General features: G+C 67.7%; 102 protein-coding genes, 1 other RNA gene, 1 pseudogene and 2 riboswitches (2 of these 106 running past the window's edge). Of the genes and pseudogenes, 63 read left to right on the top strand and 41 right to left on the bottom strand.

All coding sequences use genetic code 11. The features are described from left to right. Positions 1-188, bottom strand: the 5' portion of a protein-coding gene (ettA, locus tag AC5P6H_RS17535) for an energy-dependent translational throttle protein EttA (RefSeq protein ID WP_005415249.1). The gene continues 1,477 nt to the left of window position 1, outside the view; only the first 188 of its 1,665 coding nucleotides appear in the window; its start codon is at positions 186-188; its stop codon lies off the left edge, out of view. 254 nt (positions 189-442) lie between these two features. Here ettA and AC5P6H_RS17530 point away from each other — a divergent pair, with 254 nt between their 5' ends. The 7 genes from AC5P6H_RS17530 to ribD all read left to right on the top strand — a co-directional run bounded on the left by AC5P6H_RS17530 (position 443) and on the right by ribD (position 5,737). After that, entirely contained in the window at positions 443-913 is a 471-nt protein-coding gene (locus AC5P6H_RS17530; protein WP_049408719.1) for an RcnB family protein, read from the top strand. A gap of 188 nt (positions 914-1,101) precedes the next feature. After that, entirely contained in the window at positions 1,102-2,355 is a 1,254-nt protein-coding gene (gene glyA, locus AC5P6H_RS17525) for a serine hydroxymethyltransferase (RefSeq protein ID WP_014645914.1), read from the top strand. A 125-nt stretch (positions 2,356-2,480) separates the two neighbouring features. Continuing rightward, positions 2,481-2,954, top strand: a complete 474-nt coding sequence (locus AC5P6H_RS17520) for a hypothetical protein (RefSeq protein WP_049442180.1) — start codon at positions 2,481-2,483, stop codon at positions 2,952-2,954. A 6-nt stretch (positions 2,955-2,960) separates the two neighbouring features. Continuing rightward, complete coding sequence (locus tag AC5P6H_RS17515; protein ID WP_049442181.1) at positions 2,961-3,380, top strand: hypothetical protein; 420 nt, start codon at positions 2,961-2,963, stop codon at positions 3,378-3,380. A gap of 27 nt (positions 3,381-3,407) precedes the next feature. Continuing rightward, entirely contained in the window at positions 3,408-3,857 is a 450-nt protein-coding gene (locus tag AC5P6H_RS17510; RefSeq protein ID WP_032962449.1) for a hypothetical protein, read from the top strand. Between the two features lie 152 nt (positions 3,858-4,009). Continuing rightward, complete coding sequence (nrdR, locus tag AC5P6H_RS17505) at positions 4,010-4,531, top strand: transcriptional regulator NrdR (protein WP_010481984.1); 522 nt, start codon at positions 4,010-4,012, stop codon at positions 4,529-4,531. A 120-nt stretch (positions 4,532-4,651) separates the two neighbouring features. Then, a complete protein-coding gene (gene ribD, locus AC5P6H_RS17500) occupies positions 4,652-5,737 on the top strand; it encodes a bifunctional diaminohydroxyphosphoribosylaminopyrimidine deaminase/5-amino-6-(5-phosphoribosylamino)uracil reductase RibD (protein WP_495202920.1) in 1,086 nt (361 codons plus the stop codon). Positions 5,738-5,773: 36 nt separating this feature from the next. Here ribD and AC5P6H_RS17495 read toward each other — a convergent pair whose 3' ends face one another. The 3 genes from AC5P6H_RS17495 to AC5P6H_RS17485 all read right to left on the bottom strand — a co-directional run bounded on the left by AC5P6H_RS17495 (position 5,774) and on the right by AC5P6H_RS17485 (position 7,955). Next, complete coding sequence (locus AC5P6H_RS17495) at positions 5,774-6,202, bottom strand: hypothetical protein (RefSeq protein WP_080052962.1); 429 nt, start codon at positions 6,200-6,202, stop codon at positions 5,774-5,776. A gap of 95 nt (positions 6,203-6,297) precedes the next feature. Further along, entirely contained in the window at positions 6,298-7,182 is an 885-nt protein-coding gene (locus AC5P6H_RS17490; RefSeq protein ID WP_495202919.1) for a hypothetical protein, read from the bottom strand. A gap of 152 nt (positions 7,183-7,334) precedes the next feature. Next, complete coding sequence (locus AC5P6H_RS17485) at positions 7,335-7,955, bottom strand: hypothetical protein (protein ID WP_014645920.1); 621 nt, start codon at positions 7,953-7,955, stop codon at positions 7,335-7,337. Between the two features lie 496 nt (positions 7,956-8,451). After that, positions 8,452-8,597, top strand: a riboswitch (FMN riboswitch). Between the two features lie 77 nt (positions 8,598-8,674). Between AC5P6H_RS17485 and AC5P6H_RS17480 the strand changes: the two genes are divergently transcribed. The 5 genes from AC5P6H_RS17480 to thiL all read left to right on the top strand — a co-directional run bounded on the left by AC5P6H_RS17480 (position 8,675) and on the right by thiL (position 12,590). Continuing rightward, complete coding sequence (locus AC5P6H_RS17480; protein WP_197606337.1) at positions 8,675-9,301, top strand: riboflavin synthase; 627 nt, start codon at positions 8,675-8,677, stop codon at positions 9,299-9,301. Next, complete coding sequence (gene ribB, locus AC5P6H_RS17475) at positions 9,298-10,398, top strand: 3,4-dihydroxy-2-butanone-4-phosphate synthase (RefSeq protein ID WP_014645922.1); 1,101 nt, start codon at positions 9,298-9,300, stop codon at positions 10,396-10,398. Before AC5P6H_RS17480 ends, ribB begins: the two co-directional genes overlap by 4 nt. A 160-nt stretch (positions 10,399-10,558) precedes the next feature. Beyond that, the gene (gene ribH, locus AC5P6H_RS17470; protein WP_005415267.1) at positions 10,559-11,026 is read left to right on the top strand and encodes a 6,7-dimethyl-8-ribityllumazine synthase; all 468 of its coding nucleotides are present in this window, start codon (positions 10,559-10,561) and stop codon (positions 11,024-11,026) included. Continuing rightward, positions 11,023-11,502 (top strand): transcription antitermination factor NusB, encoded by a 480-nt coding sequence (nusB, locus tag AC5P6H_RS17465; protein WP_005408062.1) that lies wholly within the window; start codon positions 11,023-11,025, stop codon positions 11,500-11,502. Before ribH ends, nusB begins: the two co-directional genes overlap by 4 nt. 125 nt (positions 11,503-11,627) lie before the next feature. Beyond that, positions 11,628-12,590 (top strand): thiamine-phosphate kinase, encoded by a 963-nt coding sequence (gene thiL / locus AC5P6H_RS17460; protein WP_197574526.1) that lies wholly within the window; start codon positions 11,628-11,630, stop codon positions 12,588-12,590. Positions 12,591-12,951: 361 nt separating this feature from the next. Here thiL and AC5P6H_RS17455 read toward each other — a convergent pair whose 3' ends face one another. From AC5P6H_RS17455 to AC5P6H_RS17445, 3 genes are all read right to left on the bottom strand, one after another. Then, positions 12,952-13,323, bottom strand: coding sequence for a DUF805 domain-containing protein (locus tag AC5P6H_RS17455; protein ID WP_262225276.1), 372 nt, complete (start codon positions 13,321-13,323; stop codon positions 12,952-12,954). A gap of 128 nt (positions 13,324-13,451) precedes the next feature. Beyond that, complete coding sequence (locus AC5P6H_RS17450) at positions 13,452-13,862, bottom strand: hypothetical protein (protein ID WP_049442187.1); 411 nt, start codon at positions 13,860-13,862, stop codon at positions 13,452-13,454. Between the two features lie 456 nt (positions 13,863-14,318). Continuing rightward, the gene (locus tag AC5P6H_RS17445) at positions 14,319-16,739 is read right to left on the bottom strand and encodes an autotransporter family protein (protein ID WP_495202918.1); all 2,421 of its coding nucleotides are present in this window, start codon (positions 16,737-16,739) and stop codon (positions 14,319-14,321) included. A gap of 319 nt (positions 16,740-17,058) precedes the next feature. Between AC5P6H_RS17445 and AC5P6H_RS17440 the strand changes: the two genes are divergently transcribed. Together AC5P6H_RS17440 and AC5P6H_RS17435 are read left to right on the top strand one after the other, a co-directional pair. After that, positions 17,059-20,271: an autotransporter family protein gene (locus AC5P6H_RS17440; RefSeq protein WP_495202917.1), complete on the top strand. Its 3,213-nt coding sequence runs from the start codon at positions 17,059-17,061 to the stop codon at positions 20,269-20,271. A 190-nt stretch (positions 20,272-20,461) separates the two neighbouring features. After that, complete coding sequence (locus AC5P6H_RS17435; RefSeq protein WP_425604384.1) at positions 20,462-22,483, top strand: acyltransferase family protein; 2,022 nt, start codon at positions 20,462-20,464, stop codon at positions 22,481-22,483. 464 nt (positions 22,484-22,947) lie between these two features. On the opposite strand, the gene AC5P6H_RS17430 is transcribed toward AC5P6H_RS17435, so the two are convergent. The 4 genes from AC5P6H_RS17430 to AC5P6H_RS17415 form a co-directional block, all read right to left on the bottom strand. Next, positions 22,948-24,333: an FAD-binding oxidoreductase gene (locus tag AC5P6H_RS17430; RefSeq protein ID WP_495202916.1), complete on the bottom strand. Its 1,386-nt coding sequence runs from the start codon at positions 24,331-24,333 to the stop codon at positions 22,948-22,950. Next, positions 24,330-24,974 (bottom strand): metal-dependent hydrolase, encoded by a 645-nt coding sequence (locus tag AC5P6H_RS17425; RefSeq protein ID WP_049440207.1) that lies wholly within the window; start codon positions 24,972-24,974, stop codon positions 24,330-24,332. The genes AC5P6H_RS17430 and AC5P6H_RS17425 overlap by 4 nt, the downstream gene beginning before the upstream one ends. A 110-nt stretch (positions 24,975-25,084) precedes the next feature. Then, on the bottom strand, positions 25,085-25,453 hold the full coding sequence (locus AC5P6H_RS17420; RefSeq protein ID WP_041864068.1) for a YraN family protein: 369 nt from the start codon (positions 25,451-25,453) through the stop codon (positions 25,085-25,087). After that, positions 25,443-27,164, bottom strand: a complete 1,722-nt coding sequence (locus tag AC5P6H_RS17415) for a penicillin-binding protein activator (RefSeq protein ID WP_169411178.1) — start codon at positions 27,162-27,164, stop codon at positions 25,443-25,445. Before AC5P6H_RS17415 ends, AC5P6H_RS17420 begins: the two co-directional genes overlap by 11 nt. Positions 27,165-27,245: 81 nt before the next feature. On the opposite strand from AC5P6H_RS17415, the gene rsmI reads away from it, so the two are divergent. Beyond that, positions 27,246-28,064 carry a 16S rRNA (cytidine(1402)-2'-O)-methyltransferase gene (gene rsmI, locus AC5P6H_RS17410; RefSeq protein WP_014645933.1) on the top strand — a complete coding sequence of 273 codons (819 nt, stop codon included), beginning with the start codon at positions 27,246-27,248 and terminating at the stop codon, positions 28,062-28,064. 151 nt (positions 28,065-28,215) lie between these two features. Next, positions 28,216-28,567, top strand: an RNA gene (rnpB, locus tag AC5P6H_RS17405) — RNase P RNA component class A. 88 nt (positions 28,568-28,655) lie between these two features. Here the strand turns inward: rnpB and AC5P6H_RS17400 are convergent. Together AC5P6H_RS17400 and AC5P6H_RS17395 are read right to left on the bottom strand one after the other, a co-directional pair. Beyond that, positions 28,656-29,135 carry a DM13 domain-containing protein gene (locus AC5P6H_RS17400; RefSeq protein WP_049405822.1) on the bottom strand — a complete coding sequence of 160 codons (480 nt, stop codon included), beginning with the start codon at positions 29,133-29,135 and terminating at the stop codon, positions 28,656-28,658. Between the two features lie 356 nt (positions 29,136-29,491). Beyond that, a complete protein-coding gene (locus tag AC5P6H_RS17395; protein ID WP_495202915.1) occupies positions 29,492-30,280 on the bottom strand; it encodes an NRDE family protein in 789 nt (262 codons plus the stop codon). 324 nt (positions 30,281-30,604) lie between these two features. On the opposite strand from AC5P6H_RS17395, the gene mraZ reads away from it, so the two are divergent. The 15 genes and pseudogenes from mraZ to lpxC all read left to right on the top strand — a co-directional run bounded on the left by mraZ (position 30,605) and on the right by lpxC (position 47,455). After that, positions 30,605-31,051 (top strand): division/cell wall cluster transcriptional repressor MraZ, encoded by a 447-nt coding sequence (mraZ, locus tag AC5P6H_RS17390; RefSeq protein ID WP_004143635.1) that lies wholly within the window; start codon positions 30,605-30,607, stop codon positions 31,049-31,051. A gap of 14 nt (positions 31,052-31,065) precedes the next feature. Further along, positions 31,066-32,034: a 16S rRNA (cytosine(1402)-N(4))-methyltransferase RsmH gene (rsmH, locus tag AC5P6H_RS17385; protein WP_495202914.1), complete on the top strand. Its 969-nt coding sequence runs from the start codon at positions 31,066-31,068 to the stop codon at positions 32,032-32,034. Next, positions 32,031-32,294, top strand: a complete 264-nt coding sequence (gene ftsL / locus AC5P6H_RS17380) for a cell division protein FtsL (protein ID WP_005415286.1) — start codon at positions 32,031-32,033, stop codon at positions 32,292-32,294. Before rsmH ends, ftsL begins: the two co-directional genes overlap by 4 nt. After that, positions 32,291-34,135, top strand: coding sequence for a peptidoglycan D,D-transpeptidase FtsI family protein (locus tag AC5P6H_RS17375; protein ID WP_014645937.1), 1,845 nt, complete (start codon positions 32,291-32,293; stop codon positions 34,133-34,135). Before ftsL ends, AC5P6H_RS17375 begins: the two co-directional genes overlap by 4 nt. Then, positions 34,132-35,640, top strand: coding sequence for a UDP-N-acetylmuramoyl-L-alanyl-D-glutamate--2,6-diaminopimelate ligase (locus tag AC5P6H_RS17370; RefSeq protein WP_495202913.1), 1,509 nt, complete (start codon positions 34,132-34,134; stop codon positions 35,638-35,640). Before AC5P6H_RS17375 ends, AC5P6H_RS17370 begins: the two co-directional genes overlap by 4 nt. Beyond that, positions 35,637-37,031 (top strand): UDP-N-acetylmuramoyl-tripeptide--D-alanyl-D-alanine ligase, encoded by a 1,395-nt coding sequence (locus tag AC5P6H_RS17365; RefSeq protein ID WP_495202912.1) that lies wholly within the window; start codon positions 35,637-35,639, stop codon positions 37,029-37,031. The genes AC5P6H_RS17370 and AC5P6H_RS17365 overlap by 4 nt, the downstream gene beginning before the upstream one ends. After that, positions 37,021-38,106 (top strand): phospho-N-acetylmuramoyl-pentapeptide-transferase, encoded by a 1,086-nt coding sequence (gene mraY, locus AC5P6H_RS17360; protein ID WP_004154219.1) that lies wholly within the window; start codon positions 37,021-37,023, stop codon positions 38,104-38,106. Before AC5P6H_RS17365 ends, mraY begins: the two co-directional genes overlap by 11 nt. 1 nt (position 38,107) lies before the next feature. Next, positions 38,108-39,433 (top strand): putative lipid II flippase FtsW, encoded by a 1,326-nt coding sequence (gene ftsW, locus AC5P6H_RS17355; protein WP_014645940.1) that lies wholly within the window; start codon positions 38,108-38,110, stop codon positions 39,431-39,433. Then, on the top strand, positions 39,430-40,518 hold the full coding sequence (murG, locus tag AC5P6H_RS17350; RefSeq protein ID WP_445392161.1) for an undecaprenyldiphospho-muramoylpentapeptide beta-N-acetylglucosaminyltransferase: 1,089 nt from the start codon (positions 39,430-39,432) through the stop codon (positions 40,516-40,518). Before ftsW ends, murG begins: the two co-directional genes overlap by 4 nt. A gap of 40 nt (positions 40,519-40,558) precedes the next feature. Further along, entirely contained in the window at positions 40,559-41,995 is a 1,437-nt protein-coding gene (gene murC / locus AC5P6H_RS17345; RefSeq protein WP_014645942.1) for a UDP-N-acetylmuramate--L-alanine ligase, read from the top strand. Beyond that, the gene (locus AC5P6H_RS17340; RefSeq protein WP_014645943.1) at positions 41,992-42,954 is read left to right on the top strand and encodes a D-alanine--D-alanine ligase; all 963 of its coding nucleotides are present in this window, start codon (positions 41,992-41,994) and stop codon (positions 42,952-42,954) included. The genes murC and AC5P6H_RS17340 overlap by 4 nt, the downstream gene beginning before the upstream one ends. Next, a pseudogene (locus AC5P6H_RS17335) lies at positions 42,951-43,628 on the top strand (cell division protein FtsQ/DivIB); the annotation flags it as partial. The gene AC5P6H_RS17340 and the pseudogene AC5P6H_RS17335, both read left to right, overlap by 4 nt. 68 nt (positions 43,629-43,696) lie before the next feature. Beyond that, positions 43,697-44,932, top strand: coding sequence for a cell division protein FtsA (gene ftsA / locus AC5P6H_RS17330; protein WP_005408083.1), 1,236 nt, complete (start codon positions 43,697-43,699; stop codon positions 44,930-44,932). 170 nt (positions 44,933-45,102) lie between these two features. Further along, complete coding sequence (gene ftsZ / locus AC5P6H_RS17325; protein WP_005415297.1) at positions 45,103-46,338, top strand: cell division protein FtsZ; 1,236 nt, start codon at positions 45,103-45,105, stop codon at positions 46,336-46,338. Positions 46,339-46,543: 205 nt separating this feature from the next. Continuing rightward, complete coding sequence (gene lpxC, locus AC5P6H_RS17320) at positions 46,544-47,455, top strand: UDP-3-O-acyl-N-acetylglucosamine deacetylase (RefSeq protein ID WP_049440195.1); 912 nt, start codon at positions 46,544-46,546, stop codon at positions 47,453-47,455. 281 nt (positions 47,456-47,736) lie between these two features. Here lpxC and AC5P6H_RS17315 read toward each other — a convergent pair whose 3' ends face one another. Beyond that, complete coding sequence (locus AC5P6H_RS17315) at positions 47,737-48,186, bottom strand: DciA family protein (RefSeq protein WP_032956682.1); 450 nt, start codon at positions 48,184-48,186, stop codon at positions 47,737-47,739. A 12-nt stretch (positions 48,187-48,198) separates the two neighbouring features. Between AC5P6H_RS17315 and AC5P6H_RS17310 the strand changes: the two genes are divergently transcribed. The 3 genes from AC5P6H_RS17310 (at position 48,199) to AC5P6H_RS17300 (ending at position 53,231) form a co-directional block, all read left to right on the top strand. Then, the gene (locus AC5P6H_RS17310; RefSeq protein ID WP_014645946.1) at positions 48,199-49,155 is read left to right on the top strand and encodes a M23 family metallopeptidase; all 957 of its coding nucleotides are present in this window, start codon (positions 48,199-48,201) and stop codon (positions 49,153-49,155) included. Positions 49,156-49,442: 287 nt separating this feature from the next. After that, entirely contained in the window at positions 49,443-52,175 is a 2,733-nt protein-coding gene (secA, locus tag AC5P6H_RS17305; RefSeq protein WP_111205765.1) for a preprotein translocase subunit SecA, read from the top strand. 102 nt (positions 52,176-52,277) lie between these two features. Continuing rightward, a complete protein-coding gene (locus tag AC5P6H_RS17300; protein ID WP_049406070.1) occupies positions 52,278-53,231 on the top strand; it encodes a Nudix family hydrolase in 954 nt (317 codons plus the stop codon). A 103-nt stretch (positions 53,232-53,334) separates the two neighbouring features. Here the strand turns inward: AC5P6H_RS17300 and AC5P6H_RS17295 are convergent, their stop codons facing one another. After that, on the bottom strand, positions 53,335-53,919 hold the full coding sequence (locus tag AC5P6H_RS17295) for a DUF4124 domain-containing protein (protein WP_046428829.1): 585 nt from the start codon (positions 53,917-53,919) through the stop codon (positions 53,335-53,337). Between the two features lie 40 nt (positions 53,920-53,959). Beyond that, entirely contained in the window at positions 53,960-54,787 is an 828-nt protein-coding gene (gene metF / locus AC5P6H_RS17290) for a methylenetetrahydrofolate reductase [NAD(P)H] (protein ID WP_126411735.1), read from the bottom strand. Positions 54,788-54,990: 203 nt separating this feature from the next. Between metF and AC5P6H_RS17285 the strand changes: the two genes are divergently transcribed. The 5 genes from AC5P6H_RS17285 (at position 54,991) to AC5P6H_RS17265 (ending at position 59,103) form a co-directional block, all read left to right on the top strand. Then, positions 54,991-55,917 carry an alpha/beta fold hydrolase gene (locus AC5P6H_RS17285; protein WP_227864285.1) on the top strand — a complete coding sequence of 309 codons (927 nt, stop codon included), beginning with the start codon at positions 54,991-54,993 and terminating at the stop codon, positions 55,915-55,917. 36 nt (positions 55,918-55,953) lie between these two features. Beyond that, positions 55,954-57,003 carry a sensor histidine kinase gene (locus AC5P6H_RS17280; RefSeq protein ID WP_014645952.1) on the top strand — a complete coding sequence of 350 codons (1,050 nt, stop codon included), beginning with the start codon at positions 55,954-55,956 and terminating at the stop codon, positions 57,001-57,003. Further along, entirely contained in the window at positions 57,000-57,731 is a 732-nt protein-coding gene (locus AC5P6H_RS17275; protein WP_014645953.1) for a LytR/AlgR family response regulator transcription factor, read from the top strand. Before AC5P6H_RS17280 ends, AC5P6H_RS17275 begins: the two co-directional genes overlap by 4 nt. A gap of 50 nt (positions 57,732-57,781) precedes the next feature. After that, entirely contained in the window at positions 57,782-58,366 is a 585-nt protein-coding gene (locus AC5P6H_RS17270) for a DUF3228 family protein (protein ID WP_014645954.1), read from the top strand. A gap of 101 nt (positions 58,367-58,467) precedes the next feature. Then, the gene (locus AC5P6H_RS17265) at positions 58,468-59,103 is read left to right on the top strand and encodes an energy transducer TonB (RefSeq protein WP_111205767.1); all 636 of its coding nucleotides are present in this window, start codon (positions 58,468-58,470) and stop codon (positions 59,101-59,103) included. 70 nt (positions 59,104-59,173) lie between these two features. On the opposite strand, the gene AC5P6H_RS17260 is transcribed toward AC5P6H_RS17265, so the two are convergent. The 5 genes from AC5P6H_RS17260 to ahcY form a co-directional block, all read right to left on the bottom strand. Next, on the bottom strand, positions 59,174-59,659 hold the full coding sequence (locus tag AC5P6H_RS17260) for a hypothetical protein (RefSeq protein ID WP_032956702.1): 486 nt from the start codon (positions 59,657-59,659) through the stop codon (positions 59,174-59,176). Next, positions 59,659-60,132, bottom strand: coding sequence for a Cys-tRNA(Pro) deacylase (gene ybaK, locus AC5P6H_RS17255; protein WP_053494932.1), 474 nt, complete (start codon positions 60,130-60,132; stop codon positions 59,659-59,661). Before ybaK ends, AC5P6H_RS17260 begins: the two co-directional genes overlap by 1 nt. 110 nt (positions 60,133-60,242) lie before the next feature. Beyond that, the gene (locus tag AC5P6H_RS17250) at positions 60,243-61,586 is read right to left on the bottom strand and encodes a peptidoglycan-binding domain-containing protein (protein ID WP_014645958.1); all 1,344 of its coding nucleotides are present in this window, start codon (positions 61,584-61,586) and stop codon (positions 60,243-60,245) included. A 50-nt stretch (positions 61,587-61,636) separates the two neighbouring features. After that, the gene (locus AC5P6H_RS17245) at positions 61,637-62,425 is read right to left on the bottom strand and encodes a lysozyme inhibitor LprI family protein (RefSeq protein ID WP_136191711.1); all 789 of its coding nucleotides are present in this window, start codon (positions 62,423-62,425) and stop codon (positions 61,637-61,639) included. Positions 62,426-62,683: 258 nt separating this feature from the next. Then, positions 62,684-64,129, bottom strand: coding sequence for an adenosylhomocysteinase (ahcY, locus tag AC5P6H_RS17240; protein WP_014645960.1), 1,446 nt, complete (start codon positions 64,127-64,129; stop codon positions 62,684-62,686). Positions 64,130-64,165: 36 nt separating this feature from the next. Then, positions 64,166-64,249: riboswitch (S-adenosyl-L-homocysteine riboswitch) on the bottom strand. A gap of 120 nt (positions 64,250-64,369) precedes the next feature. Between ahcY and AC5P6H_RS17235 the strand changes: the two genes are divergently transcribed. Both AC5P6H_RS17235 and ppc read left to right on the top strand, forming a co-directional pair. Then, complete coding sequence (locus tag AC5P6H_RS17235; protein ID WP_111205769.1) at positions 64,370-66,886, top strand: S9 family peptidase; 2,517 nt, start codon at positions 64,370-64,372, stop codon at positions 66,884-66,886. Between the two features lie 237 nt (positions 66,887-67,123). Next, complete coding sequence (ppc, locus tag AC5P6H_RS17230) at positions 67,124-69,835, top strand: phosphoenolpyruvate carboxylase (RefSeq protein ID WP_111205770.1); 2,712 nt, start codon at positions 67,124-67,126, stop codon at positions 69,833-69,835. Between the two features lie 116 nt (positions 69,836-69,951). Here the strand turns inward: ppc and AC5P6H_RS17225 are convergent, their stop codons facing one another. After that, positions 69,952-70,458: an acyl-CoA thioesterase gene (locus tag AC5P6H_RS17225; protein WP_010481883.1), complete on the bottom strand. Its 507-nt coding sequence runs from the start codon at positions 70,456-70,458 to the stop codon at positions 69,952-69,954. Between the two features lie 140 nt (positions 70,459-70,598). Then, a complete protein-coding gene (gene metK, locus AC5P6H_RS17220; RefSeq protein ID WP_010481882.1) occupies positions 70,599-71,810 on the bottom strand; it encodes a methionine adenosyltransferase in 1,212 nt (403 codons plus the stop codon). Positions 71,811-72,145: 335 nt separating this feature from the next. On the opposite strand from metK, the gene olsF reads away from it, so the two are divergent. The 3 genes from olsF to AC5P6H_RS17205 all read left to right on the top strand — a co-directional run bounded on the left by olsF (position 72,146) and on the right by AC5P6H_RS17205 (position 75,845). Then, the gene (gene olsF, locus AC5P6H_RS17215) at positions 72,146-73,861 is read left to right on the top strand and encodes a bifunctional ornithine lipid synthase OlsF (protein ID WP_329768598.1); all 1,716 of its coding nucleotides are present in this window, start codon (positions 72,146-72,148) and stop codon (positions 73,859-73,861) included. Continuing rightward, positions 73,858-74,658 carry a UDP-2,3-diacylglucosamine diphosphatase gene (locus AC5P6H_RS17210; RefSeq protein ID WP_005412268.1) on the top strand — a complete coding sequence of 267 codons (801 nt, stop codon included), beginning with the start codon at positions 73,858-73,860 and terminating at the stop codon, positions 74,656-74,658. Before olsF ends, AC5P6H_RS17210 begins: the two co-directional genes overlap by 4 nt. 119 nt (positions 74,659-74,777) lie before the next feature. Continuing rightward, positions 74,778-75,845 (top strand): metal-dependent hydrolase, encoded by a 1,068-nt coding sequence (locus AC5P6H_RS17205; protein WP_495202911.1) that lies wholly within the window; start codon positions 74,778-74,780, stop codon positions 75,843-75,845. 57 nt (positions 75,846-75,902) lie between these two features. Here the strand turns inward: AC5P6H_RS17205 and AC5P6H_RS17200 are convergent, their stop codons facing one another. The 5 genes from AC5P6H_RS17200 to AC5P6H_RS17180 all read right to left on the bottom strand — a co-directional run bounded on the left by AC5P6H_RS17200 (position 75,903) and on the right by AC5P6H_RS17180 (position 80,808). Continuing rightward, the gene (locus AC5P6H_RS17200; protein WP_005415318.1) at positions 75,903-76,730 is read right to left on the bottom strand and encodes a class I SAM-dependent methyltransferase; all 828 of its coding nucleotides are present in this window, start codon (positions 76,728-76,730) and stop codon (positions 75,903-75,905) included. 64 nt (positions 76,731-76,794) lie between these two features. Continuing rightward, on the bottom strand, positions 76,795-77,790 hold the full coding sequence (gene dusB / locus AC5P6H_RS17195; protein ID WP_111205775.1) for a tRNA dihydrouridine synthase DusB: 996 nt from the start codon (positions 77,788-77,790) through the stop codon (positions 76,795-76,797). 147 nt (positions 77,791-77,937) lie between these two features. Beyond that, entirely contained in the window at positions 77,938-78,369 is a 432-nt protein-coding gene (locus AC5P6H_RS17190) for a hypothetical protein (protein WP_495202910.1), read from the bottom strand. Positions 78,370-78,518: 149 nt separating this feature from the next. After that, the gene (locus tag AC5P6H_RS17185) at positions 78,519-79,484 is read right to left on the bottom strand and encodes a ribokinase (RefSeq protein WP_014645967.1); all 966 of its coding nucleotides are present in this window, start codon (positions 79,482-79,484) and stop codon (positions 78,519-78,521) included. A gap of 25 nt (positions 79,485-79,509) precedes the next feature. Further along, a complete protein-coding gene (locus AC5P6H_RS17180; RefSeq protein ID WP_014645968.1) occupies positions 79,510-80,808 on the bottom strand; it encodes a NupC/NupG family nucleoside CNT transporter in 1,299 nt (432 codons plus the stop codon). Positions 80,809-81,001: 193 nt separating this feature from the next. Between AC5P6H_RS17180 and AC5P6H_RS17175 the strand changes: the two genes are divergently transcribed. From AC5P6H_RS17175 to AC5P6H_RS17155, 5 genes are all read left to right on the top strand, one after another. Next, entirely contained in the window at positions 81,002-81,973 is a 972-nt protein-coding gene (locus AC5P6H_RS17175) for an aldo/keto reductase (protein WP_134808524.1), read from the top strand. Between the two features lie 193 nt (positions 81,974-82,166). After that, positions 82,167-82,361: a hemin uptake protein HemP gene (gene hemP, locus AC5P6H_RS17170; RefSeq protein ID WP_005412278.1), complete on the top strand. Its 195-nt coding sequence runs from the start codon at positions 82,167-82,169 to the stop codon at positions 82,359-82,361. Between the two features lie 153 nt (positions 82,362-82,514). Further along, positions 82,515-84,707, top strand: coding sequence for a TonB-dependent hemoglobin/transferrin/lactoferrin family receptor (locus tag AC5P6H_RS17165; RefSeq protein WP_495202909.1), 2,193 nt, complete (start codon positions 82,515-82,517; stop codon positions 84,705-84,707). 4 nt (positions 84,708-84,711) lie between these two features. Further along, the gene (locus AC5P6H_RS17160) at positions 84,712-85,311 is read left to right on the top strand and encodes a hemin transporter (RefSeq protein ID WP_032956720.1); all 600 of its coding nucleotides are present in this window, start codon (positions 84,712-84,714) and stop codon (positions 85,309-85,311) included. Between the two features lie 73 nt (positions 85,312-85,384). Continuing rightward, a complete protein-coding gene (locus AC5P6H_RS17155; protein WP_032956723.1) occupies positions 85,385-86,320 on the top strand; it encodes a DUF6607 family protein in 936 nt (311 codons plus the stop codon). 102 nt (positions 86,321-86,422) lie between these two features. Here AC5P6H_RS17155 and AC5P6H_RS17150 read toward each other — a convergent pair whose 3' ends face one another. Together AC5P6H_RS17150 and AC5P6H_RS17145 are read right to left on the bottom strand one after the other, a co-directional pair. Further along, entirely contained in the window at positions 86,423-88,933 is a 2,511-nt protein-coding gene (locus tag AC5P6H_RS17150) for an ABC transporter permease (protein ID WP_049440166.1), read from the bottom strand. Then, positions 88,930-89,577, bottom strand: a complete 648-nt coding sequence (locus AC5P6H_RS17145) for an ABC transporter ATP-binding protein (RefSeq protein WP_075076551.1) — start codon at positions 89,575-89,577, stop codon at positions 88,930-88,932. The genes AC5P6H_RS17150 and AC5P6H_RS17145 overlap by 4 nt, the downstream gene beginning before the upstream one ends. Before the next feature lie 75 nt (positions 89,578-89,652). On the opposite strand from AC5P6H_RS17145, the gene AC5P6H_RS17140 reads away from it, so the two are divergent. The 3 genes from AC5P6H_RS17140 to AC5P6H_RS17130 all read left to right on the top strand — a co-directional run bounded on the left by AC5P6H_RS17140 (position 89,653) and on the right by AC5P6H_RS17130 (position 92,520). After that, on the top strand, positions 89,653-90,294 hold the full coding sequence (locus AC5P6H_RS17140) for an arylesterase (protein ID WP_032956728.1): 642 nt from the start codon (positions 89,653-89,655) through the stop codon (positions 90,292-90,294). Positions 90,295-90,381: 87 nt separating this feature from the next. After that, on the top strand, positions 90,382-91,095 hold the full coding sequence (locus tag AC5P6H_RS17135; RefSeq protein ID WP_002811889.1) for a response regulator transcription factor: 714 nt from the start codon (positions 90,382-90,384) through the stop codon (positions 91,093-91,095). Between the two features lie 153 nt (positions 91,096-91,248). Then, positions 91,249-92,520 carry an ATP-binding protein gene (locus AC5P6H_RS17130; RefSeq protein WP_164077288.1) on the top strand — a complete coding sequence of 424 codons (1,272 nt, stop codon included), beginning with the start codon at positions 91,249-91,251 and terminating at the stop codon, positions 92,518-92,520. Between the two features lie 135 nt (positions 92,521-92,655). Here the strand turns inward: AC5P6H_RS17130 and AC5P6H_RS17125 are convergent, their stop codons facing one another. Further along, positions 92,656-93,357 (bottom strand): SGNH/GDSL hydrolase family protein, encoded by a 702-nt coding sequence (locus AC5P6H_RS17125; protein WP_014645976.1) that lies wholly within the window; start codon positions 93,355-93,357, stop codon positions 92,656-92,658. A gap of 213 nt (positions 93,358-93,570) precedes the next feature. Between AC5P6H_RS17125 and AC5P6H_RS17120 the strand changes: the two genes are divergently transcribed. From AC5P6H_RS17120 to AC5P6H_RS17080, 9 genes are all read left to right on the top strand, one after another. Next, on the top strand, positions 93,571-93,966 hold the full coding sequence (locus AC5P6H_RS17120) for a diacylglycerol kinase (protein ID WP_014036025.1): 396 nt from the start codon (positions 93,571-93,573) through the stop codon (positions 93,964-93,966). 33 nt (positions 93,967-93,999) lie between these two features. Continuing rightward, positions 94,000-94,749: a TerC family protein gene (locus AC5P6H_RS17115; RefSeq protein ID WP_049406113.1), complete on the top strand. Its 750-nt coding sequence runs from the start codon at positions 94,000-94,002 to the stop codon at positions 94,747-94,749. Positions 94,750-94,978: 229 nt separating this feature from the next. Beyond that, the gene (locus AC5P6H_RS17110) at positions 94,979-96,139 is read left to right on the top strand and encodes an MFS transporter (protein ID WP_014645977.1); all 1,161 of its coding nucleotides are present in this window, start codon (positions 94,979-94,981) and stop codon (positions 96,137-96,139) included. A 539-nt stretch (positions 96,140-96,678) separates the two neighbouring features. Next, positions 96,679-97,296 carry a LemA family protein gene (locus tag AC5P6H_RS17105; RefSeq protein WP_032960128.1) on the top strand — a complete coding sequence of 206 codons (618 nt, stop codon included), beginning with the start codon at positions 96,679-96,681 and terminating at the stop codon, positions 97,294-97,296. A 3-nt stretch (positions 97,297-97,299) separates the two neighbouring features. Beyond that, positions 97,300-98,187: a TPM domain-containing protein gene (locus AC5P6H_RS17100; protein ID WP_495202908.1), complete on the top strand. Its 888-nt coding sequence runs from the start codon at positions 97,300-97,302 to the stop codon at positions 98,185-98,187. Next, positions 98,187-98,681, top strand: a complete 495-nt coding sequence (locus AC5P6H_RS17095; RefSeq protein WP_180835740.1) for a TPM domain-containing protein — start codon at positions 98,187-98,189, stop codon at positions 98,679-98,681. Before AC5P6H_RS17100 ends, AC5P6H_RS17095 begins: the two co-directional genes overlap by 1 nt. A 95-nt stretch (positions 98,682-98,776) precedes the next feature. After that, positions 98,777-99,664 (top strand): prolipoprotein diacylglyceryl transferase, encoded by an 888-nt coding sequence (lgt, locus tag AC5P6H_RS17090; protein WP_046428907.1) that lies wholly within the window; start codon positions 98,777-98,779, stop codon positions 99,662-99,664. Continuing rightward, positions 99,661-100,455 (top strand): thymidylate synthase, encoded by a 795-nt coding sequence (locus AC5P6H_RS17085; protein WP_495202907.1) that lies wholly within the window; start codon positions 99,661-99,663, stop codon positions 100,453-100,455. Before lgt ends, AC5P6H_RS17085 begins: the two co-directional genes overlap by 4 nt. Before the next feature lie 5 nt (positions 100,456-100,460). Continuing rightward, positions 100,461-100,952 carry a dihydrofolate reductase gene (locus AC5P6H_RS17080; RefSeq protein ID WP_495202923.1) on the top strand — a complete coding sequence of 164 codons (492 nt, stop codon included), beginning with the start codon at positions 100,461-100,463 and terminating at the stop codon, positions 100,950-100,952. A 128-nt stretch (positions 100,953-101,080) separates the two neighbouring features. Here AC5P6H_RS17080 and AC5P6H_RS17075 read toward each other — a convergent pair whose 3' ends face one another. From AC5P6H_RS17075 to AC5P6H_RS17030, 10 genes are all read right to left on the bottom strand, one after another. Continuing rightward, complete coding sequence (locus AC5P6H_RS17075; RefSeq protein ID WP_049440156.1) at positions 101,081-101,725, bottom strand: DUF1287 domain-containing protein; 645 nt, start codon at positions 101,723-101,725, stop codon at positions 101,081-101,083. Next, entirely contained in the window at positions 101,722-102,738 is a 1,017-nt protein-coding gene (locus tag AC5P6H_RS17070) for a symmetrical bis(5'-nucleosyl)-tetraphosphatase (protein ID WP_014645985.1), read from the bottom strand. Before AC5P6H_RS17070 ends, AC5P6H_RS17075 begins: the two co-directional genes overlap by 4 nt. Positions 102,739-102,753: 15 nt before the next feature. After that, entirely contained in the window at positions 102,754-103,137 is a 384-nt protein-coding gene (apaG, locus tag AC5P6H_RS17065; RefSeq protein ID WP_008268668.1) for a Co2+/Mg2+ efflux facilitator ApaG/CorD, read from the bottom strand. Positions 103,138-103,150: 13 nt separating this feature from the next. After that, positions 103,151-103,954 carry a 16S rRNA (adenine(1518)-N(6)/adenine(1519)-N(6))-dimethyltransferase RsmA gene (gene rsmA, locus AC5P6H_RS17060; RefSeq protein WP_014645986.1) on the bottom strand — a complete coding sequence of 268 codons (804 nt, stop codon included), beginning with the start codon at positions 103,952-103,954 and terminating at the stop codon, positions 103,151-103,153. Then, positions 103,951-104,931, bottom strand: coding sequence for a 4-hydroxythreonine-4-phosphate dehydrogenase PdxA (gene pdxA / locus AC5P6H_RS17055; RefSeq protein ID WP_046428925.1), 981 nt, complete (start codon positions 104,929-104,931; stop codon positions 103,951-103,953). The genes rsmA and pdxA overlap by 4 nt, the downstream gene beginning before the upstream one ends. Before the next feature lie 3 nt (positions 104,932-104,934). Next, positions 104,935-106,281 carry a peptidylprolyl isomerase gene (locus AC5P6H_RS17050; protein ID WP_032959016.1) on the bottom strand — a complete coding sequence of 449 codons (1,347 nt, stop codon included), beginning with the start codon at positions 106,279-106,281 and terminating at the stop codon, positions 104,935-104,937. Beyond that, positions 106,278-108,785 carry an LPS-assembly protein LptD gene (gene lptD / locus AC5P6H_RS17045; RefSeq protein WP_495202906.1) on the bottom strand — a complete coding sequence of 836 codons (2,508 nt, stop codon included), beginning with the start codon at positions 108,783-108,785 and terminating at the stop codon, positions 106,278-106,280. Before lptD ends, AC5P6H_RS17050 begins: the two co-directional genes overlap by 4 nt. Before the next feature lie 89 nt (positions 108,786-108,874). Then, a complete protein-coding gene (locus tag AC5P6H_RS17040; protein ID WP_032959020.1) occupies positions 108,875-109,813 on the bottom strand; it encodes a histone deacetylase family protein in 939 nt (312 codons plus the stop codon). A gap of 9 nt (positions 109,814-109,822) precedes the next feature. Beyond that, a complete protein-coding gene (locus AC5P6H_RS17035) occupies positions 109,823-110,377 on the bottom strand; it encodes a cob(I)yrinic acid a,c-diamide adenosyltransferase (RefSeq protein ID WP_049404150.1) in 555 nt (184 codons plus the stop codon). An 8-nt stretch (positions 110,378-110,385) separates the two neighbouring features. After that, on the bottom strand, positions 110,386-110,970 hold the full coding sequence (locus tag AC5P6H_RS17030) for a hypothetical protein (protein ID WP_053495544.1): 585 nt from the start codon (positions 110,968-110,970) through the stop codon (positions 110,386-110,388). A 109-nt stretch (positions 110,971-111,079) separates the two neighbouring features. Between AC5P6H_RS17030 and ubiH the strand changes: the two genes are divergently transcribed. Next, positions 111,080-112,288: a 2-octaprenyl-6-methoxyphenyl hydroxylase gene (ubiH, locus tag AC5P6H_RS17025; protein ID WP_014645993.1), complete on the top strand. Its 1,209-nt coding sequence runs from the start codon at positions 111,080-111,082 to the stop codon at positions 112,286-112,288. Further along, positions 112,285-113,435, top strand: the 5' portion of a protein-coding gene (locus AC5P6H_RS17020) for a UbiH/UbiF family hydroxylase (protein ID WP_126411748.1). It continues 31 nt past the right edge of the window; the window shows 1,151 of its 1,182 coding nt (coding positions 1-1,151); the start codon lies at positions 112,285-112,287; the stop codon falls past the right edge of the window. The genes ubiH and AC5P6H_RS17020 overlap by 4 nt, the downstream gene beginning before the upstream one ends.

Below are 113,435 nucleotides of genomic sequence, written 5' to 3'. Positions count from 1 at the left end.
TCACCCTCGAAATCGGTGTCCACGCCGGCCATGATCTTCAGCACGGTGGACTTGCCGGCGCCGTTCAGGCCCAGCAGGCCGATCTTCGCGCCCGGGAAGAAGGACAGGGAAATGTCCTTGATGATCTGCCGCTTGGGCGGGACCACCTTGGACACGCGGTTCATGGTGTAGATGTATTGCGAGGACATGCGGTCTCCGTAGGCGCGGCCCTGCGCCCGACCCGTCACGGGAACATCCCGTTGCGGCAGCGGGCACAGACTGGAATGGAATACCGCCAATTATAGCCGGAACCGGTTCCGGCCCGCGCCCGGCCGGAGCCGCGCAGGCTGGCCGTGGCCTGAATACTCCGTCACAGTCCTGCAGCGGGAAGCGTTTCCAGCCGGAAACGGTTCAGATCGGTTGCGCAATATGGGCTCACCACCCACCCAAGCAGAGGTCTGACATGCGCATCAATCGAGTAATGGCCGGCGCCGTGGCCTCTGTGCTGGCGCTGGGCGCCGTGACCCCGGCCTTCGCCGACAACGACCATCGCCGCGACCACGACCGCCGCGAGTGGCGCGAGGATCGCCGTGAGTGGCGCCAGGACCGCCGCGACTGGGAGCGCGACCGCCGCGAGGCCCGGCGCGACTGGGAACGCGACCGCCGCGACTGGCACCGTGACCATGATCGCTACTACCGCCCGGCACCGCCGCGCGTGGTCTATCGCCCGGCCTATGGCCCGGGCTATGGCTGGAAGGTCGGCCACCGCTACCGCGACTACTACCGCGGCCCGGTCTACGTGGTGAACGACTACCCGCGCTACAACCTGCGCCGCCCGCCGTACGGCCATCAGTGGATCCGGGATGATCGCGGCAACATGCTGCTGGTGGCCATCGCCACCGGTGTGATCGCCCAGTACGTGCTCAGTCGCTGAGGATCGCGGCCGGGGTCGGATCCCATTCCAACGGAAAGGGCTCTGACCCCACAACTATCGATCGAAACCATACGGGGCCGGATTCCTTCGGGGATGCCGGCCCCGTCCGTTTCGGCCCCAGCGGGCCAGTGCGGAGCTACAATCGAGGGCTGAGCCGTACCCCTTTTCCCTGCCTGCTGGAGTACCCGATGTTCCCGCGTGACGTCCGCATCGAATCCTACGATCCCGAACTGGCCAAGGCCATCGCCGCTGAGACCCAGCGCCAGGAAGACCACGTCGAGCTGATCGCCAGCGAGAACTACACCAGCCCGGCGGTGATGGAAGCCCAGGGCAGCCAGCTGACCAACAAGTACGCCGAAGGCTACCCGGGCAAGCGCTACTACGGTGGCTGCGAATACGTGGACATCGCCGAGCAGCTGGCGATCGACCGCCTGAAGCAGCTGTTCGATGCGGACTATGCCAACGTGCAGCCGCACAGCGGTTCGCAGGCCAACCAGGCCGTGTACTTCGCCCTGCTGCAGCCGGGTGACACCATCCTCGGCATGAGCCTGGCCCACGGTGGCCACCTCACCCACGGCGCCAAGGTCAATGCCTCGGGCAAGCTGTTCAACGCCGTGCAGTACGGCGTCAACGACCAGGGCCTGATCGATTACGACGAAGTCGAGCGCCTGGCCCTGGAGCACAAGCCGAAGATGGTCGTGGCCGGCTTCTCGGCCTACTCGCAGGTGATCGACTGGGCACGCTTCCGCGCCATCGCCGACAAGGTCGGCGCCTACCTGTTCGTCGACATGGCCCACGTCGCCGGCCTGGTCGCCGCAGGCGTCTACCCGAGCCCGCTGGAACACGCCCACGTGGTCACCTCGACCACCCACAAGACCCTGCGCGGCCCGCGCGGCGGCATCATCATCGCCAAGGGCGCCGACGAAGACCTGGTCAAGAAGCTGCAGTCGATCGTGTTCCCGGGCATCCAGGGCGGTCCGCTGATGCACGTCATCGCCGGCAAGGCCGTGGCCTTCAAGGAAGCGCTGGAGCCGGGCTTCAAGGCCTACCAGCAGCAGGTGGTGAAGAACGCCCAGGCGATGGCCAATACGCTGATCGCGCGTGGCTACAAGATCGTCTCCGGCGGCACCCAGAACCACCTGATGCTGGTGGACATGATCGGCAAGGACGTGTCCGGCAAGGACGCGGAAGCCGCGCTGGGCAAGGCCCACATCACCGTCAACAAGAACTCGGTGCCGAACGACCCGCGTTCGCCGTTCGTGACCTCGGGCCTGCGCCTGGGTACGCCGGCGGTGACCACCCGTGGCTACGTCGAACAGGACTGCGTGGATCTGGCCAACTGGATCGCCGACGTGCTCGACGCACCGAACGATGACGCGGTCATCGCCCGCGTGCGCGACGCCGTCAGCGCGCAGTGCCGCAAGTACCCGGTCTACGGCTGATCGGAGAGTGGGGGCAGAGCCCTTTCCTGGCGGAAAGGGATCCGACCCCGCCTTCCGGATCGACGCAGGGGTCGGATCCCTTCCCGCAGGGAAGGGCTCTGACCCCGTCATCAGGAATCCCGCGCATGGATGAGCGCCGCCTCAAGTACCTGTACATCGCACTGGCGGTGCTGTTCGGCCTGCCCAGCCTGTTCTTCGGCGGTGCCGGCGCCTGCATCGCCGTGGTCATGGGGGTGATCGGGCTGGTCTCGCTGGACGCGGACAACCTGTGGTTTGCCGCCGGCATGCTCGCGTGGGGATCGTGCGGGATCGCCGGCCTCGTGGCCTGGGTCGCACTCAGCATCGTCTGGCTGCGCGATGGTTCACGCGGGCTGCACATGGCATCACGCCGCTGGTGGCTGCTGTTGGGCCTGGGCGTGCTGGCAGGCCTGCCCTTGCTGGCGATGGCGCTGTATTACTTCGCCGAGCTGGGTTCGTCCGTGCTCAGCGGGCTGTTCGCCGGGCCGTCCCTGTTGGTGCCCACCGGTACGTTGATCCTCCTGCGGCTGCGTGCTGACGCCCTGGGCGAGCCATCCGGCCCGGCGCGATCAGAGGAGTAGGCCCGCGTGGATGAGCGCCACCTCAAGTACCTGTACACCGCGCTGGCGGTGCTGTTTGGCCTGCCCAGCCTGGTGATGGGCGGCGCGGCGGCGACGATGCTGCTGCTGATGGGGCTGGGCCAGTTCGGTCATGGCACGCTGGCCTCGGTGACGGTGATGCCGCTGTGGGGCCTGGCCGGCATTGCCGGTTGCCTGGCCTGGTTGTGGCTCAGCGCGGGTTTTCTGCTGCAGGGGCGTGCCGGGCTGCACGTGCACCGCCTCTGGTGGTGGATGCTGCTGGCGGGCGGTCTCGCCGCCTTGCTCCCGCTGGGGCTGGCGCTGTGGTGGGGCATCGCCGTGCATGCCGAAGGCATCGGCTTGTTGCTGCTGGGCCCGTCGATGCTGGTGCCGGCTGCGATGCTGGTGTGGATCAAACGCCGCGCATGACGTGGCCCATGGAAGGAAATCGAACGCATGGATGAGCGTCTGCACAAACGCTGGATGGCGATCGCCGGCCTGCTGGTGGGCCTGCCCACCGTGGCGGCAGGCGGCACGGGTGCCGTGCTGGGGCTGATGGTCGTATGGGACGGCAAGTACCTGACGGGCGACGAGCACACGTGGTTGCTGCTGTGGTCGTCGGCTGGAATCATCGGCCTGCTGTCGTGGTTGTGGCTGAGCGGCCTGTTCCTGTGGCGCGGTGTTGCCGGCCTGCGCCAATCACCGGTTGTCGCCTGGGTCGGCCTTGCGCTGGGGGTGCTGGCCGCGTTGGCCGTGGTCGCCGCCGCGTTGTACTTCACCTTCAAGCATGGGGAAATCTCGACCCTGGCCTTCCTTGGGTTCGGCCCGCCGCTGCTGGTGATGGCCGGGCACCTGGCGTGGCTGCGCTGGGCACGCGCGGCCCCGGTGCCGTCGGCACCTGGTTGAACGTCTGGTCCTGCTGACCTCACTGGACGCTCTGGTTGGCCGAAATGCAGGTACTTCCGCGCAGACAGCATTTGCCGCTGCGCCCTTTCTCAGGTACCTTTGCGACGCTGCCATGACCGTGGCAATAGGTACTTTCCTGAGCCAGGCGTTCCATGCACTGCCCCTTCTGCCAACATGCCGATACCCGGGTCATCGACTCGCGCGTCTCTGAAGACGGCGCGACGATCCGTCGTCGGCGTGAATGTGAAGCCTGCGGCGAGCGCTTCAGCACCCTGGAAACGGTCGAACTGAAGCTGCCGGCCATCGTCAAGAGCGATGGCACCCGCGAGGCGTTCGACCAGCGCAAGGTCCGCGCTGGCTTCGACCGCGCGCTGCAGAAGCGTGCGGTGGCCGAAGACAAGATCGAAGCAGCGGTGCGTGCGGTGGTTCACCAGCTGCGCATCAGCGGCGAGCGCGAAGTGCCCTCGATCAAGGTCGGCGAGTTCGTGATGAACGAACTGCGCAAGCTCGATCATGTCGGCTACGTGCGCTTCGCTTCGGTCTACCGCAGCTTCGAGGACGTGGCCGATTTCCGCGAGGAGATCGAGAAGCTCGAGCGCGACCTGCCGTCCAGTACCGAACAGCTGCAGCTGCTGGGCGATGTGATCGCCCTGACCAAGAAGAAGAAGGGCTGACTGCCTCTGCCTTGGGGGTGCCAACCTTGGTGGGCACCGGTGGCCGCATTCACTGGTGGGTGCCAACCGTTGGTTGGCACTGACGGCATGGATCAACACCGGCGGCGTTACCATGGCTGCATGACCACTTCGTTCTCCGTCCTCGACCACCTGCACATGGCCAACGCGCTGCGCCTGGCCGAGCGTGCCGCCTATACCACCCGCCCCAATCCGATGGTCGGCTGCGTGATCGCCCACGGCGAACGCGTGGTCGGGCAGGGCTGGCACCAGCGCGCCGGTGGCCCGCATGCGGAAGTGTTCGCCCTGCGCGAGGCCGGCGGCGAAGCACGCGGTGCCACCGCCTACGTCACCCTGGAACCCTGCGCCCACTACGGGCGCACGCCACCGTGTGCGCTGGCCTTGCTCGAAGCCGGCGTGTCGCGCGTGGTCGCGGCGATGCGCGATCCGTTCCCGAAGGTCGATGGCGGTGGGTTCGATCTGCTGCGCAATGCCGGCATCGACGTCGCCGAAGGGCTGATGGCGGCGCAGGCGCGCGAGCTCAACAAGGGCTTCCTGTCGCGCGTGGAGCGCAATCGGCCGTGGCTGCGGGTGAAGCTGGCCGCCAGCCTGGATGGCCGTACCGCGATGGCCGATGGCAGTTCCAAGTGGATCACCGGGCCGGCCGCGCGCGAGGACGTGCAGCACTGGCGCGCGCGCGCCGGTGCGATCCTGACCGGCGCCGACACGGTGCTGGCCGACGACCCGATGCTGACCGTGCGCCTGGCCGATACCGAAGTGATGGCGCCACTGCGTGTGGTGCTGGATTCGCGCCTGCGCTCGCTCGAATGCAGCCGCGTGCGCGAGGGCGGGGCACCGACGCTGTACCTGCACGCTGCGGCGGTGAGCGCACCGGACGCGGCCGACGCCGAATTCGCCAGCGTGCCCAGCGCAGAGGGGCGGTTGGACCTGGGCGCGGTGCTGGCGCTGCTGGCCGAGCGCGGTATCAGCGAGGTGCATACCGAAGCCGGCGCGACGCTGTCCGGTGCGCTGCTGCGCGCTGGCTGGGTCGATGAGCTTCTGCTCTATCAGGCGCCCACGCTGCTGGGCGACAACGGCCGCCCGCTGCTGGCTGGCCTCGGCATCGATGCCATGGACCAGCAGCGTCGCCTGCGCGTGGTTGACCAGCGCCAGGTCGGCGAGGACAACAGGCTGCTGCTGCGCCCATGAAGGAATGACGCAGGGCAGGGGGCTACGCCCATGGCGTCAGGCCGCTTCGTCGTCTTCTTCGCCGACCGGGCACTGGCCCTTCCACTGCTGCTTCCACAGCACATGCAGGTCGCGGCAGTACGCGCCGAGCGCCTCGCCCGGCAGTTGCCTCGCCTTGAACCGCAACTGGCGACGCGTAAAACCGTCGTCGTACTCATCCGGCAGTACCAGCACGGCACACTGGTCGTGGTACATCAGGAAGTCGCGGCAGTGATCATCCTCACTCATCCACGCATCCAGGTGCCTGTCGCTCAGCTGGGTTGACTCGAAGGCGACCGAGGGTTGGACGACGATGATCTTCGTGGCTTTGAACCTGGACGCTTCGGCCTGCCAGCACACCATCAGCGCCAGCAACATGAGCGCGGTCGACGTCATACGGTGTTTCATGCGGTTGCCCTGGTGGAAGAGGGCAACAGCATTGACCATGCAGGCCGCGCAGGGCCATGCAAGGGTTCTGAAAATGCAGTTGCCCTTGCCGTCGGCAACGCTGGGCAGCGCGTAGGCTCGGCGTTACATCCCGCTCACGCGCATTCGTCGGTCCACATCATCTCGGCGATCGGGCGCAGTGCCTTGCATTCCTGCGTCATGTCATCGGCTGACTTCACCTTCGCCTTGGCCTTCAGTTCCTCGGTCATGGCATCCACGCCACTGATCTGGTCCGGCGCGATCTTCGCCACGCAGGCGCGGTGCTGCTGCAGCAGCAGGTCACAGCCGGGTACGCCGGTCACCTTCGGTGCGCTGGCCGCCTGCGCGTCCTGCATCCAGTCCTCGAACGGTGCCAGCGCGCCGGTCACGGTACCCACCAGATCGTCGAAGTTGCCGCTGTACCAGTAGCCGTTGTCCTTGGCCGGGTACAGGGTGAAGGTGCCGCTGACCGGCACGCGCGCACCGCTCTGCAGCGCCTGGGTGTAGGCGTCGGTGAACTGCCTGCGCGCGGCCGGGCTGGCGTCGGCTGCAAGGCTGGCGGCGAACAGCGGGCGCACCTTGCCGAGGTCGGGCACCTGGCAGCTGAAAGTGATGCGCGCCAGCTTCTGGTCTTCCACGTACTCGTTGTCTTCAATCACGCTCTTGCTGGCGCGGCACTTCGAATCACGCAGGGCCTTGGCATACAGCGCTTCGCTGGCGGCCGCGTCGGCCTTTGCGCCGGTGCTGGCAAGCACGACCTGCCACGGTTCGGCCAGCGCCTTGGCCAGCGCACCCGGGTTCGGGGTCACCGCGTCCTGGCCTTCGAACGCCGGCTTCAGCGCATCGTTGAGCGCCCGGGTCGCCGCGGCGTCATCTTCCAGCAGCACGCGTGCGTACAGGTCGAAAGCCTGTTCGGGCGTCAGCGTGGCGGGGGCTGCGCCGGCCAGCAGCGGGGCCGCCAGCAGGGCGCTGGCCAGCAGGGTACGCAAGGGAGTCTTCATGACGGTGTTTCCTGTTCCAGAGGCGCGCAAGCGTAGCGCATCTTTGCGCAGGCCCGTTGGTGCCTGTGGCCGCCTGCCGGCGCGCGCGGGCCCAAAAAAAACGGGCCCCTTGCGGGGCCCGTTCGATCGCACGACGAGGAGCGATCGGTAAATCAGAAGCTGGCGCGGACGCCGACCGAGTACTGGGTGACGTCGCGGTAGCCGGCGATCTCGCCCACTACACCCCAGGTCTTGGTGAAGTTGACCTGGCCGCCGACGGTGCCGACCCAGGTGCCCTTGTAGTTGTTGCCGCCATCCATGTAACCGGCCTTGGCCCAGGCTTCGGTCATGCGCGACGGCTTGCCGCGGATACCCATGGTGACGCGGCCCAGGTTGGTGTGGTCCTTGCCGTGGTAACGCACGCCGTCGTAGCGCAGGGTCGATTCGGCGTTCTGGCGCACCCAGGCGGCATCGGCGGTGAAGTCCAGGCGGTCGGTCCACGGCATGTGGTAGCCGATACCCAGCTCCGGCTGGTTCAGTTCCAGCTTCAGCGAGTCTTCGCCGTAGTGGCGGGTCTTGCTGGTGCGCGACCAGCCACCGAACACGTAGACCTGCTCGGCCAGCGCGACCGAGCCGCGCAGGTAGCCACCGTCGACCTTCGGGTCGTCCAGCACGTTGTCGTCAACCTGGACCTGGGTCCAGCCACCTTCCACGTAGGTGTAGCTCAGGGCGTCGGCCGAAGCCGAGAACGGAGCAGCGGCCAGCAGGGCGGCCACGATCAGGATCTTGCGCATGGGAATTCCTGTGAATTTCAGTCCATTGGCGGGCCTGCCCTCGCGGCTGCCCGTGGCGACCTCATGTCGTCCGCTGGGGATTTTAATGAAAGTTTTACAAAATGCGAGAGACCGCCGTCACAAGCTGGTCTGGCTTGGCCGGGGTCAGAGCCCTTTTCTGCGGAAAGGGATCCGACCCCGGCCATCAGAGTGCGAGCCGGCCTGCATCGGGGTCGGATCCGTTTTCCGTCGGAACACGGCTCTGACCCCTCGCGATTTCGAGGGACCCGGGGTCAGAGCCCTTTCCTGCGGAAAGGGATCCGACCCCGGTCATCAGAGTGCGAGCGGGCCTGGATCGGGGTCAGATCCGTTTTCCGTCGGAAAACGGCTCTGACCCGTAGCGATTTCGAGAGGGCCGGGGCCAGAGCCCTTGCCTGCGGAAAGGGATCAGAACCCGGTCATCCCCACCCCGTTCAGCACGGGCTGGTACACTAGCCACGCCGGTTCGCCGGTACACAAACGTCTTCAGGGCGGGGTGCAATTCCCCACCGGCGGTAGGTGCGCAAGCACGAGCCCGCGAGCGCCCCGGCCCACGGCCGGGGGTCAGCAGATCCGGTCCAATGCCGGAGCCGACGGTCATAGTCCGGATGAAAGAAGACGGTGCCACAGGGCCTTCGCGGCCCTGCGCCCGCCTGTTTGCCTTGCGGCGTTTTTCGCTCACTTTTCGCGGAGAACGTTACTTGTTTACTGGAATCATCGAAGGCGTCGGCCGTCTGGCCGCACGCGAATCCATCGGCGGCGATGTCCGCTTCACCTTCCACGTCGGGAATCTGCCGTTCGACAACGTGCAGATGGGCGAGAGCATTGCCATCAACGGTGTCTGCCTCACCGTCATCGCGTTCGACGCCAGCAGCTTCCAGGCCGATGCCTCCACCGAGACCCTGGGCCTGACCACGCTGGGCCAGCTGGGCGAGGGCGCGGTCATCAACCTGGAGCGCGCCATGCGCCCGACCGACCGCCTCGGCGGCCATCTGGTCAGCGGCCACGTCGACGGCCTCGGCCAGGTGCTGTCCATCCATGAAGACGCGCGCGCCCAGCGCTGGCGTTTCGCCGCGCCTGCCTCGCTGCGCCGCTATATCGCCAAGAAGGGCTCGATCTGCGTGGACGGCGTCAGCCTCACCGTCAACGAAGTGGACGACGAAGGCTTCGAAGTCGCCCTGATCCCGCACACCGTGGCCAACACCGCCTTCTCCGCCACCGGCGTGGGCAGCGCGGTCAATCTGGAAATCGATCTGGTGGCCCGTTACGTCGAGCGATTGATGGGTGTGCCGAGCAACGGTCAGCACCCACAGGGAGACGCAGCATGAACTTCGCCCCGATTCCGGAAATCCTGGAAGACATCCGTCTGGGCCGCATGGTGGTCATCGTCGATGACGAAGACCGCGAGAACGAAGGCGACCTGATCATGGCCGCCGAGCTGGTCAAGCCGTCGGACATCAACTTCATGGTCACCCACGGCCGCGGCCTGGTGTGCCTGCCGCTGACCCGCAGCCGCGCCGCCGACCTCGGCCTGGCGCCGATGGTGCAGGCCAATACCGCCCAGTTCCAGACCAACTTCACGGTCAGCATCGAGGCCGCCGAGGGCGTCACCACCGGCATTTCGGCGCATGACCGCGCGCATACCATCCGCACCGCGGTAAAGCCCAATGCCAAGCCGTCGGACCTGCACCAGCCGGGCCACATCTTCCCGCTGATCGCCCAGCCGGGCGGCGTGCTGACCCGCGCCGGCCACACCGAAGCCGGCGTCGACCTGGCCATGCTCGCCGGGCTGGAACCGGCCGGCGTGCTGGTGGAAATCCTGAACCCGGATGGCAGCATGGCGCGCCGCCCGGAGCTTGAAGTGTTCGCCCGCGAGCACGGCCTGAAGATGGGCTCCATCGCCGATCTGATCGCCTACCGCCTGGCCACCGAAAAGACCGTCGAGCGCGTGGACGAGCGCGAGATCGACACCGAATTCGGTCCGTTCAAGCTGGTGACCTACCGCGACCGCATCGCCCACGACCTGCACTTCGCGCTGGTTCGTGGCACGCCGGATGCGGACACCCCGACCCTGGTGCGCGTGCAGGTGGAAAACCCGCTGGCCGACCTGCTGCACTGGCGCCGCGACGACTTCGGCGTGGCGGCCACCGATGCCCTGCGCGCGATCGATGCCGAGGGCGCCGGCGTGATGGTGGTGCTGTCGGCCCCGCGCGACGGTGAAGCCCTGCTGGCCCGCCTGCGCCAGCAGCCGGCGCCGGTGGTGCCGGGCAAGGACAAGGATGTGGGCCAGTGGCGCCGCAACGGTGCCGGCGCACAGATCCTGTCTGACCTGGGCCTGGGCAAGCTGCGGGTGCTGGGCACCCCGCGCCGCCAGGTTGGCCTGGCCGGTTACGGCCTGGAAGTGGTGGAGACGGTCACCCTGTAATGGGGGATTGCCGGCCAGCCGCCGGCACTACCGGTGGGTGCCGGCCCCATGCCACCGGTGGGTGCCGACCGTTGGTCGGCACACCCTGCGGGCCCCCGCCAGCCACGGCCGGGGCCCATCCACGCTAGAATTACCCCCTTATCGAGTCCCTAAGCCGCATATGAGCCACTACGAAGGCGATCTTCGCACTCCCGAGTCGGCGCGCTTCGCCATCCTGGCCAGCCGCTGGAACGCCCGCATCACCGACGCGCTGGTCGCAGGCGCGCGCCTGAGCCTGGCCGGCAACGGCATCACCGAAGCCAACATCGACGTGATCCGCGTGCCGGGTGCCTGGGAACTGCCGCTGGTGGCCGCGCGCCTGGCCGCCGCCCATGAACACGCCGCCATCCTCACCCTGGGCTGCGTGATCCGTGGCGACACCCGCCACTACGAACACGTGGCCGACCGCTGCGCCGAAGGCCTGATGCGCGTGCAGCTGGATTTCGGCGTGCCGGTGCTGAACGGCGTGCTGGCGGTGGAACGCGTTGAAGACGCCGAGGCGCGCGCAGGCGGCAGCCACGGCAACAAGGGCGAGGAAGTCGCACTCGCCGCACTGGAAATGGTCAATCTGCTGGAGCAACTGCCATGAACAAGAACACCCAGGGCAAGCCCTCCGGTAAACCCGTCCGCCGCGATGGCGTCGATCCGGTGCTGCGCTCGCGCGCCCGCCGTCGTGCCGTGCAGGCCATCTACGCCTGGCAGATCTCCGGCGGCAACGCACAGTCGCTGATCGCCCAGTTCGCCCACGAGCAGGCCCGTGAAATCGCTGACCTGGCGTACTTCGAGGCGCTGCTGCACGGCGTGCTCGACAACCGTCGTGACATCGATGAAGCGCTCGGCCCGTACCTGGACCGTGGCATCGAGGAAGTGGACGCGATCGAACGCGCGGTGCTGCGCCTGGCCGCCTACGAGCTGCGCTACCGCCTGGACGTGCCATACCGCGTGGTGATCAACGAAGCGATCGAATCGGCCAAGCGCTTCGGTTCCGAACACGGCCACACCTACGTCAACGGCGTGCTGGATCGTGCCGCCGTGGAATGGCGCAAGGTCGAATCGGGTCACTGACCCGATTTCTGTAGAGCCGAGCCATGCTCGGCTCACCGTGCAGCGCACGGTTGCGTTCGGCAATGCGGCGCGTGATCGAACTGCAGCCGAGCATGGCTCGGCTCTACAAAAAAGCAGAACGCCCCATGTCCCTGGCCGAATTCGCCCTCATCGACCGCATCCGCGCCCGCACCCTCGAGCGCGACGACATCCTGCTCGGCATCGGTGACGACGCCGCGCTGCTGCAGCCGCGTGCCAACGAGCAACTGGTGGTCACCGCCGATACGCTCAACAGCGGCGTGCACTTCCCGGTTGAGACGCCTGCCTTCGACATCGGCTGGAAGACCCTGGCGGTCAACCTGTCGGACCTGGCCGCGATGGGCGCGCGCCCGGCGTGGTGCACGCTGGCACTGTCCCTGCCGGAAGCGTCTGAAGATTGGATCGAGGCCTTTGCCGATGGCTTCTTCGCCCTGGCCGACCAGCACGACATCGCGCTGATCGGTGGCGACACCACGCGTGGTCCGCTGTCGCTGTCGGTGACCGCGATGGGCCAGGTCGGGCGTGGCCAGGCCCTGCGGCGCGACCGCGCGCAGGTGGGTGATGATGTCTGGGTGAGTGGCACGCTGGGCGATGCCGCCGGCGCGCTGCGCCTGTGGCAACAAGGTGCGTTGAGCATCGCCACCGCCACGCTGCTGGCCGACTACGAAAGCCTGCGCCTGCGCCTGCTGCGGCCGACGCCGCGCGTGACCCTGGGCCTGCGCCTGCGGGCCTTCGCGCACGCGGCGGTGGATGTGTCCGACGGCCTGCTGGCCGACCTCGGTCATATCGCCACGCGTAGCACCGTGGCCGCGCATGTGGACGCCGATTCGCTGCCGATCTCGCACGCGCTGCGTGAGCTGCTCGGCCGCGACACTGCGCGCGACTGCGCACTGCGCGGGGGCGACGACTACGAACTGTGCTTCACCGCCGCCGCCGACCAGCGCGACGCACTGCACTACCTCGCCGAATCGCTGGACGTGCCGCTCACCCGCATCGGTCGGATTGCCGAAGGGCAGGGCGTGCATGTGGATGGCGAAGCCGCCGACGGCGGTTACCAGCACTTCGCGTAGCCGCAGCGGTACCGCCCTGCTGGGTGCCAAGCTTCGGGGTGGGGTCAGATCGATGTTGCTCTGGTAGGTGCCAACCTTGGTTGGCACGGATGCGTCAGCCGCCCGTGCCAACAGCGTGTCGACCAAGGTCGACACCTACCCAGGCGGGAATACCTCGGTGTTGCTCTGGTAGGTGCCAACCTTGGTTGGCACGGATGTGTCAGCCGACCGTGCCAACAGCGTGTCGACCAAGGTCGACACCTACCAAAGCGGAGGCGCATCGGTGCGCTCTGGTAGGTGCCAACCTTGGTTGGCACGAATGCGTCAGCCGCCCGTGCCAACAGCGTGTCGACCAAGGTCGACACCCACCAACGCGGGCGGGTTACACGTGCGGAACCGCTGTATCGAAGCGGTTGTTGCCCGGCGTGCCGGGTAGCAGCAGGAACACCAGCACCACCAGGCCCACAATCGGCACCAGCATCAGCAGGTACCACCAGCCTGAACGGTCGGTGTCATGCAGGCGGCGCACGGTCACTGCAATCATCGGCACGATGATCGCCAGCCACACCAACGCGCCCACGCCCGTCGATATCAGTGCCAGCGTGCTTGAACCGGTGTAGCCAGCAATGAAGCCCAGCACATTCGACGGAATCAACAGGATCATGATGAACAACTGGAACCACCAGAACTCACCGCGGCTGGCGCGCCCGCTGAACTGGGCATAGCGGGTAAGCGGAATCATCATCTTGTGCATCCGGGCACTCCCTGAAAAGAAGTGCGCACTATTGGTGCTCCTGTGATGATGAGCCATCGGAATCGTTGGAATTGCACGCAGCGTGCAACTGAACTGAGCGCTACCCCGCACTTCTCCTTGTTGGGTCCTTACGCTGCTCGCAACTGCACATCCACATACTCGGCCAGCCCACGGCAGGCCAGCAACAGCCCTTCGCGCGCGCCGTCACCCATCTGCTGGTCGATATCCCCGTCCACGCGCACACGTTCGGTGGCGTGCAGCAGTTCCAGCAGGAAACTCAGCCCTGCATTGGCGCGGTCGATGCGCGCCAAGGCCAAACGCTGTCCGGGTGTGCGGTTGCTGCCGGGCCACGGCTGGCCATCGGCGGCATCGCCCTGGCGGATGTACTGCAGGCACGCCTGCAGGGTGATGGCCCCGGCGCTGTTGCCGCTCTGCAGCGCAACGAAGGTGTCTTCCAGCGTGCGGGCCAGGTCATCGGGCAGGCGCGTGGCGGCCTCGCCCAGGGTGGCGAACAGGTGCGGGTAAGGGGAAGCGGTCATGGCGGCGTCCTTGTGCAAGCGGCAAGGGGCCACCCTGCTTAACAGCGAGGGTGGCGGACGGTGCGTGGTTCCAATACCGGTGGCTAACGTCGTCAAACGCCGGCGGGCACGAGGCCCCCACGCACCGCCCGCCATAGGTGCGCGGACAGAATGCCTGCCGACGCCACCCAACAAGGAAAGGGCGACGCCGGCAGGCAAGCGTAAACGACATTAACCGAACGGGATTGGAAGCCCGTGCCACCCATTGTCGGTGGCGCTACATGATTTGCATGAAGCGCCAGTGCCGCCAATGAGAATTGTTGGAAATTTCGAAAGCGTTGCAATCGTGCGGCGCACGCCACAGCGTGGCGATCGCGACATTCGTGTAGAGCCGAGCCGACGCTCGGCTCATCACAATCTCATCGAGAAGCAGCCGAGCATGGCTCGGCTCTACAGAAAGTAGAACGCGCTTCTACCTCACCACTTGTACGACATGCTCAGGTTCGCCGTCGCTTCGCGGTAACCATGGTCACCGCGCATCACGCCGAAGCCACCCCACGCACTCAGCCCGGAACGGAAGTCCACGCGCGCACCGGCATTCAACTCGTAGCGGTTGCGCGGCACGCTGGCCTTCAGCGCTTCATCATCGAACGCCATGCCGTTGCTGGCGCCATCGCGGTACCAGTTGGCCACCACATACGGGCTGACCGACGCGCCGGCGGCACTGCGGCCTTCGCCCTGAAGGCGCAGGCCCACGCGGCCGGACAGACCGCTGTCGCCCAGGCTGCGCACCACCGTGCCGTTGGCTTCCTCGTGGCGATCGGTATTGGCATCGGTGTAGACCAGCTGCAGTTCCGGCTGCAGGCTCAGCGCGGTGCTGCCGATCTGGCCGATGCCGAAGCGGTAGCCGGCTTCCAGCGAGCTCTGCCAGATGTCCGAGTCGTAGCGTTCCTCGGCCAGGCCTTCGCCCTGCACGCGGTTGCGGAACTGGCCGCGCTGCACGCTGGCATCCACATACAGTACATCGTTGCTCCAGTTGCCGTACACGCCCAGCGCGCCACCGTTGATCTTGCCGCGTGCACTGTAGCCGGTCAGCTGCGAACGTGAAGTGGCGTCGGACCTGGCCAGCGTACCCATCACACCCACGCGGCCCTGGCCGTTGTCGAACACGCCAATGTCCGCACCCAGCTGCAGGCGCGAGCGGTCCACGCGCAGGTCCAGCTGGTCTTCCACCGCCGACAGCTTGCTCTGTGTAGCGTCCACGCGGGCCCAGCCACGCACGCCATCAATGGCGGAGGTGTTGCCGCCCTGGCGGTCGCGCCAGCCATGGCGCAGCAGCTGGTCCATCGCGAACTGGTTGGCCAGGTACGCGCCGGCTTCCGGGCGCAGCACCGGCGTGGGGTCGATCGGATCGACCGGATCGACCGGATCGACCGGATCGACCGGATCGACCGGCTTACACTCCGGCAGCGTCGGGTCGATCACACACGGATCCGGCGCCCCGGCAAGTTCCGAGCGCAGGTACCAGCCGCCGTTGGTCGCGTCCTTGAACAGGAAGTACTCGTACTGCCCACCCACCGCGCGGCCCTGCAGGTCGAACTGCGCATTGGACGCACCGCCCACACGGATCAGCTCGATGCCCTTGTTGGTCTTGGCGCCTGCGCCGCCGGCATTGAGCACACGCACGTTGGCCTGGCCGTTGGCGTCGCCCTTGATGATCAGCTTGTCGGTGGCCGAACTGTCGTCGCCCAGCTGGGTGTTGAACAGCAGGGTGCCACCGGCCCCGTCGAAGGTATCCACGGTGAGCGTGTTGAACGTACTGCCATTGCCCAGCGCCACCGTACCGGTGCTACCCAGCGCGAGATGACCGACAGTGCTGTCGCCGGACATCAGCCAGGTGCTGTCGCCGTCGATGCTGGCCGAGGTGACGTTGAAGAAGCGGCCGTCGATCTGTGCCTTGTTGCGCAGTTCCACGTTGATCATGCCGTTGGGGACCGTTGTCGTGTCCAGCACCACATCGCCAGCGATGCGCGAGTCATCGACAGTGAAATCGACTGTGGTGCGGCCAGCTGCGACAGCGGTCCGCCCTTTCAGTTGGATGAGAATTCCATCCCCTCCATGCAGTTGGCTGCCGTTGGCAACGGCGACATCGATGTGAGCATCACTGGCACGGCCATGGACCCAGATGGCTGCCGCGCTCTTGGCCGACAGGGTTGAACGGTCCAAATGCACCTCGAAGTTCTGTCCGTTTGCGAGTGGCGAGATGACAACACCATGATTCTCGGCATCGATACGGGAGCGGTTGTGCAGCACGAGACTGCCATGGGTCATGAGTGCCCCCACGCCGTCCGAGAGAGGATTGCCACTGCTCGTGGGCAGGGCATCAACCCTGACGGTACTTGCGTCGAGCAGGATGCGCCCACTGCCAACGCTCATCCCGGAAAAACCCAGGCCTACGGACTGCCTGTCACCAGGTTGCTGGCCTGCACCGGGCGAGACCACAACGTGAGAGCCGGAAAGCGTAACCTGCGCTTGATCGTGTACTCGCAGGTTCCCCACAAAAGTACTGTCACGCGCGTCCAGCAGCGAATTTCCATCCAGCTTTACGGCATGTTCGGAGTAGTCGCCCGATGGCTTGCGCGAGACCGTCGAAGCAACCAGCGTTACGCGTGAGTCATCGGCCAGAATGGTCTGGGCCGCTCCTCCGTTCACGGTCAGCAGCGAGCCGTTCTTCAACGTCCACGCTTCGACCGGATCCCCAGCACCGACCTCCGCAGTCTGGCCATCGAGATCGCCGGCCAAAACGACCCCGGCGGGAAGGGACGCCAGCGCCAGCAACAGGCTGCGGAACAGCGGGCGCGGCGTCAGAGGATGGGATGCGGTGGCGGTGCGCTTCATGGGGGAATCCTTGTGTCGGAGAAGGGGGAGAGACGCGACACGACGCAACCGCATTCAGACGAAGTGCCGTATATCCTTCATCTCTGTGATGGTGGCGTGAAGGGTGGGCAATTGCGAAGTCATGTGTCTCTACTGGCGCCAGTCTCTGTGCGCAGCCCGGCCGAACCCATGCAAAAAGTTGTAAAGCACACTGAACACCGGTAGCGCCTTCAGCTTTCAGCCAGCACTGCGACAGCCTGTCGCAGGTGAGTTGCAAGTGATTCGATGGAGGCAGTGAACGGAGATGACGAGCATGGCGCCTCCTTTCAGGAGCAACCCCATGCACACACCCACCCCACGCCACCATGCGCTGGCCGCCGCCCTCGCCATTGCACTGCTTGCCAGCATTCCCGCCTCGGCCCAGCAGATCGTGGCCGACGGCGACGACCAGATGCCTGCCGAAGGCGATTACCACACCACTGAGCCGGTGCTGCCGGGCGACCCGTCGGGGCATGCCTTCTACGCAATCAACGGCGGCCGTATTCTTCCGACAGGGCCGGTCAATCTCTCTACCGAAGGACGCGGAGCGCACGCTGCGCAGGCCGAGGGCGCCGGCAGTCTGATCTTGTTGCAGGGTGCATCGGTGAGCACCACCGGCATCTCTGCAGCAGGCGCGTCAGTTGCCGCAGGCGCCCGACTGGAGGCCGCCGATGCAGTGATCGAGACACGCGGCAACAGCGCCCACGGGGTACAGGTGCAGGGCGCGGATGCCGTGCTGAGAAGCGTGCAGGTCCGCAGCACTGGCGGCGATGCGCTGCGGTTGATGGGGGGCACGCTGCAGGTTCAGGGCGCTCAGTTGCAGGTGAACCGCTACGGTACTTACGGTCTGTATGCGAATGCGGGCACAGCAACGCTGGATGGGGTCCACATCGACATGGCGGGTGACGCGGGCAATGGTGTCCTGGCGACCGGCACGGCCGAGGTCGTCCTGCAGGACGCGAGCATTGGACGCGTGGGTCATTCGGGTGTGGCCGCAACGGCGCATCGCGGCGCGCGCCTGGTGATGAAGGGTGTGGACATCGACATGCGCGGTGACGCCGCCGTCGGTCTGGCGATGGGAGGCAGCGTAAACGTTTCCGACAGCCGCATCAGCGTGCAGGGCGCCCATGGTCGTGCCGTCGATCAGTCAGGTGGTGCGCTGGACGTGCAGAGCAGCGAGCTGTCCGGCAATACGGGACTGAGGCTGATGGACAATGGCAGCGTGAACCTGCGTGACAGCAGTATCCGCAGCGAGCTGGTCGCATTGGATATCAATGGCCGAGGCAACGTCGTGACAGTGGAGCGCAGCTCGCTTGCAACGTCTGCAGGTACCGCCATCTGGATGCCGAACGATTCCACGCTGGTGCTGAGTGAGTCTTCAGTGGTGGCCCAGGGAGACGGTGGGCTCGGCCTTGATGCACGAGGCGGCAGCGCGCAGCTTTTCAGTACCAACCTGCGTACATGGGGGCACTCTGCCCATGGTCTGTATGCGCAGGGCGGCGCGGGGCGGCAGCCCGGGATCGAGGCGGTCGATACCCAGGTGCTGACCGAAGGTGATGGGTCTGCTGCGGCGATTGCGCGCACCGGCGGGACCGTCACGCTGGTCGACAGCCGCTTGCAGACCGTCGGCCGATCCTCGCACGGTGTCATTGCCGGTGGTGCTGGGCAGATCGCTTTGAACAACACCCATGTACGCACCGAAGGCGAGGGCGCGTGGGCGGCGGTGATCAATGACAACGGTCGGATGCGTATCGACGGCGGCTCGCTGGTGAGCGTCCAGCATGGTGGCGTATGGCTGCGTAGCAGCCGCGACCCGGGCCTGACCCTGGCCAACGGTGCGGTGGTATCGGGCGGCAACGGCATCGCGCTGGCGTTGGATGCGGCGGTGGCCGGGCGTTTCGATGTGGTGCTGGAGGGCCGCTCGCGGATGGACGGCGACATTGTCATTACCCCGGAAGACGAGGACGCAGGCCTGCCACCACAGTCGGACGTGCATGTGCGCCTGGCCGATGGTTCGCTCTGGCAGGGTTCGTCGGATCTGGTGCAGACGATGGCGATCGAGAACGGCAGCCAGTGGACGCTGACCGGTGATGCCACGGTGGGCGAGTTGCAGGTACTCAACAGTGGCGTGGCCTTGTCCGACGGCAGCGGCCGTTTCAATACGCTCACCGTGGACGGCGACCTGCATAGCGCAGGGGCGACGTTCCTGTTCCAGGGCACGCTGGCCGGCGATGACAGCGCGATGGACCGCGTGCACGTGCGCGGCGACACTTCCGGCGACGCGTTGATCGCGGTGAAGAACATCGGTGGCGTAGGTGCACCTACCGTGGATGGCATCGCGCTGATCGAGATTGACGGTGCATCACTGGCAAGCTACGCACTGAGCGGGCGCGCGGTAGGCGGATCGTACGAGTACTTCCTGTTCCAGGGCGGCCTGGCCGATCCTTCCGATGGCAACTGGTATCTGCGTTCGCAGTGGTTCGATATCTGCCAGGACAACCCGGCCGCACCGGGGTGCGTGGTCGATCCGGGCCCGGATCCGGATCCGGATCCAACCGATCCGACTGATCCGACTGATCCGATCCTGCCGCCACCGGTGCTGCGCCCGGAAGCGGGGGCTTACCTGGCCAACCAGTCGGCGGCGATCAACCTGTTCGCGCACCGCATGCACGAGCGCAATGGCGCACGTTCGATGGACGGCGAGCGCCAGGCCTGGGCACGCGTGGGTCGGCAGCAGGCGGATTTCAGCGCGGTCGGCGGCCAGCTGTCGATTGATGGCAACACCTCGATGTTGCAGATCGGCACTGACCTGCTGCAGCGTGGCAACGCGGTTGCCGGTGTGATGCTGGGCAGCGGCCGCGCCGACAGCAGCGTAGTGTCCGATCTGACCGGTTACAGCGCCAAGGGCCGGGTGCGTGGCAGCGCCGTGGGTGTGTACGGCACCTGGATGCAGGATGCAGACAGTACGCGGGGCGCGTATGTGGACGCCGCCCTGCAGTACGGCCGCTTCGACAATCGCGTGCAGGGCATCGGCCTGGCGCCGGAGCACTACGACTCGCGCATGGCCAGTGCGTCGCTGGAGGCCGGCTACACCTTCAACGTATGGCAGGGCGACGCCAGCGCGCTGTACGTGCAGCCACAGCTGCAGCTGAGCTATGTCGATTTCCGCGCCGATCGCCACGTGGAGAGCAACGGCACGGTGATTGACCACGCCGACGCCGGTGGCCTGAGCGGGCGTCTGGGCGTGCGCGTGTTCGGCCATGGCACGGCCGCCGGCAACACCGTGCAACCGTACCTGGGCGTGAACTGGCTGCGTGGCAGCGGCACCAGCACGTTGCAGTTCAACGGTGACACGCTGGCTGCGGACGTGCCGCGCAACCGCTACGAAGTGCAGGCCGGTGCCGAGCTGAGGCTGGGCCAGCGTTGGGGCGCGTGGGGTGGCGTGAGCGTGCAGCGCGGCGATCATGGCTACCGCAACGTGGGCGGCCAGCTGGGCCTGCGCATGGTCTGGTAAGCGCGTGAAGCGGGGTCGGATCCCATTGCCAAGGCAATGGGCTCTGACCCGACGGCTGCTGTAGAGCCGAGCCTATGCTCGGCTCACTGCGATCTGGACGAAGGGCAGCCGAGCATGGCTCGGCTCCACAACCGCGTCGAGCAGGGGCCGGACCTGAACCATGTCCACGTCTGTCGCGATTGTCCATTGAATGACTGCGCAAACGGTGGCGATGCTGCCGCCCTGTCTTTTGCCGGTTGCCCGCGTGTCCTCTCCCGAACGTTCCCACAACGCCGCCATCGATGGCCTGCGTGCACTGGCGGTGCTGGCCGTCGTCCTTTTCCACACCAACGCGACGTGGCTGCCCGGCGGCTTCACCGGTGTGGACCTGTTCTTCGTGGTATCCGGCTTCGTGATCAGCCAGTCGCTGGCCTCGCGCGCCCAAGCATCGCTGGGTGCGATGCTGCTCGATTTCTACCGGCGTCGCGTGCTGCGCCTGTTGCCGGCGCTGCTGGTGATGCTGATGGCCACTTTCGTACTGTCGGCACTGTTCATTCCCCGCGCGTGGCGCAATGAGCAGTTCGACCAGACCGGCTGGGCCGCGCTGGTCGGTTTCAGCAACATCGTGCTGGCCGGCCAGCAGGACGATTACTTCTCGCCCGGCGCTGAACTCAATCCGTTCCTGCATACCTGGACGCTGGGTGTGGAAGAGCAGTTCTACCTGGTCTTCCCGCTGTTGTTCTTCGTGTGGCTGCGCGGGCGTGAGCGCTGGCCGGGGGCGCGTTGGCTGTTGCCGGCGCTCACCATGCTGTCGCTGGCGTGGGCGGGCTGGCAGGCGCGATCGGCGCCGGCGTCGGCGTTCTATCTGCTGCCGGCGCGGTTCTGGGAGCTGGCCGCAGGTGCGCTGCTCTACCAGTGGATGCATAAACGTACGCCACGCCAGGGCAGCGACGCGGCTGCCGTGGCGGGCCTGGCGCTGCTGGCCGCGGGTGTGCTGATCGCCCCGCAGTTGGCGATGCCGGTGCCGGGCGTGCTGGCGACCGTGGCCGGTACCCTGCTGCTGTTGGCGGGCGTGTCGACAGCGGGGACATCGCGCATCGCCCGTGCGCTGGGCTGCGCACCGCTGGCCTACCTGGGTCGGCTGTCCTATTCGCTGTACCTGTGGCATTGGCCGCTGCTGGTACTGCTGCGCTGGACCTATGGCCTGCATGGCGTCGCGCTGTGGCTGTATCCGGTGCTGCTGCTGGCGGTGTCGGCCGCGTCCTACCACTTCATCGAGCGCCCGCTGCGCAGTGCGGCGCCGCTGCTGCGGCTGGCACCGGCCAAGGTGCTGGCGATGGCGTTGCCGCTGGTGGCGCTGTGCGGTGCGGGCGCCTGGGCAACGGTGGAGTACCACGAGCAGGTCTCGCTCAGCGTGACCCGCAACGGCTACGCATGGCAGGCGCGTCGCTACCCGGCGTGGCGCCCGCTGGAACCGGTGAGTGCGCCGGCGCTTGAAGGGCGGCGCCTGTTCGTGGCCGGCGACTCGCATGCGGCGGCGTATCGCACCATGACCAGCATGGTCGCGCGGCAGACCGGCATGGAGGTGCGCCAGCAGGATCGCGGCGGCTGCAGCTTCGTCAACCTGCTGCGGGCCAGCCCGGCCGACTGCCAGGACTTCATTGAAGACACGCTGTCGACCATCGAACGCGAGGCGCGCCCGGGTGACATCGTGCTGCTGACGGCCTTGCGCATGCCGGAACTGCGTGGGTTCGACTGGCAGCGGCAGGATGCACAGCAGATCTATCAACAGCTGCTGGCCGAGCGCACGCCCGCGCATGCACAGGCTGCACGCGACGAAGCCGAACGCGTGCTGGGGCGTTTGCAGAAGCTGGGCGTACAGGTGGTGATCGACGCACCGCTGCCGCTGTTCAAGGCCGGTGCGTACCGCTGTTCAGACTGGTTCAACCGCCGCAATCCGGCGTGTGCCGGCGGTCTGAGCATGCCGCGTGCGGATCTGGAAATGCTGCGGGCGCCGCAGATGGCACTGCTGGATGACCTGGCGGCACGTTACCCGTCAATGACCGTGTGGGATCCGCTGCCGCTGCTGTGTGGGCCGCAGGCCTGTTCGGCGGTGGAAGACGGCGAACCATTGTTCTTCGACAATGATCACCTGAGCGGGCATGGCAACCGCGTGCTGCTGCCCAGTTTCCGGCAGACCCTGATCGATATCGCAGCCGACAAGACGGTGTAGAGCCGAGCCCACGCTCGGCTTGCGCGCACAGCGCGGGCGTCATCGCGATCTGGTCGAAGAGCAGCCGAGCATGGCTCGGCTCTACAGGAGCGCGAAGGTGAACGACACGTCGTTGTAGAGCCGAGCCCACGCTCGGCTTGCGCGCACAGCGCGGACGTCATCGCGATCTGGTCGAAGAGCAGCCGAGCATGGCTCGGCTCTACAGGAGCGCGAAGGTGAACGACACGTCGTTGTAGAGCCGAGCCCACGCTCGGCTTGCGCGTACAGCGCGGGCGTCATCGCGATCTGGTCGAAGAGCAGCCGAGCATGGCTCGGCTCTACAGGAGCGCGAAGGTGAACGACACCTCGTTGTAGAGCCGAGCCCACGCTCGGCTTGCGCGCACAGCGCGGGCGTCATCGCGATCTGGTCGAAGAGCAGCCGAGCATGGCTCGGCTCTACAGGAGCGCGCAGGAGTGCGCGCAGTCTATGCCGGCGGCAGCACCTTACCGGGGTTGAGGATGCCGTCCGGGTCCAGCGCGGCCTTGATCGCGCGCATCGTTGCCAGTGTTTCCGGGGTGAAGGCCTGCGCCATGAAATCGCGCTTGGCCAGGCCGATGCCGTGTTCGCCCGACAACGTGCCGCCCAATGCCAGCGTCAGCTCGAAGATCCTTGGCAGCGCGGCATGCGCGCGCGTGTTCTCGTCGGCATCGTCCGGGTGGTAGAGGATGTTGACGTGCAGGTTGCCGTTGCCGGCATGGCCGAAGGTGACGATGGTCAGCGTGTAGTCACGTGCCAGCGCCTGCACGCCGGCCACCAGCTCCGGAATGCGCGACACCGGGACCACTACATCTTCATTGATCTTGCCCGGCGCCACACTGCGCAGCGCAGGCGACAGCGCCTTGCGCGCCGCCCACAGCTGGTCGCGTGCGCGGCCTTCCATCGCCACGTCCAGTTCGATCATGCCGTCGCCTTCGGCGGCGCTGGCCAGGGCCTGCAGCAGATAGGGCAGGGTGTCGTGGTCACCATCGGCCTCGACCAGCAGCATCGCACCGGCCTCTGGCACGTCAGCACCATTGAGCCGCAGCAGCTCCAGGCTGCGCGCGTCCATGAATTCCAGGCGGGTGGGTACCACCGGCTGCGACATCAACCGCGATACGGCGGCCGCAGCAGCATCGGCATCACGGTACAGCACGCGCAGCCCGGCCTGGCTGACCGGCAACGGGGTCAGCTTCAGCGTGGCTTCCACGATCAGTGCCAGCGTGCCTTCGCTGCCCACCAGCAGATGGGTGAGGTCGTAGCCGGTGGCGTCCTTGGTGTAGGCACCACCGCAGCGGATCAGCTCGCCGGTGCCGGTCACCGCCACCAGGCCCAGCACGTTGTCGCGGCTGGTGCCGTACTTCACCGCGCGCGGGCCGCCGGCATTGCAAGCGAGGTTGCCGCCGATGCTGCAGATCTCGGCGCTGGAAGGATCCGGCGCCCAGAACAGGCCATGCGGGGCCAGTGCCTGCTGCAGGGTGCCATTGAGCACGCCGGGCTGCACGACCGCGCAGCGATCACCGGCGCGGATCTCGACGATGCGGTCCATGCGGATGAACGATAGCACGATGCTGCCCGGCCGCGGGACGGCTGCACCGGTCGTGCCGGTGCCGGCGCCGCGCGCGACCAGCGCCACGCCATGCGCGCGACAGGCACGTACCAGTGCCTGAACCTGTTCGACGTCGGCGGGCAGCGCCACGGCTGCCGGACGCTGGCGGCGCCATGAATTGTCCTGCGCGTTGGCCTCCAGCGCGCTGTCATCCATGCGCCAGCCCTCCGCGCCCAGCAGGGTGGACAGTTCGGCGACCAGGGCAGCAGGCAGGGCAGGACTCATGACGGATCTCGAGAGGCAGCAGGAGCGGGTTGGATCAGTTTCCAGGCGACAACGGCGCCGGCCAGTGGCAGCCACACCCAGCGCAGTTCGGAGAGCAGGGTAGCCACGCCGCGTGCGCTGAAGAACTGTGGGGCGAAGGGTGAAACGCGGATCGGTCGCCACGGTGCGAAGAAGCGGTGTTCGCTCCACGGCCAGGCCAGTGCGACGCCGAGGCCGCCGGAGGTCATCGCATCCAGCAGTGGATGGCTGGCGGCGCAGACGAAGACGAATACAGCGGCTTGTACGGTCGATGCCACCGTTGGCCCTGCCTTGGTAGGTGCCAACCTTGGTTGGCACGAAACCGCCGACCAAGGTCGGCGACTACCGGAGCTGTGCTGCGCCGACCAAGGTCGGCGACTACCAAAGAACGCCAACGCCGCCGCCAATGCCGCCAGCACGCCGGCAAACAGCAGCGAATGGCTGGCACCGCGATGGCCGAAGGCATCCGCATAGGGAATGTGCAGCGCAAAGGCCAGTACATCGGCATCGGGCAGCATCGCGGCGATCACGCCTGCAACCAGCAGGCGCGGCGGGATGCGGCCACGATCAGCGGCGCACCACAGCGCCAGCGGCACGGCGGCATGGGTGATGATCGAAGGCATCAGTCACGCACCATGGTAGTGCCGGCCAGGCTGCGCTCTGGCGGGGGCCAACCTTGGTTGGCACAGACGCGCCGACCAAGGTCGGCTTCTACCAAGGCGGACAGTACACATCAGCAATCATCCAGCCGGAATGCGTCACGCAGCCAATGCAGCTGCGGCGGTTCGCCACTGGCTTCCACCACGTCGAAGCGGCAGGGCGCATTGGCCAGCGCGGGGTGGTCCTGCAGGTACAGCTGCGCGGCATGCGCCAGGCGCCGGCATTTGCGCGCATCGACTGAAGCGGCACCGCCACCGTACTCTGATCGCGCGCGATAGCGCACCTCCACGAACACCACGATGCCGGCATCGTCCATCACCAGGTCCAGTTCACCGCCGCGATAACGCACGTTGCGCGCGCGCGGCTGCAGTCCGGCCTGTTGCAGATGCTGCTCGGCGGCGGCTTCCACCGCCGAGCCACGTTGGCTGCGCTCAGCGACCACCGACGATCGGCATCGGCCGGCCGCCATTGAAGGTCGACCATGCCGGCTGGCGCAGGATGTTGCCGTTGCTGTCCAGGAACAGGGTGCCGGTGGCACCGTCCAGGCCGCCTTCGTTGGACAGCTTGTCCAGATAGGCGGTGATCTTCCAGGCGTCGGCGCCGAACGCGAACAGGCGGCCGGCCGCACCGCGTGCGCTCGGCAGGGTGCTGGCCACCTGGCTGGCCGAGGGCAGGCCGGACACGCTGCGCACGTTCCAGGCTTCATTCGGGTAGACGATGCCGTCCAGGGCCACGTCTTCTTCCACCTTGCCGCTGCCGACGGTCAGCTGCGAGGTGCCGACGCGGGTGGCGCCACCGGCACCGGCCAGCGCCAGCTGCGGCGCCAGCAGGCGGGCCTGCGGTGCACGCACGGCGAGGAACACCGCATCGACCTGGCCGGCATTGCGCACCTGCGCGCCGACATCGCCAACGGCATCGCTGACGTTGAAGGTGGCCACCACCTGCCCACCGCGCTGTGCGAAGCGCTGCGCGAAGGCGGCGGCGGAACGGCGGCCGGTGTCGTCATTGCTGCTGATCACCAGTGCGCGGTTGCGTTCGCGGCCACGCAGGTATTCGGCGGCGACGATGCCGTCGTCTTCCGGTGCCAGCGAGAAACCGGCGCTGCCGGCCGGCGGTGCGTCCTTGCCACGGTTCAGCGCCAGCACCGGCACCTGCAGCTGCTGGCGGCCGTACACGGCGTCCACTTCGTCGCGGCCCAGCGGTCCGACCACGAAGTCGGCACCGGAGGCGACCGCCTTGTCATAGGCGGCGAGGGCACCGGCCGGGGTGCCGGCGGTGTCGAAGAAGTTGATGTCCGGACGGCGGCGGCTTTCACCGTAGTAGGCGCTCAACAGGCCATCGCGCACCGGCTGCGCGGCGGTGGCCAGGCGGCCGCTGAGCGGCAGCAGCACGGCCAGCTTGGCCGGCGGGCGGTAACCGTCGCTCATCGCCGGCGGGCGCTTGCTGGTGTCGAACTGGGCCGCGCCATCGCGGTCGAACGGGCGCGGCAGCGGCAGGCCGCGCGCGATCAGCGCACGGCCGGCGAAGTTGTACAGCGGGTCGTTGGCCGGCAGCGCGGCGGCACGGCTGCGCAGGGTGGCGTCGTCGAGGGTGCCGAGCAGGCCGGCGATGGCGGCCTGGTTCTCGCTGCGCGCGCTGCCGGTCAGGCCGGCATGGGCACGGGCGCGCTCGTTGGCGGCACCGAAGGCATCGCCGGTGCCCTGCAGGGCCTGGGCGCGGGCCAGCAGCCAGCGGGTGCGCAGGCCGACCGCAACGCTGTCGGCATGATCCTTCAGCAGGGCCAGCGCCTGCGCCGGCTGCTTGTCGGCCAGCGCCAGCTCGGCACCGGTCAGCTGGTAGCGCTGCAGGCTGGCGCCGGACAGCTGGCGGGCGGTGAGCTGGCCCAGCAGGCTGCGCGCGCGGGCACTGTCACCGGCCAGATGCCAGGCCCAGGCCGCATCGGCCAGTGCGTTGCTGCGGGCACCGCCACGCAGCGTGGCGGCCAGGCCTTCCAGCTGCAGTGCGGCGTCGCGCGGCTTGCCCTGTTCGATCAGCGCCAGCGCCTGGCCCTGGGCCGGCGAATCGGGGGTGCTGGTCAGGCTGGTGGTGGCACAACCGGCCAGCAGCATCAGCGACAACGACAGGGCGGAGATCCGTGCGGCGGGCTTGTTCATGATCGGGTCCATGCGATGAGGGCAGCGGCCTTGGCCGGGTACACGCTACGATTCTACCCTTGCCCCGTGAGTACCGCTGAAATGAGTGTCCCAACCCTGTACGTCGTCGCCACCCCGATCGGCAACCTGGCCGATCTGAGCCCGCGCGCGCAGGAGGTGCTGCGTTCGGTGGCGGCCATCTGTGCCGAGGACACCCGCCGCAGCGGCCAGCTGCTGTCCCATTTCGGCATCCAGCAACCGCTGGTCGCCCTGCACGAACACAACGAGGAGGCCTTGGCGCAGCGGCTGGTGTCGCGCCTGCAGGCCGGCGAGTCGCTGGCGCTGGTCAGTGACGCCGGTACGCCGCTGGTCAGCGATCCGGGGTTCCGCCTGGTGCGTGCCGCGCGCGCGGCGGGCATCAAGGTCAGCCCGGTGCCTGGCGCCTGCGCCGCCATCGCCGCGCTGAGCGTGGCCGGCCTGCCCAGCGACCGTTTCAGTTTCGAGGGCTTCCTGCCGGCCAAGGCCAGCGGCCGCCGCGACCGCCTGCAGGCGCTGGCCGGCGAAGTGCGCACGATGGTGTTCTACGAATCGTCGCACCGCATCGCCGAATCGCTGGCCGACATGGCGGCGATCTTCGGTGGCGAACGCCCGGCGGTGCTGGCCCGCGAGCTGACCAAGCTGTTCGAGACCGTGCTCGATGGTGACCTGGCGGGCCTGCTGGCCAAGGTCGAGGCCGACGACAACCAGCGCAAGGGCGAGTTCGTGGTGATGGTGCAGGGCGCGGGTGATGACGAGCAAGCGCAGCTGGCACATGGCCGCCGCGTCTACGCGAAGCTGAGCGAGCACCTGCCACCATCCACCGCCGCCAAACTGGCCGCGGAACTGACCGGCGCGCCGCGCAAGGCGTTGTACGGTAGTTGATTGATCGTGCGGACCAAGGTCCGCACCCACCAAAGCAGAATCCGCACCCACCAGAGCGGCGGAAAAGATCCACGCCATGCGTGGATGGATGAACCGGACGCCGCGATCAGCACGGCAGGAAGGACCTGCGTACGCTAGAATATGCGCTGGCGGGGCCGGCCAGACAGTCGCGTCATCCCTTCGGGGGTGCCGAGGAAAGTCCGGGCTCCATAGGGCAAGGTGCCAGGTAACGCCTGGGCGGCGCAAGCCGACGGAAAGTGCAACAGAAAGATACCGCCTACGTCTTCTTCGGAAGGCCGGTAAGGGTGAAATGGTGCGGTAAGAGCGCACCGCGAGTCTGGCAACAGACCGGCACGGCAAACCCCACCTGGAGCAAGACCAAATAGGGATCCTTTGGCGCGGCCCGCGTTGGATCCGGGTAGGTTGCTTGAGCGTTGCGGTGACGTAACGCCTAGAGGAATGACTGTCCACGACAGAACCCGGCTTATCGGCCGGCTCCGCCTCCTTCTTCTTCCACGCATGGCGTGGAGCTACCGTGATTGCGGGGTCGGATCCCTTTCCGGAGGAAAGGGATCCGACCCCATGCTGTCCTCAGCCCGGCGTGCGGTACTGCCCGGCGGAAATGAACTGCGAGAAGCGCTCGCACCACACCACCACCGTGGTGTAGTCGTCCACGTCCACGTTCGCGGGCACATCCACCAGGAAGCGGTTGAAGGTCTTCACCTCGCCGATGCGCTGGGCCTGCGCCTTGATCTTCAGGAAGTCGGCCTTGTTGTCGACGAAGTCGCGGACCAGGTAGACCTTGTAGTCCGGGCCCGGTCCCATCTTGCCGTCGAAGGCAACCTGGGTGGCGCTGACGCTGACCTTGCCTTCGGCCCAGTGCACCGCGTCGCTGCCTTTGAGGTCGCGACGGAAGGTGGTGCGATAGGTGGCGTCGTTCATCGCGGCCTGCACCTGCGTGACCGGCGGGTCATCGGGGGCGATCAGGATCGGCAGCAGATAGATGCCCAGGCCGAAGCCCAGGCCGAGAGCAAGCAGGTGGGTGGCGAACAGGATGAGAATGCGACGCATGGGGCCTCCTTGGGGTTGCGGTCGATGGCGCGGCGAGGTGCCGGGCGCGATCACCCTGGGAGGTCAGGGGCGACATTTATAGACACAGTGCCGATTGCGAAAAGGGCACAGTCGGATGGCTGTGATGCTGAAACCCCTGTGGCACGGACGGATCGTGGTCGCGGCTGGAAGCTGAATGACGTTTCAGGCCCGCTGCGATGACGACTGCCGTCGCGTGGATCGCGACAGCACGCTGCGGGTAGTGCCGGCCGCTGGCCGGCAACTTCATGCTGCATCCGAAGATCCAGAGGTTGCCGGCCAGCGGCCGGCACTACCCCCCCGCCAAGAGCATCCGGCCAAGGGCCGTCATGACCGGGTCAGAAAATGACGTGGCTCTGGCCGCTGGGAGCGCCCTGCGGGCCGAAGCGGCGTTCGTGGATCTCGCCATGGCCGTCGGCGTCGATCAGCAGCACGGTGCTGGCGCGGGTGCCGTAGTCATCGCCACGGATGAAGGCCGGGCTCAGCCAGCGCTCGCGTTCCAGGCCGATGCCGGTGTCGGGCAGGTCGCTGTCGGCAGGGCGGTGTTCGTCGGCCAGAGCATTCCAGAGTGGGGTCAGGTCCGGGGTCAGATCCCTTTCGCCGTGCGAAAGGGATCTGACCCCGTCCTTTTGCAGCCAGGCTTCAAGGGCCGCCATCAGCCGCCGGGTCTTCGGCCAGGGTGCGTCCAGCGCGCCGTTGGACATGCCGTGCACGCCCGGGCCGAGGGTCTGCCGTTCGGCGGGATGGTTGCCGAGGTACTCCAGGCTGTCGCTATCGGCCAGCAACAGATTGAACGGGGCATAGGCGCCAGCCACGGTCGCCAATCGGTCGATATGCACGGCGGCCGGGTCGCGGCCGCGCAGGAAGTCGGCCACCAGCGCGCCCCGCGACGGGCCGGTCTGGGCCGCCAGCGGGTCGCGGACGTTGGTGACCACCGCCATCCGGCCCGAGGCGCCAACCCCGACCCAGCCACCGCCGGAGCGCAGATCGCGCCCGCCGATGACGGACGTCTCATCCTGCCAGGGGGCCAGCGCCGCCGTCGGGCGGGCGTGGAACTCATCACGGTTGCCGGTCATCACCAGCCGCCAGCGCGGGTGGTGCATCCAGCCAAGAGCGAGCAGGCACATGGCCTCATTGTGCACGGTTTGCGCAGTCCGGCGCCGTTTCCGGCCCGTTCCGGATGAATGCGCGGCCGATGTTTCACGCCCTCTCCACGCCCCTGAACTTCCGTTCAATCTCAAAAATTGAGACGGATCAGCAACTTGTGGATAAGCCTTGAACAATTCTCTAAAGGTTGTTGCAAGCCATTGATGCGGCTGGCGATTTCCCCGCTGAAAAGTTGTTGACAACCCTCGGCCCGCTGCTAAGGTGGGCATCAGAGGGAAATCCGGGTGTTTTGTGGGTTTTCGTGGTTCAATGTTTCACCGGGCGAAGGACAAGGTGCAGGCGTCGTGTTCCAGGGCGAGACGGCCATCACAGTTGACGACAAAGGGCGCATGGCGGTTCCCACCGCTTACCGCGACCTCGTCGCGCGCGCCAGCAACAACCGTCTCGTGCTGACCTACAACCCGTTCGAAGCCGGCTGCCTGTGGCTGTATGCAGAGTCGGAATGGGAGCGGGTCCGCGACGATGTGATGTCCAAGCCCAACACCCAGCGCGTCGTGCGCCTGTTGCAGCAGAAGCTGGTCGGCTCGGCCGCCCATCTGGAACTGGACGGCAACGGTCGCATCAGCATCCCCGCCAGCCACCGCGGTGCGGTGGGCATTGAGAAGAAGGCGGTATTGCTCGGTATGGGCGACAAGTTCGAATTGTGGAGCGAGCAGGCGCATCGGGCCCTGATCCAGCAGACGTTGTCTGACGAGGATCTGGGTGATGGGTTGCTCGACCTGAAGTTGTGAGCCGGGGTGCCCGGATGCGCCCAGAAGCGCAGGCCGGTCACCTTCCGGTGTCGCAGTCGCCGGCGGTGCACCTGCCGGTCCTGTACACCCAGGTCCTTGAAGGCCTGAGGGTGATCGAAAACGGACGTTATCTGGATGGCACGTTCGGTCGTGGCGGTCATGCACGTGGCGTGCTCACCCAGCTCGGTCCCGGGGGGCGCCTGCTGGTCATGGACAAGGATCCGGAAGCCATCGCCGTTGCCGAGCGCGATTTCGCGCCGGACCCGCGCGTGTCCATCTTCCGGGGCAGCTTCGCCCAGCTGCTGCAGTGGGATGCGACGGCCGAAGGCCTGGACGGCGTGCTGTTCGACCTCGGCGTGTCGTCGCCGCAGCTGGACGTGGCCGAACGTGGCTTCAGCTTCGGCAAGGACGGCCAGCTGGACATGCGCATGGATCCGGACAGCGGTGAAAGCGCCGCGCAGTGGATCAACCGCGTCGAAGAGCGCGAGATCGCTGATGTGCTGTGGACCTACGGCGAAGAGCGCCAGAGCCGGCGCATCGCCCGCGCCATCGTGGCCCGCCGCGAGAAGCAGCCGTTCTCCCGCACCGCCGAACTGGCCGAGCTGATCGCCTCGGTGATGCCGCGTGGGAAGGACAAGATCCACCCGGCCACGCGCAGCTTCCAGGCCATCCGCATCCACATCAACCGCGAGCTGGCCGATCTGGAAGCCGGGCTCGATGCGGCGGTGGAACGGCTCAAGCCCGGTGGCCGCCTGGCGGTGATCAGCTTCCACTCGCTGGAAGACCGCATCGTCAAGCAGTACATGAACCGCCTGGCCAAGGCGCCGCCGGCCAACCGCCGGCTGCCCGAGGCGGTTGCGTTCGTGCCGACGCTGGACCTGATCGGCGGCGCCATCAAGGCCACCGACGAAGAGCTGGCCGCCAACCCGCGTGCCCGCAGCGCCGTGCTGCGCGTGGCACAGAAGCGGGGGGGCGATGCATGAGCCGGCTGCTGCTGATCATCCTGCTGGCCTGCACCGTCGCCTCGGCGATCGGCGTGGTGTTCGTGCGCCACCGCCACCGGCAGACCTTCATCGAGCTGTCGCGTGCCGAGCGCAAGCGCGATGACATCAACCTTGAGTTCGGCCGCCTGCAGCTGGAACAGGCCACCCTGGCCGAAGCCAACCGCGTGGACCGCATTGCCCGCGAGAAGCTGGGCATGAAGTTCCCCGAGGCCGCTGACATCGTGGTGGTGCGCCCATGAGCAAGACCGGCCGCAACCGCCCGCGCAACGCCTTCAACCTGCGCCAGCGCCTGCGCTGGGTCGCGCTGGCGCTTGGCCTGTGCTCGGTGTCGCTGGTGGGTCGCGCGGCCTACGTGCAGATCATCAACAGCGATTTCTACCAGCGCCAGGGCGAGGCCCGCTACCTGCGCGAGCTGCCGATCAAGACCTCGCGCGGCATGATCACCGACCGCAACGGCGAGCCGCTGGCGGTGTCCACCCCGGTCGCCTCGATCTGGGTCAACCCGCAGGACCTGCTGCGTTCGCCCGAGCGCATCCCGGAGCTGGCCCAGGCGGTCGGCATGTCGGTGGATGAGCTGAGCAGCCGCCTGTCGCAGAAGTCGGACAAGGAATTCATGTACCTGCGCCGCCGGATCAATCCGGACGAGGCAGAGAAGGTGGTCGCGCTGAAGATTCCGGGCGTGGCCGCGCAGCGCGAGTTCCGCCGCTTCTACCCACAGGGCGAAGCGATGGCGCACGTGCTGGGCTTCACCAACATCGACGACCGCGGCCAGGAAGGCCTGGAACTGGCGTTCGACGAATGGCTGCGCGGCAAGGCCGGTGCCAAGCGGGTGATCCGCAACCGCAAGGGCGAGACCGTCGAAAGCGATCTGCTGCGCGCCGCCGAGCCGGGCAAGGACCTGACCCTCAGCATCGACCGCCGCATCCAGTACCTGGCCTTCAAGGAACTGCGCAACGCGCTGGTGGCCAACAAGGCGGCCGGTGGTTCGATGGTGATCATGGACGTGACCACCGGCGAGATCCTGGCCATGGTCAACCTGCCGACCTACAACCCGAACTCGCTGACCGGCGCGATCCCCGATACGCGCCGCAACCGCGCGGTGACCGACCTGGTCGAGCCGGGTTCGACGATGAAGCCGCTGACCATCGCCACCGCGCTGCAGGCCGGTGCGGTGACCAAGGACACCATCATCGACACCAACCCGGGCTACATGACCCTGGGCCGCTTCACCATCCGCGACGTGCCGCGCAACAACGGTGTGCTCAACGTGACCGGCGTGATCACCCGCAGTTCGAACGTGGGTGCGGCCAAGGTTGCGGCGAAGATGCCGGACCAGACCTTCTACGACGGCGTGCGCCGCTTCGGCTATGGCTCGGCGCCGCACAGCGGTTTCCCGGGTGAATCGGCCGGCGTGGTGATGCGTCCGGCACGCTGGTCGGGTACCACCAAGACCACCATGTCCTATGGCTACGGCCTGTCGGTCACGCCGCTGCAGATTGCCACCGCGTACTCGGCGCTGGCCAACGGCGGGCGCCTGATCGCGCCGACCTTCGTCAAGGGCCAGCGCAATGAAGGCCAGCAGATCATCGACGAGAACGTCGCCCGGCAGGTGGTGGCGATGATGGAAACGGTGGTCACCCAGGGCGGCGCCAAGCAGGCGGCGGTGCTGGGTTACCGCGTGGCCGGCAAGACCGGCACCGCGCGCAAGGCCGGCCCGGGCGGTTATGAGCGCGGCCATTACAACGCGCTGTTCGCCGGCGTGGTGCCGGCCACCAACCCGCGTTTCGCTACCGTCATCGTCATCAACGACCCGCAGGCCGGCAAGTTCTACGGCGGCCTGGTGTCGGCGCCGGTCTACCACAACGTGATGGAAGGCACCCTGCGCCTGATGGACGTGCCGCTGGACGACCTGCAGTCGTGGCTGGCCGCACAGCAGTCGGGCAAGGTCGGCCATTCGGCCTCGATCCTGCCTGCGCCGCCGGCCGAGACCGCGCTGCCGGTCGATGCCGCCGCTGAATTCGACGCTGCGCTGCCAAGCGCGCAAGCCCAGACGCCGCCCGCTACGGGAGGCACGCAATGAGTCCTTCGATGTTGCTTTCGCAGTTGCTTCCGGACGTGGCCCTGGCGGGTCATGATCCCGTTCTGACCGGCCTGGTGCTGGACAGCCGTGCCGTGCGCCCCGGTAACGCCTTCGTCGCCATCGCCGGTTTCGGCGCGCATGGCCTGGGCTTTGTCGAGCAGGCGCGCGCTGCCGGTGCCAGTGCCATCCTGTTCGAACCGCCGGCACCGGCCGATCTGCCGGCCCCGGCCGATGCGATCGCCGTGCCGGGCCTGCGCGCGCGCATGGGCGCGATGGCCGACCAGTTCCATGGCGCGCCATCGCGGGCGATGGCGATGGTCGGCGTGACCGGCACCAACGGCAAGACCTCCACCGTGCTGCTGCTGGCCCAGGCCTGGCATCTGCTCGGAACGCCCAGTGGCAGTATCGGCACGCTGGGTGCCGGACTTTATGGTGCGGTCGAGCCGACCGGCTTCACCACGCCGCTGGTGCTGCAGATGCATGCGCTTCTGGCGCAGCTGCGCGACGCCGGTGCGCGCGCGGTGGCGATGGAAGTCAGCTCGCATGCGCTGGACCAGGGCCGCGTGGACGCCGTGCACTACGACGTGGCGGTGTTCACCAACCTCACCCGCGACCATCTGGACTACCACGGTGACATGGCCAGCTACGGCGCGGCCAAGGCGCGGCTGTTCCATCGCCCGGGCCTGAAGGCGGCGGTGATCAATCTGGACGATGCCTTCGGCCGGCAGCTGTTCGCGGGCCTGCCGGCCGGCGTGCAGGCGATCGGGCTGAGCTCGCGTGGTGCCACCGACGCCAGCGTGCGCGCCGAGGCACTGCAGCTGGACGGTCGTGGCATCGCCTTCGAGCTGGTCATCGACGGCCAGTGCGCGACGGTGCAGTCGCCGCTGCTGGGCCGCTTCAACGTGGACAACCTGCTGGCCGTGGCCGGTACCCTGCACGCGCAGGGCCAGCCGCTGCCGCGTATTGCCGAGGTGCTGTCGGCGCTGCAGCCGATCCGTGGCCGCATGAACCGCCTGGGCGGTGAAGACGGCCTGCCGACGGTGGTGGTCGACTACGCGCACACCCCGGATGCGCTGGAACAGGCGCTGGACAGCCTCCACGGGCACCTGCAGGGCACGCTGTTCTGCGTGTTCGGCTGCGGCGGCGAGCGCGACACCGGCAAGCGCCCGCAGATGGCGGCGATCGCCGAGCGCCTGGCCAACCAGGTCATCGTCACCGACGACAACCCGCGCGGCGAAGATGGCGATGTGATCGTGGCTGACATCCTGGCCGGCTTCCAGAACGCCGATGCCGTGACCGTGCAGCGCAGCCGCGCGCGTGCGATCGGCCTGGCGGTGAAGCGTGCCGGTGCCGGCGACATCATCCTGATCGCCGGCAAGGGCCACGAGCCGTACCAGGAAGTGAATGGCGTGCGCCATGACTTCGACGACACCGAAGTGGCCGCCGCTGCACTGGCGGCCAAGGCCGGTGTGCTCAGCGCGCAGGCCGGGGAGGGCGCCGCATGAAGCGCACCCTGCTTTCGCTGATCGCACACTGGGCCGGCGGCGAGATCCACGGCGACGACGTGGCCATCGATGCGGTCAGCAATGACACCCGCAATCTCGGTCCGGGCAGTCTGTATGTGGCGCTGCGCGGCGAGCGTTTCGACGGCCATGACTTCGCGGCCGACGCGCAGGCGCGCGGTGCCAGTGCGCTGCTGGTCGAGCGCCTGCTGCCGGTCGAACTGCCGCAGGTGCTGGTGGCCGACAGCGAACTGGCGCTGGCGAAGATCGCCACCGGCATGCAGCGTGACCGTGGCACCGAGGTGCTCGCGATCACCGGCAGCAATGGCAAGACCAGCGTGAAGAGCCTGCTGCTGTCGATCCTGCAGCAAGTGGCCCAGCACGCGCACAAGGTGGTCTACGCCAACCCGGGCAACCGCAACAACGAGATCGGCCTGCCGCTGGCGGTGATCGATGCGCCGGAAGATGCCGACTACGCCGTCTACGAGATGGGCGCCGGCAAGCCGGGCGACATCGCCTACCTGACCGAGATCGCCCGCCCGCGTTATGCGCTGGTCAACAACATCGCCCCGGCGCACCTGGAACGTATGGGCAGCCTGCTCGGCGTGGCGGTGACCAAGGGCGCGATCTACGCCGCGCTGCCGGCCGATGGCGTGGCGGTGATCAACGCCGACGATGCCTATGGCCGCTGGTTCGAACAGCATTTCATCAGCACCCCGGCGCGTTGCCGCGTGCTGCGCTATGGCCTGGAACACTCGGCGGACGTGACCGCGCGCGATATCCGCGCCGGTGCGCAGGGCAGCCAGTTCACTCTGGTCGCACCGGCCGGCGAAGCCCGCGTGGTGCTGGGCCTGCCGGGTCGCCACAACGTCAGCAATGCGCTGGCCGCCGCCAGCCTGGCGCTGGCCGCCGGTGTCGATCTGGCGCTGATTGCCGCCGGCCTGGCCGAAGCGCAGCCGGTGCCGGGTCGCCAGATCGCCCATCAGCTGCGCAATGGCGCGGTGCTGGTGGATGACAGCTACAACGCCAACCCCGGGTCGCTGGCCGCGGCCATCGATGCCCTGGCCGCGGCGCCGGAAGAGGGCTGGCTGGTGCTGGGCGACATGCGCGAGCTGGGCCCGGACGCGGAAGCGCTGCATGCGCAGGCCGGCATCCGCGCACGTGCTGCCGGCCTGAAGCGCCTGTATGCACTGGGCCCGCTCAGCGCCGCTGCCGCCTCCGCCTTCGGCGAAGGCGGCCGCCATTTCGCCACCCACGACGCGCTGTCGCAGGCGCTGAAGGACGAGCTGCACGCCGGCGTGCGCTGCCTGGTCAAGGGTTCCCGTGGCAGCGCCATGGACACGATTGTCAAAGCGCTGCTGGCGCAAGGAGAGGAATCCCCGCATGTTGTATGAACTGGCTCGATGGTTGCAGCAGTTGGAGAGCCTGTTCGGGCTGTTCAACTACCAGACGTTCCGCGCCATCCTTGCCGCGCTGACGGCCCTGTTCCTGTCGCTGTGGCTGGGCCCGGCGATGATCCGCAAGCTCGCCCAGTTCAAGGGCGGCCAGCCGATCCGCAAGGACGGTCCGCAGACCCATTTCTCCAAGGCCGGCACGCCGACCATGGGCGGTTCGCTGATCCTGCTCACCATCACCCTGTCGGTGCTGATGTGGGCCGACCTGCGCAACCGCTACGTGTGGCTGGTGCTGGCGGTGATGCTGTGCTTCGGCGCCATCGGCTGGTATGACGACTGGATCAAGATCGTCCGCCGTGACCCGAACGGCCTGAAGTCGCGCTGGAAGTACCTGCTGCAGTCGATCTTCGGCCTGGCTGCGGGCCTGTTCCTGTTCTACACGGCCGACGTGCCGGCAGCGCTGACCTTCTACATCCCGATGTTCAAGTCGGTCGCGCTGCCGCTGGCCGGCATCGGCTTCGTGGCCATCGCCTACTTCTGGATCGTCGGTTTCTCCAACGCGGTGAACCTGACCGACGGCCTGGACGGCCTGGCGATCATGCCCACCGTGCTGGTGGCCTGCGCGCTGGGCGTGTTCGCCTATGCCTCGGGCAACGTGGTGTTCGCCAACTACCTGCAGATCCCGCAGATCCCGGGCGCCGGCGAGCTGGTCATCATCTGTGCGGCCATCGCCGGCGCGGGCCTGGGCTTCCTCTGGTTCAACACCTACCCGGCCATGGTCTTCATGGGCGACATCGGCGCACTGGCACTGGGTGCGGTGCTGGGCACGATCGCGGTGATCACCCGCCAGGAGCTGGTGCTGGTGATCATGGGCGGCGTGTTCGTCATCGAAACGCTGTCGGTGATGATCCAGGTCGCCTCGTTCAAGCTGACCGGCAAGCGCGTGTTCCGCATGGCGCCGATCCACCACCATTTCGAACTGAAGGGCTGGCCGGAGCCGCGCGTGATCGTGCGTTTCTGGATCATCTCCGTTGTGCTCGTGCTGATCGGCCTGGCCACGTTGAAGGTGCGCTGAGATGAACGACCTGTCCCGCCAGGCAACACGCCTTGAAGCCATCGAAGGCAGCTACGACAAGTGGCTGCTGGGCGCGATCATCGCGCTCACCGGTGTCGGCGTGGTGATGGTGGCCTCCAGCTCGATCGCGCTGATGAGCAGCCCGTTCTATTACCTCAACCGCCACCTGATCTTCCTGGCGGTGGGTATCGTGCTGGCGGTCATTGCCGCCCGCACCGAGCTGAAGTCGATCGAGCAGTACAACCAGATGCTGCTGCTGGGCTGCTTCGTACTGCTGCTGGCGGTGTTCGCACCGGGACTGGGCAGCACGGTCAACGGTGCGCGCCGCTGGATCAACCTGGGCATTTCCAAGTTCCAGACGGTCGAAGCGGTGAAAGTGCTCTACATCGTCTGGCTGTCGAGCTACCTGGTACGTTTCCGCGACGAGGTCAATGCGACCTGGCCGGCAATGCTCAAGCCGCTGGGCGTGGCCGGTGCGCTGGTGGTGCTGCTGCTGCTGCAGCCGGACTTCGGTTCCTCGACCCTGCTGCTGGCGATCACCGCCGGCATGCTGGTGCTGGGCGGGGTGAACATGCCGCGCATGTCGATGCCGGTGATCATCGGCCTGGTCGGCATGAGCGCGCTGGCGATCATCGAGCCGTACCGCATGCGCCGCATCACCTCCTTCCTGGACCCATGGGCCGACCAGCAGGGCGACGGCTACCAGCTGTCCAACGCGCTGATGGCGGTGGGCCGTGGTGAATGGACCGGCGTCGGCCTGGGCAACTCCGTGCAGAAGCTGTACTACCTGCCCGAAGCGCACACCGACTTCATCTTCTCGGTCACCGCCGAGGAATTCGGTTTCCTGGGTACCTGCGTGATCGTGGCGCTGTATGCGCTGCTGGTCGGCCGCACCTTCTGGCTGGGCATGCGCTGCGTGGAAATGAAGCGCCACTTCTCCGGCTACATCGCCTTCGGCATCGGCCTGTGGATCAGCATGCAGACCTTCGTCTCGATCGGCGTGAACCTGGGCATCCTGCCGACCAAGGGCCTGACCCTGCCGCTGATCTCCTCCGGCGGTTCGTCGGTGCTGATGACCTGCGTGGCGATGGGCCTGCTGCTGCGCGTGTCGTATGAACTCAAGCGCGCCGAGCGCCGCCAGGCCGTGCGCATCGGTGGCGCCGAAGACGCCGCGGCCGAACCGATGGACAAGCCCGCCGCAGCGGTGGACGCCAGCGTGCCGATGCGTGCCGAGCCGGTCGCACCCGCGTCCGCTGCAGCGAGCGCCGCACGTGGCACCAGCCGCCTGCAGTCGCGCATCGAACCGACCTTCGGGAGGCTGTCATGAGTGCAGCCACCGAGAGTGGGCGCCCGGTGATGATCCTGGCCGGAGGCACCGGCGGTCACATCTTCCCCGGCCTGGCCGTGGCCCGCGTGCTGCGCCAGCGCGGCGTGCCGGTGACCTGGATGGGCGCCGACGGTGCGATGGAAACCCGCCTGGTGCCGCAGCACGACATCGCCATCGATACGCTGGCCATCACTGGCCTGCGCGGCAAGGGCAAGCTGGCCCTGCTGGCGGCGCCGTGGCGGCTGATGCGCGCGCTGCGCGCGGCCGGGCTCATCATCCGCCAGCGCCAGCCGCGCGCGGTGGTCGCCTTCGGTGGCTTTGCCTCCGGCCCCGGTGGCATGGCCACGCGCCTGCATGGCCTGCCGCTGATCGTGCATGAGCAGAACCGTGCGCCGGGCCTGACCAACCGCATCCTGTCACGTTATGCGCGTCGCCTGCTGACCGGTTTCCCGGGCACCTTCGCCAAGGGCGAGGAGTTCGTCGGTAACCCGGTGCGCGCGGAAATCGCTGCCATCGCGCCGCCGGAACAGCGCTTCGCCGACCGGCAAGGCCCCCTGCGCGTGCTGGTGGTGGGCGGCAGCCAGGGCGCGCGTGCCCTCAATACCGGCGTGCCGCAGGCGATTGCCGCGCTGGGCGCCGCCCTGCCGGTGCAGGTGCGCCACCAGAGCGGCGAGAAGATGCATGCCGAAGCGGTGGAGGCTTACGCCAAGGCCGGTGTGCAGGCGGAAATCACGCCGTTCATCGCCAACATGGCCGAAGCCTTCGCCTGGGCTGACCTGGTTGTCTGCCGCGCCGGCGCGTCCACGCTGGCCGAGCTGTGCGCGGTCGGTGTCGGCAGCGTGCTGGTGCCATTTCCCGCTGCCGTCGACGATCACCAGACCCGCAACGCGGAGTACCTGGTCGAGCGCGGCGCGGCGGTGTTGCTGAAGCAGGACGGAACGCTGGCCGACGGCATTGCCGCACTGCTGCGCGATCTGTCCGAAAATCCCGCCCGCCGCATGCAGATGGCGCAAGCCGCGCGTGCCCTGGCCAAGGTCGATGCCGCCGAGCGCATCGCCGATATCATTCTCGAGGAAGCTGTATGAAGAAGGCATGCCACCGCGCCTGCCCTGCGCGAGGCCGCGCATGATCCGCCGCCTGCACGACACCAACGACCTGGTGCGCGCGTTCCCGCGCGTGCATTTCGTCGGCATCGGCGGCACCGGCATGAGCGGTATCGCCGAAGTGATGCTGACGCTGGGCTATGAAGTGTCCGGCTCGGACAACGCCGACAACGTGGCGACCCGCCGCCTGGCCAGCCTGGGTGCGCGCATCATGCGCGGCCACTCCGCGGCCAACGTGCTGGGCACCGACTGCGTGGTGGTCTCCAGTGCCATCCGCGAAGACAACCCGGAACTGATGGAAGCACGCAGCCAGCGCATTCCGATCATGCCGCGTGCGGCGATGCTGGCCGAGCTGATGCGCTTCCGCCGCGGCATCGCCGTGGCCGGTACCCATGGCAAGACCACCACCACCAGCCTGACCGCTGCGGTGCTGAGCGAAGGTGGCCTGGACCCGACGTTCGTGATCGGTGGCCAGCTGCTGGCCGCCGGTGCCAACGCCAAGCTGGGTGGCGGGCAGTGGCTGGTGGCCGAGGCTGATGAAAGCGATGGCAGCTTCCTGCGCCTGAACCCGCTGATGTCGATCATCACGAACATTGATGCGGATCATCTGGAGAACTACGGCAACGACTTCGCCCGCGTGCAGGCGGCGTTTGCCGAGTTCCTGCAGCGCCTGCCGTTCTACGGCCTGGCGGTGCTGTGCATCGATGATCCGGAAGTGGCGGCATTGGCTGCCAGGACCCCTCGCCACGTGATGAGCTACGGCATGAGCCCGCAGGCCGACGTGCGCGCCGAGAACGTGGTGCAGGAAGGGTCGCGCATGCGCTTCACCCTGCGCCTGCCGCAGGGCACCAGCCAGGAAGTGGTGCTGGCGCTGCCGGGCAGGCACAACGTGCTCAACGCGCTGGCCGCCGCTGCGGTGGGCTGGCAGCTGGGCGTGGCCCCGGACGCGATCGCACGCGCGCTGGAGGGCTTCGCCGGTGTCGGCCGTCGCTTCAACGATCTGGGCGAGGTGACCACCGCCAGTGGCGCCAAGGTCCGCATCATCGACGACTATGGCCATCACCCCAGCGAGCTGGAGGCAGTGTTCGCCGCCGCTCGTGGTGGCTGGGCCGACAAGCGCCTGGTGGTGGCCTTCCAGCCGCACCGCTACAGCCGTACCCGCGACCAGTTCGACAAGTTCGCCGCCGTGCTGTCGAGCGTTGATGCGCTGGTGCTGAGCGAGGTCTACCCGGCCGGTGAAGAACCGATTGCCGGCGCCGACTCGCACGCGCTGGCCCGTGCCATCCGTGCGCGTGGCCGCAGTGAGCCGGTGGTGGTGGGCAAGGCCGCCGAGCTGGCCAGCGTGCTGCCGGACGTGCTGCAGGACGGTGACCTGCTGCTGATGATGGGCGCCGGCGACATCGGTGCCGTGGCCACCCATATCGCGGTGGAAGGTTTCAAGGGGGAGGGCCAGGCGTGAGCACGCTGACCTTCCCGCCGCTGCGCGTGACCGACCCGGCCGAGTTCGGCCGCGTCGCCGTGCTGCTGGGCGGCAGTTCCAGCGAACGCGAGGTGTCGCTGGATTCGGGCCGCAACGTGCTCGAAGCCCTGCAGTCGCGTGGCGTCGATGCGTTCGCGGTGGACGGCATTCCGGCGCTCGCCAGCGCGCTCGCCGCCGGTGGCATCGATCGCGTCTTCAACATCCTGCACGGCCACAACGGTGGCGGTGAGGACGGCATCGTGCAGGGCCTGATGGACGCCTTCGGCGTGCCGTACACCGGCTCGAACGTGCTGGGTTCGGCGCTGAGCATGGACAAGATCCGCACCAAGCAGGTGTGGCTGTCGCTGGGCCTGCCAACCCCGCAGTACCGCAAGGTCACTGCCGAGGACGTGCACGCCAATGCCGCCGAACTCGGCCTGCCGGTGGTGGTGAAGCCGGCCAACGAAGGCTCCAGCGTGGGCATCAGCCGGGTCACCGATGACGCCGGGCTGGATGAAGCGGTGGCCCTGGCTGCGCGCTACGACGGCCAGCTGCTAATGGAGCAGATGGTGGTCGGCGACGAATTGACCGTGGCCATCCTTGGCGACGTCGCACTGCCGTCGATCCGCATCGTGCCCAAGGGCCAGTGGTACGACTACAACGCCAAGTACATCGCCGAGGACACCCAGTACCTGTGCCCGGGCCTGGACGGTGGCGACGAAGAGGACATCCGGCGCATCGCGCTGGCCGCGTTCCGTGCCGCCGGGTGCCGTGGCTGGGGCCGCGTGGACGTGATGCGCGATCGCGACAGCGGCCGTTTCTTCCTGCTGGAAGTGAACACCGCGCCGGGCATGACCAGCCATTCGCTGGTGCCCAAGGCGGCCCGCCAGGCCGGCATCGGTTTCGAGGAACTGGTGTGGCGCGTGCTGGAACAGACCTTGGAGGCCTCGCACGCATGAACGCGGTGCTGCGCATCTTCGTCTGGCTGTTGGCGCTGTCGGTGGTTGCACTGCCGGTGGTGGCCGTAGTCAATGGCTGGGTCGGCGCCGAGCGCTGGCCGCTGGCGAAGCTGCGCGTGCATGGTGAGTTCAAGCGGGTGCCGGCCGAACAGCTGCAGCAGGTGCTGCTGCCGTATGCGCGCGCCGGTTTCTTCGCGGTCAAGCTGCAGGACGCGCAGGACGCCCTGGAAAAGCTGCCGTGGGTGGAAAGCGCGCAGGTCCGCAAGCAGTGGCCGGACGTGCTGGAAGTGACCCTGGTCGAGCACAAGCCGTTCGCCCGCTGGGGTACCGACCGCCTGGTGTCCGAGCAGGGCAAGCTGTTCCCCACGCCGAAGAAGCTGTCCGACCTGGCGCTGCCGGAGCTGGATGGCCCGGACAGCCAGACCGCGGAAGTGATGAAGCTGTACAGCGACTCGCGTGCATTGTTCGCACCGGCCGGCGTCGATGTGCGCCGGGTGACGATGGACGCACGCGGCAGCTGGTCGCTGGTGCTGAGCAACGGCACCGAAGTGGTGGTCGGCCGCGACGACGCGCGCTCGCGCATGCAGCGCTTCGTCAAGGTACTGCCGCAGCTCAACCGTCAGGACGCGCCGATCGAGCGCGCCGACCTCCGTTACACCAATGGTTTCACGCTGAGCTGGGGTACCCCGGCCACGCCGGCGAAAACGCCGGCGACCCCGGCCAGAAGCACGCAGGAAAGGACATGAATCGCAAGGGTGACAAATCGCTGATCGTTGGCCTGGACATCGGCACCTCCAAGGTGGTGGCGCTGGTGGGCGAGTATTCGCCGGGCAACCCGATCGAAGTGATCGGCATCGGCTCGCACGAATCGCGCGGGCTGAAGCGCGGCGTGGTGGTGGACATCGAATCGACCGTGCAGTCGATCCAGCGCGCGGTGGAAGAAGCCGAGCTGATGGCCGGCTGCGAGATCCGTTCGGTGTACGCCTCGATTTCCGGCAACCACGTGCAGTGCAAGAACTCGCCGGGCATCGTGCCGATCCGCGACGGTGAAGTGACCTGGGGCGACCTGGATCGCGTGCTCGACGCGGCCAAGGCGGTGGCGATCCCGGCCGACCAGAAGATCCTCCACGCGATCCCGCGCGAGTACGTGCTGGACGATTCGCAGGAAGGCATCCGCAACCCGGTCGGCATGACCGGCGTGCGCCTGGAAGTGCATGCGCACCTGGTGGTGTGCGCGCAGTCGGCGGCGGCCAACATCAGCAAGTGCGTGCAGCGCTGCGGCCTGCAGGTGGACGACCTGGTGCTGTCCTCGCTGGCCTCCAGCGTGGCGGTGCTGACCGCCGACGAGCGCGAGCTGGGCGTGGTGCTGGTCGACATGGGCGCCGGCACCACCGACATCGCGGTGTTCGTGCAGGGTGCGATCTGCCACACCGCCTCGCTGCCGATCGCCGGCGACCACGTGACCAACGACATCGCGCACATGCTGCGCACGCCGACCCCGGAAGCCGAGCAGATCAAGGTGCGCTATGCCTGCGCCCTGGCCCAGCTGGCCACGGCCGAGGAGAGCATCCAGGTGCCGTCGGTGGGCGACCGCCCGCCGCGCCGCATGCCGCGCCATTCGCTGGCGCAGGCCGTGCAGGGCCGCTACGAGGAAATCTTCGAGATGGTGCAGGCCGAACTGCGCCGCTCCGGCTTCGAGGAGCTGGTGCGCGCCGGCATGGTGCTGACCGGTGGCGCGTCGAAGATGGAAGGCGTGGTCGAACTGGCCGAGGAAATGCTGCAGATGCCGGTGCGCGTGGGCATCCCGCAGCACGTCACCGGCTTGGGCGAAGTGGTCGGCAACCCGGTACACGCCACCGGCGTGGGCCTGCTGCTGATGGGCAGCCAGATCGAGCACCCGCGGCGGCCGTCGCTGCCCACCGGGCGCGCCGGAAGCATGTTCAAGAAACTCAAGACCTGGTTCCGCGGCGAGTTCTGACGCGGAACCCGTAAACCCGGGCCTCGCCCGGGCGCAACACCCGCAGTACCCGCATCACAACGCAATACCGGCTACACACAACCCACACAGCCGCAACGTCGGCATGCAGCAGGACGGCAGGATGCCCGAATGCCCATGCCAGCCAAAGCGGATACAACGAGGACACGGACATGGCGCATTTTGAACTGATCGAAAAGATGGCACCCAATGCGGTGATCAAGGTGGTTGGCGTGGGCGGCGGCGGCGGCAATGCCGTGGCGCACATGGTCAACTCGGCGGTGGATGGCGTGGAATTCATCACTGCCAACACCGACTCGCAGGCCATCAAGAATTGTGGTGCCAAGCTGCAGCTGCAGCTGGGTACCAACGTGACCAAGGGCCTGGGCGCAGGCGCGAACCCGGAAGTCGGCCGCCAAGCCGCGCTGGAAGACCGTGAGCGCATCATGGACGCGCTGCAGGGCGCCGACATGGTGTTCATCACCGCCGGCATGGGCGGCGGCACCGGTACCGGCGCTGCGCCGGTGGTGGCACAGCTGGCCAAGGAAATGGGCATCCTGACCGTGGCCGTGGTCACCAAGCCGTTCCCGTTCGAAGGCCGTCGCCGCATGCAGGTGGCGCTGAAGGGCATCGAGGAACTGAGCCAGCACTGCGACTCGCTGATCACCATCCCGAACGAGAAGCTGATCACCGTGCTGGGTCGCAACGCGACCATGATCCAGGCCTTCCGCGCTGCCAACGACGTGCTGCAGGGCGCCGTGCAGGGCATCGCCGACCTGATCGTGCGTCCGGGCCTGATCAACGTCGACTTCGCCGACGTGCGCACCGTCATGTCCGAAATGGGCCTGGCGATGATGGGTACCGGCACCGCCCGTGGCGATGACCGCGCCCAGGCCGCTGCCGAATCGGCGATCCAGAACCCGCTGCTGGACGATGTGAACCTGGCTGGTGCCAACGGCATCCTGGTCAACATCACCGCCGGCGCCGATTTCACCATGGCCGAGTTCGACGAGATCGGCCGCACCATCGATGGCTTCGCTTCCGAAGATGCCACCGTGGTGGTCGGCACCGTGCTCGATCCGGACATGCAGGACGAAGTGCGCGTGACCGTGGTGGCCACCGGCCTGAACCGCGTCTCGGCCAGCAAGACCCAGCGTCCGGGCGAGCGTGCGCCGATCAAGCTGGTCCGCAACGCCACCACCGGCCAGCCGGAGTTCGGCGAGTTCGACAACGGCGGCGATGCCGTCTCCAAGGCGGTGGGTGGCATGGGCCTGGGCCTGCGTCGCGCCAGCAGCGATACCGCAGCGGCCTCCGCCCCTTCGGCCCCGGCCGCTTCGGCCCCGGCGGCGGCGGAACTGCCGAACGATTACCTGGACATCCCGGCGTTCCTGCGCCGCCAGGCGGACTAAGCGGGGCGGCCCGGGGTTGTCCTCCCCGGGTTGCGCCACCATGTCCTGAAAACGCGGGCGCCGGGCCAGGATGGGCCCGGCCGCCCTGCTTCACGCGCTTTCCAGCGGCGTGCCGGTGGATCCTGCCGGTGGCTGCAACTGGCGTTTCAGCCGGGGTAGGGGAGTGCGCGTGTTAATCTAATGTGTCACTTCCGGTCCATCCCCCATGATCCAGCAACGCACCCTCAAGAACACGATCCGCGCCACCGGCGTTGGCCTGCACAGTGGTGACAAGGTCTACATGACCCTGCGCCCGGCACCGGTCAACCATGGCATCGTGTTCCGCCGCGTGGACCTGGACCCGGTCGTGGAGGTGCCGGCCAAGGCCGAACTGGTCACCGAAGTGACCCTGTGCACCGGCCTGACCTGCAACGACGCAAAGATCCAGACCGTCGAACACCTGATGTCGGCGCTGGCCGGCCTGGGTGTGGACAACATCATCGTCGAACTGTCCTCGGCCGAGCTGCCGATCATGGACGGTTCGGCCGGCCCGTTCGTGTTCCTGCTGCAGTCGGCGGGCATCATCGAACAGGATGCGCCCAAGCGCTTCATCCGCGTGCTCAAGACCGTGGAGGTGACCGAGGGCGACAAGGTGGCCCGTTTCACCCCGTACGAGGGCTACAAGCTGGGCTTCACCATCCAGTTCGACCACCCGATGATCCCGGCCAAGCAGTCGCGGCAGGAAATCGAGTTCTCGACGCTGGCCTACACCAAGGAAATCTCCCGCGCGCGCACCTTCGGTTTCATGCGCGACCTGGAATACATGCGCGAGCGCAACCTGGGCCTGGGCGGTTCGATGGACAACGCCATCGTGCTGGACGAGTTCCGCGTGCTCAACGAAGACGGCCTGCGCTACGCCGACGAGTTCGTGCGCCACAAGATCCTTGACGCCATTGGCGACCTCTACCTGGCCGGTGGCCAGGTGCTGGGCGCCTACGAGGGCTTCAAGTCCGGCCACGCGCTCAACAACAAGCTGGTGCGGGCCCTGATGGCCGACGCCAGCGCCTGGGAATGGGTCAGCTTCGACTCGCCGACCACCCCGGATCCGGTGGAATATGCCACCCCGGCCTACGCCTGATTCCGTAGATCGTTGAATTTCAAGATAAAAACGCCGCCTTCCAGGGCGGCGTCGTTGTTTCCGGCGCTTGCGACGCATTCAGCGTGCTTGAAAGGCGTCAAGGCCGGTTCAAGGTCACGGTTTTGTGAACCTGTTGGATCGGAAGCCTGAATTTAACGAAGTTTTAACTTCAATCTAACGACAGGCCTCCGGATGGCCGCTAGGATGCGACCCGGCCCCCGAAATGTTTCACGCCGTGGTGACACGCGCGACGGGGAGCGGAGCCGGATGCTCCGTTGCCATCAGGATCGCTTCTTCGGCTTCGAGGGAACGTCCTGCAGGCAAGCCAAGGCGTCGCGTAGCCCTTTGTGCGTGGCGGCTGAAACTGCGTGGGGGCCATTCCGGTTGTCGATCGCTGGGGAGCGTGAGGGAGTGGTGGACGCAGTCTTGATGGTCACCCTGGTGGCCTTCAGCCCGATGGAACGGGCCGCGTCGAGCAACTGGGCTTCGGCAAGCCGCAACTTGGCATGCCAGACCGGGGACTCGACGAGAAAAACGAGGTGTTCCCCGTCCACATTGGCCAGCCGGCAGCGGCTGCGCAGAGGTGGCGGCAACTGGGGGCGCAACTGCCGGTCCAGCGCGTCGAGCCACAAGGCCCGACGCAGCGGGTTCCCGCTTTTGTCCGCCATTACCGCATCCAGCGCCGGTTTCGGCACTGACGCGGGGCGAACGCTGGATTTCGGCTCAGACATGAAAACTCACTGATGGCATTCAAAAAGATCGTAATCAAAACGCGTGAAGGACAGGCCAAGGCGTCGCCGATCACGCGTTTGCGGTTCTATTTCGAGGACCGCCCCCGCGCCCTGCTGGGCAGCGTGCTCGGGGTAGGCTGCATTATCGGCCTTGCCGGCGGCATTGGCGCCAGTGCGCTGAATGATTCGCGCCTGCAGGCCAAGGTCGAGCGCCAGGATGCGGAGCTGGCCAAGGTCAAGCGCGATGCGCAGACCCAGGTCAACGCGCTGGCTGCCCGCCTCGGCGAGCTGCAGGCGCAGGCCACCCGCCTGAACGCGCTTGGCGAACGGCTGACCCAGATGGGCAAGCTGGAAGATGGCGAATTCGACTTCAACGAGACCCCCGGCCTCGGTGATGGCGACGCCGGCGGCCCGACCAGCGACATCCCGGTCAAGGACGTCAACGCCGACTTACAGGTGCTGGAGCAGCGCTTCGCTGCTTCAGGCCGCCAGTTGTCGGTGATGGAATCGCTGATGTTCGACCACCAGCTGCAGCAGAACGCCGTGCCGTCGCGCATGCCGATCCGCAACAGCTACGTGACCTCCGGCTTCGGCACCCGTGCCGACCCGTTCGGCCGCGGCGCCGCCACCCACAAGGGCATGGACTTCCACGCCAAGGTCGGTGACCCGGTGATGGCCGTGGCCGAAGGCGTGGTCAGCTTCGCTGGTGTGAAGGGCGGCTATGGCAACGTCGTCGATGTCGACCACGGTAACGGCTATGTCACCCGCTACGCGCACAATTCGCGCCTGGTGGTGAAGGCCGGTGACCTGGTCCGCGCCGGCCAGGAAGTGGCCAAGGCCGGTTCCACCGGCCGTTCGACCGGTGCCCACGTGCACTTCGAGGTGTGGGAGAACGGCAACGTGGTCAACCCGCGCAAGTTCCTCGGCGACGGCGGCAACACGCCGGTCGGCCGCGTCAGCCGCGGCTGATGCCCGGGTCGGATTCCTTCCGCGCCGCGGAAGGGCTCTGACCCGATTCGGTTGAGGGCTGGGGTCAGAGCCCTTTCGCCATGGCGAAAGGGGTCCGACCCCGCATCCGTGTTTCTTTGCCGAATCCGGGGCGATTGCGACCGGATTGGCGCTTGAAACCTCAGCCGCCCGTCCCAAGCTACAATGGGTGTTGCCATCGACAGGGCGCCAGGCGCCCTGTTTCGTTTGCGGCGGACGGATCCCAAGGGGGAGGCCGGGCGTCGTGTCCATCCAACCCGGTTCCTTCAATGATCAACAGCCTGCTTACCCGCGTATTTGGCAGTCGTAACGAACGACAGCTGCGCCAGCTCAACCGCATCGTCGCCAAGATCAATGCGCTGGAGCCGGAGATCGAGAAGCTTTCCGACGAGCAGCTTCAGGCCAAGACGCCGGAGTTCAAGCAGCGCATCGCCGGCGGTGAAGCCCTGGACAAGGTGCTGCCGGAAGCGTTCGCGGTCTGCCGCGAAGCCGGCCGCCGCGTGCTGGGCATGCGCCACTACGACGTGCAGCTGATCGGCGGCATGGTGCTTCACCTGGGCAAGATCGCAGAAATGCGCACCGGTGAAGGCAAGACCCTGGTGGCGACCCTGCCGGTGTACCTCAACGCGCTGGAAGGCAAGGGCGTGCACGTGGTCACCGTGAACGACTACCTGGCCCGCCGCGACGCCGCGCAGATGGGCAAGCTGTACAACTGGCTGGGCCTGAGCGTGGGCGTGGTGTACCCGGGCATGCCGCACAGCGAAAAGCGCGAAGCCTACGCGGCCGACATCACCTACGGCACCAACAACGAATTCGGCTTCGATTACCTGCGCGACAACATGGCGCTGTCCAAGGCCGACCGTTACCAGCGCGGCCTGCACTACGCCATCGTCGACGAAGTCGACTCCATCCTGATCGACGAAGCGCGTACCCCGCTGATCATCTCCGGTCCGGCCGATGATTCCCCGGAGCTGTACATCCGCGTCAACCGCGTCGTGCCGCACCTGGTCAAGCAGGAAGCGGAAGACGGCGAAGGCGATTTCTGGGTCGACGAGAAGGGCAAGCAGGTGCATCTGTCCGAAGCGGGCATGGAGCACGCCGAGCAGCTGCTGGTTGAAGCCGGCATCCTCGACGGCGAGACCGAAGGCCTGTACGCGGCGCAGAACCTGACCGTGGTCCACCACCTCAATGCCGCCCTGCGCGCGCACGCGATCTACCAGCGTGACGTGGACTACATCGTGCGCGACGGCGAAGTGGTCATCGTCGATGAGTTCACCGGCCGTACCCTGGCCGGCCGCCGCTGGTCCGACGGCCTGCACCAGGCGGTGGAAGCGAAGGAAGGCGTGCCGGTCCAGCGCGAGAACCAGACGCTGGCGAGCATCACCTTCCAGAACCTGTTCCGCATGTACAAGAAGCTGTCCGGCATGACCGGTACGGCCGACACTGAAGCATTCGAGTTCCAGAGCATCTACGGCCTGGAAGTGGTGGTGATCCCGACCAACCGCCCGACCATCCGCAAGGACAGTCCGGACCAGGTGTTCCTCAACCGCAAGGGCAAGTTCAATGCGGTGCTGGCCGACATCGAAGAGTGCGCCAAGCGCGGCCAGCCGGTGCTGGTGGGTACCACCTCGATCGAAACCTCGGAAATGCTGTCCGAGCACCTGAGCAAGGCCGGCGTGAAGCACGAAGTGCTCAACGCCAAGCAGCATGACCGCGAAGCGACCATCGTCGCCAACGCTGGCCGCCCGGGCGCAGTGACCATCGCCACCAACATGGCCGGCCGCGGTACCGACATCGTGCTGGGTGGTTCGCTGGAAGCCGAGATCCACGCCCTGGGCGAGGACGCGACCGACGAGCAGAAGGCAGCGGTCAAGGCCGAATGGCAGAAGCGCCACGAGGCAGTGAAGGCGGCGGGCGGCCTGCACATCGTCGGCACCGAGCGCCACGAATCGCGTCGTATCGACAACCAGCTGCGCGGCCGTTCGGGCCGCCAGGGTGACCCGGGTTCGTCCCGCTTCTACCTGTCGCTGGAAGACAACCTGATGCGCATCTTCGCCTCCGACTGGGTGCAGAAGGCCATGCGCATGATGGGCATGAAGGAAGACGACGTCATCGAGGACCGCCTGGTCAGCCGCCAGATCGAAAAGGCGCAGCGCAAGGTCGAGGCCCACAACTTCGACATCCGCAAGAACCTGCTGGACTTCGACGACGTCAACAACGACCAGCGCAAGGTGATCTACGCCCAGCGCGACGAGCTGCTGGATGCCGAGTCGGTGAAGGCGAATGTCGATGGCATCCGCGACGACGTGATCTTCGACATCGTGGCGCGCTTCGTGCCGCCGAACTCGATCGACGAGCAGTGGGACCTGCGCGGCCTGGAAGCGACCCTGGAGTCGGACTTCGGCCTGCAGATGTCGCTGACCGACCTGGTCAAGGAACACGAAGAGCTGGACGCCGAGGCCATCGCCACCAAGGTCCAGGAGCGCGTCAACCAGCACTTCGCCGAGAAGGAAGCCGGCCTGGGCGAAGAAACCATGCGCGCGCTGGAGAAGCACGTGATGCTGACCGTGCTGGACCAGAGCTGGAAGGAGCACCTGGCGCGCATGGATTACCTGCGCCAGGGCATCTACCTGCGTGGTTACGCGCAGAAGCAGCCGAAGCAGGAATACAAGAAGGAAGCCTTCGAGCTGTTCTCGGACATGCTGGAGAACGTCAAGCGCGAAGTGGTGACCCTGCTGGCCCGCGTGCGCATCCGCAGCGACGAGGAAGTGCAGGCGCTGGAAGCGGCCGAGCGCCAGCAGGCGCAGGCGCGCCTGAGCCAGTCGCAGTTCCAGCACCAGGATGCCGGCGGTTACAGCGCCGACGAGGAAGCCGCGCAGGTCGAAGCCGCCCAGCAGGGCGTGGCCACGCTGCAGCGCGACGAGCCGAAGATCGGCCGCAATGATCCGTGCCCGTGCGGCAGTGGCAAGAAGTACAAGCACTGCCACGGCCAGCTGAGCTGACCCCGGAAGGCCCCGCGCAAGCGGGGCCTTCTGCTTTGGCGCGGGCGATCCGGCGCGGATTCGTGATTGCGCTGGCCGCCCTGTTCTGGGCATGCTGGCCCCATGGTTTCTCCCACCCGATCGATCCATGTCGTGGCCGCCGTCATCACCGACGCCCGTGGCCGCGTGCTGCTCAACCGCCGTACCGAGAACCGCGACATGGCTGGCCTGTGGGAGTTCCCCGGCGGCAAGCGCGAATCCGGCGAGACCTCCGAACAGGCGCTGGTGCGTGAACTGCGCGAAGAGCTGGGCATCGAGGCCGATGTCGGGCCCTGGCTGATGGATGTGCCGCAGCGCTATCCGGACAAGCACCTGACCCTGGAAGTGCGCCACGTGCGCAGCTGGAAGGGCACACCGCGCGGGCGCGAGGGCCAGGCGATCACCTGGGTGGCGCAGGACAAGCTGGGCCGCTATTCCATGCCGCCGGCCGACCTGCCGGTGGTGGCCGCACTGCGCCAACCGGATCGCTACCTCATCACGCCGGCGCCGGCCGAAGATGCCGGCGGCGTGCAGCACTGGCATGAACGGCTGCAGCAGGCAGTGGCGGCGGGCCAGCAGCGCATCCAGCTGCGCCTGCCGCCGGAGCATCCGCAACGGCAGGCGATGATCGAACAGGCCGTGCGCGCGCATCGTCGCGGCGTGCAGTGGCTGCTCAACCGCGATGTCGCGTTGGCCCGCACACTGGGCGTGGGCGTGCACCTGGGCAGCGAGCAGTTGCTGGCCCTGCAGGAGCGGCCCTTGCCGGAAGGACAGCTGGTCGCCGCGTCCTGCCACGACCTGGAGCAGCTGCAGGCGGCGCAGCAGTTGGGCTGCGACTTCGCGGTGCTCGGCCCGGTGCAGGCCACGGCCAGCCATCCCGGGGCGGTGCCGCTGGGCTGGGAGGCCTTCGCTGCGCTGCGCGCGCAGGTATCGCTGCCGATCTACGCGTTGGGCGGCATGGCCGCCGGCCATATCGCCGAAGCGCGTCGGCATGGCGGGCAGGGCATCGCTGCGATTCGTGGGCTGTGGCCGGCGTGAGCCGGCATGCAGGGTCAGATCCCTGCGCAGCAGGGCTCTGACCCCATCGCGGCAATCCGGGGTCGGAGCCCTTTCCGCTGGGAAGGGATCCGACCCCTCCCGATCACAACGTGATCCAGAAGCATCCGTATTGCCGCCGCAATCCCAGCACCGTGGACGCTCGCGACGCGCTGCCGGGCAGCGTCTGCTCCAGGCGCAGGCCGACCGGATGCCGTGGCGCTGGCGGCTCAGGGTCGGATTCCTGCGCCGCAGGGCTCTGACCCTCTTCCTGCGAGGACGCCAGCCCCTGTGGCGGATACACCGGCACCACGTCCACCAGTGGCCGCCGTGCCAAGGATTCCAACTGGCCGAGGATGCGCTGCGCGCCGGCATCGGAGACCGCACCCCACAGGTACAGCGAGGACAGCCGGTTCACATCGTTGCTGACGATGCCGGTGCGCAGTGCCTCCACCAGCTCGCTCAGGCGTCGTGGGCAGCGCGCACCCAGGGTGTCGCGTGGCAGGGTGCTGCCGGTGGGCGCGGGCGGTGGCAATCGCGACCGGGCGCCAACGCTGTCGCAGGGGCGGTCGGTATACACGCTCTGCCCCTGCGCATCGGTGCAGCGGTTCAAGCGCGGGGACTGCGCATGGACAATGCTCGATACCGAACACAACGACAGCAGCAACAGCAGGAAGGAAAACCGGTTCATCGGCGCAGGGTAGCGCCGATCGCGGTGGCATGGCGTGCTTTCAGCCGTGCAGCAGCTTCAACACCGACGTGGTCGGCTTGGCCAGGTTCAAGGTGTAGAAGTGCAGGCCCGGCGCGCCGCCCTCGATCAGGCGCTGGCACAGTTTGGCCACCACTTCGGTACCGAACGCCCGCACCGATTCGGCGTCATCGCCATAGGCCTGCATCTTGCGGCTGATCCAGCGCGGGATCTCCGCACCGCATTGCTCGGAGAAGCGGCGCAGCTGGCTGAAGTTGGCGATCGGCATGATGCCGGGCGTGATCGGCACCTGCACGCCGAGCCGGCGCACGGCATCGACGAAGTGGAAGTACGCATCCGGGTTGTAGAAATACTGGGTGATCGCCGCGTCGGCGCCGGCATCGATCTTGGCCTTGAAGTGCTTCAGGTCGGCCAGTGCATCGGAGGCCTGTGGATGGGTCTCCGGATAGGCACCGACTTCGATGCGGAAGGCGGTGCCGTGTTCGGCGCGGATGAAGTCGATCAGCTCGGCGGCGTAGCGCATGTCACCGGGGAAGCCCATGCCGGAGGGCAGATCGCCACGCAGCGCGACCAGGCGATGGCAGCCGATGGCGCGGTACAGCTTGAGCAGTTCGCGGATTTCCTGGCGGGTGCCGCCGACACAGGACAGGTGCGGTGCAGCCTCGAAGCCGTGGTGCTGGTTGAGGTGGCGCACGGTCTCGGAGGTATAGCTCAGGGTCGAGCCACCGGCGCCGAAGGTACAGGACACGTACTCGGGGCCGTAGTCCTTCAGCTTGGCCGCGGCGCGGTCCAGCTGGCTGCGCTGTTCGTCGGTCTTGGGCGGATAGAACTCGAAGCTGATGGCGGTCATGGCACGGGCGGCAGCGGCGGGTGCGGGTCAGTATATCGCTTCATCAAGATGGATGTTAGTTTGCTGCATGGACTGGCACCGTCCGCCGCCGGCGACCGTTTGCCCGGGTCTGCGGCCGTTGCTCCGGAATCGCAACCTGGCTGCCGTAGCCGGGCACACGCTGCTCCCATCCCGGCACCCCCCACCTGATGAAGGAGCACACGATGAAGATCTTCCTGGCACTCTGGTACGCGATGAAGGCCCTGGCCCGGCTGGCGATGATCGGCATGGCGATGGCCGTGCTCGGCTCCGGTTCCGCGCATGCCGCCACCGGCTCGACCGCTGGCAAGGTACAGGTCGAGGTGGTCGGCATGGGGCGACCGCTGCTGATGATCCCCGGCCTCAACAGCAGCGCCGAGGCCTGGCGCGAGACCTGCCTGGCCCTGAAGGACGTGCAGTGCCACCTGGTGCAGTTGCCGGGCTTTGCTGGCGCGGCAGCGGCCGACCCGCGCCCGGCCGGCTTCCTGCCGGCGATGCGCAGGCAGCTGCTGGCCTACCTGCATGACCAGCACCTGGGGCCGGTGGTGGTGGTCGGCCACAGCCTCGGTGGCGTGCTGGGCCTGCAGATGGCGCAGGCCGAGCCGAAGGCGATCAGCGCACTGGTGGTGGTCGATGCCCTGCCGTTCCTGCCGGCGGCGCGCGACCCGAGTGCCACCGCTGACAGCGTGCGGCCGATGGCCGACCAGCTGCGCAAGGGCATGCTGGCCGCCGATGCCGCGCAATGGCAGGCGCAGTTGAAGGCGGGCCTGCCGGGCATGACCCGCGATCCGCGGCGCCAGGCCGAACTGGGCCGCTGGGGCGAAGCCAGCGACCGCCAGACCACGGCCGATGCGATGCATGCGTTGATGACCACCGACCTGCGCGACAGCATCGCTTCGATCACCGCGCCGACGCTGGTGCTCGGCAGCTGGGCCGGCTACCAGCCGATGGGCGGCACCGAGGACGGCACGCGTGCGGTGTTCCAGGCCCAGTACGCGAACCTGCAGGGCGTGCAGATCGCGATGAGCGCGCAGGGTTTCCACTTCCTGATGTGGGATGATCCGCGCTGGTTGCAGGAACAGGTGCAGCGTTTCCTCGCCGCGCATCCCTGACCCTTGTCCGCCCTCCTGCCACCGCCGAGAGCCCGCATGGACGCCACCACGCCTTCCCGCCGTTTCTGGACGCTCAATGCACTGGCATGGGCCGGCTATGCGCTGTACGGGCTGTGGGTCGGCATGCGGATCGGTGGCGGCATCGTGTTCAGTGGCATCGTGCTGATCACCGTCAGCGTCGCGGTCTCACTCTGGCTGTGCAGCGGCGCATTGCGTTCGGTTGCACTGCGCCAGCGCTGGTGGGAGGGCAGCCTGGGCAGCCTGGTGCTGAAACTGGCTGCCGGCGTGGTGCTCGGGGCCAGCGTCGCACAGGCGGTAACGGCGGCGCTGCTGCTGCCGGCGCTGGCGCTGGGTTGGGTGCAGCTGCCTGGCGGCCATGCGGATTACCAGTGGTCTTCGGTGCTGCTGTACTGGATGAACACCGCGTTGTTCCTGCTGGTGTGGACCGGTTTGTGGGCGGGCCTGCACGGCCTGCGGCGGGCACGCTACAGCGAGCTGGCACGCCTGCGCGCCGAAGCCGAACGCAGTGCGCTGGAACGTGACGCACTGCGTGCGCGGCTCAATCCGCACTTCATGTTCAATGCGCTGAACAACCTGCGTGCGCTGATCCTGGAAGACCCGGAACGGGCCCGTGACATGGTCACCCGCCTGTCGCGCACGCTGCGCCAGGCGCTCGCCCACAACCGCAGCGAGCAGGTCACGTTGGCCGAGGAACTGGCGGTGGTCGATGATTACCTGGCCATCGAGGCGGTCCATTTCGAACAGCGCCTGCAGGTGCGGCAGCAGATCGATGCCGATGCCACGCAGGCGCAGCTGCCGGCGATGGCGTTGCAGTTGCTGGTGGAGAACGCGATCAAGCACGGTATCGCCAGCCGTCCCGGCGGCGGCGAGGTGCAGATCCGCGCCACGCTGGACAATGACGTGCTGCGGTTGCAGGTGGACAATCCACTTCCAACCGGCAGCGAACCCACCCATGGCCATGGCGTCGGCCTGGCCTACCTGCGTGCGCAGCTGGGCATGCGTGGCCGATTCGTGCTGCAACCGGCCGGTGACCGCATGCAGGCCCTGCTGGAGATTCCGCAATGACTGGCATGCTGCGCGTGTTGATCGTCGATGACGCACGGCTGGCCCGGCAGGAGCTGCGCACGCTGCTGTCGGCGCTGCCGTGGGTGCAGTGCGTGGGCGAGGCCGACGACGTGCCCGCCGCACGCGAGGCGATCACCACGCTGGCACCGGACCTGGTGCTGCTGGATGTGCAGATGCCCTCCGGCAGTGGTTTCGACGTGCTGGACGGCCTGGACACGGTGCCGGCCGTGGTCTTCGTCACCGCCTACGACACCTATGCGGTGCGTGCGTTCCAGGCCAACGCGCTGGACTACCTGGTGAAGCCGGTGGAGGCGCCGCGGCTGCTGGAAGCGCTCGAGCGGGCGCGGCAGTGCGAGGCGGTTGCGGCCGACGTGCCGGAATCGCGCGGCACGCTGGGCGCGCACGACCAGGTGTTCGTGCGCGAGGGTGAACGCTGCTGGTTCGTGGCAGTCTCCGAGATCCGTCGGCTGGTGGTGGATGGCAACTACACGCGGCTGTGGTTCCGCGACCAGAACGCACTGCTGACCCGCAGCCTGAGCGCGCTGGAAGCACGTCTGCCGCCGGATCTTTTCTTCCGCGCCAACCGCAACACACTGGTCAACCTGCGCCGTATCCGTGGGGTGTCGCCCAGCATCGGCGACGGCTATGACCTGACGCTGGATGATGGCAGCGAGGTGGAGGTATCGCGGCGGCAGGCACGCGAGCTGCGCGAGCGGATGGCGTTGTAGGTGCTGCCAGCGGTTACCCTGTGCAGCGGATTCCCAGATCACGCCGCGCCATGTCCATCGTCCTCACCGATTTCGCCCGTCCCCGCCTGTTCCCGCGCGTGCCACGCGGCAATACCATCCAGGACTGCACTGCCGAGCAGTTCGAGGCACACCTCAATGCGCACGCGCCGCTGAAGGTGCTCGACGGCTACGCCCCGTTCTGCAAGTTGTTCGTCTACGAGAACTGGACCAGCACGCGCTGCCTGACGGTGCCGGTCACCGAGGCCAACCGCCACCAGCTGCGCAGCGGCTACGAAGCGCGCAACCGCGAGGAACTGCCGGTACTGGTGCGCTGGTTCGAGGGCGTGGAGTCGCCGCGCGCGAACTACCTGGTGGTGATCCTGTACAACGCCGAGCAGCTGGCCAGGGAAGGCTCACCGATCGAAGCCGACTGGGGCATCGTCGGCTGCATCTACACCGCCGAACCGGAAGAAGTGCCGATGGCGCCGATCACCATGATGCGCAATGCGCTGGGCGTGGAGGAGGGCGGTTCCGGCGTGCCATTGGACAAGGAGGCCTACCGGCGCTCGGTGGAGTTCTGGGAGAACAACGCCAACTGGCGGCCGGGGTCGGATCCCCGCATCGCAGGGCTCTGACCCGATCATTCGAGCCCCCGGTCGAAGCCTTTCCCTGAGGAGGGGATCCGATCCCAGGCGCGCGCTATGATCGGGCCAGGCAAACCCAAGGAGGGCGGGGCATGGCGGTCTGGGCAAGGATGATCCTGATGTTGCTGGCGGGCACGCTGCCCGCCACCCCGGTACTGGCCGCGAAGCCCTCTGCCGGGATGGCCTGCGAACCCATGGCACGCCTTCCCGGGCTGCGCGATGCGGGCGTGACCGCGCTGTCGATGCAGCCGCAGGACGGCCGCTGCGTGATTGAAGTGGCGGCGGCCAATGGCAACGCGCTGCGTCGGCAGCAACGAATGCTGGAGGCGCTGGTGCAGCATGCCTGCGCCGCGCCGGCGCACGTGACCGTGAATGAGGTGCAGGTATCCCTGCAGCTGCGCCTGCCGACGTCCTGCGCGGCACGCAGCAACCGGGATCTGTTCGCGGGTGAAGGTATTCCCTGGCTGCCTCCACGCGGCGTGTCGCCGCGCTATCCGGTGGAGGCCATGCGGCAGGGGCTGTCCGGCCGCAGCATGCTGAAGGCGTTGGTCGATGCGCGGGGGCGCGTTGCGGCCGTGATCGTGGAGACCTCCAGCGGTCATGCGTTGCTGGATGACGCTGCAGCGGAGGAGCTGCAGGGCTGGCGTTTCAGCCTTGCCGATGCGAAGGGTACGGTGCCGGCGTTGACCCTCGTGCGCATGCCGATGCGGTATGAATTCGTGGAGTGAGCGTCATCCACGCATGGCATGGATCTGGACGTACCGCAGCGGAGCCACGCCGTGCGTGGCTGCATCACTGTCAGAGGCGCTTCCACTCCCACCACGGGTAGTGGTATTCACGCTCGGTGGCGCTCCACGGCTGCGTGCAGGACGTGCACGTCACCCGGTAGCACTCACCCCAGCCATCCTCGGCCTCGCCTCGTCCGAGCAGCAGCACGTGGCCCTGTTCCAGCAGCGGTGCAGGGTTGAAGAACACATAGGAAGGGTAGAGTGCGCACAGGCACCCCTCACGCGCCCGCCAGTAGCGCAGCCGTTCCAGGGCCGCCTTCAGGTGCGCCTGGTTGCTGATCAGCATGCCGCCAAGGGCGATGCCCTCGCAGCTGCGTTCGATCGTATCCACATGTGCGACCAACGCGTCCAACGACGCGGTGCTGAACAGCCGTGCCACCGTGCGTGCGGCATCGGTGATGCGCGTGGCATCGCGCGACAGCAGGTCCTGCAGCAGCACGTCGGCCTGTGCATCGTCGAGCCGGGGTACCGGCGCTGCAGACCACGGCCAGCGCATCAGCGTGACTTGCCGATGGCAGCGTAGTGGCCGGCGGTGAGGCGCAGAAGATCGGCCGGTGCCAGTTCTACCTCGAGGCCACGGCGCCCGGCGCTGACATGCAGCGCGGGCAGCGCTTCGGCACTGGTGTCCAGGAACGTGCGCAGGCGCTTCTTCTGCCCCAGCGGGCTGATGCCACCGACCAGGTAGCCGGTGGCGCGCTGTGCGGCATCGGCGGCGGCCATCTCGCACTTCTTGCAGCCGGCGGCTTCGGCCAGCGCCTTCAGGTCGAGCTGGCCGGCGACCGGCACGATCGCCACCAGCAGTTCGTGTGCTTCCGTGCTGGCCAGCAGGGTCTTGAACACCTGGGCCGGGTCGAGGCCGAGCTTGTCGACGGCTTCGCCGCCATACGATTCGGCGTGGGCGTCGTGCACGTAGCTGCGCACGGTGTGGGCGATCTTCTCGCGCTTGAGCAGGTTGATGGCCGGGGTCATGGGCGCATCCTAGCGCGAGGTAGGGATATTGCCTTGACCGAAACTCGCGCATCAACGCAGGACGGGCCCCCGAAGGCGCCCGTCCCGGCTGTGATCGTCGGCATCCCGCGTCAGCGCGACATCGACTGCTGCGTCTGAATCTGTTCCTGGGTCTGTCGCTGCGACAGTTCGTTGTCCAGCGCCTGGCTATGCCGCGTGCTGTCCTGCAGCGTGTGGTTCGCCGCCTGCGACAGATCGACGTAAGTGCGGTGCATGGCGGGATCGCCAAGCTGGCCCTGCACGGCGAACACGCCCTGGTTGTCCGGCCGCGCCAGCACGGTATCGACCTGGCTCATGCCGGCCAGCTTGGACTCGTAAGCCACCAGGCCTGCGGCGTTCTCGAGCTGGCTGCGGTCATTGAACAGTGGCGCCAGGCCACCCTGGCGGCGTTGTTCTTCCAGCGTTTCCAGCTTTTCCACGACCTGCTGGTAACGCGGGTTGTCGGCGTGGCCGGGGGTGGCCATGGTCGGTTCGGCGGCCTGCTGTTGCTGTTGCGCGATGGCCTTGTCGAGCGCACCCAGGGTGGTGGCACCGACCTTGCCATCGACGGTGAGCTGGTGCTCACGCTGGAACTGCTTGACCGCTTCCAGGGTGCCGGGCCCGAAATCGCCATCGGCTACCAGTGGCTTGCCGTCCTTGCCCAGATAGCCCAGGTCGGCCAGCTTCTGCTGCATCGCCTTTACCTCATCGCCCCTGGCGCCGCTGACCAGTACGCCGTTGCCGCCGGGCGCGCCGGGCGACCCGTGCGAGGGGGCATGGGTGGGGGTGATGCCCAGCTGGGTCATGGCCCGGTCGAAGCGCTCATCGCGGCTGGTCACCGCGGCCGGCGACTGGATGCCGTACTTGGTGGCATCGACGAAGTTCTGCACGTCGCCGCGGGTCGGCGGATTGCCGGCCTGGACCGTACCGCCCTGCAGCTTTTCCGCGTTGCCGGCCAGATAGCTGATGAACTGCGGGCCCATGCCGCCGAACTGGTTGTCATAGTCGGCCATGGCCAGCTGCAGTTCGGGGTTCGCCGCGATGGCATCGGCGGCGGCCGGGTTGGTGGCACGCACCTTGGCGATGGCTTCATCGACGCGCTCGATGGCGCTGTCCAGCTTGTCGTTGGTGAGCTGGTCCATCTTCGCCTGCGGAATGGCCTGCAACTTGGCGTCAAGCGCCGCCAGCTGCCGGGTGCTCAACCCGCCCTGCTGGGACAGCAGTTCGATGTCAGCGGCGGTGAAGCCGTTGTCGCGCAGGAAACGCCTGGCCTGTGGATTGCCGCCGACATCGAACTGCACCAGTCCGAACGAGTAGGTGCTTGCGCCTTTCTGCGCGTATGAGAAGTGGTCCAGGTGGCGGGTGTTGCCGCCCAGCTCCGTGTTGAGGAACAGCGTGGACAGCTGTTCGCGGGTAAGGGTGGAATCCTTTGCCATGGTCATCGTCCTTCAATGTGGGAAAAAGCGCCGGGCGCACCCAGCGGATGTCAGCCGGCGCAGTGCTGCTGCGTGAAGCCGAGCAGCTGGCGGACGGCCTGGGTGCCGTAGGCGGCCGATGCCGGTACGAGGGCGAACTGGCCGACCATCTGGTTGCTGCACAACTGCACGTTGCGCTTGCCGGCGGTGGTTTCCTGGATGCAGTTGGCCGCCAGCACGGCGTTGGGGCCACCGCCCACGTTGGTGGCGGCCGTACAGCCCAGCAGGCGGCCTTCCTGGCCGTTTTCTCCCAGCAGCGTGTTGAAGTTCGCCAACTGGCTGTTGGGGTCGCGCAGCACCAGCAGGTCCACGCACTGCTGCTGGCCGTCGGGCACTTCGCAGGCGTCCTGGTCGACCAGGCCGTCGCGCGTGGCCGAGAGCACCTTGAGGCGATCGGCAAATACCTGTTGCAGGCAGTGCGCGTCACCGCACAGGTCGCGCGTATGCTGGATCCAGCGCTGCTGCTCGGCCTGCAGCTTGTCCTTGCCGGCGGCATCGAGGCTGTCGCGTGCGGAGGCTTCAGCCTTGGCCAGCTCGGCTTCCTGCTGCAACAGGGCGGGGTCGTTGCAGATCAGGGTCTGTACCTGTGATGCCCCCTCGGCGCAGGCAGCGCTGCTGCCCGTGGCCGCTGCCGGGGGGCTGGTTGCCTTGCCGTCGGTGCTTGCCTGGCCGGTGTTCGCCGCCGGCGCGCTGGCACCGGCATCGCTGCCAGACGGGCTGCAGGCGGCCAGCAGGGCCACCCAGCACAGGATCATCAGGGGCTTCATCGCCCGGGTCACTCGGTCATTGTTGCGCGGCATGTCCTGTCCTTTGCTGTCAGCGTCCCGGCGCATGGACTGCAGTTGGCAGTCCATGGGGGCATAGAGACTAGCAAGCGGCTTCTTAGGGCACTGTGACAGGGCGCGCGGATCTGCTGCGGGGCGACGCAACGCAGAACGGGCGCCCGAAGGCGCCCGTTCTGTCTGCATCTGTTGCCGGGGTCAGAGCGCTTTCCTGCGGAAAGGGATCCGACCCCGCCTGCGCCGGTAGTGCCGGCCGCTGGCCGGCACCGCGCACGATCAGTAGCGGTAGTGGTCCGGCTTGAACGGGCCTTCCACCGGCACGCCGATGTAGTCGGCCTGTTCCTGGCTCAGGGTGGTCAGCTTCACGCCGATCTTTTCCAGGTGCAGGCGAGCCACTTCTTCGTCCAGCTTCTTCGGCAGCAGGTACACCTTCTTCTCGTAGCTGTCCTTGTTCGCCCACAGGTCGATCTGTGCCAGGGTCTGGTTGGCGAAGCTGTTGGACATCACGAAGCTCGGGTGGCCGGTGGCGCAGCCCAGGTTCACCAGGCGGCCTTCGGCCAGCAGGAAGATCGCATTGCCGTTCGGGAAGATGTACTTGTCGACCTGCGGCTTGATGTTGACGTGCTTGATGCCGGCGAAGGACACCAGTGCGTCGACCTGGATCTCGTTGTCGAAGTGGCCGATGTTGCAGACAATGGCCTGGTCCTTCATCGCGCTCAGGTGCTCGATGCGGATGATGTCCCTGTTGCCGGTGGTGGTGACGTACAGGTCGGCACGGCCCAGGGTCGATTCGATGGTGTTGACTTCATAGCCTTCCATCGCCGCCTGCAGGGCGCAGATCGGGTCGATCTCGGTGACGATCACGCGCGCGCCGTAGGCACGCAGCGACGCGGCGCAGCCCTTGCCGACGTCGCCGTAGCCGCAGACCACGGCTACCTTGCCGGCCAGCATCACGTCCATCGCGCGCTTCAGGCCGTCGGCCAGCGACTCGCGGCAGCCATACAGGTTGTCGAACTTGCTCTTGGTGACCGAGTCGTTGACGTTGATCGCCGGGATCAGCAGGGTGCCGGCCTGGGCCAGCTGGTACAGGCGGTGCACGCCGGTGGTGGTCTCTTCGGAGACGCCCTTCCAGTCCTTGACCACGCGGCCCCAGTAACCCGGGCGCTCCTTGGCAACGCGCTTGAGCAGGTTCTTGATGACCTGTTCTTCGTGCGAGGCGGACGCGGTGTTGACCCAGTCGCTGCCGTTTTCCAGTTCGTAGCCCTTGTGGATCAGCAGGGTCACGTCACCGCCGTCGTCCACCACCAGTTCCGGGCCGGTCAGGGTGCCGTCGGCCAGGGTGAAGGTCAGCGCGTCCAGGGTGCAGTCCCAGTACTCTTCCAGGGTCTCGCCCTTCCAGGCGAACACCGGGGTGCCGGTGGCGGCGATGGCGGCAGCCGCGTGGTCCTGGGTCGAGAAGATGTTGCACGAGGCCCAGCGCACGTCGGCGCCGATGTCCTTCAGGGTCTCGATCAGCACCGCTGTCTGGATGGTCATGTGCAGCGAGCCGGTCACGCGCACGCCCTTCAGCGGCAGCTCGGCCTGGTACTTGCGGCGGATCGACATCAGGCCCGGCATTTCGTGCTCGGCGATGTCCAGTTCCTTGCGGCCCCAGTCGGCCAGCGTGATGTCGCGGATCTTGTAATCACCTTCGGTGGAGAAGGTCTTGGCAACAGCGTTCATTCGTGTGCTCCGGTTGTGGGCGAGCGGGTGCTCGCATCTAGCCGGGCGCCGTTGTTACAAAGCCACCTTACCGAGCCTGGCCGGGCCTCATCGGATCCGGTCGCAGCGCCCCTCGGCAGGGGAGAACCCCCATTATATCGCGGCCCCGGCATGACATCCGGATGACCCAACCATCGGCAGATGGGGGCGCGTGCACGGCCTGTTAAGGTCGGTGCTTTCACGCATCACGCAGGTAGAACGATGAGCATGCACGCGCGCCGTACGCGGCGCTGGACCGGCCTGGTCCTGTCGATGGGACTGCTGGCCGTGGCCCCGCTGGCCTGGGCGCTGGCCCCACAGCCCGCTGCAGCACAGGCGCAGGGTGCCAATGGCTACGAACTGCCCTCGGCGGCGCTGCAGGCGGTGGTCGACGCACCGCGCGCGCCGTCGCTGCACCTGTCGCCTCGCCGCGACATGGCCGCGTTGATGCAGATGCCGTCGCTGCCGTCGATCCGGGTGGTGGCGCAGCCGGAACTGAAGCTGGCCGGCCTGCGCATCAACCCGCGCACGTTCTCCGACAGCCGTTTCAGCTTCGGCGAGAAGCTGTGGCTGATGAACGTGGCCGATGGCAAGGAACGGCAGATCAGCGGCCTGCCGGCCACGCTGTCGATCGCCAGCCTGATGTGGTCTCCGGATCAGAAGTGGCTCGCTTTCAACCAGGTCGACGCCACCAGCGGCGCCAACGAACTGTGGCTGGTGGACGTGGCCGCCGGCAGCGCCCGCCGCCTGGTTGCCGGCTTGAACACGGTGATCGGCAGCGGTTACCAGTGGCTGCCGGACAGCCGCGGGCTGGTGGTGTTCACCCGCCCGGCCAACCTCGGTGCGGCCCCGGCCACCGACGGCATCCCGACCGGCCCGGCCGTGCAGCAGACCCGCCGGGGCGATGGCGTGGTGTCGATCCGTACCTACCAGGACCTGCTGAAGAACGAGGCTGACGCGCGCCAGTTCGACTACTACGCCACCACACAGCCGGTGGAAGTCAGCCTGGATGGCAGCACCCGCCCGATCGGCGCGGCCGGCATCTTCATGGGCTTCTCCGTGTCGCCGGATGGCCGCTTCGTGCTGCGCCAGCCGGTGCAGCGCCCGTATTCCTACGTGGTGCCGGTGAGCAGTTTCCCGCGCCGCATTGAAGTGATCGACCGTGCCAGCGGCAAGCTGGTGCATACCGTGGCCGTGCGTCCACTGGTGGAAGGCCTGCCGACCGGCAACGACGCCGAAGTGACCGGCGTGCGTGACATCGGCTGGCGTGGTGATGCCGACGCGACCCTGGTCTGGGCTGAAGCGCAGGATGGTGGCGACCCGAACAGGGATGCCAAGGTGCGCGATGCGGTGCTGATGCAGGCCGCGCCGTTCGACACGCCGCCGGTGACGCTGGCCCAGCTGGGCAGCCGCCTGGCCGGTATCAGCTGGGGCCGTGGCGACCTGGCCCTGCTGACCGAATCGTGGTGGAAGACCCGCAGGACCAAGACCTGGCTGATCGCCCCGGACAATGCCAGCGCCGAACCGCGCCTGCTGTGGGATCGCGATGCGCAGGACCGCTACGCCGATCCGGGCCGGCCGCTGCGGGCCAGCGACGAGCGCGGCCGTTCGCTGCTGCAGACCAGCGCCGATGGCGGCAGCCTGTACCTGGCCGGCGCCGGTGCTTCGCCGGAAGGCGACCGTCCGTTCGTGGACCGCTTCGACATCGCCACGGGCAAGGCAACGCGCCTGTTCCACTCGCAGGCGCCGAGCTATGCGCTGCCGGTGGCATTGCTGGACAAGCAGGGCAGTTCGCTGCTGCTGAGCCGCGAGAGCCCGGACGAGCCGGCCAACTTCTACGTGCAGTCGCTGGTCGATGCTGGGAGCGCACCGCGCGCGCTGACCCATTTCGCGCATCCGCTGCCGCAGCTGAAGGGTGTGCAGAAGGAGCAGATCCGCTACAAGCGCAAGGACGGCGTCGACCTGACCGCGACCCTGCTGCTGCCGCCGGGATACGACCCGAAGCGCGACGGCCCGCGCCCGCTGCTGATGTGGGCCTACCCGGGCGAGTTCAAGAGCGCGGCCGCGGCCAGCCAGGTGACCGATTCGCCGTATCGCTTCAATGCGGTCAGCTACTGGGGTCCGCAGGCGTTCCTGGCCAAGGGTTACGTGGTGCTGGCCAGCCCGTCGATGCCGATCATCGGCGAGGGCGACAAGGAGCCGAACGACACCTACATCGAACAGCTGGTGGCCAATGCGCAGGCGGCCGTGGATGAAGTGGTGCGGCGTGGCGTGACCGACCGCGATCACATCGCCATTGGTGGCCATTCGTACGGTGCGTTCATGACGGCCAACCTGCTGGCACACACCCGCCTGTTCAAGGCGGGCATTGCGCGCAGCGGCGCCTACAACCGCACGCTCACGCCGTTCGGCTTCCAGGCCGAGGAGCGCAACTACTGGCAGGCGCAGGACGTCTACCAGAAGATGGCGCCGTTCAATTACGCCGACAGGATCAAGGATCCGATCCTGTTCATCCACGGCGTGGACGACAACAACTCCGGCACGTTCCCGATCCAGAGCGAGCGCATGTTCGCGGCGGTGAAGGGCCTGGGTGGCACCGCGCGGCTGGTGATGCTGCCCAACGAATCGCATGCCTACCGCGCACGCGAATCGATCATGACCATGCTGGCCGAGAGCGAGCGCTGGCTGGAGCAGACCATCGGCCCGGCCGAGCAGGGCACGGCGAAGAAGAAGCGCTGATACGTGCATGAGGGTGGCCGCTGCAACAGCGGCCGCCTGTGCGGCTGCGCCGCCGCCCGAGCATGGGCTCGGGCGCTACACGGTGTCACGCGCCATGACGCTTGTAGAGCCGAGCCCATGCTCGGCTGCGTCCGCCATGGATACGTGCAGATGAAACCATTCTTGCATCGCAGCACGACGCCCGATCTGGGATAGGCTTGGGGTCTGGATCCGTTGACCGAGGCCTGTGCGTCGCCGATGAACGAGTACCGCAGCAGCATCGAGTTTGCTTCCCCCGATCTTCCGCTTCGCGATGACGTGCGCCGGCTCGGCGCACTGGTCGGTGACCTGCTGGTCGAACAGGTTTCGGCCGCTTTTCTCGACGATGTCGAGGACGTGCGCACCCGCGCCATTGCCCGCCGCGAGAACCAGGCGCCCCTGTCGGAGCTGGCCGAAGGGCTGGCCGGGCGCACGCCGCAGCAGGCCGAGACCATGGTGCGGGCCTTCAGCACCTACTTCCAGGTGGTCAACATCGCCGAGCGCGTGCATCGCATCCGCCGCCGCCGTGATTACCAGCGTGCCGGTACCGCCGGGGCGCAGCCCGACGGCCTGCAGGATGCGCTGCAGCATCTGAAGGCGCAGGGCGTGGGCCTGGATGAGCTGGCGCAGTGGCTGCCGCGCATCGACATCGAACCGGTGTTCACCGCGCACCCGACCGAAGCGGTGCGCCGCGCGCTGCTGGAGAAAGAGCAGCTGATGGTGGCCAGCCTGGTCGACAACCTCGACGGCCAGCGCACGCCGGGGGAAGCGGCCGCCGATGCTGCGCGCTTCCGCATGGCGCTGACCGCTTCGTGGCAAACCACCGATTCCTCGCCGGTGCGGCCTACCGTCGATGACGAGCGCGAGCACGTCGGCTTCTATCTGGTGCAGGTGCTGTACCGGGTGATCCCGGTGCTGTACGAATCGCTGCAGCAGGCGCTGCGCGATACCTACGGCGAAGAACTGCCGCTGCCGCGCCTGCTGCGCTTCGGTACGTGGGTGGGCGGCGACATGGACGGCAACCCGAACGTGGATGCCCACACCATCCGCACTACGCTGGACGCGCAGCGGCAGGCCGTGCTGGGTCGCTACCAGAAGGAACTGCTGCAGCTGGCCAGCCTGCTCAGCCAGTCCACCGAGCGGGTGGGCGTGAGCGAGGCGCTGCAGGCGCGCGTGGCGCACTACCAGCAGCTGCTGCCGCAGGTGCAGTCGCGCCCGCGCCATGCCGACATGCCGTACCGCCTGCTCAACGACCGCATGCGCGCACGCCTGCAGGCCACGTTGGATGACGGCGAAGGCGCCTACGCCGGTCCGGACGAACTGATCGACGACCTGCAGCTGATCCTCGACAGCCTGCGCGCCAACCGCGGCGAACATGCCGGTGGCTTCGCCGTGCAGCGCCTGCTGTGGCGGGTGAAGACCTTCGGCTTCCACCTGGCGCGGTTGGACGTGCGCCAGGAATCGAGCGTGCACGCGCGCGCGCTGGCCACGGTGCTGGGCGGCGACGCAGCGTGGGACGGCCTGGATGCAGTGGGCCGCGCGCGCCTGCTGGCGCCGCATGCCAGTGGTGACGCGCCGTTGCCGAAGGGCGACGACGAAGGCAACCGGCGACTGGACGCCGTGTTCGCCGCGCTGGCCGATGCCCGTGCGCGGCATGGTGGCGATGCACTGGGCAGCTACATCATCTCGATGGCACATGACCGCAGCGACGTGCTGGCGGTGCTGGCGCTGGCGCGCCGTGGCGGCCTGGTGGAAGAGAACGGATCAGTATCGCTGGATATCGCGCCGCTGTTCGAGACGGTGGAGGACCTCAAGCGCGGCACCGTGACCCTGCGTGATCTGCTGGCCGACCCGATCTATCGCGCGCACCTGCAAGCACGCGATGACGTGCAGATGGTGATGCTGGGCTATTCGGACAGCAGCAAGGACGGTGGCATCGCCGCATCGCGCTGGGGCCTGCAGCGTGCACAGGTGGAACTGCTGGAGGTGGCGGCCGAGGCCGGCATCCGCCTGACCTTCTTCCATGGCCGTGGCGGCTCGATCAGCCGCGGTGGCGGCAAGACCACGCACGCGGTGGACGCATCGCCGCGCGGCAGCATCGATGGCCGCCTGCGGGTGACCGAGCAGGGCGAGGTGATCCATCGCAAGTACGGCATCCGTGCGCTGGCCCTGCGCTCGCTGGAGCAGGCCACCGGTGCGGTGCTGCGTGCCAGCCTGCGCCCGCGTGCCGCCGAGCCGCGCGAGGATGAGTGGCGACCGGTGATGGACGCGGTGGCATCGGCCAGCAGCGAGGTGTATCGCGCGTTCGTTGGCCAGGCCGGTTTCATGGACTACTTCCGCACCGCCACGCCGATCGACGTGATCGAACGCATGACGCTGGGCTCGCGGCCATCGCGCCGGCTCGGCCAGGACGCCGCGCTGGGCAACCTGCGTGCGATTCCCTGGGTGTTCGCCTGGAGCCAGGCGCGCGCGGTGATTCCCGGTTGGTACGGCGTGGGCAGTGGCCTGCAGGCGGCGGTTGCTGCCGGCCACGAACAGACCCTGCGCGAGATGGCGCGGGACTGGCCGTTCTTCCGCACCTTCCTGGACGACATCGCGATGGTGCTGTCCAAGGGCGATATCACCATCGCCGAGCAGTTTTCGCTGTTGTCGGGTGAACTGCACGGGCACTTCTTCCCGCAGGTGCAGCGCGAACTGGAACTCACCCGGCACTGGCTGCTGGCGCTGATGGACCAGCGGACGCTGCTCGACCACGATGCGCGGCTGGCGCTGTCGATCCGCCTGCGCAATCCCTACGTCGATCCGATCAGCGTGCTGCAGGTGGACCTGTTGCAGCGCTGGCGGGCCAGCGGGCGCGAGGATGACGGGTTGCTGCGCGCGCTGGTGGCCTGCGTGAACGGTGTTGCGCAGGGCGTGCAGAACACCGGTTGATCCGCATCCGCCGGGCATGGCCCGGCGAATTCGCAATGGTAGTGCCGGCCGCTGGCCGGCAACCTCATGATGTCCGGCAGCACGCGCGAGGTTGCCGGCCAGCGGCCGGCACTACCTCATTCCTCCGGTGACGGCGGATTCGATGCCAGCAGTTCCAGATGGCGCTGTTCCATTTCCTGGCGCAGCTGGCGGCGGATCTGCGCGGCGGCCTGGCGGCGCTTCTCGTCGGACGTCGCCGGCTGCAGGGGCGGGACGGGCGTCGGCCGGCCTTCCTCATCCACGGCCACCATGGTGAAGAAGCAGCTGTTGGCGTGGCGCACGCTGCGCTTGAGGATGTCCTCGGCCACCACCTTGATGCCGATCTCCATCGACGAGGTGCCGGTATGGTTCACCGAGGCCAGGAAGGTGACCAGCTCGCCCACCGCGATCGGCTGGCGGAACATCACCTGGTCCACCGACAGGGTGACCACGTAGCTGCCGGCGTAACGGCTGGCGCAGGCGTAGGCAACCTGGTCGAGCAGGCGCAGGATGGCGCCGCCGTGGACCTTGCCGGAGAAATTGGCCATCTCCGGCGACATCAGCACGGTCATGGACAGCTGGTGGGTTTTCAGTTCGGTCGACATGCGGCGATTGTATCGGCGTGGCGTAGCTCTTGTAGAGCCGAGCCCATGCTCGGCTGCTCTTGTCGCAGGAAAAAGAAAGCCGAGCATGGGCTCGGCTCTACAGAAAGCAGAAGGGCCGCGTGAGCGGCCCTTCGTGTTTCTTACTTCAGCTTCGCATCGGCGCGCAGGGCGGCGGCGCGGTCGGTCTTCTCCCAGGAGAAGGCCGTGGCGTTGACGGTCTCGCCTTCGCCGTTGAGGTAGCTGAACTCCTTCGGCTTGCGGCCGAAGTGGCCGTAGGCCGCGGTCTGCTGGTACATCGGGTGCACCAGGTCCAGCATCTTGATGATGCCGTACGGGCGCAGGTCGAAGTGCTTGCGGATCAGCTTCTCGATCTTGTCGTCGCTGATCTTGCCGGTGCCGAAGGTGGTGACCGAGATCGAGGTCGGCTCAGCCACGCCGATGGCGTAGGAGACCTGCACTTCGCAACGGTCGGCCAGGCCGGCGGCCACCACGTTCTTGGCGACGTAGCGGGCCGCGTAGGCTGCCGAACGGTCGACCTTGGACGGGTCCTTGCCGGAGAAGGCACCACCACCGTGACGGGCCCAGCCGCCGTAGGTGTCGACGATGATCTTGCGGCCGGTCAGGCCGCAGTCGCCCACCGGGCCACCGATCTCGAACTTGCCGGTCGGGTTGATGTGGAACTTGGTGCCCTTGTGCAGCCACTTGGCCGGCAGCACCGGCTTGATGATCTCTTCGCGGACGGCCTCGATGAGGTCCTTCTGCTTGATGCCGGGGGCGTGCTGGGTCGACAGGACCACGGCGTCGATGGCCGAGACCACGCCGTTTTCATAGCGCAGGGTGACCTGGCTCTTGGCGTCCGGACGCAGCCACGACAGCGGCGAGTTCTTCTTCTTGCGGATCTTGGCCTGCTGCTCGACCAGGCGGTGCGACAGGTGGATCGCGGCCGGCATGTAGCTGTCGGTCTCGTTGGTGGCATAGCCGAACATCAGGCCCTGGTCGCCAGCGCCCATTTCTTCCGGCTTCTTGCGATCCACGCCCTGGGCGATGTGCGGCGACTGCTTGCCGATCAGGTTCAGCACGCCGCAGGTGGCGCCGTCGAAACCGACGTCGGAGCTGTCGTAGCCGATGTCCGTGATGACCTTGCGGGTCAGCGCTTCCAGGTCGATCCAGGCGCTGGTGGTGATTTCACCGGCCACGATGGCAACGCCGGTCTTGACCATGGTCTCGCAGGCCACGCGGGCGCGCTGGTCCTGGGTCAGGATCGCGTCCAGCACCGCATCGGAGATCTGGTCGGCAACCTTGTCCGGATGGCCTTCGGAGACCGACTCGGAGGTGAAGAGATAGCTGGACATCAGGCGTAATATCCCTTGATTCGGATGGAAAGATGGGCGCGCATGATACACGGGGTGCGCCGCCTGTGCATTGTGAACCTGTGCCGGTTGCCGGTGGTTAAGCCCGCGTAGGCCTGGAGGGGCCGTCCCTTGGGGATTGGGGCCCAGCCTTGAGGCCCAGTGTTCCACCAGCGTGACAACAGACGGGACGGCTGCCGGCCCCGACCGCGCAGGCGGCGACCTCGCCGCGAAGGCGGGCCGGCCGTCATCGTTCTGCCCCGAAACCGCCATCTGGCTGCCGCCTGCCGGGCGCAGGCTGTCGGCCAATCCGGCCGCCGGGCATCAGTGGATCCGCCATGCAGGAACTCGAACAGCGTCTCCAGCAACGTTTCCCCGATTGGTTCCATGGCCGTCGCGGCCAACTGGCGCGGCCGCTGCTGCGCAGCGTCGGGCGCTGGTCGCGCCTGGACCAGATCGAAGCCTTCCTGCAGCGCAGCTCAGGACTGCGCGGCTTCGGTTTCGTCGCCGCCGGCCTGGAATTCATCGGCGGCCAGTACCAGGTGGATCCGGCCGCGCTGGCCAGGATCCCGGCCACCGGCCGCCTGCTGATCGTCGCCAACCACCCCTCCGGGGCACTGGATGCCCTCGCACTGCTGGACGCGGTTGGCCGTATCCGCCGCGACGTGCGGATCGTGGCCAACGATCTGCTGGGGGCGATCGCGCCGCTGCAGGACCTGCTGCTGCCGGTGCGCATCCTCGGTGGCAAGGCCCGGCGCGGCAGCCTGCATGCGGTGGAGGAAGCATTGGCCGCCGAGCAGTGCGTGATCGTGTTCCCGGCCGGCGAGGTCTCGCGCCTGTCGCTGCGCGGCATCCGCGATGGCCGTTGGCAGCGCGGGTTCGTCCGCTTTGCCCGCGCGGCCGCTGCGCCGGTGCTGCCGGTGCGGGTGGAAGCGCGCAACTCGGCGCTGTTCTACGGCGCCTCGACCCTGTTCAAGCCGGCCGGCACCGCGCTGCTGGCGCGCGAAATGTTCGCCCGTCGTGGCCGCCCGCTGCGGCTGAGCATCGGCGAGCCGATGCAGCTGGGCAAGGGCGGTGACCCGGGCGCACAGCTGCTGGCGGTGCGCCGCGCGCTGTACGCGCTGGGCCGCAACGGCGCGGCCGGCAATGCCGCTGCGTGCGCAGGCCCCGAGCCATTGGCGTCTCCGGTGCCGCCTTCGCAGGTCGCCGCCGGCATTGCTGCGGCCACCCAGCTGGGCCAGACCGCCGATGGCAAGCAGATCCTGTTGGCGACCTGTACCGCCGATTCACCGCTGCTGCTGGAACTGGGCCGCCTGCGCGAGCTGACCTTCCGCCAGGTGGGCGAGGGCACCGGGCGCAGCCGCGACCTGGACGCCTACGATCCGCAGTACGAGCACATCGTGATCTGGGACCCGGCGGCGCAGCGCATTGCCGGTGCCTACCGCATCATGCGCGGCGCCCAGGCCCTGGCCCGGCACGGCCTGTCCGGGCTCTACAGCGCGTCGCTGTTCCGCTATTCCGACGATGCCATCACCCACATTGCCGAGGGCCTGGAGCTGGGCCGCAGCTTCGTGGTGCCCGATTACTGGGGCAGCCGCAGCCTGGACTACCTGTGGCAGGGCATCGGCGCCTACCTGCAGTGCCGGCCGGGCATCCGCTACCTGTTCGGCGCGGTCTCGATCAGCGCAGCGCTGCCGCGCGATGCGCGCGAGCAGCTGGTGGCCTACTACCAGCGCTACTACGGCGGAACCGCCGGGCTGGCCGAATCGAACCGCCCCTTCCAGTACTTCGCCGCACCGCCAAGTTTCGGCGAGCTGGATGCGGGTGCCGCGTTCGATGTGCTCAAGGCCAACCTGGCCGCACTGGGTACCGGCGTGCCGACGCTGTACCGCCAGTACACCGATCTGTGCGAACCCGGCGGCGCGCGCTTCCTCGCCTTCGGTGTGGACCCGGACTTCAGCGATTCGATCGACGGCCTGATCGAAGTGGACCTGTGCGCGATCCGGCCGAACAAGCGCAAACGCTACCTGCGCGACACGGGTGCGCCGGCATGAGCACGCTGGCGAACCTGTCGCCGCACCGGCGCGCAGTGTTCGTCTCCGACGTGCACCTGGGCTCACGTCATTGCCATGCCACCGAGCTGGCGCGGTTCCTCTCGCAGCTGCGCTGCGAACGGTTGTACCTGGTCGGCGACATCATCGACCTGTGGTGGATGGCGCATCGCCGCGCCAACTGGCGGCAGTCGCACAGCGAAGTCATCCAGGCCCTGCACGCGCTGCGCCGTGCAGGGACCGAGATCATCTACATTCCCGGCAACCACGATGCCTCGCTGCGCCAGGTGTGCGGGCTGATGTTGCCGGCCATGCAGGTGCGCCGCCGTGCCATCCACGTGACCGCCGATGGCCGCCGGCTGCTGGTCGCGCATGGCGACGACTACGACGGCGTGACCCATTTCGGTGGCCTGCAGGAAAAGTTCGGCGACTGGCTGTACTACCGCATCCTGACCGGCAATCAGGCGCTGAACGCGGTACGGCGCCGGCTTGGCATGCGCTACTGGTCGCTGTCGGAGTTCCTGAAGAAGCGCAGCGGGGCCGCCGAACGCTACATCGAGCGCTTCGTGCAGGCCGGGCTGGACGACGTGCGCCGGCGCGGCCTGGATGGCATCGTCTGCGGCCACATCCACCGCGCGGCGCTGGTCGAACGCGATGGCCTGGTCTACGCCAACGACGGCGACTGGGTGGAGAGCCTGACCGCACTGGCCGAGGACCATGATGGTGCGCTGCGCCTGCTCGACCACAACGGCCAGACCCTGGTGGAACTGCCAGGCGCGCGGTTGTCGCAGGCGGCATAACGCGCGTCTGTCCTACTGTAGAGCCGAGCCCATGCTCGGCTGACGTGGCGCCGAACGAAGCGCAGCCGAGCATGGGCTCGGCTCTACATGCACCGCCCGCAAGCCGCTAGCATCGGCCCATGGACTCCCTGACCCAGATCGTGCTCGGTGGCGCCGTCGCCGCTGCCATCGCCCCGCCCGGACATCGCCGCGCGGCCCTGCTCGCCGGTGCCGCGCTTGGCACCCTGCCGGACCTCGACGCGCTGTGGCTCGGTTTCACCGCAGCCGATCCGGTGGCGAACATGATCGAGCACCGCAGTTTCAGTCATTCGCTGCTGGTACTGCCATGGGTGGCGGCATTGATCTGGTGGCTGTTCAAGCGCTTCGGCAATGGCCGCGTCGCGCAGTCACCGCTGCGCTGGTTCTGGGCGATCCAGCTGGCGCTGGTCACCCATCCGGTGCTGGATGCGTTCACCGTGTATGGCACCCAGTTGTGGTGGCCGCTGCGCCCGCATCCGACCATGGGATCCAGTGTCTTCATCATCGACCCGGGGTATACGGTGTGGCTTCTGCTGGGCTGCGTGCTGGCCTGGTTCGGCCGCGCCCGGCCCTGGGCGGGCAGGGTGCTGGGCGTGGCCCTGCTGCTCAGCAGTGGCTACCTGGGCTGGGGCCTGATCGCCAAGTCACAGGTCGACCGTGCCGCACAGCAGAGCCTGGCCGCGATGGGCCTGGGCGATGCGCCGCGCTTCTCGGTACCGATGCCGTTCAACACCCTGCTGTGGCGGGTGGTGGCGATGACGCCCAATGGCTACGTGGTGGGTGACCGCTCGCTGGTGGCCGACCACCGGCCGATGCGGTTCGAAGGCCATGCGTCCAACGTACAGGCCTTGCGCGAAGCGCAGGCCATCCCGGCGGTGCAGCAGCTGACGTGGTTCAACCGCGGTTTCATGCGTGCGCAGGTGGTTGACGGCCGGTTGGTGCTGAGTGACCTGCGCATGGGGCTGGAGCCGGACTACACCTTCAACTTCGTCGTGGCCGGGCAGGCCGACGGGCAGTGGCGGGCGATCGTTCCCGAGCAGGTGCGGGTGGACTGCAGCAGTCCCGCCGCGCGTGCCGACGCCGGTCGCCGCCTGGCGGCGATGTGGCAGCGGATCTGGCAGGAGCCGGCGGCGGCGCCGGGCGCGGCCGACCACACCGCCGTGCATTGATCACTGGATCCACGCATGGCGTGGCTCTACGGCCCCGATCGGCAGCAGAACACCGGATCAATACACCGTGGCGCGGCCCTGGACGAACGAGTAGAAGAACACGGCGTTCGGGTCGTTCTGCACCAGGCGGAACTCGCGGCGCATGCCTTCCACGGTTTCCTCGTCCACCGAGCCGGCCTGCAGCAGCTGGTCGGCGGCCGACAGCAGGAGCTGTTCCCAGAACGCGATCATCGTCTTTCGACGCGCCGGTTCGCGGTTGTCCAGGTGGATGGTCTTGATCTCGGTGTGCACGTCGCGGAAGCCGCCGGCCAGCAGCAGGTTGCCCAGCTTTGCACCGACGAACGGGTCACCGCCATGGTCGTACTGGAAGTCGTTGAAGGCCATCCAGTAGCGCCAGATGTGCGGCGAGTACGGGTCGAGCAGGAACGAGGCATTCATCACTTCGGTGATGTAGACCGGCGAACCCGGAGCCAGCACGCGGCGCACTTCGCTCAGCACCCGCGCCGGTGAAGGCACGTGTTCCAGCACCCAGCACAGGAACGCCGAGTCGAAGCTGCGTGCCTCGAACGGCAGCTCGCCGGCGTCGGCCTGCTGCAGGGTGTATCGGTCGCTGCACCACGGCGTGCGCGCCAGGTTCTCGCGCGCGGTGGCCAGCTGCGTTTCGCTCAGGTCCACGCCGGTCACGTGCAGCTCGGGGAAGCGGCGCAGCAGGATCTCGGTCTGCGCACCGACGCCACTGCCGACTTCCAGCAGGCGCCGCGCGCCGCTGTAGTCGATCTGGCCGAAGATGCTCGATTCCAGCAGCCGGGCCTGGGTCATCAGGCGCTGCTGTTCGGTGCCGGAAAATCCGTGCAGGTAGGTCGGAGAGGAGATCGGCGGGGTCATGGAGGCGGGCTCTCGGAGTTCAATTCGGTCGAGCAGGCTCGACGTTGCGACGCGGCGGGGGCGGTCAGGCGGCCGAAGACAGCGCCGGTTCCCCGGCGATCAGGCGGTCGAAGTACTCGGTGGTCAGCGCGATCTGGCTCTGTGGGTCTTCGGCACGGTTGACCACGGCGCGGAAGGCGGCGTTCTCCGGCCGGTCCTTGGCATACCAGCCCAGGTGCTTGCGCGCGATGCGCACGCCCTGCGGCTCGCCATAGAACGCATGCAGCGCATGCAGGTGGCCGAGCAGGATGTCGCGCACTTCCGCCAGCGACGGCGGTGGCAGTTCCTCGCCGGTGGCGAGGTAGTGCGCCACTTCGCGAAAGATCCACGGCCGGCCCTGCGCGGAGCGGCCGATCATCACTGCATCCACCCCGGTCTGCTGCAGCACGTGGGCGGCCTTCTGCGGTGAATCGATGTCACCGTTGGCGATCACCGGGATGCGCAGCGCAGCCTTGATCTCGCCGATGGTGGCGTACTCGGCCTGGCCGGTGTAATGCTGGTCGCGGGTGCGGCCATGCACGGCCAGCGCGGCGATGCCGCTGGCCTCGGCGATGCGGGCGATCACCGGGCCATTGCGATGGTCGCAGTCCCAACCGGTGCGGATCTTCAGCGTGACCGGCACGTCCACTGCGTTGACCACGGCTTCGAGGATGCGCGCCACCAGCTGCTCGTCGCGCATCAGCGCCGAGCCCGCCCAGGCGTTGCACACCTTCTTGGCCGGGCAGCCCATGTTGATGTCGATGATCTGCGCGCCGTGGTCGACGTTGTAGCGCGCGGCCTCGGCCAGCTGCTGCGGCTCGGTGCCGGCGATCTGCACGCTGATCGGGGCTGGCTCGCCATCATGGTCCATGCGGTGGATCGACTTTCGCGTGTTCCAGAAGCGCGGGTCGCTGATGGTCATTTCCGAGGCGGCCAGTCCCGCACCCAGCCGTTTGCACAGCAGGCGGAAGGGCTTGTCGGTGACGCCGGCCATGGGTGCCAGCACGACGTTGGGGGCAATGGTGTACGGGCCGATCTGCATGCGCCCATTGTAGGGCGCGGGCGGCGGTACGGCCGTGCCGGGCGCGGTCCGGTTCAGGCCGATCGGCACCGACCTCATGCCGTACCGGCATCAGCAGATGCTTGACGGTTGCTTCCGCCGCCCCCACGGGCGGGCGATGGTGGGCGGCTACCCCAGGCTCTGCCAGGCCTGGCGGGTACCCAGCGCGAAGGCCAGCCCCAGGCCCAGGCAGACCAGCGAGCTGACCGCCCAGAAGCGCGTGCCGTTGTACCCCGGCCGGAACAGCGCCAGGCCGAAGCCCATCGCGGCACGCAGCAACAGCAGCGCGGCGATGCCGGGCAGGACCAGGCGGCTGGCCGGCAGCGGCGAATGCCAGCCCGCGGCGGCCAGTGCGTACAGGGTCCAGGCCACCAGCACGGCAGTGATGCCGGCGGTCATCAGCGGTGGCCACCAGTGCCCCGCATGCGCCAACCGGACCACGCGCTGACCGGCACCGAAGTACCTGTACCCCGCGGCGCCGAAGGCGATGCAGCCGATATGCAGCAGCGCCGCCACGGCACTGCCGGCGGCCGCGACCAGCAGCCAGGGGAATCCGTCCATGTCCTGCCCGTGCGAGGAAGCTGCGCGGATGGTGGGCGAGGGGCAGGATGTGGGCAATGCGACAGGCGGTCGCAGGGGCTGGGCAATGGGCAAAAGAAAGGCCCGGGTGTCTGCACACCCGGGCCTTGTCATCCACGCGTGGCGTGGAATTACCTGGCTTCAGCGTCGGCCGGGGTGAAGCGCGGCATCGCCGCAGCGGCGCCTTCCTTCTCGGTCGAACGGCCGGCGAACTGGTTGGCGAAGCGCACGTGGCGGGCGAACGGGGCGTCGGCCACCTGCGCCAGCGACGCGGCCAGCGCACCGTTGAAGGCGTCACCGGCACCGGTGGTGTCGATCGCCTGCACCTGTTCGGCACCCACGCGGTAGTACGGCTGGGTATCGCCGCGCAGGTTCTCGTCGGCATGCGACACGAACACGCCCACCGAACCCAGGGTCACCACCACGGTGCCGTTGCCGACCAGCTTGCGGCACAGCGCGTGCAGGCTGGCGCCATCCAGCGCGGCGACGTCGTTGGCATCCACGCGCTCACCGACATGGCGGCCGAGCAGGGCAGCGAACTCGGTTTCGTTCGGGGTGATCACATCGGCCAGCTTGAGCAGGCCGATGGTCGAGGGCGCATCGGCCGGTGCGGTATTGAGCACGGTGGTGACACCGGCCTCGCGAGCCGTGGCCAGCGCCGCTTCGATGGTCTGCACCGGCGATTCCAGCTGCACCAGCACCACCTTGGCGCGGGTCAGCAGGGCCTGCTGCTGTTGCAGGAAATCGGTGCCCAGCGCGGCGTTGGCACCCGGGCCGATCACGATGGTGTTGCGGCCACGCGCGTCCACGTAGATGCCCGCGGTGCCGGTCGGTTCGCTGCTGGCCTCGGCGATCAGCGCGAAGCCATCCTGCGCAGCCAGTTCACGCGCGGTGGCGCCACCGGCGTCATCGCCCAACGCGCACACGAAGTGCGTGTCGGCACCGGCGCGGCAGGCCGCCACCGCCTGGTTGAAGCCCTTGCCCCCGGGGCCGGTGCTGTAGCGGCCGGCAATGGTCGCACCCGGTGCCGGCAGCGACTCACACCGCCACACGTGATCGACATTGAAGGAACCGACGACAACGACACTGCTGCTCATAGGGAATCTTTTCTCAACCAAGGGTTCAACTGAAGTGCGTCAGCACGCCGGCGATGGTCGCCGTCATGAAGGTGGCAATGGTACCGCCCAACACCGCGCGCAGGCCGAACTTGGCCAGGTCGTGGCGACGTTCCGGGGCCAGGCCGCCGATGCCGCCGATCTGGATCGCGATCGAGCTGAAGTTGGCAAAGCCGCACAGCGCGTAGGTGGCGATCAGGCGACCTTCCTCGGACAGGCTCACGCCGGCCACCTGGCCGTTCACGATCTGCGACAGTTCGGTGTAGGCGACGAATTCGTTGATCACGACCTTCTGGCCGATCAGCGAACCGACGGTGGTGGCATCAGCCCACGGGGTACCGATCACCCAGGCGATCGGGGCCAGCACGTAACCGAAGATGGTCGACAGGTTGGTCGGCTTGCCGATGGCAGCGGCCAGGCCGGTCACCTCGCCGATCCAGGTCAACGGGGCGTTCAGCAGCGCGATCAGGGCGATGAAGGCCAGCAGCATCGCGCCGATGTTCAGCGCCAGCTTCAGGCCGTCACCGGCACCGGCAGCGGCCGCGTCGATGATGTTGCTGGAGGTCTTTTCGACTTCCATCTTCACCGTGCCGCGGGTCAGCGGGGTGCCGGTTTCCGGAATCAGCAGCTTGGCCACGACCAGGGTGGCCGGTGCGGCCATGATGCTCGCTGCCAGCAGGTGCTTGGCGTAGAAGGCCTGCTGCGCCGGGTCGCCACCGCCGAGCATGCCCACATAGGCCGCCAGCACGCCGCCGGCGATGTGGGCCATGCCGCCGATCATCATGGTCAGCAGCTCGGACTGGGTCATCCTGGCGATGTACGGGCGCACGGTCAGCGGCGCCTCGGTCTGGCCGATGAAGACGCTGGCGCAGACGCTGGTGGTTTCCGCGCCGGACACGCGCATCACCTTGGTGATCGACCACGCCATCACGCGCACGATCGCCTGCATGACGTTGAGGTGGTACATCACCCCCATCAGCGCCGAGAAGAAGATGATGGTCGGCAGCACCTGGAAGGCGAAGATGAAGCCGTAGTTCTTGGTGTCCATCAACGAGCCGAAGATGAAGCCCGAGCCTTCGTTGACGAAGCTGAGAACCTTGACGAAGCCCTTGCCCAGCGCATCGAACACGTCGCGGCCGCCCGGCACCAGGATCACCAGCGCCGCGAACGCGATCTGCAGGGTGATACCGGTGGCAACCAGCTTCCAGTCAACCGCACGCTTGTTGTTGGAAAACAACCAGGTGATGCCGATCAGCACCGCCAACCCGAACAGGCCGAAGCCGATCCTGCCCAAACCTTCGACCATGTGAGTGACTCCCCTGGGGCGTCGCGAAAAACGGGAAGCCTAGTGCAGGGCAGGGGCCGGGGCAAGAAAAAGCAGCGTGCGCGCATCTATCGGTACCGATCAGGCCAGCAACGGCAAGGGCTTGCGGCCGGCGGCGGCAGGTAGAATGGGGCTCGATCCCGGCCCGGATGCGGGCCCGCAGCAGGAGATTCGCATGCAATACCGTCGCCTGGGCTCCACCGGCCTGCCGATTTCCGCCCTGTCCTTCGGCGCCTGGGTGACCTTCGGTGACCAGATCCCGCGCGACGAGGCCCGCAACCTGGTGGCCGCCGCCTGGGACCACGGCGTCAACTTCTTCGACAACGCCGAGGGCTATGCCAACGGCCGCGCCGAACAGGTGATGGGCGATGTGATCGCCGACCTGCGCCTGCCGCGCGACGGCATCTGCGTCTCCAGCAAGGTGTTCTTCGGCAGCGCCAAGGACCCACGGCCGACCCAGCGCGGCCTGTCGCGCAAGCATGTGACCGACGCCTGCCACGCGGCGCTCAAGCGCCTGCGGGTGGACTACCTGGACCTTTATTACTGCCATCGCCCGGATCCGGACGCGCCGGTCGCCGAGACCGTGCATGCCATGGATACCCTGGTGCGGCAAGGCAAGATCCTCTACTGGGGGACCTCGGAGTGGTCGGCGGTGCAGATCCAGCAGGCGCTGGACATCGCCGAGGCGCGCAACCTGCAGGGCCCGTCGATGGAGCAGCCGCAGTACAACCTGCTGCACCGCGAACGGGTCGAGGTCGAGTACGCGCCGCTGTATGCCGGTGCCGGCCTGGGCACCACCATCTTCTCGCCGCTGGCCTCGGGCCTGCTGAGTGGCAAGTACGACCAGGGCATTCCGGCCGATGCGCGGCTGGGCCGCGAGGGCATGGAATGGCTGCAGGCGCTGGTGCTGGGTGACGACGCCGAGGCCCGCCTGGCCCAGGTGCGCCGCTTCAGCGAAGTGGCGCGTGCGCTGGGGCAGGCGCCGGCCACGCTGGCCATCGCCTGGTGCCTGCGCAACCCGAACGTCTCCAGCGTGATCCTCGGTGCCAGCCGGGTCAGCCAGCTGCTGCAGAACCTGCAGGCGCTGGAGGTGCTGGAGCAGGTCGACGCCGCCGGCTGGGCCGACATCGAAGCCGCCTTCGCCTGAACCCGGGGGCCGACCGGGCCTCGGGGGCCTCGGTAGAGTCGACTCTACACGGCTGCGTCGCCATTTGATTGACATGATCTATCGAATTTCAGAATTCGATCATTAATCTCATCAATCAAATTGAGAATGGTTGTTGATTGTCAACTGAGAATCATTATCATTTGACTCGTCCCTCGCACGAGTCCAGATGCTCATGAATGCTCAACCTGTACTGCTGCGCCCCGAAACGCTGACCCTCCGCGATCGTCCGGTCCGTGTCGTTCCGCCGGAAGAGGTCATCGACAGCGAAGCCCTGCTCAAGGGCCGTCGTGAAATCCTGATCCAGCACGGCGACCGCTTCTATCGCCTGCGGCACACCAGCAACGACAAGCTGATCCTGACCAAGTAATCGCGGCCTGGTCGCCCGACCCCCTCCCTCCTGCCGGCCGCGCCGGCAGGGTGGGCGATCGGTCCGCTCCCGCTCTCTCCCCCTCGGTCTACCGCGTGCACCCTCCGGGTGTGCCGGTAACCGGGGGTTCCCCTGCCTGACCGAACGAACCCGATGACCCGCCCTACCGCCCTTTGCCTTGCCGTCTGGATGGCCCTGCCGCTGTCCGCCCATGCTGCTGCCGCGGCCACCGCCGCGCCCGATGCGCGCGAATTCGACCGTGTGCAGGTCACCGCCACCCGCACCGAGCGGGCGGTGAGCAATGTGGCGGCCACCGTGGACGTCATCGAACGCGAGCAGATGGACCGGCACCTGGTGCAGGACATCAAGGATCTGCTGCGCTACGAGCCGGGCCTGTCGGTCAGCCGCAGCGCCGCGCGCTTCGGCCTTGGCAGCATCCGCATCCGTGGCCTGGACGGCAACCGCGTGCGCGTGCAGACCGACGGCATCGCCATGCCCACCAGCTTCAACATCGGCTCATTCTCCAACGCCAACCGCAACTTCACCGATCTGGATACGCTCAAGCGCGTGGAGATCGTGCGCGGCCCGGCCAGCTCGCTGTATGGGTCCGACGCGCTCGGGGGTGTGGTCGCCTTCGTCACCAAGGATCCTGCCGACTACCTCAAGGATGGCAAGGACAGCTACGTCGGCCTGAAGTTCGGCTACGACGGTGAGTGGAAGGGCCTGCTCGGCGGCGTGACCAGCGCGTTCGGCGGCGAACACTGGAGCGGCATGGTCAACATCAACCATCGCCAGGGCCAGGAAACCGGCAACAAGGGTGATGTACGCAGCCTCGACAATACCCGCACCGCGCCCAACCCGCAGGACCGCGATGGTCGCAGTGGCCTGGCCAAGCTGGTCTATGCGCCGAGCGAGGCCCAGCGCTTCCGGCTGACCGTGGAAGGCAACGAAGACAACACCGATACCAACGTGCTGTCCTCGATCGACCGCACCACCACCACCGGCATGAAGGCGCGCGATACGCAGAACCGCACCCGCGTGTCGTTCGCCCATGAAATGGATGCGCTGGACAAGGGCTTCGCCGACAGCCTGTATTGGCAGCTGTATACCCAGCACAGCGAAACCACCCAGATCACGGATGAGGACCGCGCCAACCGCAGCCGCCGCCACCGCGCGTTCAACTTCGACCAGCGCGTCTACGGCCTGCAGGCGCAGTTCAACAAGGCGTTCAGCACCGGCAGCGTCGAACACGCGCTGACCTACGGTTTCGAGGGCGCGCATACCGAGATCCGCCAGAAGCGCGACGGTTACCAGGTGCTGGCCAATGGCCAGACCAGCACCACCATCCTGCCCGACGCCTTCCCGGTGCGCGATTTCCCGATCAGCAAGACCACCGAGCTGGGCCTGTACGCACAGGACGAAATGCGCATGGCCAACGGCAAGCTGTCGCTGGTGCCGGGCGTGCGCGTGGACCGCTACGAGCTGAAGCCGGAGGTGGACAGCATCTTCGCCGACGACAATCCCGGCGTTGCGGTGGCCAGGCTGACCAAGACCAGCGTCTCGCCGAAGCTGGGCATGGTCTATCGCTTCACCGACGAATGGTCGCTGTTTGCCGGCTATTCGCATGGCTTCCGCTCGCCGCCGTACAACGACGTCAACCTGGGCTTCACCAACTTCGCCTTCGGCTACACCGCCATTCCCAATCCGGACCTGAAGCCGGAAACCAGTGACGGCCTGGAGCTGGGACTGCGCTTCCTGTCGCCAGCGGCCTACGTGAGCCTCAGCGGCTACTACAACGAGTACAAGGACTTCATCGAGTCGCAGTCGCTGGTCGGCACCAACGCCCAGGGCCTGATGGTGTTCCAGTCGCGCAACATCGCGGATGCGCGCATCTACGGTGCCGAGATGAAGGCCGGCGTCGACTTCGGCCAGATCAGCCCGGCGCTGCAGGGCTGGGCGCTGCGCAGCTCGGTGGCCTGGTCGCGCGGCGACAACAGGACCGAAGACACCCCGCTGGATTCGGTCGACCCGCTGCGTGGCACCGTCGGCCTGATGTACGACACCGACACCTGGGGCGTCGAACTGGCCGGTACCTTCGTCAAGCGCAAGGACCGCGTCACCGCCGCCACGGTGTACCGCCCGGCCGGCTACGGCGTGGCCGACCTGATGGCGCACTGGAACTTCGCCCCGGGCGCCACCTTCAACGTCGGCGTGTTCAACCTGGGCGACAAGCGTTACATCGACTGGTCCAACGTGGGTTCGACGCTGTCGCCGGGCAGCCGCGTGCTGGACCGCTATACCAGCCCGGGCCGCACCCTCTCCGCCAGCCTTGCCGTTTCCTGGTGACCTCATGAGCCGAGCCTTGTCCGCACGCAGGAACGACGCCATCGCCGCGCAGGGCAGCGCGGCCTGGCCGACGCCGGCACAGCTGGCCACGCTCGGCACCGTGTTGTGCCTGTACCGCGCCGACGGCAACGAGCTCGGTGGCTGGCGCCAGGCAGTACGCGTGCATGCCTGCCAGGGCGTGGACAGCGAGGGCGTGCGCGAAAGCCTGTGCTTCCTCGATGCCCGCGGCCGCTGCGTGTGGCGGCTGTACCTGTTGCCCGACAGCGATTTCCTGGCCTGGGACCGGCTGGTCGCGGCGCTGCCGCCGGGCCCGGAGCATGACAGCGAGGGCAGTGTCGGCGAACGCCTGTGGCGGCGCCTGGCCGGCCATCTCGGTGGCCAGCGCTGGCGACTGTGCGCGCTGCGCCTGCATGCCGCCGACGACGGCCGCACCCTGGCTGCAAGCCTGTCGACGTTGTCCTCGCTGGGCGCAGCCACCGCGCGTCGCATCGCGCGGCTGGAAGGTGCCGAAGGCGAGCTGGCGATCGACGATTGCTGCTGCGCCGATGCTGCACGTCGCTCGGCGCCGCGGGTTCCCGGCGACCTGCCGCTGATCCGGCTGTAACCCTTTCCCGATGGAACGCCTGTCGGCCACGGACGGCCTCTCACTGCATCTGCAACCCCGAAGGAAGACCCCGATGAAGCTCCAGACAGCCAGCGTCCTGCTGCTGCTCGCCACCAGCGGCGTGGCCAGCGCGCAGCCCTCCGGCATCGCCCGCGACCACGACAGCATCCTTGCCATGCAGGGCGAGTACACCGTCGATTTCGCATTCGACGAGACCGTGCTGCTGAAGCCCGGCTACGAGCGCGCCCCGGCGATGCGCAGCGGCGGCAACGAACTGGTGATCGTGGTCGAGGACACGCCGAAGCGCATCGTGCTGCAGCACCTGCTGCTGGACGAGAAGAGCGGCCACATCACCAAGCACTGGCGCCAGGACTGGGTCTACGAAGCACCGAACCGTTTCGAGTTCAGCGCCGACCAGACCTGGCAGGTACGCCGCATTCCCGCGGCGGTGAACCAGGGCGCCTGGACCCAGTGCGTGTACGAAGTGAGCGACGCACCGCGCTACTGCGGCACCGGCAAATGGACCTACACCAACAACGTGCCGAGCTGGACCAGCGACCTCAGCTGGCGCCCGTTGCCGCGCCGTGAGTACACCAAGCGCAGCGACTACAACGCGCTGGCCGTCGTCAACCGCCACACGCTCACGCCCAATGGCTGGACCCACGAGCAGTTCAACACCAAGGTGCAGCGCAACGCCGACGGCAGCCAGGTGGAGATCGCACGCGAGTTCGGCTTCAACGACTACGTGAAGACCACCGAGGTCGACTTCACCCCGGCGCGTGACTACTGGAAGGCCACTGCCGGCTACTGGGCCAAGGTGCGCCAGCGTTGGGACGGCTTCCTCGGCCAGGCCCCGGGCGTGCACCTGAAGACCAAGATCGATGGCATGGCGATGATCATTCCGCTGTTCACCCAGGCCGAAGCGATCCAGTCCGGCAAAAAGGTGAAGGACAAGCAGATCGACGAGGTGTTCGCCAAGTACGTGGAAAAGGCGCCGAAGGAAGGCTGATCGCCGCGATGGAGAGAGGTGCCGGGGGTACCCGGCACCGCATTCACCGGCTGCCGGTGGGGGCCGGGCTTGCTCGGCACGCCATCCGGAGGCGCAACCGATTCAGGCCTCGCGCAGTGCCAATGCCGGCGGCGTATGCAGGATCGCCCGCGTACCCCACCAGCCCGCCAGCAGGCTCAAGCCGATGCCGACCACGCCGCCGATCAGCAGGCCCGGCCACGGCGGCAGCAAGGGCAGCTCGAACACCTTCTGCGACACCGCCACGCCGATCGCTGCGGCCGCGCCCACCGCCAGCAACGCCGCCAGCGTGCCCAGCGCGCCGAACTCCACCAGCACCGCGCCGCGCAGTTGGCGCCGGGTCGCGCCCAGCGTGCGCAGCACCGCGCTGTCGTAGCGGCGCTCGCCGGCGGTGGCCTGCAGCGCCGCCAGCAGCACCAGCACGCCGGCCAGCAGGCTGAACACCATCACCAGCTGCACTGCCTGCGCCACGCGCTCCATCACATCGCGCACCTGCGAGATCACCGCGTCCACGTCCAGCAGCGACAGGTTCGGCTGCGCGCGCACCAGCTCGCCCAGCCCGGCCGCGTTGCCGGACGGCAGATGGAAGGCCGACAGCAGGTTGTGCGGGGTATCGCCCACCGCATTGGGGTTCAACAGCACGAAGAAATTCGGGCGGAACGTGTTCCAGTCCGCCTTGCGGATGCTGGTGACGGTGAACTCGCGCTGCTGCTCGCCTACGGAAATCGTAATGCGATCACCCAGGTGCGCGCCGTAGCGCCGCGCCCAGCCGGTTTCCACCGAGGCTTCCGCCGCGGTGCTGCCGGCCTGCCAGAAGCGGCCCTCCAGCAGCGCATTGGCGGGTGGGAAGCTGCTGCGCCAGCTGAAGTTCAGCGGCCGGTTCTCGTCGTCGTCCTCGCGCGGGCCGTTGTTCGCGCCGTTCCCCTCGGCGGCGGCCTGGTCCACGCGCAGCGGCGGCTTGCCGTTGATCGCGATCAGGCGGCCGGTCGCCATCGGCTCGATACTGGCGTCGCCGGCGCCCAGTCCACGCAATGCGGCCAGCACACCGTCGCGTTGTTCGGGCTGGATGTTGATCAGGAAGTAGTTCGGCGTATCCGCAGGCAGGCGCTCGCGCCACTGCTGCAGCAGGCCGGGTCCGGTCACCGCCAGCAGCAACAACGCGCACAGCGACAGCGACAGCCCCACCAGCTGCATCACCGCCAGCAGCCGGCGCCGGGTCAGCGCGGCCAGGCCCAACCGCCAGTTGCCATGCAGGCGGTGCTGCAGGCCGCGCAGCAGCTGCAGAAGCACGAAGCCGACCGCACCGGCCGCCAGCGCCAGCGCGGCCAGGCCGCCCAGCACCCACAGCGCCAGTTTCAGATCGCCGGTGACCTGCACCGCCAGCAGCAGGCTGGCCGCCAGCGCCGCCACATAGGCCAGCAGCGACGCCGGCGGCAGGGCGGCGAAGGAACGGTTGAGCACCCGCATCGGCGGCACCCCGCGCAGGCGCAGCAGCGGTGGCAGGCCGAAGCCGAACAGCAGCAGCAGGCCGATGCCGGCACCGGTCAGCGCCGGCATCGCTTCCGGCAGCGGCAGGCGCTGCGGCACCAGGCTGCCCAGCACCTGCACCAGGCCTTCCTGCGCGGCCATGCCCAGGCCGATGCCGAGCGCACAGGCTGGCACCGCCAGCATCAGCAGCTGCAGCGCCAGGCCCAGCAGGATGTCGCGCTGGCGTGCGCCCAGGCAGCGCAGGATCGCCACCTGGTCGATGCGACGCAGGGCGAAGCGGTTGGCCGCCAGCGCGGTGGCCACACCGGCCAGCAGTACCGCCAGCAGCGCGCTCAGGCCGAGGAAGCGCCCGGCCAGATCGAATGCCTGGCGCACGCCACGCTGGGTGTCGTCCACGCTCAGCAGGCGCAGGCCTTTCACCTGCGGCAGCAGCCACTGGCGCAGCGCCGCGATCGGCTCCGCTGCGCCGGCGAACATCAGCCGGTAGTTGATACGGCTGCCCGGGCCGAGCAGGCCCGTGCCCTCCACATCAGCGCGGTTGACCAGCAGGGTGGGCGAGAGTGTCAGCAGGTCGCCACCGCTGTCCGGCTCGGCCTCGATGATGCCGGCGATGCGCAGCGTGCCGGCGCCGAACTCGAGGTCATCGCCGGCCTTCAGCCCCAACCCCTGCAGCAGGCGTGGGTCGGCATAGGCCTGGCCCTTGGGCGGCATGCCGGCATCGGCGATCAACGCACCGCCGGGCGTGGCCCGGACGCGCAGCGTGCCGCGCAGCGGATAACCCGCCTGTACCGCCTTGATGCTGGCCATCTGGCTGGCATCGCCGTTGAACAGCACGCTGCCGAAGCTGGCGATGCGGGTATGCGCCAGGCCGCGCTGTTGCGCCTCGTCGGCGAATGCCTGCGGCGGATCATCGCGCCCGGCGATGCCGAGGTCGCCGCCGAGCATTTCCGCCGCGCTGCCGGTCAGCGCCAGGTTGACCCGGTTCACCAGCGTGCCCACCGCAGTCATCACCGCCACGCCCAGCACCAGCGCGGCGAACACGGTCAGCAGGTCGCCGGCCAGCGCCTCGCGGCGCAGCGCGCGCCACGCGTGGCGCAGCACGTTCATGCCTGTGCCCCACGCTCGACCGGCAGCAGGCGGCCGTCATCGATGCGGTGGATGTACTGGCAACGCTGGGCCAGGCGCAGGTCGTGGGTGACCAGGACCAGGGTGGTGCCGCTGCCGGCGTTGAGTTCGAACAGCAGGTCGCTGATGTGCTGGCCGGTGGCGTGGTCCAGCGAGCCGGTCGGTTCGTCGGCGAACAGGATGCGCGGGCGGGTGACGAAGGCACGTGCCAGCGCCACGCGCTGCTGCTCGCCGCCGGACAGCTGGCGCGGGTAGTGGCGGGCGCGATGGGCCAGGCCGACCTGCGCCAGCACCTCGTCCACCCGCGCGCGGTCCTCGCGTCCGGCCAGTTCCAACGGCAGCGCGACATTCTCGGCGGCAGTCAGCGCCGGCAGCAGGTGGAAGCTCTGGAACACGAAGCCGACCGCACGCGCGCGCAGCTGGGCCCGTGCTTCTTCATCCAGGTCGCCCAGGTTCTGGCCCGCCAGCGCGACGTGGCCGCGGCTGGGCAGGTCCAGTCCGGCCAGCAGGCCGAGCAGGGTGGTCTTGCCGGACCCCGAAGCGCCGACGATGGCCACACTGGTGCCTTCATGGACGGTCAGGGTGATGTTGTCCAGTATGTGGACTTCACCCTCCGGGCCCTGCACGGACTTGCCGACCTGGTCGACGGCGATGGCGACGGGCGTGCTGCGGGGGGACAGGCTGTCGATGAGGAGACTCCAATGCGCAAGACGGGATGGAGCCGGCGAGCCGGCGCGATGATGGTGCTGCTGCTGGGATTGCTGCTGCCTGGGCTGGCCGGAGCCAAAGACCCGGCAGGTACGGTGCTGGTGCTCGGCGACAGCCTCAGTGCTGCCCACAATATCCCTGCCGACGCCGGCTGGGTCAGCCTGTTGCAGCAGCGGGTCAGGCAACAGTCGAAAACACCGGCGCGCATCGTCAATGCCAGCATGAGCGGGGAAACCACGGCCGGCGCGCTGACCCGCCTGCCGGGCCTGTTGGCGAAGGAAAAGCCGACGGTGGTGGTGATCGCGCTGGGCGGCAACGACGCGCTGCGCGGGCTGACCCCGGCACAGGTGCAGGGCAACCTGGAAAAGATGGTACAGGCCAGCCAGAAGGCCGGCGCCAGGGTGCTGCTGCTGGGCATCGACGTGCCGCCCAACTATGGGCCCGCTTACCGCCAGCGCCTGGCGGCGGCCTACAAGGCGCTGGCCACGCAGTACAAGGTGCCGCTGCTGCCGTTCCTGCTGGAGGGCGTGGCCCTGCAGCCGGGCATGATGCAGGCCGATGGCCTGCACCCCACGGCGCAGGCGCAATCGAGGGTGCTGGACAACGTCTGGCCACTCCTGCGGCCCCTGCTCTGAACGATTTACAACCCTCTTGACGGAACTTCACATCGCGTCCACCGTCGATCCGGCATGTTTCACAAAGCTGAAGTTAGAGGGAATCACATGCGTCAGACGAAGGAGACCTCCGGCTTGGTGCTGGTGGTCGAAGACAACCGCAACATCTCCGAGATGATCGGGGAATACCTGGAAGGTCGCGGCTTCGAAGTCGACTATGCACAGGACGGCCTGGATGGCTACCGCCTTGCGGCGGAGAACAGCTATGACGTCGTGGTGCTCGACCTCATGTTGCCGCGCCTGGATGGCATCGAAGTATGCCGTCGCCTGCGCAACGATGCGCGCAAGTCCACCCCGGTGCTGATGCTCACGGCACGCGACACGCTGGACGACAAGCTCACCGGCCTCGGTTTCGGCGCCGATGACTACCTGACCAAGCCGTTCGCGATCCAGGAGCTGGAAGCCCGCCTGCGCGCGCTGATCCGCCGCGAACGCCGCCAGGTGGGTTCGGAAGTGCTGAAGGTCGCCGACCTGGTGCTCGATCCGGTCAGCATGCGGGCCACCCGTGCCGGTACCGAACTGCAGCTGTCGCCGATCGGCCTGCGCCTGCTGACCATCCTGATGCGCGAATCGCCGCGCGTGGTCACCCGCCAGGAGATCGAACGCGAGATCTGGGGCAATGGCCTGCCGGATTCGGACACCCTGCGCAGCCATCTGTACAACCTGCGCAAGATCATCGACAAGCCGTTCGACCGTCCGCTGCTGCACACCGTGCAGAGCGCCGGTTACCGCATTGCCGATATCGCCCAGCCGATGGCCTGATCGGGGCCAGGCCGGTGCAGCATCAGGCCCGGCCGGGCAACGACCCCGCACCGGGCACGGATGACCGGCCGGCACTGCCGCCGGTCATCCTCCGTGCACGACTACGGCGCAGCGCGCTGCCTATAATCGCAGCGCTCTGACCGGGACCCCGCAATGCCGCACGGCCTGCCGCGCAAGATCCGTATCGCCTTCATCCTGCAGGCAGTCCTGGCCAGCCTGGGCATCCTGCTCGGTGCCTGGCTGGTTTCGCTGGTGATCAAGCACAGCCTGGTCGGCGCCGCCCTGCGCGAGGAAGCGGCCTATTACTGGACGCTGCACGAGGCCTCGCCGGTGCAGCCACCGCCCAACACCCAGAACATCCGCGGCTACCTGCTGGAAAGCGGGCAGTCGGCGCTGTCGTTGCCGGCCAACCTGCGCAACCTGGAACCCGGTTTCCACGAGCTGCCCAAGGATGACCAGCTGGTACTGGTCGATGTGCGTCCGGCCGGCCGCCTGTACCTGGTGTTCCTGCGTTCGCGTGCGGAGATGCTGGCGTTCTGGTTCGGCATCGTGCCGGTGCTGCTGACCCTGTTGGCGGTGTATGGCGCCAGCTGGGTCACCTACCGGGCCTCCAAGCGCCTGGTGTCGCCGGTGAACTGGTTGGCACGGCGCGTCTCGCGCTGGGACCCGGGCCACCCGGAGGCGGCCGACCTGGAACCGAACAAGCTGCCCGCGGACATGCAGGGCGAGACCCGGCAGCTGGCGGCCGCGCTGCATTCGCTGGCCAACCGGGTCAGCGCGCACGTGGCCCGCGAGCGCAACTTCACCCGCGATGCGAGCCACGAGCTGCGCACGCCGTTGACCGTCATCCGCGTGGCCAGCGACATGGCCCTGGGCGATGAAACCCTGCAGCCGCGCCTGCGCCGCAGCCTGCAGCGCATCCAGCGCGCCGGCCGTGACATGGAAGCGGTGATCGACGCGTTCCTGATCCTGGCCCGCGAGGCCGACGTCGAACCCCAGATCGAGCTGTTCGACGTCAACGACATCGTCCGCTACGAGGTGGACAACGCCAACGAACTGCTGGGTACGCGTCTGGTGTCAGTGCACCTGCACAGCGAAGGCCCGGTGCACCTGCACGCCCCGCCGCGGGTGCTGCAGGTGGTGGTCAGCAACCTGGTGCGCAACGCCTGCAGCTACACCGACGAAGGGCGTATCGACGTGCACGTGCTCAATGACCGGGTGGTGGTGCGCGACACCGGCATCGGCATGTCCGCCGAGGCGCTGTCGCGCGCGTTTGAACCCTTCTACCGCGCCGAGCCGAGCCGCCCGCAGGGCACCGGCCTGGGCCTGTCGATCGTGCGCCGGCTGTGCGACCGCTTCGGCTGGAAGGTCAGCCTGGCCAGCCAGCCGGGCAAGGGCACCGAAGCCACGGTGGTCTTCCGGTAACGCGGCGACCTGCCGGGGTCGGATCCCGTTGCGGCGCAACCGGCTCTGACCCCATCCCGCTGAAATGTCGGTAGATCCACGCCATGCGTGGATGGGGTGCGGTAGCGCCGGGCCATGCCCGACGTCCACAGTGCCTCAATTGCAGTTGACCTTCGGCGCCAGCGCCTTGGTCCAGATCGCATAGCCGGCCGGGGTCATGTGCAGCATGTCCTCGCGGAACAGCGTCGCGTCCGGCTGTCCATCGGCGCCGAGCATCGGCGTGTAGATGTCGGTGAAGCCGGTGTTGGGCAGCCTGGCCAGCGCAGCCTTGATCAGCGCGTTGGCTTCGTTGATCGCCGGCAGCAGGTGCGCGCGCGACGGGCTCGGCTTGATCGACAGGTACTCGACCCTGGTCTTCGGCAGGTCGCGGTGCACGCGCTGCACGAAGGCGACCACGTCATCTCGCACCTGCATGGCGCTGCGGCCGCTGTTGAGGTCGTTGTCACCGGCGTAGAAGAACACCTTGCACGGCGCATACGGCACCACGATCTGGCCGGCATACCAGGTGCTGTCGCGCACTTCCGAACCGCCGAAGCCGCGGTTGAACACCGGCTGGCCGGGGAAGTCGGTGGCCAGGCTCTCCCAGAAGCGGATCGAGGAGCTGCCGATGAACTCGATGCCACCACGCGGCGGCGGGTTGGCCTGGTCGGCGCTGGCGAAGCGGGCCATGTCGCCGGCCCAGGCCACATTGGAGACCTGTTCGGGCACCTGCGGCGGCCTGGCCGGGCTCAGGGCCTGGGCAAGCGGTGCGGCAGTCAGCAGGCCCAGCATCAGCAGGCAGGTACGGCGACGGGACATCAGGCGCTCCAGCAGGCAAGGGGAGCTCCATCATAGAAGCACGGCCCAGCCCGGTGCTTGCCCCTGGCAGGCCGTTCAGCGGGCCGGTGCGGGGTGCGGTTGGCGGCCTTGTGGCAAAATGGCGGCCATCTGCCTATTCCTGTGCACCCATGATTTCCTGCCGTGCGTCTGAGCGGTCGCTGCGCCGCGCCCCTGTTGCTGGATGTTCCACCCGTGGCTGATCAGTTCGGCCACATGCCCCGCGGCCCGCGCCGCATCTTCCAGGCCGCCCGCTGGTCCTGGCAGGGCCTGCGCGCCGCCTGGCTGCACGAGTCCTCGTTCCGGCTGGAGGTATACCTGCTGGTGATGCTGACTCCGGTCGCGATCTGGCTGGGCCAGACCCCGGTCGAACGCGCGCTGCTGATCGGCTCGATGCTGCTGGTGCTGGCGATGGAGCTTGCCAACTCGGCCATCGAAGCGGTGATCGAACGCTACGGCAGCGAGATCCACGAGCTGGCTGGCCGCGCCAAGGACATGGGCTCGGCAGCGGTGTTCGTGCTGATGATGAACGTGCTGCTGTGCTGGGCGCTGGTCGTGGTTCCGCACGCGCTGGCCGGCAGCTACGGCTGAAACCCCATTCCCCCACTGCCTTGAAGAGTTTCCATGTCCTTTGAGTTCCTCGCCGACCCCAATGCCTGGGTGACCCTGTTCACGCTCAGCGCGCTGGAAATCGTGCTCGGCATCGACAACCTGGTGTTCATTTCCATCGCGGTCAGCAAGCTGCCGGAAGAGCGTCGTCCGTTTGCACGCAAGCTGGGCATCGCGGTGGCCTGCATCACCCGCATCGGCCTGCTGGTCTCGCTGGCCTACCTGGCGCACATGGCGGCCAACCTGTTCACCGTGGCCGGCATGGGCATTTCCATCCGCGACCTGGTACTGATCGTTGGTGGCCTGTTCCTGATCATCAAGGGCTGCATGGAGATCAAGGAACTGATCAGCGGTGGCGAGGACGAAGACCCCACCACCACCAAGGCGTCGGCCGTGTTTGGCTACGTGATCGCCCAGATCGCGGTGATCGACATCGTGTTCTCGCTTGACTCGGTGATCACCGCCGTGGGCATCGCCGACCACATCCCGGTGATGGTGGCGGCCATCCTGCTGTCGGTGCTGGTGATGCTGCTGGCCGCCAACCCGCTGGGCCGCTTCATCGACGCCAACCCGACCGTGAAGATGCTGGCCCTGGCCTTCATCCTGATGATCGGTGCGGTGCTGATCCTGGACGGCCTGGACGTGCATGTGCCCAAGCCCTACATCTACGCCGCGATGGGCTTCTCGGTGCTGGTGGAGTGGCTGAACCTGCTGATGCGCCGCCGCGCCCGCGAACACAACGTGCCGGGCGCCGGCAACTGGTAAGCGCGCCATTGGCACGTGTGTCACCCAGAACCCCCGGCCTGGCCGGGGGTTCTGCGTTGTGGGGCGCGGCTCTACAACGAACGGCGCTGCGGTTTTTGCACTTGCGGCGGCGTTCCGGCCTCCACTTGTGAATCAGGATCAACAGTGTTTTCCCGGGCCGAGGCTTAATCCGGCGCAGCAAAGCGCGCAGGCTACGCACTCCCGATTCCCGCCCCCCAGGAAACCCCCCATGAATTCCAGAGCCGCCTTGCTGGCGCTTGCCGTTGGCGCCTTCGCCATTGGAACCACCGAATTTGCCCCGATGGGCCTGTTGCCGGTCATCGCCGACGGCGTGGGGGTTGGCATCCCCACCGCCGGCATGCTGATCACCGCCTACGCCGTGGGCGTGATGCTGGGCGCGCCGGTGATGACCCTGCTGATGGGCCGTTTCGGCAAGCGCACCGCGCTGATGCTGCTGATGTCCATCTTCGTGGTCGGCAACCTGCTGTCCGCGCTGGCGCCGAACTACGGGCTGCTGCTGCTGTCGCGCCTGGTCACCAGCCTCAACCACGGCGCCTTCTTCGGCATCGGTGCGGTGGTCGCCGCCAGCCTGGTGCCGAAGGAAAAGCAGGCTGCCGCCGTGGCCACCATGTTCATGGGCCTGACCATCGCCAACATCGGCGGCGTGCCGCTGGCGACCTGGGTCGGCCAGCAGCTGGGCTGGCGCCTGTCCTTCGCCGGTACTGCGGCGCTGGGCCTGATCGCAATCACCGCGCTGGGCTTCGCGCTGCCGGCATCTGCACCGGGGCCGCGCCCGGACGTGCGCCGCGAACTGAAGGCGATCCTGCAGCCGCCGGTGCTGCTGGCGATGGCCACCACCGTGCTCGGCGCCGGTGCCATGTTCACCCTCTATACCTACGTCGCACCGGTGCTGACCGAATTGACCGGCGCCTCCAATACCTTCATCGCGATCTCGCTGGCGCTGATCGGCATCGGCTTCACCCTCGGCAACGGCATCGGTGGGCGCATGGCCGACTGGTCGCTGGATGGCGCCACACGGATCCTGCTGGCCGTCCTGGCGGTGCTGATGTTCGTGCTGCCGCTGGCCTTCATGAGCCACGCCACCGCCGCCCTCGGTGTGCTGCTGTTCGGCGCGGCGACCTTCGCCCTCGTACCGCCGCTGCAGATCCGGGTGATGCAGGCGGCCAGCGAGGCGCCGGGCCTGGCGTCGTCGATCAACGTCGGTGCGTTCAACCTGGGCAATGCGGTGGGTGCGGCGCTGGGCGGTGCGGTGATCAGCTCGGGCCTGGGCTATGCCGCGATTCCGGTGGCCGGTGGCCTGCTGGCGGCATCGGGCCTGCTGCTGGCGTGGCTGGGGCGTCCCCGCACCGCGGTGGCTGAGGCCTGCTGAGGGGAGAGGGTTTACGGCAGGGCTTGCAGCCCTGCACCCGCCGAATCAACGTCAACGGCAAAAGCCTGCATTCCGTGGGTTGGCGGGGTGGGTCCGGTTGAGGGGGACGCTGCAAGTACGTCCATGTAAGCTCGGTCGCCGCATCCATGCGGCTCACGCCCCCTCAACCGGACCCACCCCGCCTTCGACAGATTCCCGCGATCTGTCGTAACGGCGCCCCGCTCTGGTAGGTGTCGACCTTGGTCGACACGAATGCCTGAAGAACCGGCTTTTGCTTTTGATTTTTTCTTTTGATCCTCCCGCGGTGTGCAGGAAATTGTCCGTGGCCGGGAGGGTGGGTTGGCTGGGGGCGTGAGCCGCATGGATGCGGCGACCGAGCTTACACGGACGTACTGGCAGCGCCCCCCAGCCAACCCACCCTCCCGGCCGACCCCGATAACGCTTCCTCGCCACCCACCGCGGAGGGGGCGGTGCCCGATGGCCGGTCTTTCACCCGAACCGTGGCATGCTCGGTGCCAAGCCCACCCGGAACCTCCGCCATGCGCCTGTTCACCCGTGTCCTGCCCCTGATGCTGCTGGCCTCCCTGCTGTCCGGCTGCGGCTACAACGCCATCCAGCAGAAGGATGAGGCGGTCAAGGCCAGCTGGTCTGAGGTGCTCAACCAGTACAAGCGCCGCGCCGATCTGGTGCCCAACCTGGTGCAGACGGTGAAGGGCTTTGCCAGCCAGGAAGAGCGCGTGCTGACCGAAGTCACCAACGCCCGTTCGCGCGTCGGCCAGATCAACGTCAACGCCGACGACGAAGCCTCGCTCAAGCAGTTCCAGCAGGCCCAGGGTGAACTCGGCAGCGCACTGTCGCGGCTGCTGGTGGTCACCGAGAACTACCCGGTGCTGAAGTCCGACCAGAACTTCCGCGACCTGCAGGCCCAGCTGGAAGGCACCGAAAACCGCATCACGGTTGCGCGCGGCCGCTACATCCAGCAGGTGCAGGACTACAACACCTACATCCGTTCGTTCCCGCAGGTGATCACCGCCAAGATCTTCGGCTACAAGACCAAGCCGAACTTCACGGTGGACAACGAAGCGCAGATTTCCAACGCGCCAGCGGTCGATTTCGGCAACGCGCAGCAGCAGCCGGCACCGCAGCCGGGTCACTGACCGATGCGCCTGGCCACTGCGCTGCTGGCCCTGCTGCTGTGGCTGCCGTTGGCAACGCAGGCACAGCCGCTGGCGCCGATTCCTGCGCTGGACTCGCCGGTGGTCGATACCACCGGCACGCTGGACGCCACGCAGAAGCAGGCGCTGGTGCGGCAGGCGATCGAGCTGCAGCAGCGCAAAGGCAGCCAGCTGCAGGTGCTGGTGGTGCCCACCACCCAGCCGGAGGACATCGCGCAATACACCACGCGGGTCTTCGACCAATGGCAGATCGGCCGCAAGGGCGTGGATGACGGCGTGCTGCTGGTGGTGGCCAAGGATGACCGGCGCGTGCGCATCGAGCCGGGCTACGGCCTTGAAGGCGCCATTCCCGATGCCATCGCCAACCGGGTGATCCAGGAATACCTGGTCCCGCGCTTCCGCAGCGGCGACTATGCCGGCGGCATCACCGATGCCACGGCGGTGCTGGTCAAGCTGATCGACGGCGAACCGCTGCCGGCACCGGTCAGCGGCCATCGCGGGCGCGAGCCCGGTGGTGGTGGCGATACCTGGTTCCTGGCGCTGTTCATCGGCGTGTTCGCTGGCAGCATCCTGCGCGGGGTCTTCTCGCGCGTGCCGCGTCCGCTGCGCGGCCTGCTCGGCGGCGCGGGTGCGGCGCTGGCAGCATTCCTGTTCACCTCCACGCTGCTGGCCAGTGGCCTGGCCGGCGTGGTCGGCCTGATCGTGGCGATGCTGTCCGGCCACCCGGGTCGCTTTGCCGGCGGTGGCGGTTGGGGCGGTGGCAGCTGGGGTGGCGGAGGCGGTTTCGGCGGGGGCGGTGGATTCGGTGGTGGTGGTGGCTGGGGCGGTGGCGGCGGCCGTTCCGGTGGCGGTGGCGCTTCGGGAGGCTGGTGATGATCCAACGTCTGTTCCGCCATGTATTCTCGCCCTCGGTGCGGCGTGCCTTCCCGCCGGCCACATTGCAGGCGATCACCGAGGCCATCGCGGCCGGTGAGCAGCGCCACGGTGGGCAGGTGATGTTCGCGGTGGAAGCGGACCTGCCGCTGGGTGCGCTGTGGCACAGGGTGACCCCGCGCCAGGCCGCCGAGCATGCCTTTGCGCGCCTGCGAACCTGGGATACCGCCCACAACAACGGCGTACTGATCTACCTGCTGCTGGCCGATCACGCGATCGAGATCGTTGCCGACCGTGGCCTGCACGGCCGGGTCAGCCCGGCGCAGTGGCAGCGGGTCTGCACCCACCTGCGCGAGGGCCTGCGCGGCGCCCATCCGGTCGAGGCATTGCAGGATGCCATCGACGAGGTCTCCAGCCTGATCGAAGGGCACTTTCCGGCCTCGATGCGGTCCGAGCATGACGCGTTGCCTGACGCGCCCCAGATCCTGGACTGAACCCTGATCTGCGGCGTGGTCCTCCGCCCGTGCCGGCCCCGGCCCCGGGCGGGGCAGGGACGCTAAAATACCCGTACTCCCGCCAGGCGTTTTCCATGATCTATTTCCACGACATCGACCCCATCGCCCTTTCGCTGGGGCCGATCAAGGTGCACTGGTACGGCATCATGTACCTGCTCGGCTTCACCGCAGCGTGGCTGCTGGGCCGCACGCGCATTGCCGCGGGGCGCCTGCCGGGCGTCGATGCCAACGGCTTCTCCGACCTGCTGTTCTACGCCATGCTCGGCGTGGTGCTGGGCGGGCGCATCGGCTACATGCTGTTCTACGCGCTGGGCGATTTCCTGCACAACCCGCTGCTGCTGTTCAAGGTGTGGGACGGCGGCATGAGCTTCCACGGTGGCCTGCTCGGCGTGCTGGGCGCCTGCTGGTGGTGGTCGCGCAAGCACAAGCTGCATTTCTTCGACACCATGGATTTCATGGCGCCGCTGGTGCCACTGGGCCTGGGCTTCGGCCGCATCGGCAACTTCATCGGCGCCGAGCTGTGGGGCAAGTACACCGACGGGACCTGGGGCGTGGTGTTCCCGTCCGGCCTGCCGGCCCCGCTGAACCAGCTCGACCACGCGACGCTGCAGGCGCAGTTCGCCACCGGCGCATTGAACCCGTACGCCCGCCATCCGTCGCAGCTGTATGAAGCGTTCCTGGAAGGCCTGGTGATGTTCGTGGTGCTGTGGGCGGTGTCGGCCAAGCCGCGCCACCGCTACCTGGTGGGTGGCCTGTTCGCGTTGATGTACGGCCTGTTCCGCTTCGCGGTGGAGTTCGTGCGCATGCCGGACAACGGCGTCTACGTGGCCTTCGACTGGCTGACCCGTGGCCAGATCCTCAGCCTGCCGCTGATCGCCTTCGGCCTGGTGCTGCTGGTGATGTCGCGCCGCGCGCCGGTGCTGCAGCCGCAGTTGCCGGTGGCTGCCGAGGGCAAGCCATGAAGCCCTACCTGGACCTGCTGGCGCACGTGCTCGAGCATGGCGCCGAGAAGAATGATCGCACCGGTACCGGCACCCGCAGCGTGTTCGGCTGGCAGATGCGCTTCGACCTCACCGAAGGCTTTCCGCTGGTCACCACCAAGAAACTGCACCTGCGCTCGATCATCCACGAGCTGCTGTGGTTCCTGAAGGGCGACACCAACATCGGCTACCTGAAGGACAACCAGGTGCGCATCTGGGACGAGTGGGCCGACGAGAACGGCGACCTCGGCCCGGTCTACGGCAAGCAGTGGCGCAGCTGGGCCACCGCCGACGGCCGCCAGATCGACCAGATGCAGTGGCTTGTGGACGAGATCAAGCGCAACCCCGATTCGCGCCGGCTGGTGGTCAGTGCCTGGAATGTGGGCGAGCTTTCGCAGATGGCGCTGATGCCATGCCATAACCTGTTCCAGTTCTACGTGGTGGACGGCAAGCTCAGCTGCCAGCTGTACCAGCGCAGCGGTGACATCTTCCTTGGCGTTCCGTTCAACATCGCCAGCTACGCGCTGCTGACCCACATGGTGGCGCAGGCCACCGGCCTGGGCGTGGGCGACTTCGTGCACACGCTGGGCGATGCGCACCTCTACTCGAACCACTTCGAGCAGGCCCGCGAGCAGCTGTCGCGCGCGCCGCGCGCGCTGCCGAAGCTGTGGTTGAACCCGGAGGTGACCGACCTGTTCGGCTTCCAGTTCGACGACATCCGCATCGACGGCTACGACCCGCACCCGGCGATCAAGGCGCCGGTGGCGGTATGAGCGCCCTGAAGCTGTCGATGATCGTGGCGCTGGACGGCAACCGTGGCATCGGCCAGGGCAATGCCATGCCCTGGCATCTGCCGGATGACTTCAAGCACTTCAAGGCGCTCACCCTGGGCAAGCCGATCCTGATGGGGCGCAAGACGGCCGAGTCGATCGGCCGCGTGCTGCCGGGGCGGACCAACCTCGTACTGACCCGCAGCGGCCAGGTGCCGTTCGAGGGCATGCGTGCGGTGGCGTCGCTGGACGAGGCGAAGGCGATTGCCGAAGGCGAGGGCGCCAGCGAGCTGTGCATCATCGGCGGCGGCGAGATCTTCCACCAGTTGCTGGACCAGGCCAGTGACCTGTACCTGACCTGGGTCGATGCCGAAGTCCCCGCCGATACCCATTTCCCCGAAGTGGACGTGCAGGACTGGCAGGAAGTGAGCAGCGAGCCGCACCCGGCCGACGAACGGCACGCCTACGCGTTCCGCTTCGTGCACTACGTGCGCCGCTGATCGCGGAAATACCAACGAAAACACCGACGGGGTAGAGTCGACTGTTGGTCGACTGCTCTCGGCGGTCACCCGAAAAACCCGCGCTGCGCGCGATAGTCGACTAACAGTCGACTCTACCGGGACTGTCGCTACGGCATCCGGTAATGCCCGATGATCGCGTGCTGGAACAGCAGGTTCTCTTCGCGCGTGCCGCGCGCGATGTTGTGCAGCACCAGCGGTGTGCCATTGGCCAGGCGCCGGTCAGAAACGATGCCCACGTGCAGCAGGCCGTTGCCATTGAGCTTCCAGGCAACGATGTCGCCGGCCGCGTAGTCGGCGGCGAGGGCCGTGACCGGTTGCTGCCAGCCCTGGCGCTCGAACCAGCGCATCAGGTTCGGTACACGACGATGATCGATGTTGCGGTCCGGCCGTGACAGGCCCCAGATCGCCGGATAGGCACTGAAACTGCCGCGCATGTCCTCATGCACGCGTACCTGCAGGTCCAGGCCCAGATCGCGCAGGGCGCGCACCACCACGTCCGTGCACACGCCGCGATCCAGTGGCACGTCGCCGCCAGGATAGGCCAGTACCTGGTAAGCAGGATCGTAACGGGTGGTGACGCCGACCTGCGCGCGGGCTGCGGCCACCAGTGGCGGCGAAGGGGCCTGCGGCTGCGTCGGCGCATGTGCAGCACCATCCGCAGCCGTGGGAGCAGGCGGCGAGCCGGGCTGGCAGCCGCTGGCCAGGGCCAGCGTCAGCAGCACCGTCCCTGGTGCCCAGCCGCGCCGCGTCACGCCTGCGGCGGGGGACTGTTGTGGGTGCCGCCACCCGCGCCGCCCCCTCCGCCACCACGACGGCGACGGCGGCGTGGGCCACGGTTGCCCGGGGTGGCAGCGGCGTTGCCGCCCTGTTCCTTGCCCTGCGTCGCAGCGCCGGGGCGCTCGTGCGCCGGTCGCGCCGGCGGGCGGGCGTTGGGCACGGGTGCCGGTACGTCGCGGCCCGGAACCTGCACTACGCGCAGCTCGTCGGTATCAAGCTGGAGCGCGGTCAGCTTGCCGCCCCAGACCGCGCCAGTGTCGATGGCGTGCACGCCCTGGGTGATGGTCAGGCCCAGCGCCGACCAGTGGCCGCAGACGACCTTGAGGTCGCGCTCGACCCGGCCGGGCACTTCGAACCAGGGATACAGCCCCTGTTCCTGCGTGCCCGGCGTGCCCTTGTCCTCGATGCCGATGCGCCCCCGCGGGGTGCAGTAGCGCATGCGGGTGAGCACGTTGATGATCGCGCGCGAGCGGTCGTAACCGGACAGGTTCGGGGCCCAGCTCGGCTTGTCGCCGTACATGTTGCGGAACAGCTTGCGGTAGCCGGCGCCATGCAGTTGCACCTCGACCTCGGCGGCATGCTTCTCGGCCATCTGCGTGGTCCACTTCGGCGCCAGGCCGGCGTGCACCATCATCCAGCCCAGCTCGCGGTCCACGTGCACCAGCTTCTGCAGGCGCAGCCAGTCCAGCAGTTCGTCGCGGTCCTCGGCCTGCACGATGCGCAGCAGGTCCGGGTTGACCTTGCGCTGTTCCTCTTCGGTACGCGAACCGACGGCCAGCAGCGAAAGATCATGGTTGCCCAGCACCACCACGCTGTGCTCGCGCAGCGAGTGCACCAGCCGCAGCGTTTCCAGCGACTGCCCGCCGCGGTTGACCAGGTCGCCGCAGAACCACAGGGTGTCCTGCGCCGGGTCGAAGCGGATCTTCTCCAGCAATCGCTGGGTGACGTCATAGCAGCCCTGCAGGTCGCCGATCGCCCACACACTCATCGTTCGGCCTCCGTGTCAGTGCAGGGTACGCGGCACGGCCAGCACGAAGGGTGCGACCGGCGCGGCAAATTCGGTGCCATCGTCGGCGACCATGTCGTAGTGCCCCTGCATGGTCCCGTGATCGGTCCCCAGCATGACACCGGACGTGTAACGGAAGTCTTCACCGGGGCGCAGCCGCGGCTGCTCGCCGATCACCCCGTCGCCATCGACATGCTCGACACGACCATTGGCATCGGTGATGCGCCAGTGGCGCGCGACCAGGCGTGCCGCGACCCGCCCCTGGTTGTGGATGCGGATCGTGTAGGCGAACGCAAAGCGACCGTCTTCCGGCGCGGATTGATCGTCGAGGAAGCGCGGCGCGACTTCGACGGAGATGGCATAAACGTCAGCGTCTTCCATACCGGCAGTGTAATCAGGAGGCATTGGCCAAAGCGATGAATTCGGCCACGTCCAGCTGTTCGGCGCGGGCATCGGGACGCACGCCGGCGGCGATGAACTGCTCGGCGGACACCACGTTGTTCAGGGCATTGCGCAGGGTCTTGCGGCGCTGCCCGAAGGCGGCCTTGACCACCTCGGCGAAGCGCTTGTGGTCGTTGATGTTGATCGCGGCCGGGTCACGCGGCACCAGACGCACCACGGCCGAATCGACCTTCGGCGGCGGCCGGAACGCGCCCGGCGGCACCACGAACAGCGAGGTCACCTGGCAGTAGGCCTGCAGCATCACGCTGAGGCGGCCATACACCTTGCTGCCGGGGCCGGCTGCCATGCGGTCGACCACTTCCTTCTGCAGCATGAAGTGCATGTCGCGGATGACCGCGGCATGCTCCAGCGCATGGAACAGGATCGGCGAGGAGATGTTGTAGGGCAGGTTGCCGACCAGGCGGATCGGCTGGCCGGCAGCCAGTTCGGTGAAGTCCACGCGCAGCACGTCGCGATGAACGATGGTCAGCTCGCCCAGCGGCTCGGCGGCGGCGGTCAGCGGCGCGATCAGGTCGCGGTCGAACTCGATCACCGTCAGCGTGGGGTGCACGCGCAGCAGCGGCAGGGTGATCGCGCCCTGGCCAGGGCCGATCTCGACCAGGCGGTCGCCGTCTTTCGGGTTGACCGCCATCACGATCTTGTCGATGTAGTGGCGGTCGGCCAGGAAATGCTGGCCAAGCTGCTTCTTGGCCGGTGCGGTGAACACCGGGCCGGAGGGGGAATGCGGGGAATTCATGCGCCCAGTGTACGTTGCCGCGCAAGCTGCGCACACAGCGTCGTTGCCGCCTGCAGGCTGGAGGGATCGGCGATGCCGCGGCCGGCCAGCTCCAGCGCGGTGCCATGGTCCACCGCCACGCGCGGATAGGGCAGGCCCAGGGTCAGGTTCACCGCCTGTTCGAAGCCGGAATATTTCAGTACCGGCAGGCCCTGGTCGTGGTACATCGCCAGCACGGTGTCGAAGCCGGCCAGCTTGGCGGGCAGGAAGGCGGTATCGGCCGGCAGCGGCCCGACCAGGTCCATGCCCTCCGCGCGCAGGCGCTGCAGCAGCGGGATGACCAGATCCAGTTCTTCGCGGCCCAGGTGGCCATCTTCGCCGGCGTGCGGGTTCAGGCCGAGCACGGCGATGCGCGGCGCAGGCAGGCCGAACTCACGGCGCAGTGCGGCGTGCACCGTGCGCAGCGTGTGCTCCAGGCCGGGCGCGGTGATCGCATCGGCCACCTCGCGCAGCGGCAGGTGGGTGGTGGCCAGGGCCACGCGCACGATGTGGTTGGCCAGCATCATCACCACCTTTACCCCGGCCTGGTCGGCCAGCAGTTCAGTGGTGCCGCTGTAGGCGATGCCGCCTTCATTGATGACCGCCTTGTGCACCGGGCCGGTCACAACACCGTGCAGTTCGCCGGACAGGCAGGCCTGGCCGGCGCCGAGCAGCGCGCCGATGACCGCGCCGGCATTGGCCGGATCGGCCTGGCCGAAGCGGCTGGGCGCAGCGTTGCGGACAGCGCGCAGGCGCAGATCGCCGGGGGCGCGTGCTTCGGCGTCCTCGGGCAGCAGCTGCAGGGGCAGGTTCAGCGCGGCCGCGGCCGCGTGCAGGGTGTCCGGATCGGCGAAGGCCAGCAGCCGGCAATCTTCACGCGGCTGCTGGACGAGGCGGACACATAGCTCCGGGCCGATCCCGGCGGGCTCGCCCGGTACCAGAGCGAGCTCGGGGCGCATCGGTCAGGACTGCGGCGGGGTGGCGGTGTTTTCCGCGCGGTCGCCGCTGCGGAAGCTGACGTAGGCTTCGCCACGCAGTTCCTGCAGGAAGCGGTTGTACTCGTCTTCCAGCTTGCGGCGGCCGATGGTCTCGCGGACCTGGGCACGCTGGTTGTCGGTGGTCACGTCGGTCTGGCGGGTCGCCACGCGCTGCACGATGTGCCAACCGGCATCGGTACGGAACGGCTGGCTGACGCCACCGTCCTGGAGACCTTCCACCTGCTGGCCGAAGGCCGGACCGAACGCGTCGGCCGGGAACCAGCCCAGGTCACCGCCCTGGCCCTTGCTGTTGTTGTCCTCGGAGGACTCCTTGGCAACGGTCTGGAACTCGGCACCACCGGCGATGCGGGCACGCAGGGTGTCGATCTTGGCCTTGGCGGCGGCGTCGGTCTGGTGGTCGTCCACGCGCACCAGGATATGGCGGCCGTGGAATTCGGTGACCGTATGCTCACCGGCGGCGGCGGAGCTGGCGTCACGCACTTCCACCAGCTTCAGCAGCTGGAAGCCGCTCGGGCCACGGATCGGGCCGACCACTTCGCCGGGCTTCATCTTTTCCATCATCTGGGCAAAGGCCTGCGGGATTTCATCCAGGCTGCGCCAGCCCAGGTCGCCGCCTTCCAGTGCATTCGGGCTGTCCGAATAGCGCACGGCCGCTGCGTTGAAGTCCAGCTCGCCCTTGTCCAGCAGGGTCTTCACACCATCGGCCTTCTTCTGGCCGGTGGCGATCTGGTCAGCGTTGGCGCCGTCGGGCAGGGCGATCAGGATGTGCGCCAGGTGGTACTGGTTGCCCACCGTGGCCTGCTGCTTCAGCGCGGCGTCGACTTCACCCTCGCTGACGCTGATGCGGCTCTGCGCGAAGCTCTGGCGCAGGCGCTGCACGGTGATCTCATCACGCACCGAAGCGCGGAAATCGTTGAAGTCGATGCCGTCATGGGCCAGGCGCTGGCGCAGGGCGTCCAGGTTGGACCCATTCTGCTGGGCGATGGAGTTCATCGCCTGGTTCAGCTCCTGGTCGCTGACCCGGATGCCGCTGCCCTGGGCGCGGGCCACCTGCAGCTTGACCAGCACCAGGCGCTCGAGCACCTGGCGGCTGAGCACGTCTTCCGGCGGCAGCTGGTTTTCACGGCCGGCGTACTGCGCCTTGATGTTGGCGATCGCACGCTGGAGCTCGCTCTGCAGGATCACGTCCTCATCGACGACGGCGGCGATGCGGTCAAGCGGCTGCGCCTCCTGGGCAAGCACCTGCAGGGGGGCGGACACGCTGGACACCGCCAGCAGCGAGGCGAGAAGAACGGGGAAGCGCTTGGTCATGGGATCAGGTTCGGATCGTAGTCATCCCGGGTCGCCCCGGTGTTGCTCGGCGGCACGAGATAGAGGTCGTCGCGGTTGTAGCCGAGGATAGCACGGCGCAGGGTACGGTCCGTGTCCTGGCCCAGGGAGCTCAGGCCCTTGAGCACGAACTCCAGCTGGATGGCGTTGTTCATCTCGCCTTCGCGGTTGCGGACGTAGCGGCGGGCGACCGCACGCACGGCCAGGCAGCAGCTGTCCCACTGGACGCCGGCGATGATCTCCAGCGGTTCCTTGTCCTGCAGCGAGTAGTAGTAGCGGCCGACCAGGCTCCAGCGCGCATTCAGCGGGTACAGGAACGACAGGTCGGCCTGTTCCAGCAGCGTGCGGTCATGCTTGTTGGCGGTGGCCGGGGCGCCGGAGTTGATGCGGTAACGGTAGCTGAGGTTGATCACGCCATCGTTGGGCATCAGGTAGCGGGCGCGGACGCTGGCCAGATCCTCGCGCTTGTACTTGGGGTCCCACTGGTAGGTGGCACCCAGGGTCCAACGGTCGTTGATCATGTAGTTGCCGTCAGCGATCCACGCCGACTTGCCCTTCTCCACCGGCGCGCCACCCGGGGTGACGGTCACCCGCGATTCGTCGAAGTACTGGATCTGGCCGATGGAGGCCGAGAAGCGTTCCTTGCCGGTGGTCTGGTCGATGAAGCGGGTGCTCAGCGCCATGGTCAGCTGGTTGGCGTCGTTCTGGCGATCGGCGCCGGTATAGCGAGAATCGCGGAACAGCTGGCCCCAGCTGAAGGTGAAGTCGCGGGTGTCGAAGATCGGCAGCTCGTCCTGATCGCGGTAGGGCGTGCGCAGGTAGAACAGGCGCGGTTCCAGGGTCTGCAGGAAGGACTTGCCACCGATGCGGGTCTCGCGATCGAAGAACAGGCCGGCGTCGATGCTGCCGATCGGCAGGCTGCGGCTGGGCGAGGTGTTGCCGCGCAGCTGTTCCGGTGTGGCGGTGTTCGGGTCGATGCCCTGCGAACGCAGGATCTGGCCGCGGATGCCGTTCACGCCATCAACCAGGCCACGGTCCAGCTGGTAACCGGTATAGCGGTAGGCCAGGGTCGGCGTGACATACCAGGCCGCGCCGCTGATCGGGAACGACACGTAGGGTTTGACATCCAGCCGCGAGCCGCCGCTGACACCGATGCCGTCGGTCTGACGGTTGCCGTTGCGGGTGTACTGCAGGTCCGGTCCCGCATCAGCGCCGTACTTGAAGTTGATGTCGTCGTGGGTGAAACGCACGGCTTCGGCGTAGATGCCGGTTTCCAGCCACGGCAGGACCGGCTTGTCCCAGTTGAGATACAGGCGCGGCTGGCGGTTGTAGGCCAGCGCACCCTCGTTGAGGGTGTAGTCGGTCAGCTGCCAGCGGTCGGCCATGATGCCGGCCGTCCAGTTCCTGCCAGTGCCGTACAGGCCGATGGTGCTCTGCAGGTTCGACGCGGTGACCCCCACCAGGCGGTTGGCGAAGTCTTCCACATAGCGTTCGTCGCTGACCCAGGCCAGGTTGGCGCGGGCCTGCCAGTGGTCGTCGAGGTTGTGGTAGCCGCCGAACATCACCCGGCCGCGGTCGCGGTCGCGCAGTTTGTCGTTGGGCATGAACGCGGTCAGCAGTTCGCCGCGGCCGCCGTTGTAGAGGTAGCGGAATTCGTTGTCGAGCATCAGGCCGCGCCGGCTCATGTAGCGCGGGGTCAACGTGTCGTCGTAGTTCGGCGCCAGGTTGAAGTAGATCGGCTGTGCGTAATCGAAACCGTTGCGGCCGGACATGCCCAGCTGCGGGAACAGCAGGCCGGTCTTGCGGCGGTCGTCGATCGGGAACTTGAAGTACGGCGCCCACAGCACCGGCACCTTGCCGATGCGAAGCACGGCGTTGCGGGCGGTACCGAAGCCTTCGTCGTTGTCCACTTCGATCTGCGGCGCCGACAGCTTCCACACCGGCTGCGACGGGTCGCAGGTGGTGTAGGTGGAGCGGTGCATCTGGCCGACCGCGCCCTGCAGGTCGACCGATTCGGCATCGCCGTTGCCGCGGCGCGACACCAGCTGGTACTTGATGTCGGTGATCTTGTGGGTGTCGCTTTCCTGGTTGCCCTCGGCGCGCTTGGCGACCATGCGGATCGAGGAGTCCTGGTAGCGGACATTGCCGTCGGCGATGTAGTTGCCGGTCTCGGTATCGAAGCTGAGCTTGTCGGTGCCGACGAACTGGTCGCCACGGCGCAGGGCCACGTTGCCTTCGTACTGCGGCACGGTTGTGGTGCCCAGCAGCTGGTCACCCTCGATGTCGGTCGGCTGCTGCTCGCGCGCGGCGCTGGCGGCGGCCTTGTCCTGCCCCGGGACCGGGACCGGGACAGGGGCATCGGTGAACGCGGGAATCACGTCGGTAGCCGGGCACAGGCCCCAGTTGAGCGGCTTTTCATCGGCCATTGCCGGCAGGCAGATGGCGATGCTCAGAGGCAGGGGAAGCAGGCGGAGGGCTCGGCGCACGCGGTTCGGATTCGGGCGAAAACGGACGGTAGCTTGCCCCATCCCTTGCATAGGGGCAATGAAGGGCGTCGGATCCTGCCGGTTCGGGTTCATCCGGAGACGCTCCCCGGTGGGGGGGACAGCAGGGCCCGGACATGGGCCACGCTGCACTCGGCAAGGGCCTGCAGGTCATAGCCGCCTTCCAGCATCGAGACCACCCGGCCGGCCGCATGGCGGCGCGCCAGCGCATGCAGTTCGCGGGTGATCCAGGCGAAATCGTCGGTTTCCAGCATCAGGTCGGCCTGCGGATCGCGCAGGTGGGCATCGAAGCCGGCCGAAATCAGCAGCAGCTGCGGCCGGAAGTCGTCGATGGCCGGCAGCATCTCGTCGGCCCACACATTGCGGAAGCGGAAACCGCCGCTGCCGGGGGGCAGCAGGATGTTCATCAGGTTGCCGGCACCGCGGTCGCGGCGCAGGCCGGAGTTGGGGAACAGCCCGGCCTGGTGGGTGCTGTAGTACGAGACCCGGGCGTCGTGCTGGAAGATGTCCTGGGTGCCGTTGCCATGGTGGACATCGAAATCGACCACCGCGATCCGCTCCAGGCCATGACGGTCACGGGCGTAGGCGGCGGCGATGGCGATGTTGTTGAGCAGGCAGAAGCCCATCGCAGTGCTGCTGGTGGCGTGGTGGCCCGGTGGCCGCACCGCGCAGAACGCCAGCGGGTCCTCGCCCAGCATCACCGCATCTACCGCCGCCACGCCGGCGCCGGCGGCATGCACGGCGGCACTGGCCGAGCCGGGCGAGGTCCAGGTGTCCATGTCCAGCTGTCGCAGCGGCGCGGTCTGCGGCTGCAGCACGAAGTCGAGCAGGGCGCTGTCGTGGACCCGGGTCAGTTCGCCGAACTTGGCCGGCGGCGCCTCGCGCCAGTCCAGCTGGCCGGGGAAGGCGGCGTGCAGGGCATCGAGCACATGCTGCAGGCGTTGCGGGCACTCCGGATGGCCAGGGCCGGGGTCATGCAGCAGGCAGGACGGATGGGTGAAGACCAGCATCGTGCCGACTCAGCGCTGGCGCTGCTGTGGCTGCCACAGCGCTTCGCCATGGCCATCGGCACGGGCCAGCACCCGGGCCAGCACGAACAACAGGTCCGACAGCCGGTTGAGGTACTGCAGTGCCTCGCTGCGCACGGCGTCGTGGCGGGCCAGGGTGACCGTCTCGCGCTCGGCCCGGCGGACGATGGTGCGCGCCAGGTGGCAGCGTGCGGCGGCCTCGCCACCGGCTGGCAGGATGAATTCCTTCAACATCGGCAGGCTGGCGTTGTAGTGATCCAGCTGCTGTTCCAGTGCCGACACATCGGCGGCGTGGATCGCGGCGTGGCCGGGGATGCACAGTTCGGCGCCCAGGTCGAACAGCTGGTGCTGCAGATGCACCACCAGCGCGCGCACGTCTTCGGGCAGCGCCGTGGCCAGCAGCAGGCCGAGTGCGGCATTGGCTTCGTCGACAGTGCCGTAGGACGCCACGCGGGCATCATCCTTGGCCACGCGCTGGCCGTCGCCAAGGCCGGTACTGCCGTCGTCGCCGGTGCGGGTATAGATGCGCGAGAGGCGATGACCCATGGCGCGGCTCAGTGCCGGATGTCGCGGCGGGCCTGCTGGAGCTTCAGTACCTGCTCCACGGCCAGCTGCAGGGCGGAGGCCAGCGCCACGTAGATGGCGGTGGTGCGCAGGTACGGCCCGAACCACTGTGCGTAGTTCTGTGCCCAGCCGGCCAGCGTCGGCTCGGCCACGTTGCGGCTGGTCCAGTAGAAGCCGCCCTGCGCGAGCAGGTGACAGACCGCCACCGAGGCCACCAGCAGCAGCGCGCCCTTGGCCAGTACTGGCCAGCGTGCCCCCTGGTAGTTGCGGCCCAGCAGCATGCCGCCGGCCCACAGCGAGAAATACGCCGGCAGCAGCAGCCAGTAACCCGGCGACACGCAGTAGTGCTGCCAGAAATCCAGGCCGCTGCTGCGGATCACGATCCAGTCCACCAGCACCGCGAACACCATCAGCAGCGGGAACGCCCAGCGGGTCCAGCCAGCCAGGTAGAAGCCGCCGATGAAGAACACCGCCCAGGAGGCATCCGGGATCGCCGCGAAGTGGTTGACCCGGGTCGCCGCCAGCAACAGCACGAGTACGGACAGGACGAAGGCACGGTTGGCGGTGGCGGACATGGCAGCGGGCCCGGAGCGGATTCAGGTTTCATTCTAGCCCGCCGCGCCGGTTGGCGCAGGTCGGGGGCTGTTGGGTGTCCGGGCGGGGCGAGCGCGTATCATGAACACCATGAGTGAACGACATGACGTGCTGATCGTCGGTGGCGGCCTGGTCGGTGCCAGCCTGGCCATTGCCCTGGACCGGTTGGGCCGCGACGTGGGCCTGCTCGAAGCCAGCCCGGCCGGCGAGCTGCCGGCGGTGTTCGACCAGCGCAACCTCAGTTTCGCCGCGGCGACCGTCAACGCGCTGACCGCGTTGGGGGTCATGCAGAAGCTGGCGATGGCGCCGGGCCCGATCCGCCGCATCCATGTCAGCCGCGCCGGCGATTTCGGCCGCGTGCAGCTGGAGGCTTCCGACTACGACCGGCCGTGGTTCGGCCAGGTGGTTGTCGCGCGTGACTTCGGCCAGGCGCTGGAAGCGCGCCTGCAGGAGCTGCCGCAGCTGCGGCGCTACCGGCCGATGCGGTTCCTGGGCCTGGGCGAGGTGGTCGACGGCTACCGCCAGGTGCGGGTGGCCGACGAGACCGGCGAGCGCGTACTGCTGGCACGGCTGGTGGTCGGTGCCGATGGCACGACCAGCGGTGTGCGTGGCGCGCTGGGCATCGAGGTCGACCGGCATGATTTCCAGCAGACCCTGTTCGTGGCCCGCGTGCGCAGCCAGCGCGCGCCGGATGGCACGGCCTGGGAGCGCTTCACCGATACCGGCCCGACCGCCCTGCTGCCGCGCGGCGACCGCCACTTCGGCACCGTGCACGGCGTGGCGCGGGACCAGGCCGATGCGGTGATGGCGCTGGACGATGCGGCCTGGCTGCAGCGCCTGCAGGATGCGATCGGCTGGCGTGCCGGCCGCCTGCTCGAATCCGGTCCACGCAGCGCTTATCCGCTCATCCAGGTGCTGGCGCGCGCATTGGCCGGTGAACGCACGGTGCTGCTGGGCAATGCCGCGCAGACCATCCACCCGCTGGGTGCGCAGGGCTTCAACCTGGGCCTGCGCGATGCGCTGACCCTGGCCGAACTGCTGGAGGATGCGCACGAGGATGCCGGCAGCGATGTGCTGCTGCAGGCCTATGTTGCGCGCCGCCAGGAAGACCGACGGCAGACGGTGGCGTTCTCGGGTGGCCTGGCACGGCTGACCAGCAATCCGGCACCGCTGATGCGGCCGCTGCGCAGCCTCGGCCTGGTGGCCGCGCAACGCGCCTCGGTGCAGTCGATGCTGGTCGGTGGCGCGATGGGCTTCCGCGGCGAAGTGCCGCGCCTGTGCCGCGGAGAAGCCGCATGAGCCGGCGCATGCGCCTTGATGTGGCCATCGTCGGTGGTGGCGTGGTCGGTGCCGCGTGCGCGCTGGCGCTGGCCGATGCCGGCCTGTCGGTTGCGCTGGTGGAAGGTCGTGAGCCCGCGCCGTGGCAGGCCGCACAGCCTGACCTGCGCGTGTTCGCCTTCGCTGCTGACAACGTTCAGCTGCTGAACCGCCTCGGTGTGTGGCCGGCGATCGCGCAGGCCCGTGCCTGGCCCTATCGGCGCATGCAGGTGTGGGATGCGGCCGGTGGCGAAGATCTGCTGTTCGATGCCGATCGCTTCGGCCGTCGTGAACTGGGCTACATCGTCGAGAACGGCCTGCTGCAGGATCGCCTGTGGGCGGCGTTGCCGGCGGCGGGTGTGCAGCTGCACTGCCCGGCACGGGTGGACGCGCTGGAGCAGGACGAGGAGGGCGTGCGCCTGCGCCTGGATGACGGGCGTCGCCTGGAAGCGGCGTTGGCAGTGGCCGCCGACGGCGCCGAATCGACCCTGCGCCAACTGGCCGGGATCGAGGTTGAAAAGCATGACTACCACCAGCGTGGCGTGGTGGCCTACGTGGACAGCGATCTTCCCAACCAGGCCACCGCCTGGCAGCGTTTCCTGCCGGGCGGGCCGCTGGCGTTGCTGCCGGTGGCCGAGCGCCGCAGCTCGATCGTCTGGACCCTGCCCGAGGACGAGGCGGCACGTGTGCTGGCCTTGGACGAGGACGCCTTCAACCGGGAACTGACCCGCGCCTTCGCCGCACGGCTGGGTGAGCTGCGACTGGCGTCACCGCGTGCGGCCTTCCCGCTGCGTCGCCAACTGGCCCGTCACTACGTGGCCGGCCGCGTGCTGGCATTGGGTGATGCCGCGCATGTGGTGCATCCGCTGGCCGGGCAGGGCGTGAACCTGGGCCTGCGCGATGTCGCCGCCCTGCAGCAGTGGCTGGCGCCGTCGGCCGAGCGCCGTGGCCAGCCGCGGCTGTCGCCGCAGCGCCTGCAGCGCTGGGCACGCGAACGGCGCAGCGACAACCAGATCGCCGCCTACAGCTTCGATGCGATCAACCGCCTGTTCTCCAACGACGAGATGCACCTGACCCTGGCCCGTGGCCGCGCGCTGGGCTGTGTCGGCAAATGGCCGCCGCTGGTACA

Source organism: Stenotrophomonas sp. YJH_SMC_110, assembly GCF_059369255.1.
Note: the sequence above shows the minus strand (reverse complement) of the source record. Positions and strands in the feature narration are given on the sequence as shown.

Bases quoted from the DNA above. Each gene is read 5' to 3' on its own strand.
- AC5P6H_RS17530 (WP_049408719.1), top strand. From the start codon at position 443: ATGCGCATCAATCGAGTAATGGCCGGCGCCGTGGCCTCTGTGCTGGCG.
- glyA (WP_014645914.1), top strand. From the start codon at position 1,102: ATGTTCCCGCGTGACGTCCGCATCGAATCCTACGATCCCGAACTGGCC.
- AC5P6H_RS17520 (WP_049442180.1), top strand. From the start codon at position 2,481: ATGGATGAGCGCCGCCTCAAGTACCTGTACATCGCACTGGCGGTGCTG.
- AC5P6H_RS17510 (WP_032962449.1), top strand. From the start codon at position 3,408: ATGGATGAGCGTCTGCACAAACGCTGGATGGCGATCGCCGGCCTGCTG.
- nrdR (WP_010481984.1), top strand. From the start codon at position 4,010: ATGCACTGCCCCTTCTGCCAACATGCCGATACCCGGGTCATCGACTCG.
- ribD (WP_495202920.1), top strand. From the start codon at position 4,652: ATGACCACTTCGTTCTCCGTCCTCGACCACCTGCACATGGCCAACGCG.
- AC5P6H_RS17495 (WP_080052962.1), bottom strand. From the start codon at position 6,202: ATGGTCAATGCTGTTGCCCTCTTCCACCAGGGCAACCGCATGAAACAC.
- AC5P6H_RS17490 (WP_495202919.1), bottom strand. From the start codon at position 7,182: ATGAAGACTCCCTTGCGTACCCTGCTGGCCAGCGCCCTGCTGGCGGCC.
- AC5P6H_RS17485 (WP_014645920.1), bottom strand. From the start codon at position 7,955: ATGCGCAAGATCCTGATCGTGGCCGCCCTGCTGGCCGCTGCTCCGTTC.
- ribB (WP_014645922.1), top strand. From the start codon at position 9,298: ATGAACTTCGCCCCGATTCCGGAAATCCTGGAAGACATCCGTCTGGGC.
- ribH (WP_005415267.1), top strand. From the start codon at position 10,559: ATGAGCCACTACGAAGGCGATCTTCGCACTCCCGAGTCGGCGCGCTTC.
- nusB (WP_005408062.1), top strand. From the start codon at position 11,023: ATGAACAAGAACACCCAGGGCAAGCCCTCCGGTAAACCCGTCCGCCGC.
- thiL (WP_197574526.1), top strand. From the start codon at position 11,628: ATGTCCCTGGCCGAATTCGCCCTCATCGACCGCATCCGCGCCCGCACC.
- AC5P6H_RS17455 (WP_262225276.1), bottom strand. From the start codon at position 13,323: ATGCACAAGATGATGATTCCGCTTACCCGCTATGCCCAGTTCAGCGGG.
- AC5P6H_RS17450 (WP_049442187.1), bottom strand. From the start codon at position 13,862: ATGACCGCTTCCCCTTACCCGCACCTGTTCGCCACCCTGGGCGAGGCC.
- AC5P6H_RS17445 (WP_495202918.1), bottom strand. From the start codon at position 16,739: ATGAAGCGCACCGCCACCGCATCCCATCCTCTGACGCCGCGCCCGCTG.
- AC5P6H_RS17440 (WP_495202917.1), top strand. From the start codon at position 17,059: ATGCACACACCCACCCCACGCCACCATGCGCTGGCCGCCGCCCTCGCC.
- AC5P6H_RS17435 (WP_425604384.1), top strand. From the start codon at position 20,462: ATGACTGCGCAAACGGTGGCGATGCTGCCGCCCTGTCTTTTGCCGGTT.
- AC5P6H_RS17430 (WP_495202916.1), bottom strand. From the start codon at position 24,333: ATGAGTCCTGCCCTGCCTGCTGCCCTGGTCGCCGAACTGTCCACCCTG.
- AC5P6H_RS17425 (WP_049440207.1), bottom strand. From the start codon at position 24,974: ATGCCTTCGATCATCACCCATGCCGCCGTGCCGCTGGCGCTGTGGTGC.
- AC5P6H_RS17415 (WP_169411178.1), bottom strand. From the start codon at position 27,164: ATGAACAAGCCCGCCGCACGGATCTCCGCCCTGTCGTTGTCGCTGATG.
- rsmI (WP_014645933.1), top strand. From the start codon at position 27,246: ATGAGTGTCCCAACCCTGTACGTCGTCGCCACCCCGATCGGCAACCTG.
- AC5P6H_RS17400 (WP_049405822.1), bottom strand. From the start codon at position 29,135: ATGCGTCGCATTCTCATCCTGTTCGCCACCCACCTGCTTGCTCTCGGC.
- AC5P6H_RS17395 (WP_495202915.1), bottom strand. From the start codon at position 30,280: ATGTGCCTGCTCGCTCTTGGCTGGATGCACCACCCGCGCTGGCGGCTG.
- rsmH (WP_495202914.1), top strand. From the start codon at position 31,066: ATGCGCCCAGAAGCGCAGGCCGGTCACCTTCCGGTGTCGCAGTCGCCG.
- ftsL (WP_005415286.1), top strand. From the start codon at position 32,031: ATGAGCCGGCTGCTGCTGATCATCCTGCTGGCCTGCACCGTCGCCTCG.
- AC5P6H_RS17375 (WP_014645937.1), top strand. From the start codon at position 32,291: ATGAGCAAGACCGGCCGCAACCGCCCGCGCAACGCCTTCAACCTGCGC.
- AC5P6H_RS17370 (WP_495202913.1), top strand. From the start codon at position 34,132: ATGAGTCCTTCGATGTTGCTTTCGCAGTTGCTTCCGGACGTGGCCCTG.
- AC5P6H_RS17365 (WP_495202912.1), top strand. From the start codon at position 35,637: ATGAAGCGCACCCTGCTTTCGCTGATCGCACACTGGGCCGGCGGCGAG.
- mraY (WP_004154219.1), top strand. From the start codon at position 37,021: ATGTTGTATGAACTGGCTCGATGGTTGCAGCAGTTGGAGAGCCTGTTC.
- ftsW (WP_014645940.1), top strand. From the start codon at position 38,108: ATGAACGACCTGTCCCGCCAGGCAACACGCCTTGAAGCCATCGAAGGC.
- murG (WP_445392161.1), top strand. From the start codon at position 39,430: ATGAGTGCAGCCACCGAGAGTGGGCGCCCGGTGATGATCCTGGCCGGA.
- murC (WP_014645942.1), top strand. From the start codon at position 40,559: ATGATCCGCCGCCTGCACGACACCAACGACCTGGTGCGCGCGTTCCCG.
- ftsA (WP_005408083.1), top strand. From the start codon at position 43,697: ATGAATCGCAAGGGTGACAAATCGCTGATCGTTGGCCTGGACATCGGC.
- ftsZ (WP_005415297.1), top strand. From the start codon at position 45,103: ATGGCGCATTTTGAACTGATCGAAAAGATGGCACCCAATGCGGTGATC.
- lpxC (WP_049440195.1), top strand. From the start codon at position 46,544: ATGATCCAGCAACGCACCCTCAAGAACACGATCCGCGCCACCGGCGTT.
- AC5P6H_RS17315 (WP_032956682.1), bottom strand. From the start codon at position 48,186: ATGTCTGAGCCGAAATCCAGCGTTCGCCCCGCGTCAGTGCCGAAACCG.
- AC5P6H_RS17310 (WP_014645946.1), top strand. From the start codon at position 48,199: ATGGCATTCAAAAAGATCGTAATCAAAACGCGTGAAGGACAGGCCAAG.
- secA (WP_111205765.1), top strand. From the start codon at position 49,443: ATGATCAACAGCCTGCTTACCCGCGTATTTGGCAGTCGTAACGAACGA.
- AC5P6H_RS17300 (WP_049406070.1), top strand. From the start codon at position 52,278: ATGGTTTCTCCCACCCGATCGATCCATGTCGTGGCCGCCGTCATCACC.
- AC5P6H_RS17295 (WP_046428829.1), bottom strand. From the start codon at position 53,919: ATGAACCGGTTTTCCTTCCTGCTGTTGCTGCTGTCGTTGTGTTCGGTA.
- metF (WP_126411735.1), bottom strand. From the start codon at position 54,787: ATGACCGCCATCAGCTTCGAGTTCTATCCGCCCAAGACCGACGAACAG.
- AC5P6H_RS17285 (WP_227864285.1), top strand. From the start codon at position 54,991: ATGAAGATCTTCCTGGCACTCTGGTACGCGATGAAGGCCCTGGCCCGG.
- AC5P6H_RS17280 (WP_014645952.1), top strand. From the start codon at position 55,954: ATGGACGCCACCACGCCTTCCCGCCGTTTCTGGACGCTCAATGCACTG.
- AC5P6H_RS17275 (WP_014645953.1), top strand. From the start codon at position 57,000: ATGACTGGCATGCTGCGCGTGTTGATCGTCGATGACGCACGGCTGGCC.
- AC5P6H_RS17270 (WP_014645954.1), top strand. From the start codon at position 57,782: ATGTCCATCGTCCTCACCGATTTCGCCCGTCCCCGCCTGTTCCCGCGC.
- AC5P6H_RS17265 (WP_111205767.1), top strand. From the start codon at position 58,468: ATGGCGGTCTGGGCAAGGATGATCCTGATGTTGCTGGCGGGCACGCTG.
- AC5P6H_RS17260 (WP_032956702.1), bottom strand. From the start codon at position 59,659: ATGCGCTGGCCGTGGTCTGCAGCGCCGGTACCCCGGCTCGACGATGCA.
- ybaK (WP_053494932.1), bottom strand. From the start codon at position 60,132: ATGACCCCGGCCATCAACCTGCTCAAGCGCGAGAAGATCGCCCACACC.
- AC5P6H_RS17250 (WP_014645958.1), bottom strand. From the start codon at position 61,586: ATGGCAAAGGATTCCACCCTTACCCGCGAACAGCTGTCCACGCTGTTC.
- AC5P6H_RS17245 (WP_136191711.1), bottom strand. From the start codon at position 62,425: ATGCCGCGCAACAATGACCGAGTGACCCGGGCGATGAAGCCCCTGATG.
- ahcY (WP_014645960.1), bottom strand. From the start codon at position 64,129: ATGAACGCTGTTGCCAAGACCTTCTCCACCGAAGGTGATTACAAGATC.
- AC5P6H_RS17235 (WP_111205769.1), top strand. From the start codon at position 64,370: ATGAGCATGCACGCGCGCCGTACGCGGCGCTGGACCGGCCTGGTCCTG.
- ppc (WP_111205770.1), top strand. From the start codon at position 67,124: ATGAACGAGTACCGCAGCAGCATCGAGTTTGCTTCCCCCGATCTTCCG.
- AC5P6H_RS17225 (WP_010481883.1), bottom strand. From the start codon at position 70,458: ATGTCGACCGAACTGAAAACCCACCAGCTGTCCATGACCGTGCTGATG.
- metK (WP_010481882.1), bottom strand. From the start codon at position 71,810: ATGTCCAGCTATCTCTTCACCTCCGAGTCGGTCTCCGAAGGCCATCCG.
- olsF (WP_329768598.1), top strand. From the start codon at position 72,146: ATGCAGGAACTCGAACAGCGTCTCCAGCAACGTTTCCCCGATTGGTTC.
- AC5P6H_RS17210 (WP_005412268.1), top strand. From the start codon at position 73,858: ATGAGCACGCTGGCGAACCTGTCGCCGCACCGGCGCGCAGTGTTCGTC.
- AC5P6H_RS17205 (WP_495202911.1), top strand. From the start codon at position 74,778: ATGGACTCCCTGACCCAGATCGTGCTCGGTGGCGCCGTCGCCGCTGCC.
- AC5P6H_RS17200 (WP_005415318.1), bottom strand. From the start codon at position 76,730: ATGACCCCGCCGATCTCCTCTCCGACCTACCTGCACGGATTTTCCGGC.
- dusB (WP_111205775.1), bottom strand. From the start codon at position 77,790: ATGCAGATCGGCCCGTACACCATTGCCCCCAACGTCGTGCTGGCACCC.
- AC5P6H_RS17190 (WP_495202910.1), bottom strand. From the start codon at position 78,369: ATGGACGGATTCCCCTGGCTGCTGGTCGCGGCCGCCGGCAGTGCCGTG.
- AC5P6H_RS17185 (WP_014645967.1), bottom strand. From the start codon at position 79,484: ATGAGCAGCAGTGTCGTTGTCGTCGGTTCCTTCAATGTCGATCACGTG.
- AC5P6H_RS17180 (WP_014645968.1), bottom strand. From the start codon at position 80,808: ATGGTCGAAGGTTTGGGCAGGATCGGCTTCGGCCTGTTCGGGTTGGCG.
- AC5P6H_RS17175 (WP_134808524.1), top strand. From the start codon at position 81,002: ATGCAATACCGTCGCCTGGGCTCCACCGGCCTGCCGATTTCCGCCCTG.
- hemP (WP_005412278.1), top strand. From the start codon at position 82,167: ATGAATGCTCAACCTGTACTGCTGCGCCCCGAAACGCTGACCCTCCGC.
- AC5P6H_RS17165 (WP_495202909.1), top strand. From the start codon at position 82,515: ATGACCCGCCCTACCGCCCTTTGCCTTGCCGTCTGGATGGCCCTGCCG.
- AC5P6H_RS17160 (WP_032956720.1), top strand. From the start codon at position 84,712: ATGAGCCGAGCCTTGTCCGCACGCAGGAACGACGCCATCGCCGCGCAG.
- AC5P6H_RS17155 (WP_032956723.1), top strand. From the start codon at position 85,385: ATGAAGCTCCAGACAGCCAGCGTCCTGCTGCTGCTCGCCACCAGCGGC.
- AC5P6H_RS17150 (WP_049440166.1), bottom strand. From the start codon at position 88,933: ATGAACGTGCTGCGCCACGCGTGGCGCGCGCTGCGCCGCGAGGCGCTG.
- AC5P6H_RS17140 (WP_032956728.1), top strand. From the start codon at position 89,653: ATGCGCAAGACGGGATGGAGCCGGCGAGCCGGCGCGATGATGGTGCTG.
- AC5P6H_RS17135 (WP_002811889.1), top strand. From the start codon at position 90,382: ATGCGTCAGACGAAGGAGACCTCCGGCTTGGTGCTGGTGGTCGAAGAC.
- AC5P6H_RS17130 (WP_164077288.1), top strand. From the start codon at position 91,249: ATGCCGCACGGCCTGCCGCGCAAGATCCGTATCGCCTTCATCCTGCAG.
- AC5P6H_RS17125 (WP_014645976.1), bottom strand. From the start codon at position 93,357: ATGTCCCGTCGCCGTACCTGCCTGCTGATGCTGGGCCTGCTGACTGCC.
- AC5P6H_RS17115 (WP_049406113.1), top strand. From the start codon at position 94,000: ATGTCCTTTGAGTTCCTCGCCGACCCCAATGCCTGGGTGACCCTGTTC.
- AC5P6H_RS17110 (WP_014645977.1), top strand. From the start codon at position 94,979: ATGAATTCCAGAGCCGCCTTGCTGGCGCTTGCCGTTGGCGCCTTCGCC.
- AC5P6H_RS17105 (WP_032960128.1), top strand. From the start codon at position 96,679: ATGCGCCTGTTCACCCGTGTCCTGCCCCTGATGCTGCTGGCCTCCCTG.
- AC5P6H_RS17100 (WP_495202908.1), top strand. From the start codon at position 97,300: ATGCGCCTGGCCACTGCGCTGCTGGCCCTGCTGCTGTGGCTGCCGTTG.
- AC5P6H_RS17095 (WP_180835740.1), top strand. From the start codon at position 98,187: ATGATCCAACGTCTGTTCCGCCATGTATTCTCGCCCTCGGTGCGGCGT.
- lgt (WP_046428907.1), top strand. From the start codon at position 98,777: ATGATCTATTTCCACGACATCGACCCCATCGCCCTTTCGCTGGGGCCG.
- AC5P6H_RS17085 (WP_495202907.1), top strand. From the start codon at position 99,661: ATGAAGCCCTACCTGGACCTGCTGGCGCACGTGCTCGAGCATGGCGCC.
- AC5P6H_RS17070 (WP_014645985.1), bottom strand. From the start codon at position 102,738: ATGAGTGTGTGGGCGATCGGCGACCTGCAGGGCTGCTATGACGTCACC.
- apaG (WP_008268668.1), bottom strand. From the start codon at position 103,137: ATGGAAGACGCTGACGTTTATGCCATCTCCGTCGAAGTCGCGCCGCGC.
- rsmA (WP_014645986.1), bottom strand. From the start codon at position 103,954: ATGAATTCCCCGCATTCCCCCTCCGGCCCGGTGTTCACCGCACCGGCC.
- pdxA (WP_046428925.1), bottom strand. From the start codon at position 104,931: ATGCGCCCCGAGCTCGCTCTGGTACCGGGCGAGCCCGCCGGGATCGGC.
- AC5P6H_RS17050 (WP_032959016.1), bottom strand. From the start codon at position 106,281: ATGACCAAGCGCTTCCCCGTTCTTCTCGCCTCGCTGCTGGCGGTGTCC.
- AC5P6H_RS17040 (WP_032959020.1), bottom strand. From the start codon at position 109,813: ATGCTGGTCTTCACCCATCCGTCCTGCCTGCTGCATGACCCCGGCCCT.
- AC5P6H_RS17035 (WP_049404150.1), bottom strand. From the start codon at position 110,377: ATGGGTCATCGCCTCTCGCGCATCTATACCCGCACCGGCGACGACGGC.
- AC5P6H_RS17030 (WP_053495544.1), bottom strand. From the start codon at position 110,970: ATGTCCGCCACCGCCAACCGTGCCTTCGTCCTGTCCGTACTCGTGCTG.
- ubiH (WP_014645993.1), top strand. From the start codon at position 111,080: ATGAGTGAACGACATGACGTGCTGATCGTCGGTGGCGGCCTGGTCGGT.